The 101,696-nt window shown below is 67.1% G+C and carries 91 protein-coding genes; 48 read left to right on the top strand and 43 right to left on the bottom strand.

Translation table 11 applies throughout. From position 1 onward, the window contains the following. Positions 1-195: 195 nt before the first annotated feature. Positions 196-777: an EF-hand domain-containing protein gene (locus tag ACOZHM_RS08330; RefSeq protein WP_421568800.1), complete on the bottom strand. Its 582-nt coding sequence runs from the start codon at positions 775-777 to the stop codon at positions 196-198. A gap of 156 nt (positions 778-933) precedes the next feature. On the opposite strand from ACOZHM_RS08330, the gene ACOZHM_RS08325 reads away from it, so the two are divergent. Next, positions 934-1,689 carry an arginyltransferase gene (locus ACOZHM_RS08325; protein WP_421568799.1) on the top strand — a complete coding sequence of 252 codons (756 nt, stop codon included), beginning with the start codon at positions 934-936 and terminating at the stop codon, positions 1,687-1,689. After that, positions 1,670-2,932: an endonuclease/exonuclease/phosphatase family protein gene (locus ACOZHM_RS08320; RefSeq protein WP_421568797.1), complete on the top strand. Its 1,263-nt coding sequence runs from the start codon at positions 1,670-1,672 to the stop codon at positions 2,930-2,932. The genes ACOZHM_RS08325 and ACOZHM_RS08320 overlap by 20 nt, the downstream gene beginning before the upstream one ends. A 341-nt stretch (positions 2,933-3,273) precedes the next feature. Here the strand turns inward: ACOZHM_RS08320 and purT are convergent, their stop codons facing one another. Then, the gene (purT, locus tag ACOZHM_RS08315; protein ID WP_421568796.1) at positions 3,274-4,461 is read right to left on the bottom strand and encodes a formate-dependent phosphoribosylglycinamide formyltransferase; all 1,188 of its coding nucleotides are present in this window, start codon (positions 4,459-4,461) and stop codon (positions 3,274-3,276) included. A 145-nt stretch (positions 4,462-4,606) separates the two neighbouring features. Here purT and ACOZHM_RS08310 point away from each other — a divergent pair, with 145 nt between their 5' ends. The 8 genes from ACOZHM_RS08310 to ACOZHM_RS08275 all read left to right on the top strand — a co-directional run bounded on the left by ACOZHM_RS08310 (position 4,607) and on the right by ACOZHM_RS08275 (position 9,663). Then, positions 4,607-5,476, top strand: coding sequence for an SPFH domain-containing protein (locus ACOZHM_RS08310; RefSeq protein ID WP_421568794.1), 870 nt, complete (start codon positions 4,607-4,609; stop codon positions 5,474-5,476). Positions 5,477-5,478: 2 nt separating this feature from the next. Beyond that, complete coding sequence (locus ACOZHM_RS08305) at positions 5,479-5,658, top strand: Arc family DNA binding domain-containing protein (protein ID WP_070206839.1); 180 nt, start codon at positions 5,479-5,481, stop codon at positions 5,656-5,658. Beyond that, positions 5,655-5,831, top strand: coding sequence for a DUF4177 domain-containing protein (locus tag ACOZHM_RS08300; protein ID WP_421568792.1), 177 nt, complete (start codon positions 5,655-5,657; stop codon positions 5,829-5,831). The genes ACOZHM_RS08305 and ACOZHM_RS08300 overlap by 4 nt, the downstream gene beginning before the upstream one ends. A 1-nt stretch (position 5,832) precedes the next feature. Further along, on the top strand, positions 5,833-7,122 hold the full coding sequence (locus tag ACOZHM_RS08295) for an alpha/beta fold hydrolase (RefSeq protein WP_421568791.1): 1,290 nt from the start codon (positions 5,833-5,835) through the stop codon (positions 7,120-7,122). Then, positions 7,119-7,670, top strand: coding sequence for a PH domain-containing protein (locus tag ACOZHM_RS08290; RefSeq protein WP_421568790.1), 552 nt, complete (start codon positions 7,119-7,121; stop codon positions 7,668-7,670). The genes ACOZHM_RS08295 and ACOZHM_RS08290 overlap by 4 nt, the downstream gene beginning before the upstream one ends. A 9-nt stretch (positions 7,671-7,679) precedes the next feature. Then, the gene (locus ACOZHM_RS08285) at positions 7,680-8,483 is read left to right on the top strand and encodes a M15 family metallopeptidase (protein ID WP_421568789.1); all 804 of its coding nucleotides are present in this window, start codon (positions 7,680-7,682) and stop codon (positions 8,481-8,483) included. A 64-nt stretch (positions 8,484-8,547) separates the two neighbouring features. Next, positions 8,548-9,066, top strand: a complete 519-nt coding sequence (locus tag ACOZHM_RS08280) for a hypothetical protein (protein ID WP_421568787.1) — start codon at positions 8,548-8,550, stop codon at positions 9,064-9,066. A gap of 60 nt (positions 9,067-9,126) precedes the next feature. Continuing rightward, entirely contained in the window at positions 9,127-9,663 is a 537-nt protein-coding gene (locus ACOZHM_RS08275) for a hypothetical protein (protein WP_421568785.1), read from the top strand. A gap of 119 nt (positions 9,664-9,782) precedes the next feature. Here the strand turns inward: ACOZHM_RS08275 and ACOZHM_RS08270 are convergent, their stop codons facing one another. From ACOZHM_RS08270 to ACOZHM_RS08255, 4 genes are all read right to left on the bottom strand, one after another. Further along, entirely contained in the window at positions 9,783-10,154 is a 372-nt protein-coding gene (locus tag ACOZHM_RS08270) for a DUF423 domain-containing protein (protein WP_421568784.1), read from the bottom strand. Positions 10,155-10,233: 79 nt separating this feature from the next. Then, a complete protein-coding gene (locus ACOZHM_RS08265; RefSeq protein WP_421568783.1) occupies positions 10,234-11,313 on the bottom strand; it encodes an SRPBCC family protein in 1,080 nt (359 codons plus the stop codon). A gap of 313 nt (positions 11,314-11,626) precedes the next feature. Further along, positions 11,627-12,268 carry a response regulator gene (locus ACOZHM_RS08260; RefSeq protein ID WP_421568781.1) on the bottom strand — a complete coding sequence of 214 codons (642 nt, stop codon included), beginning with the start codon at positions 12,266-12,268 and terminating at the stop codon, positions 11,627-11,629. Then, positions 12,268-13,467 (bottom strand): sensor histidine kinase, encoded by a 1,200-nt coding sequence (locus tag ACOZHM_RS08255; RefSeq protein WP_421568780.1) that lies wholly within the window; start codon positions 13,465-13,467, stop codon positions 12,268-12,270. Before ACOZHM_RS08255 ends, ACOZHM_RS08260 begins: the two co-directional genes overlap by 1 nt. 137 nt (positions 13,468-13,604) lie before the next feature. Between ACOZHM_RS08255 and ACOZHM_RS08250 the strand changes: the two genes are divergently transcribed. The 5 genes from ACOZHM_RS08250 to ACOZHM_RS08230 are packed head-to-tail and all read left to right on the top strand — an operon-like array spanning position 13,605 to position 16,627. Then, positions 13,605-14,201, top strand: a complete 597-nt coding sequence (locus ACOZHM_RS08250) for a GNAT family N-acetyltransferase (protein ID WP_421568778.1) — start codon at positions 13,605-13,607, stop codon at positions 14,199-14,201. A 13-nt stretch (positions 14,202-14,214) separates the two neighbouring features. Then, on the top strand, positions 14,215-14,991 hold the full coding sequence (minC, locus tag ACOZHM_RS08245) for a septum site-determining protein MinC (RefSeq protein ID WP_421568776.1): 777 nt from the start codon (positions 14,215-14,217) through the stop codon (positions 14,989-14,991). Positions 14,992-15,026: 35 nt separating this feature from the next. Next, the gene (gene minD / locus ACOZHM_RS08240; RefSeq protein ID WP_421568774.1) at positions 15,027-15,836 is read left to right on the top strand and encodes a septum site-determining protein MinD; all 810 of its coding nucleotides are present in this window, start codon (positions 15,027-15,029) and stop codon (positions 15,834-15,836) included. A 2-nt stretch (positions 15,837-15,838) separates the two neighbouring features. Then, complete coding sequence (gene minE / locus ACOZHM_RS08235; protein ID WP_313343529.1) at positions 15,839-16,099, top strand: cell division topological specificity factor MinE; 261 nt, start codon at positions 15,839-15,841, stop codon at positions 16,097-16,099. A 48-nt stretch (positions 16,100-16,147) separates the two neighbouring features. After that, complete coding sequence (locus ACOZHM_RS08230; RefSeq protein WP_421568773.1) at positions 16,148-16,627, top strand: hypothetical protein; 480 nt, start codon at positions 16,148-16,150, stop codon at positions 16,625-16,627. 221 nt (positions 16,628-16,848) lie between these two features. Here the strand turns inward: ACOZHM_RS08230 and ACOZHM_RS08225 are convergent, their stop codons facing one another. The 3 genes from ACOZHM_RS08225 to ACOZHM_RS08215 all read right to left on the bottom strand — a co-directional run bounded on the left by ACOZHM_RS08225 (position 16,849) and on the right by ACOZHM_RS08215 (position 22,657). Further along, the gene (locus tag ACOZHM_RS08225; RefSeq protein WP_421568772.1) at positions 16,849-18,090 is read right to left on the bottom strand and encodes a DUF819 domain-containing protein; all 1,242 of its coding nucleotides are present in this window, start codon (positions 18,088-18,090) and stop codon (positions 16,849-16,851) included. 349 nt (positions 18,091-18,439) lie between these two features. Beyond that, the gene (locus tag ACOZHM_RS08220) at positions 18,440-20,503 is read right to left on the bottom strand and encodes a prolyl oligopeptidase family serine peptidase (protein WP_421568771.1); all 2,064 of its coding nucleotides are present in this window, start codon (positions 20,501-20,503) and stop codon (positions 18,440-18,442) included. Positions 20,504-20,686: 183 nt separating this feature from the next. Continuing rightward, the gene (locus ACOZHM_RS08215; RefSeq protein ID WP_421568770.1) at positions 20,687-22,657 is read right to left on the bottom strand and encodes an OPT family oligopeptide transporter; all 1,971 of its coding nucleotides are present in this window, start codon (positions 22,655-22,657) and stop codon (positions 20,687-20,689) included. A gap of 248 nt (positions 22,658-22,905) precedes the next feature. Here ACOZHM_RS08215 and ACOZHM_RS08210 point away from each other — a divergent pair, with 248 nt between their 5' ends. Together ACOZHM_RS08210 and ACOZHM_RS08205 are read left to right on the top strand one after the other, a co-directional pair. Beyond that, a complete protein-coding gene (locus ACOZHM_RS08210; protein ID WP_421568768.1) occupies positions 22,906-24,090 on the top strand; it encodes a DUF1624 domain-containing protein in 1,185 nt (394 codons plus the stop codon). A 216-nt stretch (positions 24,091-24,306) separates the two neighbouring features. Beyond that, the gene (locus tag ACOZHM_RS08205; protein ID WP_421568767.1) at positions 24,307-26,064 is read left to right on the top strand and encodes a peptide MFS transporter; all 1,758 of its coding nucleotides are present in this window, start codon (positions 24,307-24,309) and stop codon (positions 26,062-26,064) included. Positions 26,065-26,129: 65 nt separating this feature from the next. Here the strand turns inward: ACOZHM_RS08205 and ACOZHM_RS08200 are convergent, their stop codons facing one another. The 3 genes from ACOZHM_RS08200 to ACOZHM_RS08190 all read right to left on the bottom strand — a co-directional run bounded on the left by ACOZHM_RS08200 (position 26,130) and on the right by ACOZHM_RS08190 (position 29,820). Then, positions 26,130-26,891 carry a hypothetical protein gene (locus ACOZHM_RS08200; protein WP_421568765.1) on the bottom strand — a complete coding sequence of 254 codons (762 nt, stop codon included), beginning with the start codon at positions 26,889-26,891 and terminating at the stop codon, positions 26,130-26,132. Positions 26,892-27,028: 137 nt separating this feature from the next. Beyond that, complete coding sequence (locus tag ACOZHM_RS08195) at positions 27,029-29,023, bottom strand: alpha/beta hydrolase family protein (protein WP_421568764.1); 1,995 nt, start codon at positions 29,021-29,023, stop codon at positions 27,029-27,031. Positions 29,024-29,184: 161 nt separating this feature from the next. Beyond that, the gene (locus ACOZHM_RS08190; RefSeq protein ID WP_421568763.1) at positions 29,185-29,820 is read right to left on the bottom strand and encodes a LysE/ArgO family amino acid transporter; all 636 of its coding nucleotides are present in this window, start codon (positions 29,818-29,820) and stop codon (positions 29,185-29,187) included. A gap of 131 nt (positions 29,821-29,951) precedes the next feature. On the opposite strand from ACOZHM_RS08190, the gene ACOZHM_RS08185 reads away from it, so the two are divergent. The 13 genes from ACOZHM_RS08185 to ACOZHM_RS08125 all read left to right on the top strand — a co-directional run bounded on the left by ACOZHM_RS08185 (position 29,952) and on the right by ACOZHM_RS08125 (position 44,772). Beyond that, positions 29,952-30,857, top strand: coding sequence for a LysR family transcriptional regulator ArgP (locus ACOZHM_RS08185; RefSeq protein ID WP_421568762.1), 906 nt, complete (start codon positions 29,952-29,954; stop codon positions 30,855-30,857). 256 nt (positions 30,858-31,113) lie between these two features. After that, the gene (locus tag ACOZHM_RS08180) at positions 31,114-31,701 is read left to right on the top strand and encodes a hypothetical protein (protein ID WP_421568761.1); all 588 of its coding nucleotides are present in this window, start codon (positions 31,114-31,116) and stop codon (positions 31,699-31,701) included. Positions 31,702-31,894: 193 nt separating this feature from the next. Beyond that, the gene (gene mqo / locus ACOZHM_RS08175) at positions 31,895-33,601 is read left to right on the top strand and encodes a malate dehydrogenase (quinone) (RefSeq protein ID WP_421568760.1); all 1,707 of its coding nucleotides are present in this window, start codon (positions 31,895-31,897) and stop codon (positions 33,599-33,601) included. A 430-nt stretch (positions 33,602-34,031) separates the two neighbouring features. Continuing rightward, positions 34,032-36,203 (top strand): TonB-dependent siderophore receptor, encoded by a 2,172-nt coding sequence (locus tag ACOZHM_RS08170; RefSeq protein WP_421568759.1) that lies wholly within the window; start codon positions 34,032-34,034, stop codon positions 36,201-36,203. A gap of 203 nt (positions 36,204-36,406) precedes the next feature. After that, positions 36,407-38,050 (top strand): malonate decarboxylase subunit alpha, encoded by a 1,644-nt coding sequence (gene mdcA / locus ACOZHM_RS08165; RefSeq protein ID WP_421568758.1) that lies wholly within the window; start codon positions 36,407-36,409, stop codon positions 38,048-38,050. Between the two features lie 11 nt (positions 38,051-38,061). Next, complete coding sequence (gene mdcC, locus ACOZHM_RS08160) at positions 38,062-38,382, top strand: malonate decarboxylase acyl carrier protein (protein ID WP_421568757.1); 321 nt, start codon at positions 38,062-38,064, stop codon at positions 38,380-38,382. Next, positions 38,379-39,287: a biotin-independent malonate decarboxylase subunit beta gene (locus ACOZHM_RS08155; RefSeq protein WP_421568756.1), complete on the top strand. Its 909-nt coding sequence runs from the start codon at positions 38,379-38,381 to the stop codon at positions 39,285-39,287. Before mdcC ends, ACOZHM_RS08155 begins: the two co-directional genes overlap by 4 nt. Further along, complete coding sequence (gene mdcE / locus ACOZHM_RS08150) at positions 39,284-39,994, top strand: biotin-independent malonate decarboxylase subunit gamma (RefSeq protein WP_421568755.1); 711 nt, start codon at positions 39,284-39,286, stop codon at positions 39,992-39,994. The genes ACOZHM_RS08155 and mdcE overlap by 4 nt, the downstream gene beginning before the upstream one ends. Beyond that, positions 39,987-40,658, top strand: a complete 672-nt coding sequence (gene mdcG / locus ACOZHM_RS08145; protein WP_421568753.1) for a malonate decarboxylase holo-[acyl-carrier-protein] synthase — start codon at positions 39,987-39,989, stop codon at positions 40,656-40,658. Before mdcE ends, mdcG begins: the two co-directional genes overlap by 8 nt. Beyond that, a complete protein-coding gene (gene mdcB, locus ACOZHM_RS08140; protein WP_421568751.1) occupies positions 40,655-41,500 on the top strand; it encodes a triphosphoribosyl-dephospho-CoA synthase MdcB in 846 nt (281 codons plus the stop codon). The genes mdcG and mdcB overlap by 4 nt, the downstream gene beginning before the upstream one ends. Then, positions 41,497-42,417, top strand: a complete 921-nt coding sequence (gene mdcH, locus ACOZHM_RS08135; RefSeq protein WP_421568749.1) for a malonate decarboxylase subunit epsilon — start codon at positions 41,497-41,499, stop codon at positions 42,415-42,417. The genes mdcB and mdcH overlap by 4 nt, the downstream gene beginning before the upstream one ends. An 87-nt stretch (positions 42,418-42,504) precedes the next feature. Then, positions 42,505-43,860 (top strand): SLC13 family permease, encoded by a 1,356-nt coding sequence (locus ACOZHM_RS08130; protein WP_421568748.1) that lies wholly within the window; start codon positions 42,505-42,507, stop codon positions 43,858-43,860. Between the two features lie 192 nt (positions 43,861-44,052). Continuing rightward, positions 44,053-44,772 carry a GntR family transcriptional regulator gene (locus tag ACOZHM_RS08125; protein ID WP_421568984.1) on the top strand — a complete coding sequence of 240 codons (720 nt, stop codon included), beginning with the start codon at positions 44,053-44,055 and terminating at the stop codon, positions 44,770-44,772. 95 nt (positions 44,773-44,867) lie between these two features. Here ACOZHM_RS08125 and ACOZHM_RS08120 read toward each other — a convergent pair whose 3' ends face one another. From ACOZHM_RS08120 to ACOZHM_RS08080, 9 genes are all read right to left on the bottom strand, one after another. Then, on the bottom strand, positions 44,868-46,130 hold the full coding sequence (locus ACOZHM_RS08120; protein ID WP_421568746.1) for an MFS transporter: 1,263 nt from the start codon (positions 46,128-46,130) through the stop codon (positions 44,868-44,870). A gap of 65 nt (positions 46,131-46,195) precedes the next feature. Further along, a complete protein-coding gene (locus tag ACOZHM_RS08115; protein ID WP_421568744.1) occupies positions 46,196-46,852 on the bottom strand; it encodes a class I SAM-dependent methyltransferase in 657 nt (218 codons plus the stop codon). 178 nt (positions 46,853-47,030) lie between these two features. Beyond that, positions 47,031-47,759 (bottom strand): DNA-formamidopyrimidine glycosylase family protein, encoded by a 729-nt coding sequence (locus ACOZHM_RS08110; protein ID WP_421568743.1) that lies wholly within the window; start codon positions 47,757-47,759, stop codon positions 47,031-47,033. Then, on the bottom strand, positions 47,752-48,405 hold the full coding sequence (locus ACOZHM_RS08105; protein ID WP_421568742.1) for a DUF72 domain-containing protein: 654 nt from the start codon (positions 48,403-48,405) through the stop codon (positions 47,752-47,754). Before ACOZHM_RS08105 ends, ACOZHM_RS08110 begins: the two co-directional genes overlap by 8 nt. 97 nt (positions 48,406-48,502) lie before the next feature. Next, the gene (locus tag ACOZHM_RS08100) at positions 48,503-48,937 is read right to left on the bottom strand and encodes a pyridoxamine 5'-phosphate oxidase family protein (RefSeq protein ID WP_421568741.1); all 435 of its coding nucleotides are present in this window, start codon (positions 48,935-48,937) and stop codon (positions 48,503-48,505) included. Positions 48,938-49,036: 99 nt separating this feature from the next. After that, positions 49,037-50,404 carry a hypothetical protein gene (locus tag ACOZHM_RS08095; RefSeq protein ID WP_421568739.1) on the bottom strand — a complete coding sequence of 456 codons (1,368 nt, stop codon included), beginning with the start codon at positions 50,402-50,404 and terminating at the stop codon, positions 49,037-49,039. A gap of 120 nt (positions 50,405-50,524) precedes the next feature. After that, positions 50,525-53,578 (bottom strand): TonB-dependent receptor, encoded by a 3,054-nt coding sequence (locus ACOZHM_RS08090; RefSeq protein ID WP_421568737.1) that lies wholly within the window; start codon positions 53,576-53,578, stop codon positions 50,525-50,527. 93 nt (positions 53,579-53,671) lie between these two features. Then, positions 53,672-54,733, bottom strand: a complete 1,062-nt coding sequence (locus tag ACOZHM_RS08085) for a FecR family protein (protein WP_421568735.1) — start codon at positions 54,731-54,733, stop codon at positions 53,672-53,674. Next, a complete protein-coding gene (locus ACOZHM_RS08080) occupies positions 54,730-55,221 on the bottom strand; it encodes an RNA polymerase sigma factor (protein ID WP_421568734.1) in 492 nt (163 codons plus the stop codon). Before ACOZHM_RS08080 ends, ACOZHM_RS08085 begins: the two co-directional genes overlap by 4 nt. Before the next feature lie 170 nt (positions 55,222-55,391). Between ACOZHM_RS08080 and ACOZHM_RS08075 the strand changes: the two genes are divergently transcribed. Both ACOZHM_RS08075 and ACOZHM_RS08070 read left to right on the top strand, forming a co-directional pair. Then, positions 55,392-55,706 (top strand): metalloregulator ArsR/SmtB family transcription factor, encoded by a 315-nt coding sequence (locus tag ACOZHM_RS08075; RefSeq protein ID WP_421568732.1) that lies wholly within the window; start codon positions 55,392-55,394, stop codon positions 55,704-55,706. 29 nt (positions 55,707-55,735) lie between these two features. Next, positions 55,736-57,145, top strand: a complete 1,410-nt coding sequence (locus tag ACOZHM_RS08070) for a DUF2867 domain-containing protein (RefSeq protein WP_421568731.1) — start codon at positions 55,736-55,738, stop codon at positions 57,143-57,145. A gap of 17 nt (positions 57,146-57,162) precedes the next feature. Here ACOZHM_RS08070 and ACOZHM_RS08065 read toward each other — a convergent pair whose 3' ends face one another. From ACOZHM_RS08065 to ACOZHM_RS08050, 4 genes are all read right to left on the bottom strand, one after another. Then, positions 57,163-57,486 (bottom strand): hypothetical protein, encoded by a 324-nt coding sequence (locus ACOZHM_RS08065; protein WP_421568729.1) that lies wholly within the window; start codon positions 57,484-57,486, stop codon positions 57,163-57,165. Positions 57,487-57,600: 114 nt separating this feature from the next. After that, a complete protein-coding gene (locus ACOZHM_RS08060; protein WP_421568983.1) occupies positions 57,601-58,725 on the bottom strand; it encodes a metallophosphoesterase in 1,125 nt (374 codons plus the stop codon). Between the two features lie 119 nt (positions 58,726-58,844). Beyond that, positions 58,845-59,288: a DUF1801 domain-containing protein gene (locus ACOZHM_RS08055; RefSeq protein ID WP_421568728.1), complete on the bottom strand. Its 444-nt coding sequence runs from the start codon at positions 59,286-59,288 to the stop codon at positions 58,845-58,847. 35 nt (positions 59,289-59,323) lie between these two features. Next, positions 59,324-59,770, bottom strand: a complete 447-nt coding sequence (locus ACOZHM_RS08050) for a DUF1801 domain-containing protein (RefSeq protein WP_421568727.1) — start codon at positions 59,768-59,770, stop codon at positions 59,324-59,326. Positions 59,771-59,977: 207 nt separating this feature from the next. Here ACOZHM_RS08050 and ACOZHM_RS08045 point away from each other — a divergent pair, with 207 nt between their 5' ends. The 3 genes from ACOZHM_RS08045 (at position 59,978) to ACOZHM_RS08035 (ending at position 63,392) form a co-directional block, all read left to right on the top strand. Continuing rightward, a complete protein-coding gene (locus ACOZHM_RS08045) occupies positions 59,978-61,540 on the top strand; it encodes an arylsulfatase (protein WP_421568726.1) in 1,563 nt (520 codons plus the stop codon). A 115-nt stretch (positions 61,541-61,655) separates the two neighbouring features. Continuing rightward, the gene (locus tag ACOZHM_RS08040) at positions 61,656-62,225 is read left to right on the top strand and encodes a TetR/AcrR family transcriptional regulator (protein ID WP_421568725.1); all 570 of its coding nucleotides are present in this window, start codon (positions 61,656-61,658) and stop codon (positions 62,223-62,225) included. A gap of 51 nt (positions 62,226-62,276) precedes the next feature. After that, positions 62,277-63,392 carry an MBL fold metallo-hydrolase gene (locus ACOZHM_RS08035; protein WP_421568724.1) on the top strand — a complete coding sequence of 372 codons (1,116 nt, stop codon included), beginning with the start codon at positions 62,277-62,279 and terminating at the stop codon, positions 63,390-63,392. A gap of 16 nt (positions 63,393-63,408) precedes the next feature. On the opposite strand, the gene ACOZHM_RS08030 is transcribed toward ACOZHM_RS08035, so the two are convergent. Beyond that, on the bottom strand, positions 63,409-63,804 hold the full coding sequence (locus tag ACOZHM_RS08030) for a hypothetical protein (protein ID WP_421568722.1): 396 nt from the start codon (positions 63,802-63,804) through the stop codon (positions 63,409-63,411). 138 nt (positions 63,805-63,942) lie between these two features. On the opposite strand from ACOZHM_RS08030, the gene ACOZHM_RS08025 reads away from it, so the two are divergent. Then, complete coding sequence (locus ACOZHM_RS08025; RefSeq protein ID WP_421568720.1) at positions 63,943-64,389, top strand: hypothetical protein; 447 nt, start codon at positions 63,943-63,945, stop codon at positions 64,387-64,389. Positions 64,390-64,552: 163 nt separating this feature from the next. Continuing rightward, positions 64,553-67,954 (top strand): autotransporter outer membrane beta-barrel domain-containing protein, encoded by a 3,402-nt coding sequence (locus ACOZHM_RS08020; protein ID WP_421568719.1) that lies wholly within the window; start codon positions 64,553-64,555, stop codon positions 67,952-67,954. Between the two features lie 82 nt (positions 67,955-68,036). On the opposite strand, the gene ACOZHM_RS08015 is transcribed toward ACOZHM_RS08020, so the two are convergent. Further along, on the bottom strand, positions 68,037-69,035 hold the full coding sequence (locus ACOZHM_RS08015; RefSeq protein ID WP_421568717.1) for a LacI family DNA-binding transcriptional regulator: 999 nt from the start codon (positions 69,033-69,035) through the stop codon (positions 68,037-68,039). Positions 69,036-69,132: 97 nt separating this feature from the next. On the opposite strand from ACOZHM_RS08015, the gene ACOZHM_RS08010 reads away from it, so the two are divergent. The 5 genes from ACOZHM_RS08010 to ACOZHM_RS07990 are packed head-to-tail and all read left to right on the top strand — an operon-like array spanning position 69,133 to position 73,764. Next, positions 69,133-70,185 carry a sugar phosphate isomerase/epimerase family protein gene (locus ACOZHM_RS08010; protein WP_421568716.1) on the top strand — a complete coding sequence of 351 codons (1,053 nt, stop codon included), beginning with the start codon at positions 69,133-69,135 and terminating at the stop codon, positions 70,183-70,185. 26 nt (positions 70,186-70,211) lie between these two features. After that, a complete protein-coding gene (locus tag ACOZHM_RS08005; RefSeq protein WP_421568714.1) occupies positions 70,212-71,429 on the top strand; it encodes a nucleoside permease in 1,218 nt (405 codons plus the stop codon). A 12-nt stretch (positions 71,430-71,441) separates the two neighbouring features. After that, complete coding sequence (locus ACOZHM_RS08000; RefSeq protein ID WP_421568713.1) at positions 71,442-72,566, top strand: Gfo/Idh/MocA family protein; 1,125 nt, start codon at positions 71,442-71,444, stop codon at positions 72,564-72,566. A gap of 19 nt (positions 72,567-72,585) precedes the next feature. Then, entirely contained in the window at positions 72,586-73,449 is an 864-nt protein-coding gene (locus tag ACOZHM_RS07995) for a sugar phosphate isomerase/epimerase family protein (RefSeq protein ID WP_421568712.1), read from the top strand. A gap of 18 nt (positions 73,450-73,467) precedes the next feature. Beyond that, the gene (locus ACOZHM_RS07990; RefSeq protein WP_421568710.1) at positions 73,468-73,764 is read left to right on the top strand and encodes a c-type cytochrome; all 297 of its coding nucleotides are present in this window, start codon (positions 73,468-73,470) and stop codon (positions 73,762-73,764) included. Between the two features lie 7 nt (positions 73,765-73,771). On the opposite strand, the gene ACOZHM_RS07985 is transcribed toward ACOZHM_RS07990, so the two are convergent. The 7 genes from ACOZHM_RS07985 to ACOZHM_RS07955 all read right to left on the bottom strand — a co-directional run bounded on the left by ACOZHM_RS07985 (position 73,772) and on the right by ACOZHM_RS07955 (position 79,612). Next, positions 73,772-74,512, bottom strand: coding sequence for a 3-keto-disaccharide hydrolase (locus tag ACOZHM_RS07985; protein WP_421568708.1), 741 nt, complete (start codon positions 74,510-74,512; stop codon positions 73,772-73,774). An 11-nt stretch (positions 74,513-74,523) separates the two neighbouring features. Further along, complete coding sequence (locus tag ACOZHM_RS07980; protein WP_421568707.1) at positions 74,524-75,099, bottom strand: gluconate 2-dehydrogenase subunit 3 family protein; 576 nt, start codon at positions 75,097-75,099, stop codon at positions 74,524-74,526. Continuing rightward, entirely contained in the window at positions 75,099-76,784 is a 1,686-nt protein-coding gene (locus tag ACOZHM_RS07975; protein WP_421568706.1) for a GMC oxidoreductase, read from the bottom strand. The genes ACOZHM_RS07980 and ACOZHM_RS07975 overlap by 1 nt, the downstream gene beginning before the upstream one ends. 31 nt (positions 76,785-76,815) lie before the next feature. After that, positions 76,816-77,712, bottom strand: coding sequence for a hydroxypyruvate isomerase family protein (locus tag ACOZHM_RS07970; protein WP_421568704.1), 897 nt, complete (start codon positions 77,710-77,712; stop codon positions 76,816-76,818). Between the two features lie 221 nt (positions 77,713-77,933). Then, a complete protein-coding gene (locus ACOZHM_RS07965; protein WP_421568703.1) occupies positions 77,934-78,380 on the bottom strand; it encodes a DNA-binding protein in 447 nt (148 codons plus the stop codon). Next, positions 78,328-78,957, bottom strand: a complete 630-nt coding sequence (locus tag ACOZHM_RS07960) for a nucleotidyltransferase domain-containing protein (RefSeq protein WP_421568702.1) — start codon at positions 78,955-78,957, stop codon at positions 78,328-78,330. Before ACOZHM_RS07960 ends, ACOZHM_RS07965 begins: the two co-directional genes overlap by 53 nt. A 106-nt stretch (positions 78,958-79,063) precedes the next feature. After that, positions 79,064-79,612 (bottom strand): single-stranded DNA-binding protein, encoded by a 549-nt coding sequence (locus ACOZHM_RS07955; protein ID WP_421568700.1) that lies wholly within the window; start codon positions 79,610-79,612, stop codon positions 79,064-79,066. A gap of 260 nt (positions 79,613-79,872) precedes the next feature. On the opposite strand from ACOZHM_RS07955, the gene ACOZHM_RS07950 reads away from it, so the two are divergent. From ACOZHM_RS07950 to ACOZHM_RS07940, 3 genes are all read left to right on the top strand, one after another. Next, complete coding sequence (locus ACOZHM_RS07950; RefSeq protein ID WP_421568699.1) at positions 79,873-80,424, top strand: RNA 2'-phosphotransferase; 552 nt, start codon at positions 79,873-79,875, stop codon at positions 80,422-80,424. Next, positions 80,405-80,992, top strand: coding sequence for a 3'-5' exoribonuclease domain-containing protein (locus tag ACOZHM_RS07945; protein WP_421568698.1), 588 nt, complete (start codon positions 80,405-80,407; stop codon positions 80,990-80,992). Before ACOZHM_RS07950 ends, ACOZHM_RS07945 begins: the two co-directional genes overlap by 20 nt. A 108-nt stretch (positions 80,993-81,100) precedes the next feature. Next, the gene (locus ACOZHM_RS07940; RefSeq protein ID WP_421568982.1) at positions 81,101-82,135 is read left to right on the top strand and encodes a LacI family DNA-binding transcriptional regulator; all 1,035 of its coding nucleotides are present in this window, start codon (positions 81,101-81,103) and stop codon (positions 82,133-82,135) included. Between the two features lie 30 nt (positions 82,136-82,165). Here the strand turns inward: ACOZHM_RS07940 and ACOZHM_RS07935 are convergent, their stop codons facing one another. From ACOZHM_RS07935 to ACOZHM_RS07900, 8 genes are all read right to left on the bottom strand, one after another. Further along, positions 82,166-83,221, bottom strand: a complete 1,056-nt coding sequence (locus ACOZHM_RS07935; protein ID WP_421568697.1) for a DUF5694 domain-containing protein — start codon at positions 83,219-83,221, stop codon at positions 82,166-82,168. A gap of 90 nt (positions 83,222-83,311) precedes the next feature. Continuing rightward, positions 83,312-85,381, bottom strand: a complete 2,070-nt coding sequence (locus ACOZHM_RS07930; RefSeq protein ID WP_421568695.1) for a PAS domain-containing protein — start codon at positions 85,379-85,381, stop codon at positions 83,312-83,314. Continuing rightward, the gene (locus ACOZHM_RS07925; protein ID WP_421568694.1) at positions 85,371-86,903 is read right to left on the bottom strand and encodes an ATPase domain-containing protein; all 1,533 of its coding nucleotides are present in this window, start codon (positions 86,901-86,903) and stop codon (positions 85,371-85,373) included. Before ACOZHM_RS07925 ends, ACOZHM_RS07930 begins: the two co-directional genes overlap by 11 nt. Before the next feature lie 103 nt (positions 86,904-87,006). Beyond that, a complete protein-coding gene (locus ACOZHM_RS07920) occupies positions 87,007-87,345 on the bottom strand; it encodes a hypothetical protein (protein WP_421568693.1) in 339 nt (112 codons plus the stop codon). Between the two features lie 32 nt (positions 87,346-87,377). Continuing rightward, positions 87,378-87,758, bottom strand: a complete 381-nt coding sequence (locus tag ACOZHM_RS07915) for an SseB family protein (RefSeq protein WP_421568691.1) — start codon at positions 87,756-87,758, stop codon at positions 87,378-87,380. A 44-nt stretch (positions 87,759-87,802) separates the two neighbouring features. Further along, on the bottom strand, positions 87,803-89,524 hold the full coding sequence (locus ACOZHM_RS07910; RefSeq protein WP_421568690.1) for an alpha-amylase family glycosyl hydrolase: 1,722 nt from the start codon (positions 89,522-89,524) through the stop codon (positions 87,803-87,805). Continuing rightward, positions 89,524-91,011 (bottom strand): MFS transporter, encoded by a 1,488-nt coding sequence (locus ACOZHM_RS07905; RefSeq protein ID WP_421568689.1) that lies wholly within the window; start codon positions 91,009-91,011, stop codon positions 89,524-89,526. The genes ACOZHM_RS07910 and ACOZHM_RS07905 overlap by 1 nt, the downstream gene beginning before the upstream one ends. Next, positions 91,008-93,197: a Six-hairpin glycosidase-like protein gene (locus ACOZHM_RS07900; RefSeq protein ID WP_421568688.1), complete on the bottom strand. Its 2,190-nt coding sequence runs from the start codon at positions 93,195-93,197 to the stop codon at positions 91,008-91,010. Before ACOZHM_RS07900 ends, ACOZHM_RS07905 begins: the two co-directional genes overlap by 4 nt. Before the next feature lie 256 nt (positions 93,198-93,453). Between ACOZHM_RS07900 and ACOZHM_RS07895 the strand changes: the two genes are divergently transcribed. Both ACOZHM_RS07895 and ACOZHM_RS07890 read left to right on the top strand, forming a co-directional pair. Next, positions 93,454-95,520, top strand: a complete 2,067-nt coding sequence (locus ACOZHM_RS07895; protein ID WP_421568687.1) for a glycoside hydrolase family 97 protein — start codon at positions 93,454-93,456, stop codon at positions 95,518-95,520. A gap of 164 nt (positions 95,521-95,684) precedes the next feature. Then, positions 95,685-98,447, top strand: a complete 2,763-nt coding sequence (locus ACOZHM_RS07890; protein ID WP_421568686.1) for a TonB-dependent receptor — start codon at positions 95,685-95,687, stop codon at positions 98,445-98,447. 246 nt (positions 98,448-98,693) lie between these two features. Here ACOZHM_RS07890 and ACOZHM_RS07885 read toward each other — a convergent pair whose 3' ends face one another. After that, complete coding sequence (locus tag ACOZHM_RS07885) at positions 98,694-100,307, bottom strand: alpha-glucosidase family protein (RefSeq protein WP_421568685.1); 1,614 nt, start codon at positions 100,305-100,307, stop codon at positions 98,694-98,696. A gap of 235 nt (positions 100,308-100,542) precedes the next feature. Between ACOZHM_RS07885 and ACOZHM_RS07880 the strand changes: the two genes are divergently transcribed. Continuing rightward, on the top strand, positions 100,543-101,541 hold the full coding sequence (locus ACOZHM_RS07880; protein ID WP_421568683.1) for a polyprenyl synthetase family protein: 999 nt from the start codon (positions 100,543-100,545) through the stop codon (positions 101,539-101,541). Positions 101,542-101,696: the final 155 nt, after the last annotated feature.

The raw sequence follows: 101,696 nt of genomic DNA, 5'->3' as shown, positions 1-101,696 counted from the left end.
CCCTTTTTGGTGGTCAAAATTGTGGTGTGGGGGGCATTGGGCGGGGCCTGGCCCGGGGCGGGGGGTTTTATTTTACAAAAAAACGCCCGCGGGTCTATCCCGGCCGCTCCTAGGTTGTGTATCTGGATCATGACGCCGGACGGGAGAGCAGCCGACTAACAGTCGGCTCTACGTCGGCTCTACGTCGGCTCTACCTCAGCGCGCCTTCGGCGGCATCGGCGGCTTGTCGCCACCGTGCCCACCACGCGGGCCACCGAACGGGCCCTTGGCCGCGTCGAACTCGGCCTTGCTGATCTGGCCGTCCTTGTTCGTATCGGCAGCAGCGAACCACGCGTCACGATGCTGCTTCATGCCCAGCTCGCGGTCGGCCTTGTCCAGGTAGCCGTCCTTGTTGAGGTCCAGCTGATCGAAACGGGCGGCCAGGCGCGGGTCGGCCTTGGCCTCTTCGCGGCTGATCCGGCCGTCCTTGTTCACGTCCAGCTTTTCCATGCGCTCATGCATCGCGCCCGGACCGCGCCCGTGGCGCTTGCCCTGCCAGCGCTGCAGCTCGTCGCGCGAGAGCTTGCCATCCTTGTTGGTGTCCAGGCTGTCGAACTTCTCGGCCAGGCGCGGCGCCTTGGCGGCTTCGGTGCGGTCGATGAAACCGTCGCCGTTCGTGTCCAGCTTCGCGCGGGCCGGCTTGTCGGGCGTGGCCGGGGTATCGGCAGCCACCGCCAGGCCGGCAGCGCCGGTGGTCATCAGCAGGGCCAGCAGCAGAAGGGGTTTGCGGTTGCGCATGGGTCACTCCGGTTCTTGGGGGGAATCTTCGTGCGGTGCGTTGGCACCCACGGGAGAGAAAACGCACCAGGGGCGGTCGCGTTGACCGCGCGCCCGGCCGCGTTCATCCGACAGACAGTCGCGGCGGCTGCGACGCCCCGGCGCTATGCTGTGGCCATGGCGATCCACACCGACCGTGATGACGAGCTGCGACTGTTCCAGACCGGGGACCATCCCTGCGGGTACTGGCCGGAACGGGCCGCGCGCGACCTCGTCCTGGATCCGCACGACCCGCGGCTGGGCACCCTGTACCCGATGGCGCTGAGCTGGGGCTTCCGTCGCTCCGGCGACCTGGTCTACCGCCCGCATTGCGCCAACTGCCACGCCTGCGTGTCCGTGCGGGTGCCGGTGGCGCGCTTTGCGCCCGACCGCAGCCAGCGGCGCTGCCTGGCGCAGAACGCCGACCTGGAAGTGCGCATCGTCGCCGCCGAACAGACCGACGAGCAGTTCGCCCTGTACCACCGCTACCTGACCCACCGCCACGCCCAGGGCGGCATGGACGAGCACGGCCCGCACGAATTCGACCAGTTCCTGATCGGCCAGTGGTCGCAGGGCCGCTTCCTGGAGATCCGCGGGCCGTCCGAGGGCGGCCATCGCGGCCCCCTGCTCGCCGTGGCGGTCACCGACGTCACCCCGCAGGGGCTGTCGGCCGTGTACACCTTCTTCGACCCCGACCACGCGCATCGCGGGCTGGGCACCTTCGCCATCCTGCAGCAGATCGCCTGGGCCCGGCGCGAGCAGCTGCCCCACCTGTACCTGGGGTACTGGATCCGCAACCACCGCAAGATGGACTACAAGCGCCGGTTCCGCCCGCTGGAGGCCTACGACGGCCGCCGCTGGCACGACTTCGACGATGCCCTGGACGGCATCTGACCCGCCATTGCAATGCGCGCCCGTGCAAAATAGCGGCATGAAAGCCCATCCCCTGATCCTTGCCCTGGCCCTGCTCTGCGGCGCCTGCGCCCAAACCCCGACCAAGACCGCCGCCATGCCGGATGCCCCTTCCGCGCCGCTGCGGATCGCCACCTACAACACCTCGCTGTACAGCGACGAGACCGGCGGCCTGATCGCCGAACTGGAAGGCGACAGCGCCCACGCGCGCAAGATCGCCGCCGTGCTGCAGCAGGTCCGCCCGGACCTGGTGCTGCTCAACGAATTTGACTTCGACGACGCCCACCGCGCCGCCGACCTGTTCCAGCAGCGCTACCTGGAAGTCGCCCAGCCGGGCGGCGGCGAGCCGCTGCACTTCGCCTACCGCTACCTGGCCCCGGTCAACACCGGCGTGCAGAGCGGGCTGGACCTGGACAACAACGGCCAGATCGGCGGCGACGGCCGCAACCGTGGCAATGATGCGTGGGGCTACGGCCTGCACCCGGGCCAGTACGGCATGCTGGTGCTGTCGCGTTACCCGATCGACGCCGCCAAGGTGCGCAGCTTCCAGCTGCTGAAGTGGAGCAACATGCCCGGCGCGCTGCGCCCGATCGACCCGCGCAGCGGCAAGTCCTTCTACAACGACCACGTGTGGTCGCAGCTGCGGCTGTCGTCCAAGTCGCATTGGGACGTGCCGGTGAATACCCCGAACGGCGTGGTGCACGCGCTGGTCTCGCACCCGACCCCGCCGGTATTCGACGGCCCGGAAAAGCGCAACGCGGCGCGCAACCACGATGAACTGCGGCTGTGGCAGGAATATCTGTCGAGTGGCGAGAAGCCGTGGCTGTGCGATGACAAGGGCACGTGCGGCGGGCTGGCACAGGACGCGCGCTTCGTGATCCTGGGCGACCTCAACAACGACCCCGTGGACGGCGACGGGCGGCATGATGCGATTGTCGAACTGATCGAGAACCCGCGCGTGCTGCGCTACCCGACCCCGCGCAGCGTGGGCGCCGAGCAGACCAGCCTGGCCTACGCCGAAAAGGGCATCGTCCGTCGCGGCGCACCGTTCCACGCCACCGGCGATTTCGGCCCGAAGTCCGGCACCATGCGGCTGGACTACGTGCTGCCGTCGGTGGGCTTCAACTACATCGGCAGCGGCGTGTTCTGGCCGGCGAATGAAACACCGGAAGCAAAGATTGCCGATGGCAGCGACCACCACCTGGTCTGGGTGGACGTGCGGTAAAGCGTTTCGATGATTTGAATGCGTTACCCGGCGTTGAGGCTTTCACGGCAGTTGTCTGACGACCAACCCTGCCAGTGGTGGATCCTGCCGGCATTTCCAGCCGATCTGCGCGATCTATCGGGGGCGACCGGCGGGTAGCCCCCGTAGGGACGCTAGAAAACATGGGTCCGGCGCATGCGCCGGACGGGTTGGGCAGGACGCCCAACCCCGGCCTTGCCGTGTACGCAGGATTGCGTACACGCGCAAGTTTTCTAGCAGCCCCCATGGATGGGTTCACGGCGTGTCCCTACGGGGGCTACCCGGCGGTCGCCCCAACACGTAACAATCAAAACGCCATAGCTTTACGCGCGCAATTCGATCCCGATCAATTCAGCCGCCTCGCGCGCAATCCTGCGTGCCTCATCAACGTCAGCGCCACGCGCCAGCGTCACACCCACACGGCGGTGGCCGTGCACGCTCGGCTTCCCGAACAGGCGCAGCGCGGTATCCGGATTTACCAGCGCCGCTTCCACGTTGCTGAAGACCGGCACGCCTTCGCCATGCGCCAGCATCGCGCACGACGCCGACGGACCGCTCTGGCGGATCAGCGGGATCGGCAGGCCCAGGATGGCACGCGCATGCAGCGCGAATTCGCTCAGTTCCTGCGACGCCAGCGTGACCAGGCCGGTGTCATGCGGGCGCGGCGAGACTTCACTGAACCACACCGCGTCGCCCTTCACGAACAGCTCCACCCCGAACAGGCCCCAGCCACCGAGGTCGTCGGTGATCGCCTGAGATATCTCCTCGGCACGCGCCAGCGCGGCCGGCGACATCGGCTGCGGCTGCCAGCTTTCGCGGTAGTCGCCGTCCTTCTGCCAATGCCCGATCGGCGCGCAGAACGAGGTGCCCGCGGCGTGGCGCACCGTCAGCAGCGTGATCTCGTAATCGAAGTCGATGAAGCCTTCCACGATGCAGCGGCCGGCACCGGCACGGCCGCCGGTCTGCGCGTACTCCCACGCCGGCGCGATGTCGGCCTCGCTGCGCAGCGTGCTCTGGCCCTTGCCCGAGGACGACATCACCGGCTTGACCACGCACGGCAGGCCGATCGCCGCCACCGCAGCACGGTATTCGGCCTCGGTGTCCACGAAGCGGTACGGCGAGGTCGGCAGGCCCAGCGTTTCCGCCGCCAGCCGGCGAATGCCCTCGCGGTCCATGGTCAGGCGCGCGGCGCGTGCTGTCGGCACCACCCGCTGGCCGGTTTCCTGCTCCAGCTGGACCAGGGTTTCGGTGTGGATGGCTTCGATCTCGGGCACGATCAGGTGCGGCTTTTCCTCCGCGATCAGCGCGCGGAGCGCCATCGCGTCGAGCATGTCGATCACATGCGAACGATGCGCCACCTGCATGGCCGGGGCATTGGCATAGCGGTCGGCGGCGATCACCTCCACGCCCAGCCGCTGCAGCTCGATAGCGACCTCCTTGCCCAGTTCGCCCGAGCCCAGCAGCAGGACGCGGGTGGCGGAAGGAGACAGCGGGGTGCCGAGCGTGATCATGGCGATATTCCGGACAACAGAGCAGGGGCAGGCATTGTAGAGCCACCCCATGGGTGGCTGCGAAGGGTCAGCGCCCGGGCTCTTGCGGTTTTGATATCAATTTGATATCACTATTCAAAACCCGCCCCGCAAAGGATGCCCCGCCATGAAAGAAAAGCCCGTCCGCTCGCTCTCCGGCCTGCCCTTCCTGCTGGGGGTTCTCGCCCTGCTGGCCGTGGCGGTGTGGCTGTTCATCCAGGGCGTGCAACCCGGCCACCCGAACGGGTGGCTGATACTTGGCAGCCTGCTGCTGGCCTTCGCCGCCCTGCTCAGCCTGACCGGCCTGTACACCGTGCAGCCCAACCAGGCCGCCGTGCTGAGCCTGTTCGGCAAGTACATCGGCACCGTCAAGGACAACGGCCTGCGCTGGAACAACCCGTTCTTCAGCAAGAAGAAGGTCAGCCAGCGCGTGCGCAACTTCGAGAGCGGCAAGCTCAAGGTCAACGAACTGGACGGCAGCCCGATCGAGATCGCCGCCGTGATCGTCTGGCAGGTGGTCGACGCCTCCGAGGCCGTCTACAACGTGGACGACTACGAGAGCTTCGTGCACATCCAGTCCGAATCGGCGCTGCGCGCGATGGCCACCAGCTACCCCTACGACCAGCACGAGGAAGGCCAACTGTCGCTGCGCAGCCACGCCGCCGAGATCTCCCAGCACCTCAAGGACGAACTGGCCGAGCGTCTGGCCGACGCGGGCGTACAGGTCATCGATGCGCGCATCAGCCACCTGGCCTACGCGCCCGAGATCGCCCAGGCAATGCTGCAGCGCCAGCAGGCCAACGCGGTGATCGCCGCACGCACCCGCATTGTTGCCGGTGCGGTGGGCATGGTCGAAATGGCGCTGCTCGAACTGCAGAAGAATGGCGTGGTGCAGCTCGATGAAGAACGCAAGGCGCAGATGGTCGGCAACCTGCTCACGGTGCTGTGCTCGGACCGCGGCACCCAGCCGATCGTCAACGCCGGTTCGTTGTACTGAGCATGAGCGAAAAGAAAGCCTACCCGCTGCGTATCAATGCCGATGTGCTGGCAGCGGCGCAGCGCTGGGCCGACGATGAACTGCGCAGCCTCAACGCGCAGATCGAGTACGTGCTGCGCGACGCACTGCGCAAGGCTGGACGCCTTCCCAAACCCGCACCTGATCCGGAGAGCAAGGAATGAGCAAGCGCTGGAGCTACCTGACCGTTGAAGTGAAACCAACGTGGACCGGCTTGAAGGCGGAGGACATACAGGCCGAACTCAATCGCCAGGGCCAGCTCGGCTGGGAACTGGTGAACACGCTGGTGTCCACGCCCATGGGCGTGGCCCTGCTGGTCTTCAAGAAGGAGCTCTGAGATGCAGACACTGCGCAGGTTCCTGATCGCAGTGCTGGTGTGGTCGGTGGCACTGGTGGCAAACGCCGCCACCCCCGAACAGACCGCCAGCCAACTTCTGGATCGGCTGGAAGCGGGCGACATGGTCGCTGCCGAGGCGATGTTCACGCCCGACATGGCCAAGGCCGCGCCCGCCGCCTCGCTGAAGGCGTTATGGCAATCGCTGGGCGCCCTGCGCAGCCGAGGGCCGGCGCGGGTGGTCGAACAGCAGGGCATGCAGGTGGTGCTGCAACCGCTGCAGTTCGCCAACGGCGCCATCAACGCCACCATCGCCGTGGATGCGCAGGGGCGCATTGCCGGCCTGTTCCTGCAACCGGCAGCTGCAGCACCCGCTCCGCCGCCGCCGGCCGCGGCCAGCTACTCCGAACGCGAGCTGGAGATCGTGGCCGGCAAGGGGCCGCTGCCGGCCACGCTGGCGCTGCCCAACGGCGCGGGCCCGTTCCGCGCGGTGGTGCTGGTGCACGGTTCCGGCCCGCAGGACCGCAACGAGACCATCCGCGCCAACCGCCCGTTCCTGGACGTCGCCCGCGGCCTGGCCGCGCAGGGCATCGCCGTGCTGCGCTATGAGAAGCGGACACGTGCGCGGCCGCAGGATTTCAGCGGCGAATACACCATGGACGATGAGACCACCGATGACGCGGTGGCCGCCGTCGCCGTGCTGGCCAACACGCCCGGCATTGATCCGCGCCACATCTATGTGATGGGCCACAGCCAGGGCGGCATGCTCGCGCCACGCATTGCCGCGCGTTCGGGCAAGGTCGCCGGGCTGGTGCTGTGGTCGGCTCCGGCGCGTTCGCTGCTGACCCTGCTGCCGGAACAGAACCGCTACCTCTTCAGCCTCGATGGCAGCATCAGTACCGACGAACAGGCCGCACTCGACCGCCTGGACGCGCAGATCGCCGCCGCGCGCGGCACGGCGCCGGTGGCCGCGAAGGATCTACCGCTGGGCCAGCCGGCCAGCTACTGGCGCGCGTTCGAGCAGGTCGACCCGGTCGCCGATGCCAAGGCATTCAAGCGCCCGATCCTGCTGCTGCAGGGCGGCCGCGATTTCCAGGTGGTCGAGGCGGACTGGAGGCGATGGCAGCAGGGGCTGCCGAAGCGTCCACACACGCGCTTCCAGTTCTACCCGGCACTCAACCATCTCGGCATCGCCGGCGAAGGCCCCGGCTCGCTGCAGGAGTACAGCGTGCCCGGTACCGTATCGACGGCGTTGATCGGCGACGTTGCCGCCTGGATCAAGGAGCAGCCATGAGCCGGGCACCCACTCCACCGCCGGCATTTTCCGTTGCTCCCGTCCCGATCTGGCGCCTGCTGTGGCTGTGGGTGCCGATGGCAGGTGCCATGGCGGTCGTCACCGTCACCACGCTGCAGTCCAGCCAGCGCAGCCCGCTGGAGCTCGGCTACACCCTGCCCTTCGTGCTGCTGGTCACCGGCGTACTGACCTGGGCCTTCTTCCGCCGCCGCATCTCCCTCGAGGGGGACGACCTGGTGGTCGTGTCCACCTTCTACCGGCGTCGCGTTCCCGTTGCGTTGCTGCAACTGGACAAGGCACGGATTGTCGATCTGGCCGAACACCATGAATTCAAACCCAGCCACAAGATCAATGGCTATGCCATGCCCGGCTTCCAGTCAGGCCATTACCGCCTCGGCGGGCGCAAGGCGTTCTGCCTGATCACTGACGCCAGCCGCATGCTGTACCTGCCGCTGCGCGACGACAGCGTGCTGCTGCTCAGCCCCGAACAGCCGCGCGCCCTGCTGGAGGCGTTGCAGGCGCTGGCCGTGCCTGCCCGCGCGCACTAAGCTGGCTGCATGCGCCGTTCCCCTGCCCTGCTGATCAACACCGCCGACATCGAACTGTGGCCCGGCGGCCTGCTGCGCGCGCGCGGCAATGCCGACGCGCGTGCGCTGGCCCAGGCGCGCTGGGTGCTGCGGCGCAAACGCGACGGACGCTACCTGGCCGCGGCTACCGCGCAGGGGCTGCTGCCGCTGGTGCCGCGGCTGATGCGCGAGCCCGGCATCGAGGCCGCGCTGGACGTGCTCGACCTGGCCCTGCATGGCACCCAGCGCGCGCATGCGGCCGACGCACTGCTGCCGCTGAGCGGCCTGCAGCAACGTCTGGAGCAACTGGGCATCGATGCCGACCGCTACGAACACGACACCGGTCTTGCCCTGGAGGCCGAACCGGCGCGCTTGGCGCTGGCCGGATTCGACCGCTATCGCCGGCCGCTGTGGCTGCTTCAGGGCGCCGCGCACGCGTGGCAACGCCTGCACGCGCAGGCCGCACGCGACGGCATCGTGCTGGAGGCCATCTCCGGCTACCGCAGCCACGACTACCAGTTGGGCATCTTCGCGCGCAAACGTGCGCGCGGCCTGGCCGTGGCCGACATCCTGCAGGTCAACGCCGCGCCGGGCTACAGCGAACACCACAGCGGCCGTGCGCTGGACATCAGCTGCCCGGGCGAGCTGCCGGCCGAAGAGAGTTTCGAGGCCACCCCTGCGTTCGCCTGGCTGGTGCGGCATGCAGGGACCCATGGTTTCCGGCTCAGCTACCCACGCGACAATCCGCACGGTATCGTCTACGAGCCTTGGCACTGGTGCTGGCAGGCGCGTTGACGCACCTACGGTTCCCGTACATCTGTCATCAGGCTTCGCGAAACAATCAAGGAGATAACGCGCCATGGAAGACGACAGCCCGTACAAGGCAAGCCGAGCGACATCAGTCGCGCAGCCGTCCTATCGACTCGACTGGCGCGATGAAGCACCTCGCGAGATAACCAGCCCCATCAAACACATGGCGATTCTGCTGGTCGTCGCCGGCTGCCTGGCGCTGATCACGAGCTTGGTGCCGTACTTCGGCGACCGGCCGCTCCATCCGACGCTGCTGGCGCTGGCGCTTTGCCTTACCGCGATCTACATGCTGCTCGCGTACGGGGTCCACAGGCGCAGCCGCGTGGTGGCGAGCATCGTTCTGGCGGTCTGGTGCCTGTCGGCGCTGGGCACGCTGCTGAAGATCGTCGGGGGACAGGGTGCGTTGACCGGCATCGGCTTCACGGTGATCTTCGGCTTCGTCAGCATCCGCGGCACCCTCGCCACCTTCCGCTACCACCGCCATCTGCGCGACGTGCGCAGCCGGCCGCCGCGCGCGCGCCTCAGCGACGACCCGACCTTCGCGCCGAAGCTCGACACCCCGCTGTAGAGCGACGCCATGCGTCGCTGACGCAGACGGGCACCCCCCGTTCAAGCAAGGATTCACCACATGCACAAGGACAGCCCCTACCAAGCCAGCAGCACCGCGCCTGCGCCGGAACACGCGCAACTGCGCGCCAACCAGGTTCCGCATGCCATCGGCGGGCCGGTCAAGCACATGTGGATCGCCGCCCTGGTGCTGGCGGCGATGTCGCTGGCGGGCGATGGCATCGCCCTGGCAAACCTCTACGCAGGATTTCAACTTGGCGATCAGGCACTGATCGTGGTGCTGTTCACTGCGGCGGGCGCCTTGTTCAATGTTGGCATCCTCCTCGGCCTGGCCTGGGGCATCCACCGCTACAGCCGGACCGCCGCCTGCGCGTTGCTGGCCTTCTATCTGCTGGGCCAACTCGCGCTGCTGTGGGTCGGCCAACTGACGGTGCTCAAGGGCCTGTCGCTGACGGTGATCTTCTCGTTCGTGATGATCCGCGGCACGCTGGCCACGTTCGCCTACCACCGCCATCTGAAGCAGGAAGCGCGGCGTCCGCCACGGACGCGCATCAGCGACGACCCGGCATTTGCGCCCAAGGCCGACCCCGCACCGTAGAGCGACGCCATGCGTCGCTGACCAATCAGCGCCCCACCGCGCCGTAGAGCGACGCCATGCGTCGCTGACCAATCAGCGCCCCACCGCGCTGTAGAGCGACGCCATGCGTCGCTGACCGGTCAACGCCTCAAGGCATTGAGCCCGTAAACCACCCAGCCCAGCATCAGTGCGGTGCCACCCACGGGGGCCAGCCCGGTACTGAGCTGCCACAGCGCGCCGGCGACCAGGCTGCCGGAGAACAGCAGCGTGCCCAGCAGCAGCACGTACAGCGCCAGCTTGCCCACGCTGTTCTGCTGGGTGGGCCCGAGCACCGCGAGCGCCACGCCATGACCGAAGGCGAACAGCGCCGCCGTGTTCACGTGCGACTGCGCCAAGGGTTCGGCGATGCCATGCGACGCGTATGCCGACAGCCCGACCGCCGTGGCGGCCAGCAGGCCGCCCAGGCAGGCCAGCAGGGAGGGTTTACGCGCGCGTCGTTCCAGGTTGAGCATGCCGGTCTCCTTCAAAAAAAAACGCGCCGCAGGAAGCGGCGCGTTTTCAGTTCTACGTTACATCAGGGCAACCGTCGGATTACTTGACGGCCCAGTAGATGTCGTAGGTCGCTTCCGGCGTGAACGACTTCTCCACGCCTGCGTTCCAGGACTCGTACGGGCGGTCGATCACTTCGTTGCCACCGGTCACGGCCCAGGCACGCAGGGCGTTACGGGCGATGTCCAGGCCAGCCATGTGGCCGGTGTACTTGGCATGCGCGGTGCGGTGCGGAGCGACGTGCACGTACTTGACCGGAGCGCCACCGTCGATCTTCACCGTCAGGGCTTCAGCTGAAGCACCTTCGGTACCCTTCTTCTTGACCGGCTGGGCCACGTCGAAGGCGTACTTCTCCTGACCGAAGTCAGTGGTGATGATACGGAACGGACCGGCGGCTTCGAGGTCATTGGCCTCCATCACGCGCTTGATCCACTCCTGGTTGTCCTTGATGGACTTGGTGATGGTCGCTTCGCCGCGGTCGACGTTGCCGGCAGTGACGACCAGCAGGTCTTCGGCCGGGGCATCGATGATGGCCAGGTCGGTCAGCGGGGCTTCGGCGGTGCGGTAGTCGATGTTCGGCACGGTGGCCAGCATGTTGGCCATGCGCGACAGACCCAGCTTCAGGTCGTCACCGACGTGACGGCTGACATACAGACCCGCGTAACGACCGAACAGGTTCCAGCCGTACTTGATGCTGTAGTCCTGCGTGATCTTGACGTTGCGGCCACCCTTGCCGGTCGGCTCGAGGGTGAAGCTGGTCTTCTTGTCGTGGCCCTTGGTCTCGTCTTCGATGGCGATGTCGACGCGCTTGTTCGGCTCGGACGCGGTGATTTCCCAGCTGCCCTGGCCCAGCGACGGTTCCTTGGAGGAATAGTCCAGACGGGCACCCACGCCAGCGGCGGGGCCGGAGTGCTTCAGTTCAACGGCGGGATCGCGCAGCAGGAGCGGGTTCCAGTCCTTGAAGCGGCGCAGGCTGTTGACCGTGTCGTACACGATCGTCATCTTGCGGTTGGTCTCGATGCTTTCGGTAATGTGTCGCTCGCCCGGCAGCACAACGCCAATGATGACGAACAGGCCAGCCACGATCCCCAAGGCGATCAGGAACTCGATAATACGGGTCATTCAGGAGTCTCCGGGGCCGATCCCACGGCCGGGTTGATTGAAGCGAAGCGCCAATCCTAGCAGGCTTCGCGGGTGTTGTTGATCAGGATTGGCGCACCGGTTTCCATACCAGCAGCGGTTTTGAATAGACAAGGAGCGGAAAGATAGCGCATCGCGCGGTCCAGCACGCGACACACCGCGATATTTATTTGCCGGTTTCGGCAAGAGAGGCGGAAGCGACCCTCGCAGCCCTTGCGGCACAAGGGTTTCAACTTGCGTTCATGTTGAGGCCAATTGGCGACCGGCACCGCCGGCCCGGTCGCCCCTGCCCCGATCAGACCAGCTGCAGCTCGAATGCCTTGAGTACCGCCCGGGTCCGGTCGCGCACACCCAGCTTGGACAGGATGTTGGACACGTGGTTCTTGATGGTGCCCTCGGCCACGCCCAACGAATTGGCGATCTCCTTGTTGGAGAAGCCGCTGGCCATCAACCGCAGGATCTCGGTCTCGCGGTCGGTCAGCGGATCCGGGCGGTCCAGGCTGACGAACTCGTTGCGCATGTGTTCCAGCCCGGACAGCAGCCGCTGGGTCACCGCCGGCTGCACCAGCGAGCCGCCGTCGGCCACGGTGCGGATGGCGCCGACCAGCTGGTCCAGGGTGACGTCCTTGAGCAGGTAGCCCTTGGCGCCGGCCTTCAGCCCGGCCAGCACCAGCTGGTCGTCGTCGAAGGTGGTCAGGATGATGGTCGGCGGTAACTGGTTCAGTCGCGACAGCATCTGCAGCGCCTCCAGCCCCGACATCACCGGCATGCGCATGTCCATCAGGACCACGTCCGGGCGCGCCTGGGGAACCACCTCGACGGCCTGGCGGCCATCGGCGGCCTCGGCCACCACTTCGATCCCGTCGTCCAGGGCGAGCAGCGAGCGGATCCCCTGCCGCACCAGGGTTTGGTCGTCGACCAGGCAGACGCGAATCATCAACGCACTCCTTCCAGGATGGCACCCAGCATCAGCACTGGCACGCCGGGGACCGAGGCGCGCAGGCGAAAGCCCTGGCCCCGGTGGGTTTCAATCTGCAGCTCACCGCCGCATTGTTGCAGGCGCTCGCGCATCCCGCGCAGGCCGTTGCCGATCACGATGCCGTCGGCGCCCACCCCGTCATCATGCGCCTGCACCACCACCAGCCCCGGGGGCTCCCGGCGCACCTGGATCCACAGGTTGCGGGCGCGCGCATGGCGCACCGCGTTGGTGATGATCTCCTGGGTGCAGCGCAGCAGCACGTGGGCCTGTTCAGGGTCCTCCACGCTGAGCGGCTCCTCGATATCCAGGTGGATGTCCAGCGACGGGACCTGTTCGGTCAGCGGGCGCAGGGCCGCGGCCAGGTCGATGGCGCCACTGTCGCGCAGCTGGCTGACCGCCTCGCGCACGTCGGTGAGCAGCAACTTGGCCAGCGTATGGGCCTGGTGCACGTGTTCCTGGGCCTGGCCCTCGGTGATGTGGCCGGCCACTTCCAGGTTCAGGCTGAGCGCGGTGAGGTGGTGGCCCAGCAGGTCATGCAGTTCGCGCGAGATGCGCGTGCGCTCATTGACCCGCGCGCTCTCGGCCAGCAGCACGCGGGTGGCGCGCAGCTCGGTGTTGAGCCGGCGCTGCTCTTCGCGGGCGTCGGTCTGCTGCCGCGCGACCAGGCTGGTCACGAAGATGAACATGGAGAAGCCGCCGTACAGCAGCGACTGCATCACCGCCTCGAACAGCGAGAACGGCAGGAACAGGTAGTACACGGGCGCGACGGCCAGCTGGCTGACCAGCAGCCAGATCACCCCTACCCGCGCCGGCAGCATCCAGGGAATGACCCCGGCGGCCACCATCATCAGGATGCTGCCCAGGCCCGAGCCGCTGAGGAAGCTCACCGCCAGCGCCGAGATGGTCAGCAGCACCAGGATGGCGCGGTCGTACCAGGCCGAATGGCCGCCGTTGCGCAGGCCGCGGGTCAGCCACAGGTAGCCGCCGCCGAAGGCCAGGTAGGCCAGGAACAGCAGCAGCGCGGGCACGTCGATGCCGCCGCCGCTACGCTTCATCAGCGCTTCGTACTGTGAGTAGACCAAGGGCAGGCCCAGCATGACCCAGGTAAACAGGCCGGCCAGTCGCAGTACTCGGGTTTGGCTGAGGTATCCCAACATGGACGCATCTTAGGCTGAACCTGCCCCGCTGCACCCGGACATAAGTCATGGCTGGCATGTGCCCCCGGCAGCCACCCATGCAATAATCCCCTGCAGGGCCCCTCGACGGGCCAACCGCGTTACCCCACGGAGTCACAATGTCGATTGTCATCCGCGACGTGCGCGAGCACGAGCTCGATTCCGTCCTGGCCCTGAACAACAACGCCGGCCTGGCCATCCTTCCGCTGGATGCTGCCCGGCTGCGCCTGTTCTATGAAACCGCTGAGTACTTCCGCGTCGCCGAGCGCGACGGCAACCTGGCCGGCTTCCTGATCGGTTTTGGCAGCGACAGCCAGCACGACAGCAGCAACTTCGCCTGGTTCCAGCAGCACCTGGCCAGCAAATTCTTCTATATCGACCGCATCGTGGTGGCCAGCCGGCGCCGCGGCGGCGGTGTGGGTCGTGCGTTCTACGCCGACGCCCAGAGTTACGCCGAGCTGCGCTACCCGCAGCTGACCTGCGAGGTGTTCCTGGACCACGGCGCCGATGCGGCGCTGCTGTTCCACGGCAGCTTCGGCTTCCGCGAGGTCGGGCAGAACACGATGGAGCACGTGGACGTGCGTGCCAGCATGCTGCTCAAGGATCTGTGCAGTTACCAGTGGGTGCACGACACCTACGGCGATACGCTGCCCGACGTGCCCTGGGTGGGCCATCGTCGCGAGCCGCTGCGCGCGCACCGACCGACGGGGACCTGAAGTGGCGGCGAACATGGATTTTGAACAGGCCGGCGAACTGAAGATCGGCCAGGTGGGAATCGCCAACCTGCGCATCCGCACCCTGGATGTGGAACGACTGACCCGCGAGATGCATGACCGGGTGGCACGCGCGCCGAAGCTGTTCGGCCGCGCGGCGGTGATCCTGGATTTCGGCGGCCTGACCCGGATGCCCGACGTGGCCACGGCGCAGGCGCTGCTGGACGGCCTGCGCAGTGCCGGCGTGCTGCCGGTGGCGCTGGCCTATGGCAGCACGGAGACCGACCTGCTCTCGCAGCAGCTGGGCCTGCCGCTGCTGGCCAAGTTCCGCGCGCAATACGAGCGTGCCGAGGCCGAACCGGCGCCCGTGGCGCCAGCACCCGCCCCCGCTGCGGAACCGGCACGCCGCGCCCGCGCGGTCGCCGCGCCGGCTGCAGCGGCCACGGACGCGGCCCGCGCGCCGCAGCCGGGACGCATGCAGACCAGCAACGTGCGTTCGGGCCAGCAGCTGTATGCGGAAAACTGCGATCTGACGGTCATGGCCACGGTCGGCGCCGGCGCCGAGGTGATCGCCGATGGCAGCATCCATATTTACGGTACGCTGCGGGGCCGAGCCCTGGCAGGTGCCCAAGGCAACACCGCGGCGCGTATTTTCTGCCGCGACTTCCACGCTGAACTGGTCGCCATTGCCGGCCATTACAAGGTACTGGACGATGTTCCGGACACGCTGCGCGGCAAGGCCGTGCAGGTGTGGCTGGAGCAGGACCAGATCAAGATTGCTGCGCTGGACTGAGCCAGCACCCCAACAGAAGAATCAGGAGAAGTCCTTTGGCTGAAATCATCGTAGTCACCTCCGGCAAGGGCGGCGTCGGCAAGACCACCAGCAGCGCCAGCCTGGCCTGTGGGCTGGCACGCCGTGGCAAGAAGGTGGCGGTGATCGACTTCGACGTCGGCCTGCGCAACCTTGATCTGATCATGGGCTGCGAGCGCCGCGTGGTGTACGACTTCGTCAATGTTGTCCACGGCGAAGCCACGCTCAAGCAGGCCCTGATCAAGGACAAGCGCTTCGACAATCTGTACGTGCTGGCCGCCTCGCAGACCCGTGACAAGGATGCGCTGACCCAGGAAGGCGTGGGCAAGGTCCTGGAGGACCTGAAGGCCGACGGCTTCGACTACATCATCTGCGACTCGCCGGCCGGCATCGAGAAGGGTGCGTTCCTGGCGATGTACTTCGCCGACCGCGCGGTGGTAGTGGTGAACCCGGAAGTGTCGTCGGTGCGCGACTCGGACCGCATCATCGGCCTGCTGGATTCGAAGACGAAGAAGGCGGAAACCGGGCAGAACGTGCCGGCCTTCCTGCTGCTGACGCGCTACAGTCCGAAGCGGGTGGAGGACGGCGAGATGCTGAGCATCACCGACGTGGAAGAGGTGCTGGGTCTGAAAGCGATCGGCGTCGTCCCCGAATCTGCCGACGTGCTGAACGCGTCGAACAAGGGCGAGCCGGTGATCCTGGACGAAGAATCGCCCGCCGGCCAGGCCTACAACGATGCGGTCGCCCGCATCCTTGGCGAAGAGCGCCCGATGCGCTTCACCGCTGTTGAGAAGAAGGGCTTCTTCAGCAAGCTGTTCGGAGGGTAAGCATGGGCCTGTTCGATTTCCTCAAGACGAAGAAGACCACCGCCGAAACGGCCAAGAACCGCCTGCAGATCATCATCGCGCAGGAGCGCAGCCACCGCGGTGGCCCGGACTACCTGCCGCTGCTGCAGCGCGAGCTGCTGGAAGTGATCAAGAAGTACGTGAACATCGACGCGGACGCGGTGAAGGTGGATCTGGTCAAGGACGGCGAGCACGATGTGCTCGACATCTCCGTCGCGTTGCCGGAAGGCCCGCAGCACCCCTGATCGACAGCGCCCCTATCCGCACGGACGGGGGCGCAACACCGACACGCCATGAACACCGCCACCGCAGAAGCAGAACCGCAGGTCACCCGCGTAGGCGACATTGCATTCAACGATGCCGCGGCCTTGCTGGCCCGCCACGCGCTGCAGCTGCATCACGTGGCCGACGGGGCGCCGATTCCCGGCAGTTACTGGGGCGAGCCCGAAGCCGGGATCATCGCCAGCGACGTCTACGTCCGCAACGACACGCCGGTGCACTCGATGCTGCACGAGGCCTGCCACCTGATCGTGCTGCCGCCGGAGCGCCGCGCACTGGTCCACACCGATGCCACCGATTCGGTCCCCGAAGAAGACGCCACCTGTTACCTGCAGATCGTGCTGGCCGAACAGCTGCCCGGTGTTGGCAGCGCTCAGCTGATGGCCGACATGGATGCGTGGGGGTACACCTATCGGTTGGGCTCGACGCGTGCCTGGTTCGAGCAGGATGCGGAAGATGCCAAAGCCTGGTTGATCGAGCGCGGGTTGCTCTAACCCGTGACGCCGGCCGTTGGCCGGCATCGTTTGGATTTGGGCGAACGGCGCTGGCTGTCCTGCTTCCGCGTGTGGGCGAGGAAGGGGTAGGCCCCGTGGGTTCCTGCGACCGGATCGAAGATCAACATCCACGGCGAAAGCAGCGCGTGCAACACACGGCCCTGCCACCCCACGCCCCGCGCGCACAGAATGAAAACGCCAACGCTCTACCGCGCGAAACGTCAGCCGCCGGCCAACGCCCGCAGGGTGATGCCCACTATGTAGGCGAGGTAGGTGCCGGTTGCGTAACCCATGGTGCCGAGGAGGACGCCTACCGGGGCCAGGGAGGGGTGGAACGCAGCGGCGACTACCGGGGCCGAGGCCGGGCCGCCGATGTTGGATTGCGAGCCGATGGCGAAGTAGAAGAACGGCACTTTCAGAACTACCGCCAGCGCCAGCAGCAGCACGATGTGCACGGCGATCCAGATCAGGCCGAGCGCGAACAGCCAGGGGCGCTCCAGCAGTGCCAGCAGGTCCATCTGCATGCCGATGCAGGCAATCAGGAAATACAGCAGCAGCGAGCCCAGCTTCGAGGCGCCCGCCCCTTCCAGATTGCGTGCGCGGGTGAAGCTCAACGCCAGGCCGCAACTGGTGGAGATCACCACCACCCACACGAACGGTGCGTCCAGGCTGAACTGAGAGGCCCAGGCGACGTGGCCCTTGAACCAGGCCGATACGGGCCCGGCGATGGCGTGTGAGAGGCCTACCGTGCCGAACGCCACCGCCACGATCAGCATCAGGTCGGTCAGGCTGGCCACGCGCTCGTGCTCGGCCTGGAATTTCTCGATGCGCAGTTTCAGCGCATCGATCGCCGAGGTGTCGGCGCCGGTGCGTGCGTCGATCTTCGCCGCGCGCCCTGCCATGAAAATCAGCACCGCCATCCACACGTAACCCACGCCCACGTCGACGACTGCAAACTGGCCGAACGTGGTGGCGTTGACGTCGAATACTTCGCGCATGGCCAGCATGTTGGCGCCGCCGCCGATCCAGCTGCCGGCCAAGGCTGCCATGCCGGCCCAGGTATCGCCGGCAACGGTTTCCGGGTGCGCCCATTTCATCAGCATGAAGGCCACCACCGCGCCGATCATGATGCTGAAGGATGCACCCAGGTACATCACGATCAGCTTCGGGCCCAGCCGCAGGATGCCCTTGATGTCCACCGCCAGCGTCAGCAGTACCAATGCGGCCGGCAGCAGGATGTCACGCGCGACCGGGTTGTACAGGCTGGTGTTCTGCCCGTCGATCAGGCCGACGGTGTTGTAGATGCCGGGGATCATGTAGCACAGCAGCAACGCCGGCACGAAAGTGTAGAAGCGCTTCCACAGCCCCGTCTGGCGTGAGGCGGTCCAGAACACGGCACCCAGGGTGGCGGCGATGAGGCCGAAGACAACGATGTCGTTCTGGATCAGGGCGGGTGCTTTCACGTAGTGGAATGCCTGGTTGGGTGCGGGGTGTGCGGGGTGTGCGGGGTGTGCGGGGTGTGCGGTAGAGGGGGGGGGGTTTGGGGGGGGGGGGGGGGGGGTGGTGGGGGGGGGGGGGGGGCGGCGCCGGCGGGGGGGGGGGGGCGCCCCCGGGGGGGGGGGGGGGGGGGGGGGCGCGGGGGGGGGTTGTTTGGGGGGGTAAAAAAGCCCGGGGGGGGGGGGCCCCTTCGACCGGGTGGGGGTTTTTTTTACCAACTCCTTGTCGCCCCCCCCCGCGCCGTCCCCCCCCCCCCCCCCCCGGCGGCCGGGGCCCCCCACCCCCCCGCCCCCCCGGCGGCCGCCCCTGTCCACATCATTCGCCGATGTGCTGCTTCAACCACGCATTGACCGTGTCGTGCCACTGCACGCTGTTCTGCGGCTTGAGCACCCAGTGGTTCTCGTCCGGGAAGTACAGGAACTTCGACTCGATGCCCTGGCGCTGCGCGGCAGTGAACGCGCCCAGGCCCTGTTCGACCGGGATGCGGAAATCGAGCTGGCCGTGGATGATCAGGATCGGCTTCTTCCAGTCAGCCACATGGTTGACCGGATTGAACCGCTCGTAGTTCTGCGGCTTGGCGAACGGCGTGCCGCCCTGCTCCCACTCGGTGAACCACAGCTCTTCAGTGGCGTAACCCATCATGCGCTGGTCGAACACGCCGTCATGGTTGACCAGGCACTTCCACGGCGTATTCCAGTTGCCGGCGATCCAGTTGACCATGAAGCCGCCGTAGCTGGCGCCGAGTGCGCAGGCCTTGTCGCCGTTGAGGAACGGGTACTGCTTCTGCGCCGCCGCCCAGCCCTTCTGCAGGTCTTCCAGCGGGCGGTCGCCCCAGTGCTGGCTGATCGCATCGGTGAACGCCTGGCCGTAGCCGGTGGAACCATGGAAGTCGATCATCACCACCGCGTAGCCCTGGCCCGCGTACGTCTGCGGGTTCCAGCGGTAGCTCCAGCCGTTGCCGAAGCTGCCCTGCGGGCCGCCGTGGATCAGGAACGCGACCGGGTAGGTCTTGCCTTCCTGGTAGTTGTACGGCTTGACCACGTAACCGTGCACGGTCTCGTTGTTCCAGCCCTTGAACTGGAACTGCTCGTAATCGCCGAAGGCGACGTCCGGCAGCACTTCGCTGGCGCTCGGGGTGATCTCGCGCGGGCTGCTGCCGTCGGCCTGCGCCACCACGATCTGGTCGCCGCTCTTCAGGCTGTTCTTCGTGTAGGCCAGCGTGCCGCCGGCGATCACCGGCGAACCGATGCTGCCACCTTCGGCCACGACGGTGGCCTTGCCGGTGGCGATGTCGATGTTGAACAGGCGGTGTTCGCCCAGGTCATCGGCGCCGGTGTAGAAGCTCTTGCCATCCTGCGACAGCACCACTTCGCCAGCCGAACGGTCCCAGTTCGGGGCAATTTCGCGGGTCTTGCCCGAGGCCAGGTCGAGGGCGATGACGCCGAAGCGATCCGCCTCGAAGCCCGGGCGCTTCATCGCGCGGTAGTACAGGGTGTTGCCGTCGGCGCTGAACACCGGGCCGGCATCCCAGGCCGGGTTGGCTGCGGTCAGGTTGACCGGGGCCTGCTTGCCCTCGGCGTCCAGGCGGTACAGGTCGAAGTTGGTCGACCACGCCTCTTCACGGCCGGCCACGCGGATGCTGGCCACCACGCTCTTGCCGTCGGGTGCCCAGGTGAAATCGTCGTTGCCGCCGAACGGCTTGGACGGCGCGTCGCCGACCAGGGTGGCGCTGATCGCCGAGGCGCCCTTCACCGCAGCGGCCTTGGCGGCCGGCAACGGGGCCACGAACAGCGTGTTGCGGCGGCCGTCGTTCCAGGTGTCCCAATGGCGCACGAACAGGCTGTCGAACACCTCGCCGGTGTTCTTGCGCGCCTTGTGCGCGTCCAGCTTCTTGCTGGTGCAGGCCAGGTCCGACCCGCAGTCCTGGAACACGCCGGCGCTGAAGGCCACACGGTCGCCCTGCGGCGAGATCTGGTAGCTGTCCACGTCCACCGCGAAGTCGGTCAGCTGGCGCGGAGTACCACCGGCCAGCGGCATGGCATACAGCTGCTGGCTGCCGCCCTTGGCGCTGAGGAAGTACACGGTCTGGCCGTCGGCCGACAGCGCGGCCGAATTGACGTTCCAGCCGGCCGGGGTGAGCGGCCGGGGCGGCGCCAGGTCGCGGGTGCGCAGGTTGCGGATGTACAGGCCGGTGCTCGCCTTGCTGTCGGTGCCGAGCACGCGCTTGGCGAACACGACGTTGCCGCCGTCGGCGGTCAGCAGCGGGGCCGAAACCCGATCCAGCGCGATCATGTCGCGCACATCCAGGCCACGCGTGGCGGCCAGCGACGGCAGCGCGGTCAGCAGGCACAACGGCAGCAGGGCGTAACGAAGCTTCATCGGGTTCTCCGCGGAACGGCAAAACGCCGATGGTAGTGTCACCCGCCCGTAACACGCAAAGGCCACACGTCATGGGCAGTCCGGCGCCCCGACCGGAGAGGGGGTAGCCCCGGCCGTTGGCCGGCAACATTTAAAGAAAAACCCCGCCATGGCGGGGTTTCCCAGTTTCACATCAGACCGGAGTCAGACCGCGCCGGCCTTTTTGCCGGTCCGGTAGATCAGCCAGCCCACCACGAACAGCACCGCCAGCCCGATCCACTGGGCGGCCGGCAGGTGGAACGGCAGCGCCAGCACGTCGGCACGGCTGCTGACCACGATCGGCACGGCGATGGCGATGCCCATCAGGGCCTCACCGGTGATCAGGCCGGCGGCGAACAGCACGCCCGGCTTGTGCACGCGGTCGCGGCCTTCCTCATCATCGGCACGCACCTTGTGGAAGCGCTCGACCAGGTAGGCGATCAGGCCGCCGAGGAAGATCGGCACCATCAGTTCCAGCGGCAGGTAGATGCCGATCGCCGCGGCCAGCACCGGCACGCGGAAGCGGGCGTTGCGCGACTTCAGCCAGCTGTCGAACGCGATGATCGCGGCACCGACCACGGCACCGATGCCGATGAAGGTCCACGGAAGTTCACCGCCGAACAGACCCTTGGCCACCGAGGCCATCAGGTTGGCCTGCGGTGCGGCGAGCGCGTTGGGGTGCAGGTCGGACTTGACGCCAATACCGTAGGCGGTGGCCAGCAGGTTCAGCACCGGGGCCATGATCAGCGCACAGGAGAACGCACCGATGCCCAGCATCAACTGCTGCTTCCACGGCGTGGCACCGACGATGTAGCCGGCCTTGAGGTCCTGCAGGTTGTCGCCACCCACCGCCGCCGCGCAACAGACCACGGCGCCGATCATGATCGCGGCCACCGCGCCGAGCGGCGCACCGCCGATACCGACCGGGGTGAGGCCGTCCTTGCCCAGCAGCAGCACCAGCACCGCCGAGGCGAACAGGATGGTGGAGATGGTGATGCCCGACACCGGGTTGTTGGACGAGCCGATCAGGCCGGCCAGGTAGGCCGAGACCGAGACGAACAGGAAGCCGGCGACGATCATGATGAGGGTCATCGGGATCGACACGTGCCACTGGCCAACGATGGCCTGGTACAGCGCCAGCAGCGGCAGGGTGAACACCACCAGCGCCACCAGCATCCACTTCATCGGCAGGTCGCGTTCGGTATGTGCCAGCACCGGCCCGCCGCTCTTGCGGGCGGCGGCGAAGCCGCTCTTGACGCCATTGAGCAGCGACTTGCGCAGCGAAATCAGCGTCCACACACCGCCGATCAGCATCGCGCCCACGCCCAGGTAGCGCATCTTCGCGCCCCAGATGGCGAACGCCGCCTCGGTGGACGACGCCGTGGCGATCGACGCGGCCAGGGCCGGGTCGGTGTGCATGAAGAACGCCTGGTACAGCGGGATGGCAATGTGCCAGGTCAGGATCGAGCCGGACACCACCACGATGCCGACATTGAGGCCGACGATGTAGCCCACGCCCAGCAGCGCCGGCGACAGGTTGGTGCCGATGAAGGCGGTGATCTTGGAGCTGCCCACGTAGGCCGAGGTCGCCCAGGCATCGGGGATCAGGCGCATGCCGCTTTCAGCGGCCAGCTTCACGACTGCACCGATCACCGCCGACACGGCCAGGATCTTCAGGCCCGGGCCGGGGTTCTCACCGGCCTTGAGCACTTCGGCCGCGGCCTTGCCTTCGGGGAAGGGAAGCGGGTCTTCGACGATCATCGAACGGCGCAGCGGCACCGAGAACAGCACGCCCAGCAGGCCGCCGAGACCGGCGATGCCCAGCACCCACCAGTACTTGAAGTCCGGCCAGTAGCCCATGATCACCAGCGCGGGGATCGTGAAGATCACGCCCGCGGCGATCGACGAGCCGGCCGAGGCGCCGGTCTGCACGATGTTGTTTTCCAGGATCGTGCCGCCGCCGAGCAGGCGCAGCACTCCCATGGAGATCACCGCCGCCGGAATGGCCGTGGCGATGGTCAGGCCTGCGAACAGACCCAGGTAGGCGTTGGCCGCCGACAGGATCACCGCCAGCACGATGGCGAGCACCACCGCGCGGAAAGTGAGCTGTCTGGGCGCAGCGTCGTCGTTGTTCATGAAAGCCCCTGCTGGCAAAAAATCCTGTCAAACCTAGCCTTCATGGGGTGGTAAGGCAAGCCGCGCCACCGGCGCGGCGTATCGCCGAAGGCGATACCGGGGCGCCGCAGGCGACCCGCGTAGCCCCGGCCGTTGGCCGGACCCAGCAATGCCGGCGCCCGCACGGCCGGCGCGACCAGGTCCTCTCCCTCGCTCCAACCACCCCAAACGGCAAACCCCCACGCCCGGCAACTGCACATGTATTTGTAATGTTATATCCTGTCACGCCACCCACCGGCGCACCCGTGGCCCCCGCCTCCCCCCGGCTCACCTCCATCGACCAGCTGCGTGGCACCGTGATCGTGCTGATGCTGCTGGACCACGTGCGCGAGACGTTCTACCTGCACCAGCAGGTCGCCGACCCGATGGCACTGGATGCCATCGAACCGGCCCTGTTCGTCAGCCGCCTGCTGGCCCACCTGTGCGCCCCGGTGTTCGTGCTGCTCACCGGCCTGTCGGCCTGGTTGTACGCCAGCGGCCAGGCCGACGGGCGCCGTGCCGCCTCCGCGTTCCTGCTCAAGCGCGGCCTGTTCCTGATCCTGCTGGAACTGCTGGTGGTGAACTTCGCCTGGACCCTGCAGTTCCCACCGAGCGTGATCTACCTGCAGGTGATCTGGGCCATCGGCATCAGCATGGTGGCCCTGGCCGGCCTGCTGTGGCTGCCGCGCGGCCTGCTGGCGGCGTTTGCGCTGACGATGATCGCCGGGCACAACCTGCTCGACGGCGTGCACGTCAGCGGCGACGGCCCGCTGGCCGTGCTCTGGAAGGTGTTGCACCAGCGCGACTGGATCGCCGTCGGCGATGCGCTGCGCCTGCGCACCTCGTACCCTGTGCTGCCCTGGATCGGCGTCATCGCGCTGGGCTATGCGATCGGCCCCTGGTTCGCCCGGGGCGGCGACGCCGTGCAGCGCCGGCACCGCCTGCTGTGGGCCGGCGGCGGCGCCCTGCTCGGCTTCGCGCTGCTGCGTGCCACCAACGTGTACGGCGACGCGCCGTGGCAGGCCTTCGCCAGCGCCGGGCAGACCCTGATGAGCGTGTTCAATGTCACCAAGTACCCGCCCTCGCTGCTGTTCCTGCTGCTGACCCTCGGCCTCGGCCTGCTGCTGCTCCGTCTCTATGAGCAGCCGACGGTGGCCCGGGTCCTGGCCCCACTGGCCACCATCGGTGCGGCGCCGATGTTCTTCTACCTGCTGCATCTGTATGTGTTGAAGCTGCTGTATGTGACCGCCGAGGCGTACTGGGGCCAGACCCATGGCGCCTACTTCGGTGTGGACCACGTCTGGACGCTGTGGCTGATCACCGCCGCGCTGGCGCTGGCGCTGTATTGGCCCACGCGCGCCTTCGCGCGCCTGAAGGCACGCCGCAGGGACCTGGCCTGGTTGCGTTACCTTTAGCACCCGATCCCGTAGAGCCACCCCATGGGTGGCTGCGCGGTACATCGCGAAGAGCAGCCACGCATGGCGTGGCACTACGCGGTCGACGTCGCCCCCTTGAGCGGCGCGGGGCGGTAGGCGCGGCAGCGTACCGACCAACGGTCGGCACCTACCAGCGCGGCGCGTTCGGCACGCCAATAGGCAATAATCGCGACCTGTTTTGTCGCCTTCCACCCGATGACCGCCACCGCCCTGCCCGCCTCCGACGACTTCCTTGGCCATCCCAAGGGCGTCTACATCTGCTTCTTCACCGAGATGTGGGAGCGCTTCTCCTTCTACGGCATGAAGGCGCTGCTGCTGCTGTACCTCACCAAGTACCACCTGTTCGGCGACAAGGCCGGCCTGGATCTGCTCGGTGCCTATGGTGGCCTGGTCTACTGCATTCCCGTGTTCGGCGGCCTGCTCGCCGACCGCTGGCTGGGCATGCGCAAGGCCGTGGTGTTCGGCGGCATCCTGCTGGTGCTCGGCCACCTCGGCATGGCGTTCGAAGGCCATGCCGCCACCCACATCGGCGGCCAGGTCGTGCGCGACGAGGCCGCCCTCGGCATCACCTACCTCTCGCTGGCGCTGATCATCATGGGCGTGGGCTTCCTCAAGCCCAATATCTCCACCATCGTCGGCAAGCTCTACCCCGAGAACGATCCGCGCCGCGACTCCGGCTTCTCGCTGTTCTACGCCGGCATCAACCTGGGCGCCCTGTTCGCCTCGCTGGTGTGCGGCTTCCTCGGCGAGGCCTATGGCTGGAAGTACGGCTTCGGCGCCGCCGGCATCGGCATGGTCATTGGCCTGGCCATGTTCCTGTGGGGCCAGAAGTACCTGCACGGCCATGCCGAGCCGAGCAACGCCGCCGCGCTGCGCCAGCGCGTGCTGGGTATTCCGCGCGAATGGCTGATCTACGGCGTGGCCGTGCTCGGCATCGTTCCCGTGGCCGCACTGATGTGGGCGGCCGCCAACGGCGCGTTCGCACTGGGCGGTGAAATCAGCCTCGCGCTCATGCTGATGATCGTTGTCCTGGGCGGCGTGCTGCTCTGGTTCGCCTGGTTCACCGGCACCCGCTGCACGCCGGTGCAGCGCCAGCAGATGATCGCCCTGATGGCGCTGATCTTCATGGCCCTGGTGTTCTTCACTCTATACGAGCAGACCTACGGCTCGTGGGTGACCTTCACCGACCGCCTGCTGACCAAGGACCTGGTGCCGTCGCTGGTGATCCGCGATGGCACCCCGCTGCCGTGGTCGATCGTCTCGTTGCTGCTGGCCCCGCTGGGGTTCGTGGTCGCCGCGCGGCTGTCCGAAACGCGTCCGGGTTCGTCGGCGCCGCGCACGCTGTTCATCGCCATCGTCGCGGTGATGCTGGTGCTGCTCATCCGCGACTGCCTTGTCATTCCGCAGACCGCCGGTTCGCTCACCTACCTGGGCGGCCTGTTCCTGGTGGTGCTGGCGCCGTTGTTCGCCGTGCTGTGGGCCTGGCTGGACCGCCGCCGGCTGGACCCGTCCAAGCCGCTGAAGTCCTCGCTCGGCCTGATCTTCGCCGCGCTGTCCTTCGTGCCGCTGGCACTGGCCGCCCAGCAGGTCGGTGCGACCGGCCAGATGGCCAGCGTGTGGTGGCTGGTGCTGGCGTACCTGGTGCTGGAGATCGGCGAAATGTGCCTGTCGCCGGTCGGCCTGTCGGCCGTGACCCAGTTGGCGGCGCCGCGCGTGGTCAGCCTGATGATGGGCACCTGGTTCCTGGCCACCGCGTTCTCCGAAACGCTGGCGGCGCTGTTCGGCAAACTGGCCGCCATTGAAGTGCCCGAAGGCGAGACCATGAACATCGCGTCCGCCGCCGCCAGCTACGAACACCTGTTCTGGTTGCTGATGTGGATCGGTTTGGGCTGCGCGGCGGTCGCGCTGGCCGGCTCGCCGCTGTTGAAGCGGATGATGCACGGGGTGAAGTAACGCGGGCCGAGATCAGCCACGCCGGGGGCGGCAACGCCCCCGCGGGTCGGTTGCAGATGCGCTTCTCATCGGCAATGCCCTGCTCGATCGCCCAGCGCGTGGCGTCGGTCACGTCGTCCTGCATGCGCAGGCCCCATTGGTGCCTGGCGGCGGCGGTGTGCGCGCGCCCGTAGGTAGTACAGCTTCTGCACGTTGTCCGAGCTGGAACCAAGGGCGAAACGCACTTCTCCGCTGTTGTCGGTCGTGAACTCGGCGCCCTGCACCGGCGAACGGGCCACGACCATCCGCCGCCCGGTGACCGCGTCCATGCGTTCAATGCGTTCAATGCGGGTGTAAGGGTTTTCCGCGAAGGGCCATACGGCAATCAGTACGTTGCGCTCGTCGTCGGCCAGCTCGTCGGTCAGGAAGGCCGACACCTGGCTGTCGTTGAGCCCGCCGACCCGGTAGCCGACCAGCAGCTCGCCGCCCTTGCCATCGGCGTTGATGCCGTACAGCTCGCCGGTCGGGCGCGGACGATCCAGGCGGCCCAACTTCTGTGCCAGCCCGATCACCAGGCGCTGGTTGCCGACCCAGTCGAAGCTGCCGGCGTGGTTGTTGCTCGGCGGCCGGAACGAGCCGACCAGTGCCATGTCGGCGGTGCGCAGGATCGCGATCGCCGTCGCGTCCTGGAGCGGCACGCTGGCGGCCACGTAGGTGCCGTCCGGCGAAATCTTGATGTTGGTGAAGGCATCGTCGCGGAGGTAGCGTTCCAGATCGACCGCCCCGGCCCCCGCCGACAGCAATGCACAGCCGGCGCCCAGCAGCGCGGCCATCAGTGTGTTGCGCATCCATTCCCCCCCTGGGTCCCGGACACCCTGTCCGGGTGGGCGATTCTAGGCAGAAGCCGGGGCGTGGCGCCATCCACCGGGCGCCCGATGCAGGAACGGCACCCGAAGGTGCCGTTCCTGTTGCAGCGTGGTACGCCTCAGGGCGACGCCGATGCCGGTGCCGCCGTGCCTGCGGTCTTCCCGCCCAGGCTGCGCGACAGGAACGCCAGCAGCTTGCCGTAGTACTCGCGGCGGTGCGGGTCGGTATAGAAACCGTGGCCCTCGTTGGGGTAATACAGCGATTCCACCGGGGTACCTGCCTTGAGCAGTGCGGCCTCCATGCGCTTGGTGTGCTGGATGGGCGCGCGTTCGTCCTCGCCACCGGCGGCCAGGAACACCGGCACCTTGATGCGCTCGGCGAAATTGACCGGCGACACTTCCGCCACCTTGGCCGGGCTGCCCAGCCATTCCTTCAGGTAGGTGCTGCCCGAACCACTGCGCTGCACATCGCCGGTGGTATGCATCATCGGCAGGTCGTACACGCCGACGTAGCCAGCCGCGCATTTGTACAGGCCCGGCTCGCGGGCCGCACCGACCATGGCCGCATAAGCGCCGTAACTGGCCCCGTAGATGCAGATCCGCGACGGATCGGCATGGCCCTGGGCGATGGCCCAGCGGGTCGCGTCGGTGACGTCATCCTGCATGGTGCCGCCCCACTGCTGCGCACCCGCGCTGCGGTAGGCCCGACCGAAGTTGCCCGAGCCACGGAAGTTGACCTGCAGCACCGCGTAGCCGGCATCGGCCAGCATCTGCGCCTCCACGTCGTAGCTGCCATCGTCGAACACGCCGAACGGCCCGCCATGCGGCACCACCACCATCGGCGGCTTGGCGCCGGCAGCCGCAGCAGGAACGGTCAGGTAGCCATGCAGCTCCATGCCGTCACGGGCCTTGAATGCGAACGGCTGCACCTTGGCGTTGCGTTGCGGGTCGACCCAGCTGCTGCGGCTGATCACATGGTCGGCCTTCTTGGCCACGGTGTCGAAGATGTAGAAGTCGCCGGGGTTGCGCCCCGACCAGGTCTGCACCAGCACCTGGCGGCCATCACGGGTGCTGGAGGTGATCAGCACCGCTTCGCCGGCGAAGGCCGCCTCCAGGCTGCGGTACAGGCGCGCGTCGGCCGAGGTTTCATCGAAGAAACGGGTGCGCGGGGTGTCGCCCAGGTACAGCGCGCCGACCGGAACGCGGGTACCGGGACGGTACAGCAGCTCCTCGGGGTCCACCACCGGGTCGCGCAGCAGGGTGGCGCGCTTGTCGGTGGCCGGGTCCCAGGTCACGATCGCGTCCGGGCCGTCGGCCTGCTGCACCTGCAGGTAGGCGGTCTTGCCGTCCTCGGAGAAGCCGAGCGCGGTCTCGATGCGCTTGGACACCGCTTCGTCGTTGACCAGCTTCCAGTTGTCGCCGCTGGCTTCGCGGTAGTACAGCTTGTTGACGTTGTCGGTGCCGGCGCCCAGGGCAAAGCGGATCTGCCCGCTGGGGTCGCTGACGAAGCTGGCGTTGCGCACGGGCGAGCGCGCCACGGTCTGGCGGCGGCCACTGGTGACGTCGAGCCGGTCAACCCGGGTGAACGGGTCGTTGGAGAACGGCCACACCGATACCAGTACGTTGCGCTCTTCCTGCGGCATCGAGTCGATCAGGAAGGCGGCCACCGCCTCGACCTTCTTCTGCTGGATGCGCGTGCCGGGGCCGCTGCCCTCCACGCGATACCCGACCAGCAGCTCGCCGCGACCGCCCTTGGCGCTCATGGCGTACAGCTCGCCGGTGAGCTGGGGCTTGTCGAGCGAACCAAACTTTTCGGACAGGCTGATCAGCACGCGGTCGTCGCTGACCCAATAGAAGCCGCTGGCATGGTTGTTACGCGGTGGCACGAACGAGGCAACCACCTTGCCCTCCTTCTGGTCCAGGATGGCCAGCGCGGTGCGGTCCTCCATCGGCACCGTAGCGGCGTAGTACTGCCCGCTGGGCGACAACTTGATGTCGTTGAATGTATCGCGCTTGAGGTACTGCTCCAGGTCCACGCCGGCGGCCCTCACCGGCCCAACCGGCGCACACAGCGCAGCCACGACGGCCAGGGCCGCCCAGTTCGAGTAACGCATCCTTCCCCCTTGGTCCGGACACCTTGTCCGTGATCGCCGATTCTAGACAGATCGCGCCGTCTCGAGCCAGTGGCGGCTTGGGATGGCGTTTTCGACCCACAAAAGAAAATGGCACCGCGAACGGTGCCATTTGGACGTGCATTGACGGAGAGAGAGAGAGATCAATGCACGCCGCGGAACGCGAGGGTCAGGGCCAGGATGGACAGGATCACGGCAATGGTGCCGTCGAGGATCCGCCAGGTGCGCGGCTTGGTGAACAGCGGAGCCAGCAGGCGGGCGCCCAGGCCCTGCGCGGTCAGCCACAGGCAGCTGGCGGTGACGACGCCGGCGGCGAAGGCCATGCGCGCATTGCCGAAGTTTTCGGCAATGGAGCCGATCACCATCATGTCCAGCCAGAAATGCGGGTTGATCAGCGAGAAACCGACAGCGGCGGTCAGCACCGCGCGGCGCGAGGTGTTGTCGCCATCGTCCATCTGCATGCCGCCACCGCCGGCCAGCGCGCGACGCGCCGACTGCCAGGCGTACCAGCTCAGGAACGCGACGCCGCCCCACAGGACCACGGTGGTCAGCCACGGCAGGGCCTGGGTCAGGGTGCGCAGTCCGGCAACGCTGGCGAAGATGAAGACCGCATCGATGGCCGCACAGGTCGCCACCACGGGCACGATGTGCTTGCGCAGGATGCCCTGGCGCAGGATGAAGGCGCTCTGGGCGCCCACGACGGCGAACAGGCCGATGCCGGCAGCGGCGCCACTGAACCACGCGGCCAGGCCCGGGCCGCCGGAAATGAAGGAGAACATGGGGTACACCTGTCTTGCTGGGGGGCGGTGCCTCGCCAAGGCGTACAGCACCGGATGGCGCGTATTGTCGCGCCGCAACATGGAAAAGTAGAGCTAAACTTACTTAACCATCTTTAGCAGAGCTTAAGACCATGCGTATCGACCATGCCCAGCTGCGGGCGCTGGCGGCGGTGATCCGGGAGGGCAGTTTCGAGCGGGCCGCGCAGTCGCTCAATGTCACGGCGTCGGCGGTGTCGCAGCGGGTGAAGGCGCTGGAGGACCGGATCGGCCGCCTGCTGGTCAAACGCTCGTCGCCGGCGGTGGCCACGCCGGAGGGCCAGGTGCTGGTGCAGCTGGCGGAGCAGACGGCGCTGCTGGAGCACGATGCGCTGCATCGCATGGGCATCGCGGACGAGGACCTGCCGCACGCCAGCATCCCGGTGGCGGTCAACCATGACAGCCTGGAGACGTGGTTCCCCGAGGCGGCGCTGAATTTCGCGCGGCAGACGGGCACGACGCTGGACCTGCGCTCGGAGGACCAGGACCACACGGTGGCGCTGCTGCGCCAGGGCGCGGTGCTGGGCGCGGTGACGACGCTCGACGAGCCGGTGCAGGGCTGCCAGATCCACGCGCTGGGCAGCATCCGCTACGCGGCAACCTGCACGCAGGCGTTCCACGACCGGCATTTCGCGAAGGGGGTCAACGCGCAGTCGCTGGCACAGGCGCCGGTGCTGGTGTTCAACCGCAAGGACGACATGCAGGCCCGCTTCGCGCGCCGGCTGGCCGGGGATGATCTGCCGATGACGGCACCGACGTGGTGGATCCCCTCGACGCGGGCCTTCGTGCAGGCCAATGTGGGCGGGCTGGGCTGGACGATGAATCCGCTGCCGCTGGTGAAGCGCCACCTGGACGCCGGGCGACTGGTGCTGATGAAGCCGCGCGCGTGGGAAGACGTGCCGCTGTACTGGCAGCACTGGAAGGGCGATGTGCAGACGATGGCGCTGCTGACCAAGGCGGTGCTGGCGGCGTCGGGCACGTTGGTGCGCAAACGGCGGTAATCAACTGCGAACGGCCGGAGCAGTGCGGATGGATCCCTGCGGCTTGGCCCGGAGGGGGTGGGGTAGCGGGACACGCCGTAAACCCATCCATGGGGGCTCGTTCACGCCATCCATGGCGCTCTACGGTCCCGCTACCCCACCCCCTCCGGGCCATTGACACGTGGTCGGCTGCCAACGGAAAGCAGGCAATTCCGCGCTCCACACGGCAACGACACCTGTCGCTGCACGATCACGGCATCCCATGCGGCGAACGGCGATGGAATCGGATCCGGTCTATCTGCATATCCGGGTGGTGCTGAGCATCATCCTGGGGTTGAGCATCACCACGCTGGTGAAGGGCCTGGCGTCGATCATCGAACATCCGGCCCGGCGCGGCGGGTGGTCGGGCATCCACCTGTGCTGGGTGCTGTGGACGCTGGTGTCGGTGGTGACCTTCTGGTGGTGGGAGTTCCGGCTGGCCGGGGTGCGGGAGTGGACGTTCGGGCTGTATCTGTTCGTGATCGGGTATTGCGCCAGCTGGTACATGCTGTGCGTGCTGCTGTTTCCCGATGACCTGCGCGACTACGGCAGTTATGAGGAATACCTGCTGCAGCGGCGCGGCGGCTTCTTCGGGATGCTGGCGCTGGTGACGCTGCTGGACCTGGGCGATACGGCGATCAAGGGCCACAGCCGCTGGCAGGTGCTGGGGGAGGCGTATCCGGTGCACACCGGAATCATGCTGGTAATTGCAGGGCTGGGGTTCGCCAGCCGATCGCGACGGGTGCACCTGGCGCTGGCGATCGGGGCGCTGGTTTACCAGTGCGGGTATTTCCTCGTGGAGTACTTCACGTTGGGCACGGATTGAGTGGCTTCGACGGCGCAGCCACGCAGGGCGTGGCTCTAGCGCGCTGTCGGCGTGACGGATGCGATGCTGCGTTGCACCAAATCCGTACCAATTCGGGATAAAATCAGGCCTTGGACGCGCCAAGAGCTTGTTTCTTCACGCTTCTTCCCCAAAGCGTCGTCATCCTGCCCTCATCTCCCCACATGAGATCTCCATGAAAAGACTAGCGAAGGTCGTCCTCGGCCTGCTCGTGCTGTTGCTGATCGCAGCGGCCGTGTTCCTGTACTGGCCCCTCCACCAGCGTTCGGTTCCGGCCGCGGGCAACGACAAGCCCGTCGACGTCGTGCTGGTTGGCGGCGGCATCATGAGCATCACCCTCGCCACGTTCCTGCAGGAACTGCAGCCGGACTGGAACATCCAGGTCTACGAACGCCTCAACGGCGTCGCGCTGGAAAGCTCCGATGGCTGGAACAACGCCGGCACCGGGCATTCGGCGTTTGCCGAACTGAACTACACCCCCGAGCTGCCGGACGGCAGCATCGAAACCAAGCGTGCGGTGGGCATTGCCGAGCAGTTCGAGATCTCGCGCCAGTTCTGGTCGCACCAGGTGAAGGAAGGCCGCCTCAGCCAGCCGTCGGACTTCATCAACCCCACCCCGCACATGAGCTTTGTCTGGGGCGATGACAACATCGCCTACCTGCACAAGCGCCAGCAGGCGCTGGTGAAGAACCCGCTGTTCTACGGCATGCAGTATTCCGAAGACCCCGCGCAGATCAAGGCATGGGCACCGCTGCTGATGGAGGGTCGCGACCCCAGGCAGAAGGTCGCCGCCACCTGGATGCCGCTGGGCACCGACGTCAACTTCGGCGTCATCACCCGCCAGCTGACCGCCGGCCTGCAGCGCAACCCCAACTTCGGCCTGCACCTGGAGCACGAAGTCGGCGCGCTGCGCCAGAACGACGACAAGTCCTGGAACGTGACCGTCAAGGACCTGAAGTCCGGTACCGAATCGACCATCAAGTCGCGCTTCGTCTTCATCGGCGCCGGCGGTGCCGCGCTCAAGCTGCTGCAGCTGTCGGGCATTCCCGAAGCCAGGAACTATGCCGGCTTCCCGGTGGGCGGTCAGTTCCTCGCCTTCAAGTCGCCGGCCATCGCCGGCCGCCACAGCGTCAAGGCCTACGGCATGGCCGAAACCGGCTCGCCGCCGATGTCCGTGCCGCACCTGGATGCGCGCAAGCTGGACGGCAAGCCCGTGGTCCTGTTCGGGCCGTTCGCCCTGTACAGCACCAAGTTCCTCAAGCACGGTTCGTGGTTCGACCTGTACTCCTCGGTCAACCACAACAACGTGGCCGGCATGCTCGACGTGGGCATGGAGAACCTGGACCTGGTCAAGTATCTGATGGGCCAGGCGCAGTTGAACGACGACGACCGCCAGGCCGAACTGGTCAAGTACTTCCCCAACGCCAAGCGCGAAGACTGGGAACTGGTCACCGCGGGCCAGCGCGTGCAGATCATCAAGCGCGACCCGGAGAAGGGCCCCGTGCTGCAGTTCGGCACAGAGATCGTCACCGACAAGGACCACACCCTCGCCGCCCTGCTCGGCGCCTCCCCGGGTGCCTCCACCTCGCCGCCGATCATGCTCGACCTGCTCAAGAAGGCCTTCCCCGAGCAGATGGCCGCCGGCTGGGAAGCCCGCCTGAAGCAGATCGTGCCGTCGTACGGCCGCAAGCTCAACGACAGTCCGGCCCTGACCAACGAGGTTCGCCGCCAGACCAGCGACACCCTGCGCCTGCCCTACTTGGACGTTCCGGGGGAGACCAGCCCGGCCGTCATGATGACCGCGCCGGCAACGGCACCGGCGGTGCCGGCAGCCCCGGTGAAGGAAAAGCGCAACGCCAATGAGGAATTGCAGGCGTTGTAAGCCTGTTCCTGCACCGCGCACATACGCATGTGTCCCCAAAAACCGGCCCAAGGGCCGGTTTTTTTTTGCCTGTGCCTGTGCCTTCGCCTTTGCTTTTGCCTCTGCCAAGCGCCACACGAAATCTTCAGGGGGCGCGGGGCGGTGGCGGGTAGCGGGGCCTTGAGCGGCAGGAGCCGCGAAGAGCCCCATGGGTGAAGACGCATTGCTCGCGAGGCACTGCCTCGCATGCGGCTGAACGCACAGCCGCCAGCGGCTGGGCAGGGCCGCGGATCGGGGTTTACGCGTGCCCCGCTACCCGCTACCGCCCCGCGACCCAGCTCGGAAGAGTCACTAACTAACGCTTTCAGCTCGTTAAATTATTGTAATTAGAATGCGAACGATTTACATTTGCGTCCCGCTGTGCCCCCACCTGCCACCGCTGAGACCCTGAATGTCCTCCCGTTCCCTGCCCCCCGCTTCCGTCCGCCGTGCCCCGTTGGGCCTGGCGCTGCTCTCGATCCTGTCGCTGGCCTCGCCGCTGGCCCTGGCTGACAGCCTCGATGCCGGCAGCACTGCCGATGCCAAGACCCTGGACCAGGTGAACGTTGTCGGGACCCAGCGCGCGCCGTCCAGCACCACCCGCCTGCCGATCACCCTGCAGGAAACCCCGCAGTCCACCAGCGTCCTCGGGCTGGACCGCATCCAGAACGAATCGCTGTTCTCCATCAACGACGTCATGCGCAACATCACCGGCGTCAACGTCTCCTTCTACGACACCCAGCGCCCCCTGTACTACGCGCGCGGCTTCACCATCACCGACTTCCAGGTCGACAGCCTGCCCACCTACAGCGGCTCCACCAACCAGGAATACGACACCGCCTTCTACGATCGCATCGAAGTCATCCGCGGCGCCAACGGCCTGCTCAGCGGCGCCGGCATTCCGTCCGCCACCGTCAACCTGCTGCGCAAGCGCCCGGGCAAAGCGTTCGATGCCTCCTTCGCCGTCAGCGCCGGCAGCTGGGACTTCCGCCGCATGGAAGCCGACGTCAACGCACCGCTCACCAGCGATGGCCGCTTCCGCAGCCGCGTCGTTGCCGCCTACACCGATCGTGAGCTGTATTACGACCGCTACAAAGAAGACAAAATGGCCGGCATGGCCGTCCTCGAAGGCGACCTGACCGATTCCACCACCGTCACCGTCGGCTACCAGCGCCAGGACAACAACCCGGTCGGCTCCACCTGGGGCACCGTGCCGTTCTTCAACAGCGACGGCACCTTCGCCCACCTCCCGCGCGAAACCAACATGGCCCCCAAGTGGAGCTACTGGCAGCGCGAGACCAGCACCGTCTTCGCCAACCTCGAACAGCGCTTCGGTGAAAACTGGCTGCTCAAGCTCAACACCGCCTATACCCGCGGCAACGTCCAGAACGTGCGCGTCTACGGCAGCGGCTACCCCGATCCCGTGACCGGTGCCGGCACCTACCTCATGGCCGGCGCCGGCGATGCAGAAGACACCCGCAAGGGCGCCGACCTGTTCCTGTCCGGCACCTTCTCCGCCTTCGGCCGCGACCATGATGTCGTCGTCGGTGGCAGCTGGTCCGACCTCGAAGCCACCACCTGGACCCTCACCTCCGTAGCCGGCTGGCGCTACAACATCCCCGACATCCGCACCTGGAACGGCGACATTCCCGAGCTGACCGCCAGCCGCACCGGCGCCCGCCGCATCGCCCGCACCAAACAGAGCGGCGTGTACGCCTCCACCCGCCTGCGCCTGGCCGAGCCGCTGTCGCTGATCGCCGGCGCGCGCCTGAGCCGCTGGGAAACGATGACCCGCGCCTACAACGCCGCCGGCGCCTACACCGGCACCAGCGGCCAGTACAAAGTGACCGACGAAGTCACCCCGTACGTGGGCCTGGTCTACGACATCGTTCCGGACTTCTCCGTCTACGCCAGTTACACCGAGATCTTCAACCCGCAGAACTACAAGGACCGCAACGAGAACCTGCTGGCGCCCGTCGAAGGTTCCAACCTGGAAGCCGGCATCAAGTCGCAGTGGTTCGACGGCAGGTTGACCGCCAACGCCGCCATCTTCGAGGCCAAGCAGGACAACTACGCCGTGCGCGACATGAGCCTGCCGGACGGCTCGCTCAGCGACGGCAGCTCGGCCTACATCGGCGTCAACGGCACCAAATCGCGCGGCTGGGAAATGGACATCAACGGCGAGATCCGCCCGGGCTGGACCGTCAACGCCGGCTATACCCACGTCAAGGTGACCCGTGCGGCCACCGACATGATCTACGCCAACCTGCCGGAAGACTTCCTGCAGCTCAACACCAGCGTGCGCCTGCCGGGCGTGCTGGAGCGCCTGACCGTGGGCGGTGGCGTCTCCTGGCAGAGCGAAGTGGAGGGCTACAACATCCCCTACCCGCTGGGCGGCACCCGCACCGTGCGCCAGCCGGCCTACATGCTGGTCAACCTGCACGCCAACTACGAGATCAGCGACAGCTGGACCGCCACCCTGAGCGTGCGCAACGCCATGGACAAGACCTACTGGGCGAACCTGGACTACAACAACTTCGGCGAGCCGCGCTTCGTGTCGGCCAGCCTGCGCTGGAAGTTCTGAGGTAGCGCCGGGCTCTGCCCGGCTGTCGGAACGACGCGTAGCGCCGGGCTCTGCCCGGCCCGAGGAGCTGCCGGGCAGAGCCCGGCTCTACCGCAAAAGCAAAGGCCCGCCCCCGGCGGGCCTTTGCTTTTGCTGCATTGCGGGTTGCATCCCATCTCGTAATTATGGCGTAATTACGTCAACACCCCCCGGGATGCCTCGCAATGACCCCCAGCTGGGATACCAAAGCCCTTGGCCGCCAGGCCCGCCTGGAGCGCGCCGCCGCCTGGGCACGCGGCCATGAGGTGGCCGCCGCGGATGTCGGCGAACTGCTGCACGCCCTGCTCGAACCGGGCGACAAGGTCTGCCTGGAAGGCAACAACCAGAAGCAGGCCGACTTTCTCGCCCAGTGCCTGGCCGACCTCGACCCGGCCCGGGTCCACGACCTGCACATGGTCCAGTCGGTGCTGTCGCTGCCCACGCACCTGGACGTCTTCGAGCGTGGCATCGCCTCGAAACTGGACTTCTCCTTCTCCGGCCCACAGTCGGTGCGGCTGGCCAACCTGGTCGCCGAAGGGCGCATCCAGATCGGCGCCATCCACACCTACCTGGAACTGTTCGGCCGCTACTTCATCGACCTCACCCCGGGCGTGGCCCTCGTCGCCGCGCAGGCCGCCGACCGCCACGGCAACCTCTACACCGGTCCCAACACCGAAGACACCCCGGTGATCGTCGAAGCCACCGCGTTCGGCGGCGGCATCGTCATCGCCCAGGTCAACGACATCGTCGACACCCTGCCCCGCGTCGACATCCCCGCCGACTGGGTCAACTTCGTGGTGCAGGCCCCGCGCCCGAACCATATCGAACCGCTGTTCACCCGCGACCCGGCGCAGATCTCCGAGATCCAGGTGCTGATGGCGATGATGGCCATCAAGGGCATCTACGCCGAATACGGGGTCAACCGGCTCAACCACGGCATCGGCTTCGACACCGCCGCCATCGAACTGCTGCTGCCTACCTATGCCGAATCGCTGGGGCTGAAGGGAAAGATCTGCCAGCACTGGGCGCTCAACCCGCATCCGGCGCTGATCCCGGCGATCGAATCGGGCTTCGTCAAATCCGTGCACTCGTTCGGCTCCGAACTGGGCATGGAGAAGTACATCGCCGCACGTGGCGATGTGTTCTTCACCGGTGCCGACGGCTCGATGCGCTCCAACCGCGCCTTCTCACAGACCGCCGGCCTGTATGCCTGCGACATGTTCATCGGCTCCACCCTGCAGATCGACCTGCAGGGCAACAGCTCCACCGCCACCCGCGACCGCATCGCCGGTTTCGGCGGCGCCCCCAACATGGGCTCGGACGCACGCGGCCGCCGCCACGCCAGCGAGGCCTGGCTCAAGGCCGGCAGGCAGGCGGCGCGGCCCGGCGAAATGCCACGCGGGCGCAAGCTGGTGGTGCAGATGGTGGAAACCTTCCGCGAGCACATGGCACCGGCGTTCGTCGACCGCCTGGACGCCTGGGAGCTGGCTGAGCGCGCGGCCATGCCGCTGCCGCCGGTGATGATCTACGGCGACGACGTCACCCACATCCTCACCGAGGAAGGCATCGCCAACCTGCTGCTGTGCCGCACCCCGGAGGAGCGCGAACAGGCGATCCGTGGCGTGGCCGGCTACACGGCCGTCGGCCTGGGTCGTGATCGCGCCATGGTCGAGAACCTGCGCGACCGCGGCGTCATCCAGCGCCCCGACGACCTCGGCATCCACGTGCGCGACGCCAGCCGTGACCTGCTGGCCGCGCGTTCGGTCAAAGACCTGGTGCGCTGGTCGGGGGGGCTGTATGACCCGCCCAAGCGCTTCCGCAACTGGTAAGGGAACCTGTGATGGAAACCCTCGACTATCGATTCACCGGCACGCGTGCCGTGCGCTTCCCCTCCGATGCGGTGCTGGTCGGCGTGCTGGCCTCGGGCAACCTGGAAATCCTGCTGGAACCGGCCGCGCTGGACGGTGCGATGGCGGTGCGCATCATCACCGCCGCGCGGGGCTTCGGCACGACCTGGGAGGCGGTGATCGCCGACTTCGCCCGCCGCCATCCGCTGCGCGATGTGCAGGTGTCGATCAACGACGCTGGTGCCACCCCGGCCGTGGTCAGCCTGCGCCTGGACCAGGCAGTGGAAACCCTGCATGCGGGAGACGGCGCATGAGCCTCGTCCACCGCCACAGCTATTACGAAGCCGACGCGCGCGAACGCATCGCCGGCCTGCTCGATGCCGGCAGTTTCAACGAACTGCTCGGCCCGGCGCGGCGCGCGATCAGCCCGCACCTGGCCCAGCTGGACCAGCCGGCCGCCTTCGACGACGGCGTCGTGGTCGGCGAAGGCCGGTTGCGCGGCAAGCGCGTGCTGGTCGCGGCGCAGCAGGGCCAGTTCATGGGCGGCGGCGTGGGCGAAGTGCACGGCGCCAAGCTCACCGGCCTGCTGCAGCGTGCCGCGCAGACCCACCCCGAGGGCGTGCTGCTGTTGCTCGACACCGGCGGCGTGCGCCTGCACGAAGCCAATGCGGGGCTCATCGCCATCTCCGAGATCATGCGTGCCGTGCTCGCCACGCGCGCGGCAGGTGTGCCGGTGATCGCCCTGATCGGCAGCGGCAACGGCGCGTTCGGCGGCATGGGCATCGTCGCGCGTTGCTGCACCACCGTGATCATGTCCGAAGAGGGACGGCTGTCGCTGTCCGGTCCGGAGGTGATCGAAACCGTGCGCGGCGTGGAAGAGTTCGACGCACGCGATCGCGCCCTGGTCTGGCGGGTTACCGGCGGCAAGCACCGCTATCTGATCGACCAGGCGCAGGTGCTGGTGCCCGATGCGATCGAGGCATTCACCCAGGCCGCGTTCGATGCCCTGCGGCCGGATGCCGCCAGCATGGGCACCGAGAGCGCCTTGGCCGCGCTGCAGGCCCGGCATGCCGCACTCAATGCACGCGCGCAGGCGTGGGGCGATTGCCGCGATGGATTGGAAATATGGGCGCGGCTGGGCATCGAGGATCCGCAGCGGCTGCCGCTGCTCGAGACCGATGCATTCCTTGCCGCCACCGCTGATCGGAGGCTGCCATGACCGCACCACTCGCCCCCCTGCTCGACGCGCTGTTCCCGCGTGGGCATGCCATCACCGTCGAGGATTCGGTCCTGACCGGTACGGCCAGCACCGACGATGGCGAGGTGACCGTGATCGGCACCACCGACAAGATCGAGGTGGGGGTGGACCACGCGCTGGTACTCGCCGAAACCGTGCTTGCGAGCACCACCGCGCACCCGCAGCGCCCGATCGTGATGCTGGTCGATACCGCCGGCCAGCGGCTGGCGCGTCGCGATGAACTGCTGGGCATCAACGGCTACTTCGCGCACCTGGCGCAGACGCTGGACCTGGCCCGTCGCCGTGGTGCCCGCCTGGTCACGCTGGTCTACGGCGAATCGGTCAGCGGCGGCTTCCTGTCGTTCGGGCTGATGGCCGACCACATCCACGCCCTGCCCGATGCGCAGGTGCGCGTGATGGACCTGCGTGCGATGGCACGGGTGACCAAACAGCCGCTGGAAAAGCTGCAGGCGCTCAGCCAGAGCTCGCCGGTGTTCGCGTCGGGCGTGGAGAACTATGTCGCCATGGGTGCCGTGGACTCGGTCTGGCACGGCGACCTGGCACAGGCGCTGCTGCAGGCCCTGCGCACGCCGGCCGACGGCGACCGCCGCGCACAACGCGGTGCCGAACGTGGCGGCCGCCGCCTGGCTGCACGCGTGGCCACACAGGTAGCCGCTGGCGATGCCTGACCGGCTCGCCCGCCACACGCTGGTCTGGCTGTCGGCACACGCCGACTGGCGGGCCGACGTGGCCGCGCACGACCGCCGCCTGGCGGACTGGTTCGCGCGCGGTTGGCCGGCCGTGGTCGCGCGCCGCGCGGCGGACGATCCCGATCCGCGCGTGCGCCTCGGCGTTCCCCTTCCCCCCGCCGAGGGCAAGCAGCGGTTGGCGCTGCGCGTGCCGTTGAGCGACATCGTGCGCCAGGCACCGCCATTGCCCCTGGCCGAGGTTCGCGCGCATGCGGGCGTCCCGGCGGAGTGGCAGCAGCCGCTGCAGGCGCTGGAAAGAGTGGCACCGGCGCACGTGTTTGGTGCGTTCGCCTGGCAGGTGCTGACCGGGCTGGACTACGTGCATGCGCGCTCGGACATCGACGTACTGTGGTCGGTGCAGACGGCCGATGCGGCCGATGCGCTGGTGGCAAAACTGCAGGTGTGGGAACGGCGGTTCGACCGCCGCCTGGATGGCGAGCTGTGCCTGCCCGATGGTGGGGCGGTGAACTGGCGCGAGTATGCCGGCTGCGCCCGGGAGGTGCTGGTGAAGCGGGTGGACGGGGCCGGGTTGGACGTGCGTGCCGGGTTGTTTGAGTCGGCGCGGCTGCCACGCATGGCGTGGCACTACGGGGTGGCCTCTTGAACGCCGTTCTGCAGCGGTGTGTATCGCCCGTTGATTCGGCGCGGCTGGGACGGCTGGCGGTTGCCAGCCTGCACGTCGAACTGGCGCTTGCGCCGAAGCCCGGGCTGGTCACGCCGTTCGATTCAGGCAGTCATGACGACATGGATGCAGCCACCTTCATGCGCAGCCTGTTCGCCTTGCGCCATTACTTCCGCGACATCGTACATGCCGGTGCCGACGGCGCGCCGTTCGCCGTGCTGCGTCGCCATGGCATCGCCGCCGAGGCCGCCATGCTGCGCGCCACCGGCAGCATCAACACGCATCGCGGGGCGATCTTCAGCCTGGGCCTGCTGGTGGCCGCCGCCGCGCGGTGCCGCCGCAGCGGGCGGCCGGCGTCGGGCGAGCAGGTCTGCCGGGCCGTACAGCACTGGTCGGCAGAGTTGATGGCCGCGCCGCTGGACCCGAACAGCCCGGGACAACGTGCCCGCGCCCTGCATGGCGTTGCCGGTGTAAGAGAACAGGCCGCGGCCGGCTACCCGCTGCTGCGCACGCTGGCATTGCCCACCCTGCGCGGTGCGCTGGCGGCGGGGCTTTCGCGTGAGGCGGCGCTGTGCCACACGCTGATGACGCTGATCGCCCGCGTGGACGATCTCAATCTGCTGCACCGAGGCGGCGCCGACGGCCTGCACTGGGCGCGCAGCGAGGCGGCGGCCTTCATTGCCGACGGCGGCGCGTTTGCAGCGGGCTGGCGCCCGCGCCTGCAGCAGCTCGGTGATGCCTTCGTCGCGCGCCGGCTCAGCCCGGGCGGCAGTGCCGATCTGTTGGCCTGCAGCTGGTTCCTGTTGCAGCAGGAGGCCGTATGAGCCTGGCCCTGCTCTGCCCCGGCCAGGGCGCGCAGCATCCGGCAATGTTCGACCGGGTACGCGACAACGCGTCCGCGCGCGATGTGCTCGATGGCGCGAGCGACGTGCTGGGCCAGGACGTGTTCGCTGCGGCAGGTACGGAGGCGCGCTTCGACAATGCACTGGCGCAGCCACTGCTGTGCGCCGCCAGCCTGGCGCAGTGGCAGGCACTTCGCACGCAGCTGCCGACGCCCGGCATGGTGGCCGGTTACAGCATCGGCGAACTGGCGGCGCATGCCATTGCCGGCAGTATCGATTCGCGGTCCTGTCTGGCACTGGCGGCGCAGCGTGCGCACTTCATGGATGCCGCCAGCCCGGTCGGCACGGGCATGCAGGCGGTGCTCGGGCTGGACCGCGACCGGGTGCAGGCGCTGTGCGCGGCGCATGCCGTGCATGTGGCGATCGCCAATGGCCGCGAGCATTTCATTGTCGGTGGCGCGTTGACTGGTCTGCAGTCACTGGCCGAGGAGGCGCGTGCAGCCGGCGCGGAGATCCGTCCGCTACCGGTAGCGGTGCCCTCGCATACCCCATTGCTGCAGGCAGCGGTTCCCGCATTCGCCGCCGCACTGGATGCGGTGGACTGGCAACGCCCGCAGTTCCCGGTACTGGCCGGCATCGACGCACGCCTGGTGCGTGACCGCGCCGGCATGGTGCACACGCTTTCGGCGCAGCTGGCGCAGACGATCGAATGGGCGCAGCTGATGCGCCAGCTCTTCGAGCGCGGCGCGCGGGTGTTCCTGCAGCTCGGTCCCGGCACCGCGCTGGCGCGCATGGTGGCCAGTGCCTACCCGTGCTGCGAAGTGCGCGCGGCCGAAGAATTCCAGCACCTGGACGGTGCGGCGGCCTGGGTGCACAGCGCCTTGGGCCGTGTGCAATGAGCGGTCGGCTCCACCTGTAGCACGCCACATCCCGGGATGGCGGGTCCCCATCCATGCGGTACGCGAATCACGTGTCTGGGAGGGCGCATGAGTCCACAAATTGCAACGATCATCGGTCTGGTGATCATGTTCATCGTCGCCACGGCGCTGCCGATCAATATGGGCGCGGTGGCCTTCGCGCTGGCCTTCATCATCGGCGGCATCTTCGTCGGCATGGAAGGCAAGGAGGTGCTCGGCGGGTTCCCCGGCGACCTGTTCCTGACGCTGGTCGGCATCACGTATCTGTTCGCCATCGCGCAGAAGAACGGCACGATCGATCTGCTGGTGCATTGGGCGGTACGCGCGGTGCGCGGGCGCATTGTGGCCATTCCGTGGGTGATGTTCGTGATCACGGCGGTGCTCACGGCCTTCGGTGCGCTGGGCCCGGCGGCGGTAGCGATCATCGGGCCGGTCGCGCTGCGCTTTGCCAAGCAGTACAAGATCAATCCGCTGCTGATGGGCCTGCTGGTGATCCATGGCGCGCAGGCCGGTGGTTTCTCGCCGATCAGTGTGTACGGCAGCATCACCAACGGGGTGGTGCAGAAGGCAGGGCTGGAGGTGACGGAGATGGCGGTCTTCCTGACCAGCCTGGGCTTCAATTTCATGATGGCGATCATCTGCTTCTTCGCGTTCGGCGGGGTAGCGTTGATGCGGCGCGGCGCGGTGGCGGTGGGTGGCGCGGAGCTGGCGCTGGCCGGCGGCCCGCAGGCGTCGTCGCGGCAGTTCGCGATCGAAGGTCACGGGGCGCTGGTGTCGGCCGGCGGCGGCACGCTGTCGAACGATCCGGATGCACTGGATGCGGTGGGGATGACCCGCGAGCGGCTGTTCACGCTGGTCGGCCTGGTCGGGCTGGGCGTGGCCGCGCTGATCTACAACCTCAATGTGGGCCTGGTGTCGATCACGGTGGCGGTGGTGCTGGCGCTGCTCTCGCCCACCAGCCAGAAGGGCGCGGTGGATGGGATCAGCTGGTCGACGGTGCTGCTGATCTGCGGTGTGGTGACGTATGTGGGGGTGCTGGAGAAGGCCGGCTCGGTGGACTTCATCGGCAATGGGGTGTCGAACATCGGCATTCCGCTGCTGGGTGCGCTGCTGGTCTGCTATGTGGGCGGCATTGTGTCGGCATTCGCGTCGTCGGCGGCGGTGTTGGGCGCCACGATTCCGCTGGCGGTCCCGTTCCTGCTGCAGGGCCATTTGGGCGCGGCCGGCGTGATCTGCGCGCTGGCGGTGTCGTCCACGATCGTGGATGTGAGTCCGTTCTCGACCAACGGTGCGCTGGTGGTGGCCTCGGCCGCGAAGGAAGAGCGCGAATCGCTGTTCCGCCGGTTCCTGGTCTACAGCGGGCTGGTGGTGGCGTTCGGGCCGCTGCTGGCGTGGCTGGTATTTGTTGTGCCGGGTTGGATGTAGGAGCAAAAGCAACAGCCCATTCGCAGCGTCTCCGCGCTTTGGCGGGACGGTGCGGGTTGATGGGGGACGCCGTGAACCCGTCCATGGGGGCTTGGTCGCCGCATCCATGCGGCTCACACCCCCATAAACCCACCCCGACCCGCCTTTGACAAGGTGTCGGTGGCCGATGAAAAGAGCGAATACAATCTAACCATGGCCATTGCTCCCGCCCCACGTTCCTCGAAAAAGCGCGCGCCTCTTTATGAAGAGGTGGCAGAGCATGTGCGTGAGCGCATTTATGACTACCGCTTGCCGCCGGGGGAGTGGATCGATGAGCCGGGGCTTTGCGAGGAGCTGGGCATCAGCCGTACGCCGCTGCGCGAGGCGTTGAAGCTGCTGGCGGCCGAGGGGCTGGTGCAGATCGATGCGGGGCGTGGCGCGCGGGTGACCCGGCTGACGCTGGAGGACCTCAACCAGCTGTTCCCGGTGATGGCGATGCTGGAAGGCCGTTGCGCGCATGAGGCGGTGAAGCATATCGACGACGCCGGTGTGCAGCAGTTGGAAGCGCTGCATGCGGCGATGGAAGCGGCGGCGGCGGCGGGCAATATCGCGGACTACTACCGCAACAATTATCTGATTCACGAGACGGTGCAGCATTACGCGGGCAATCCGTGGCTGATCCGGATCACGCACGATCTGCATCGCATTTTGAAGATGCACCGTGGGCGGCAGTTGTTGACGCCGGGGCGCACGGCGCAGTCGCTGGCGGAGCATCGTGAGTTGATGGAGTGCTTCCGACAGCGAGATGCCGAGGGTGCGGAGCGCACGATGGAGCGGCATCTGCTGAGCCAGGGGCAGGCGTTGGCGGCGTATGTGGCGGCAGGCGGGTTGTTGAACGTGCCCGCCCCGTTGCCGACGGAAGGCGGTACCTGAAACACCGTAGAGCCACCCCATGGGTGGCTGCTGCGCTTCGGTGGGCACAACGCAGCCACCCATGGGGTGGCTCTACCGCCGCGCGGCCGCTACCGTCAGGTTGGGCGGGTTTCTCGCAGACCCCAGAGGACCGGCAGCACCAGCAGCGCTACGGCGGCGATCATGGCGCCCGGCGCGGCCGCCCAGCCGGTGTGGCGCACGAGCAGTTCGGCCAGCAGCGGGGTGGCGCCGCCGAAGAATGCGGTGGCCATGGTCACCCCCAGCGCCAGGCCGCTGAGCCGGCCCTCGCCGGGAAATTGTTCGGCGGTGGCCGGTGCCGCAACAGCGCTGACGCCGCCGGCCAGGCAGGCCAGCACCACGGCCGCCACGGCGATCTGCACGACGCTTCCCTTCGCCATCAGCCCGAACATGGTCAACGGCAGCAATGCCGACAACACCGCCAGGCCGATCAGCACCGGTCGCCGCCCGACCTTGTCCGACAGCGCGCCGGCCAGCGGCGTCACGCCGATGACGGCCACGGCCGCCACGGTGGACAGCCACAGCGCCTGCGATTCGCCGATGCCACCGGCAGAACCGAGGAAGGCCGGTACATAGGTGATGCCGACGTAGTAGGTGATCGAGCCCAGTGCGGAGATCGCGAAGGTGCGCGCGACGGCCGCGCGATGAAATCGCCAGGTATCGCGGATTGGCGAGGTGGGCACCGTCCCTTCCGCCTGCTGCCGCTCGAACTCCGGCGATTCGTGCATGGTGGAACGCGCCAGCAGGATCGCCCCGGCCAGCACCGCACCGACCAGGAAGGGAATCCGCCACCCCCAGCCATCAAGCTGCGCGGTACTCAGCAGCGCGACCGTCAATGCCGACAGCGCGACCGCAAGCAGCGCGCCCATCTCGCTGGCCGCCGAGGCCAGCGAGGTCACCAGTCCCCGGCGGCGGGGCGGCGCGGTTTCCAGCAGGTAGGCCACCACCCCGGTGTATTCGCCGCCGACCGAGAACGCCATGACACAGCGCAGCAGCAACAGCAGCACGCCGGCACTGGCGCCGATGCTGTCGAAGGTGGGGAGCAGCGCGGTGGCCAGCATCGCCGCGGTCATCAGCGCCATCGACGCCAGCAGCATGTAGCGGCGGCCGAAGCGGTCGCCCAGATGGCCAAAGCACAGCGCACCGAGCGGGCGCATCAGGTAGGACACCGCAAACCCCGCCAGGGTGGCCAGCAAGGCGCTTTCGCCACCGCCGAAGAACACCCGGGACAGCACCGTGGCCAGGTAGAGATACAGGGTGAAGTCGTACCACTCCACTACCGTGGACAGGCCGGCAATGATCATGGAGCGGGTCGGCGTGGCCGGGGATGGGTTGGTCATGGGTTCAGAGCCTACGACAGGCGACCTGCAGGCGATGTCATCGTAGGGACACGCGTGGCGCGTTGTTACGCGGTGCGGGCGTAGCGCAGCAACCGCCCGCGCCCCGGGGAAGTGCTTTCCTCTTCACCGAAGCCGCTGAGCTCCTCCACCTCATAGCCCTGCGTGGTCATCGCGCGCGAAAACCCGCCGAGGTTGCCGCGTCCCGGATCGGTGATCAGCAGCTCCGCGCTGGGCTTGGCGTGCCGTTCCATCATGGCGGCGATCTGCATGCCGTGGCTGCGCTCATACAGGACGTCGCTGCCAATGATCACGTCGAACCGCCCCAGCGTCGCATCGGGCAGCTCCCACGGCAGATCGCGGTAGTGCACCGACGGCAGGTCGTTGAGGCCGGCGTTGTAGGCGAGGAAGGACTCGGCCAGCGGGTGATGGTCGCTGGCCACGATGTTGGCGCCCCGCTGGGCCAGCACCAGGCTGGCCAGGCCCAAGCCGCACCCCAGCTCGAGAATGCGCTTGCCGGCGATGTCGAACTGGCTCATGGCGTCGGCCAATACGCGTCCGGCCGGCCAGATCTGGCCGAACAGGCTCCACAACGACGAATGGATACCGGCGCGCTCGGCGCGGCCGGTGGGGTCGGCGAACTGCTGCAGGTCGCTGAGGGCCCGGATGCGGAAGTCGTGGCCCCCGACAGGAATGGTGAGAATGCGGGTGGTATAGCCCGGCATGTGCGCTCCATGAAACACGGAAAGCCGGTCCATCAGCACTGACGGACGGCTCGAAAAGGGGAGCGAAGCGGGCGACCGGAACACGGCCGCGCAGGACGCGCGTAACGGCGTGGGACGGCCCCATCCTACAGGACCGGCCACTGCCCCCCTCTTCACCCGTGTTGAGCCAATGGGCTGATCAGTACCGGACCTGGCAGTTCGGGCAGAAGAAGGTGCGCCGGCGCGATTTGCCTGGATAGGTCTTCGACACGGGTCCGCCGCAGTTGGGACAGGTCCGCTTCGTGTGGATCTGCCAGTGCTTGCGCAACTCAAACGCACGTTTCCACTCGAGGAAGCAGAAGCTGTACACCCGGGCGTCGGCGATGACCTTGCCGAGCACGCGTGGCGGCAGATCGCCCACGGTGGATTCGGGGTGCACGCGCTGGCGGAACAGCACTTCGTTCTTGATGATGTTGCCGACCCCGGCGAACAGGTTCTGGTCCAGCAGTGCGTCGCAGACCAGTGTGTCCGGCTGCAGTTTAAGCCGACGCCGGGCCAGCCGCGGGTCCCAGGCATCATTCATCACGTCCGTGCGCCAGTCGTACGTGTCGTCCAGCGAACCTTCAATGTATTTCACCGACGAGGCGTAGATGTTGAGTTCGCCATTGTCGAACTGCAGCGAAACACGCGGTGGCGACGGCTTGCGTTCGTCGATGCGGTAACTGCCGAACATCAGCATGTGCACGCGCAGGCTGAAGCTGCTGAACCGGATGAGGAAGTGCTTGCCCCAGCTGCGGAGCGCGACCACGCGGCGCCCCTCCATCCGGGTGAGGTCGAGGCTGCTGTTGCCGGTGGCCAGGCGCACGGTCTTGCCGCGGAACTTTGCTGCCGCCTCGCGCAGGATGACGATGGAGGGGCCTTCAGGCATCGGCGGCCACTTCCTGCAGCCGCAGCGCATTGGCAATGGCGAAGCCGTGCGCGGTATTGTCGAAGATCACCCAGGGGGCACGGTTGCCGGTGCGCTGCTGCCGCACCTGCGCGGCGAGCGCGCTCAGGGAGGCGTCTTCGTAGTTGCTGTAATACATGCGTGGCGCGCCGTGCCAGCGCCAGTACTGCCAGGTTGAACCGTCCCCTGGCGTGGCGGCAGCGGAAACGCGCGGTGGATCGGCGGCGGCGCGCGAAACGCCGTAGCGCAGGAGCAACGCGTCGGCATGGGCGGTGAACCAGCTGGCATGTCGCGGCTCGCAGACCAGCGGCACGTCGCTGCGCCGGCGCAGCGCACGGAAGAAGCTTGAGGCGCTACGCGCATCCAATACCAGCGAAGGCGGCAGTTGCAGCAGCAGCCCGCCCAGCGCAGTGCCGAGTGCGCCGGTTTCCGCTAGAAAGCGGTCGAGCAGCGCCCCTACCCCAACCAGACCCGAATCGTGCGAGATGGCGCGGGGCAGCTTCACCGAGAAGCGGAAGGTAGGCGGAACGCTCGCTGCCCACCGCTGGTAGGTTCCGGGTTTGTGCGGCCGGTAGAACGACGAATTGATTTCCACCACCGGAAAGCGGGTGGCGTATCGCGCCAGCATGCTCTCGCCGGGCCCGAACAGGGCTGCGTAACGCCCCGGGATGGACCATCCGGCGCATCCGACCAAGGGGGTGGAACCGGCAGGCACGGCGGCGCACTCAGACCTGGATCTCGCCCTGGTCTTCGCCGTCCCAGTAATGGATGCGGTGCGCGTGTACGTGGATCAGGACAAGCCCGGGGGTGTCCACGCCCTGCTCGAACCAGCGCTCGAGACTCTTCTTCCAATGGTCGTGCATGACCTCCTTGTCGCGCACCAGCCGCGCCTTGCCCTGGACGAACACGAACAGCGGCGGCTTGCCGAGCAGGCCTTTGCTGCCCGTGAAGCTCAGGGCGACGTTGGGCTCGGCCTGCAGTTCGCGGACCATGTCGGTGCTGTCGAGCGCGAAGAACCAGCTGTCGCCGTCGTAGTCGACATCCCCGTTGTTGCTCATGGGTCGCCCCGCGATCTCGTGATTGGGGGCGAAGGTCTGCAGCATGGCGAAGTCGATACCGGCCATTTTCTTGGCCAGGTCGTGCAGGGTCAGCGTGGTCATCGGCAGGGTCCGCGGTGGATGTGTCGCACAAGCGTCGGCGGGCGCCCGTGACCGGGTCGTGCAGGCGCCCTGCCATAACGTTCACGGCAGTGAACCGCCTCAGCGCGCGATGAACACCGGGTTGGAATGGAACCACAGGTCCTGCCAGGGATCTTCACCCTGGATGTCGGCCAGCGGCGTGGGCTCGTCCGTGCTGCTGCCACGGGCGCGCACGAAGGCTCCACCGGCGGGTGCGGGCAGCGCCCATGACACCTGGTACCACGCGCCGTCCTGCTGCCACTCCTTCGCGGTGAAACGCCGGGTTTGCATCTGCGGATCCTTTCCATCGCCACTGCCGACGATCAGCTGCATCTGCCGCAACGCCGGATGTTGCCCAGCCGCATTCGCCCCTTCCGGTGCACGCACGCGCAGCTGCACCCGCATCGGCGTACCCGCTGCAAGCGCGAGCGTATCGCCCATCCGCCCTACCGCGCTGCTCCCATCGGCGGCCTGCACCGTCAGCTCCAGCGCGTCGATCAGGTCGCCGGTCACCGCGAACATGCGGCCCGCGCGCACGCCCCCGAGAATGTCATCGGCCTCCGGACGTGCCCATACATAGGTCTTGCTGTACTCGCCCGGGTCGAAGTCGCTCCCACCGTCGCGCACGTTCACATGTGAATCCGAGCTGGCCGTGATCCAGAAGTGCGTGCCGGCGGCAAGCATCTGGTCCCACACCCCGCCCACCTGCGTGGTCATCTGGTCGAAGCCCCCGAACGTGGGCGCGGCAACATTCCGGTACAGCCCGCGCTCGGTGCGGGTGGCCTGGTGCCCGGGGGCGCCTTCCATGCCCACCAGCACCTGCGGCGCGGCGTCATGCCAGGCAGTCAACTCCGTCGGTTCGACCTCACCCCACTGCCCCACCCCGGTTGCGGTACGCGAGGGGTGGTTGATCAGCATCAGCGGCAACGGACGCAACGCCCGCATATGCGCCAGCGCATCCAGCATGTGCTGGTGGGTATCGCGACTGCCGTCCTGCAGCGGTTCACCGCGGCTGTAATCCCGCTCGATCGCGAACAACTGCTCGCCCTCCTGCGGGCCCGGCGCGATGATCAGCGAGGCATGCTCGCCGGCCGGCACGTCGAATTCCATGCCGTTGAACTGGATGACCTCCGGTACCGCCTTCCGTGCCAGCAACAGCGCCGGGTAGGCATGGTCGCGGGTCACCGTCGAATGACCGGGGCCACCGTGGTCGGTGTGCACCATCCAGCGCAATCCGAAGTGGCGTGCCTGTTCGGCATTGCGGGTGCGGGAATAGGATGAGTCGCCGCCGCGGACCGGCGTGGGCGGCATGGTGCTGCGGTCCCAGTCCACGCTCCACTCGCTGTGTACATGGTGGTCGCCGGGCTGCCACTCACGGCCGTCGTCGATGTCGGCAGCAGGAGAAATGGCCGGCGCCGCGAGCAGCGCCAGCAGAAACAAGTGGTACATGACGGAGTTCCTTTCGTTGACCGGGCTCGCTGTCGGCAGGCATCCGGTCACGACCGTTGGTCGTGACCAGATGCAAGGCGGCACGCAGCGTGCGCGTAGCGGGCAGCGCCCGCCGGGCGATCAGAAGTCGGCGCGCAGGCCCAGGCTGATGCGGCGACCCGAGGCTTCGTACATGGTCGGGAACGACGGATCCATGGTGTAGCCGCTGGTGATCTCGTTGGTCAGGTTGATGCCCTTCAGGCTGATCTTGATGTTGTCAGTGATCCGGTAGCCAATCGACACATCCATCTGACCGTAGGCATCGCGCCAGATCGGGTACATGTCATAGCCAATCGATTCGACGTACTCGTCCTTGTGGTTGTAGGACACGCGCGCGTCGAAGCGGTCGTTCTCGTAGTACGCGGTGAAGTTCCAGGTCTTCTCGGCCAGGCCCGGCATCGGGGTGCGGATGCCCAGGTCCGACTCGCCGGCCAGGGAACTGTCCAGCACGGTGTAGTTGGCATTCACGCCGAAGCCTTCCAGCACCGGGTGGAACATGCCCAGCGGCAGCTGCGCCACCAGTTCCACGCCGTCCACCTGGTAGGAGCCCTTGGCGTTCACCGGCTGGTACACGTCGAAGTCGAAGATGCCGTTGAGCGTGCCGTTGGCGTTATACACCGCCACGTCCTGCACCACGCCGGTAAGCGAGTTGATCACCACGCCATCGATGTTCTTGCGGAAGTAGGACGCGGCAAACAGCGCGCCATTGTCCAGGTACTTCTCCAGGCCCACTTCCCACTGCTTGGCATAGGTGGGCTTGAGCTCCGGGTTGCCGTCGGTGAAGCGGTACGAGCTCCAGCTGGCGGTGCGCTTGTAGGCGATGTCGGTCAGCGCCGGGCGCATCATGGTCTTGGAGGCCGCCGCGCGCAGCAGCAGGCCCTGCGACAGCTCGGCGGTCATGTTGAAGCTGGGCAGCAGATCGTCATAGCTGCCGTCCTTGGACACCGGGGTATCGGTGTAACCGGTACTGCCGTCCGGGCGCTGGATCGGGTGGTAGCCGAACGAGGTGACACTGGTATCGACATAGCGCGCACCGGCGTTGATCGTCACCGGCACCTGACCAATGTCGAAGGCGATGTCGGCCATGGCGTACAGGCTCATCACCTTCTCATCGACCTGGTAGAACTGGCCGGCGTCGAACGGGGTGTAGAAGCCGTCGTAGCGGAACGCGCTGCGGGCGTAGTCGTTGGACACCTGCTGCCAGTCCAGGTCCTTGATGGTGTAGTTGCCGCCCGGCACGATGTCGCCGATGGACTGCAACGGGCTGTCGGCCAAGGTGCGCGTGTTGACCCACGCGCTGCTGCCCGCGCTGGGACCGGTGATCTTGAGCTCGCCATACTGGCGCTGCTTGGAGCGGTCGGTGTAGCGCGCGCCGAACTTCACGTCGCGCAGGGCCGGCAGGAAGGCCAGGTCCAGCATGCGGGTGACGTTGACCTGCGCCGCATACTTGTCGTCGTCGACGTTCTCCAGCGTGGTCTCATAGGCCTCGAACAGATACTTGTCCGAGGCGTTGTACATGTCGAAGCCACCCGGCGTGCTGGGAATGGTCTCGCCGCTGCGACCGGTCCAGCGGGTGCGCGAGGGAGCATAGGCCACGTGCTTGAGGTTGGAGAAGTCCGAGGTCTTCTCCGCGCCGGAATAGCCGGCCATCGCATCGACGTACCAGTCCTGGCCCTTCCAGTCCATTGCCACGCTGTACTGGCTGTAGTCGGTCTTGTTGATGCGTTCCTTGCTCAGCATCTCGTGCTGGGTCGCGGTATAGGAGACATCGCGCAGCACCACCATGCCGTACTCGGACAGCGTGCTGGCGTCGTATTCGTGGATGGTGCCCAGCGTGCTGCGGCTCGAGGCCGAGTAGGCGGCCGCATCGTATTCGTCTTCGGTGGAGTCGTAGCCGCCCAGCATCGCATCGAAGGTCAGGCTGAAGCTGCTGCTGGGCTTGTACTGCAGCGACGCGGTGGCGCCCCACTTGTCCTGCTCGTTGAGGTAGACGCGGTCGCCGACCTTGTCCTGGAACACCACCAGGTTGGTCTCATCGGTGTTGTTGCGGTTGACGATGTTCACCCCGGCGTCGCGGGCGAGCACCGCCTGGGCCTGGGTGCCCCGGGTACCGGAGGCGCCCAGGAAGCGCGACATCGGGCGAAAGTTGATGCCCGAAGTGGAATCGGTGCGGTTGGTGCGCTTGGATTGCGAATACGACACCAGGCCGCCCCAGTCGCCCCAGGTGTCGGCCGCCAGGAACGCGAAGCGCGGGTCCACTTCCTCGGAGATGCTGTTGTGCGCACCTTCGGCCGACAGCACCAGCTTGCGCTCCTTGTAATCGAACGGCCGCGCGGTGGTGATCTTGACCGACCCGGCGATGCCGCCTTCCTCGTCCGCCGCCGTCGGGGACTTCTGCACCGTCACCTGCTGGATGATCTCGGAGGCGAACATGTCGAACTCCACATCACGCCCGCCGCTGCCCGAAGCGGTGGCCAGGTCGTTGATCGACACATACGTGTACTCCGACGGCAGGCCGCGCACGTTGACCTTGGTGCCCAGGCCCTTGCTGCGCTCGATGGTCACGCCGGGAACGCGCTGCAGCGCTTCGGCCAGGTTCTGTTCCGGAAAGTCGGCCACGTCGGTGGCCACGATGGAGTCGGAGAAGCCGATGTTGGCGCGCTTGAGGTCCACCGCCTGTTCCAGGCTGCGGCTGTAGCTGCCCATGACCTGGATGGTTTCCAGGTTCTGCGGGCCCGCGCCTGCACCGGCCTCGGCAACCAGCGGCGCGCCGGCAGCGTCAACCACGCCTGCCGGTTCTACGCTGGTGGTGGCCGGTGCGGTCGCAGCGGCCTCGCTCTCGATGGTCACGGTGGTGGCATTGAGGTAGCGGTAGCGCAGGCCGGTGCCGGCGAGCAGACGGGCCAACGCGGCGTCTGCCGACAGGCCGGCCGGTACCGCAGGCGTGCGCAGGTTGCCCGCCACCTGTGCGCTGTACACGAACTGCAGGCCGGTCTGTCGCGACAGGACGTTGAGGGCCATGTCCAGCGGCTGCGATGCAATCGCCTCGGTGGCGGGGCGGACCGGTTCGGCAGCCACCGCGGTGGCGGTGACCTGCAGGGCAAGGGCGATCGAAAGGAACAGAGTGCGGCGCATCGTGATATCCAGTTAGGGAATGGCGGTGGTCGCGGAACAGGTGTGTTCCTGCATTCCCAAACTACGAGGGCGCAGCGCGCGGATCGGGCACCGCTAATTCGATGAATTTTTTTTGACAGCCCCCTCGGGCTCGCGCATGCGCACGTGGATGCCGTCTGCGCGCTGCAGCGTCTGCAGCGTCGGCTGCTGGTCCAGGAACGCGCGCAGCGAGGCGACGTCGTCGCCACGCAGGTTGCCGGTAAGCCGCAACGCACCGGCCTCGTCGCTGATCTGCAGGCGCAGCGCGTTGCTGCGATTGAAGCGGTCCGCCACGTCGCGCAGCGGCTCATCGCGGAACACGATGCGGCCGTGCCACCACGCGGTCATGCTCGCGGCGTCTTCCTCGCGCAGCTGCACGCGCTGGTCGCGATAGTCCACCTGCGCGACCTTGCCTGCAGCCAGGTCCGCCAGCAGGCGCCCGCGCCCGCCGTCGCCGCGCACCTGCACCCGGCCCTCGCTCACCGCGATGCGGGCCTGCTCGCGCAGCAGCGAAACATCGAAGGTGGTGCCGATATCGGTCACCTGCAGGCCGCCGGCATGCACCGCGAACGGGCGGCGGTCGGCGGCGACCACGAAGCTGGCCTGGCCACGCTCCAGTTCGACCCGGCGCCCGAACAGGCTCATCCGTACCGACAGTTCGCTGTCGGCGTTGAGGTGCACCACGCTGTGGTCTGACAGGGTGAACTGACGGGGCGCGCCGTGCGCGGCCACGTAATGCGTGGTCTGCGGCCACAGCAGCGGCGTGCCGATGCCAAGCGCCAGCAGCAGCGCGGCGGCCACCGCCATGCCGGGCAGACGGCGGCGCGGTCGCGGCGACGCCGGTGTCGGGGGCGTCGCTCGGCGCAGCGGCAGCGCCACCACGTTGTTGCCCGCACTGGTCGGCGCCGGCGTCGCCAGCAAGGCGTCCAGGTCGATCGGCATCGTGCGCAGCGCATCGCCCAGCGCACCGGCCACCTGGCTGATGGCGAGGTATTCGCGCAGATGTTCGGGCGAGGTCAGCAGCCAGTCCATGAAGGCGCGCTGCTGCGCCGGGGCCAGATCGCCCTCGCGCTGCAGCGCATGCCAGTGGGCCGCGGCCTGGGTCAGCGCGGTGGGATGTTCGGTCGGCGCGCTCATGGGGCCTCCGCCACGTCGGCCATGGCCCGGCGGCAAACCGCAAGACCGCGCACGACATGCTTCTTGACCATATGCGATGAGACGCCCATGCGTTCGGCGATCTGCTTGTAGCTCAGCCCGTCGCGGTACTGCATGACCAGCACTGCGCGGGTGTGTTCGGGCAGCGTGGCCAGCAGCGCCTGCAGGCGCTGGCGGCGTTGATCGCGTTCGGCGGCGTCTTCCACGCATTCCCCGCTGGCCAGGCCGTGGCCCAGCTGTTCGATGTCCTCGATCGGCAGGGTCGACCAACGCCTGCGGCTGGCCTGCTCACGCGCCAGGTTCAGCGCCACCGTGAACAGATACGCCTCGGGGTTGGCGATCGACTCGCCCGGCCCCGCATGCGCACGCAGCAGACGCAGATACGTCTCCTGCACCAGGTCCTCGGCGTCCTGTCGCGCCCCCCGGCGCACGAAGAACCCCCGAAGCACCGGCGCGTGTTCCACGAACATCCGCGCCAGCCGCCCTCTTGCCTGCTCGGCCACTCTGCCGCCCTACCCCTGAAGTGCGCGCAAGGTAAGCGCTGCAGATGACGTGACGGTGACGGTGGCGGCATGACGACACTTGACAGCGTGGCTGTGCCAGCGCATCGTTAGTTAACGAATTAGTTAATTGATGGCTCATGGACCGCATCTTCGAAGCCCTTGCCTCCACTGCCCGGCGGCAGATCCTGGCCTACCTCAACGGCGGCGAACTGAGCGCCGGCGAGCTGGGCGAGCGCTTCGACTTCAGCAAGCCGGCGCTGTCGAGCCACCTGCGCATCCTGGAGGATGCCGGGCTGATCGAGCGCGAGAAGCGCGGCCAATTCGTGTACTTCCGCCAGGTACCCGACCGCCTGGCCAATACCCTGTTCGCGTGGGCGGCCGAAGTCTGTCCGGTCGGTGGCCCCTTGCAGCGCGAAAGCCGCGCCCGCGCCAAACGCACCCCTGCCTCGTAACCCTGAGCCCCTGCCACAAGGAGACCGGCATGCTGGACACCCACCGCGTGAGTCGTTCGTTCCCCAGCATCAGCCTGCCCTCCTTTGGCGATGGCAGCCCGGTTGAAGTGGCCTTGATCACCCAGCTCGGCATCGGTGCCGGCGACCAGCTGCTGCGCGACGCCGGACGCCGCCAGGCCGCCCACCCGGCGTTCGTCGATGCACTGGACGAACCCTCCGCGCGCCTGGGCGGCATGCACCTGGCGCACGACGACGCGTCGTCGCTGTATTCGTTCTCGGTCGGCCGCCAGGGGCATCCGTTCCATCGCCATGCCGGCCCGCGCATGTTCACCGCCATCGCCGGCAGTGGTGGCGCGCAGCTGCGCTTTTCCACCGCCTCCGACGCGCAGCTGCAGCGCGATCCCGCCGCCTTCGTGCATGCGCTGCGCTGCGTGGACATCCCGCCGGATTGCCTGTTCACCGTGCGCTTCGGCAGCGGCACCTGGCACCAGTTCGTCTCGCGCCACCCGCGCCATCCTGCGCTGTTCGCGCTGTCGTGCCATGCCAACGAACGCAGCGGCGCGCTCACCGCCGAACAGCGCGCGCGCATCGACGCCGACAGTGCGGACATTCCGACCCTGACCGAGGTGTTGCCGCCCGCATTGAAGCAGTTGCTGGAACAGACGGACCTGTCGCGCCTGCCCGTAATCAGCCTGTCGCTGCAGTCTCCGGCGCGCTCCGCGCTGGCCGGTCTCTGCGCCCGCACCCGCGACCTGATCGGCCCGCTGCGCGTGCTGCTGGCGCGGCTGCGCCCGGCCCACGGCTACGTCGGGCGGCGCGCGGCGGACTACCCGGTGCAGGCGCAGCCCGAGCCGCCGGCGGATTCACTGCTGCGCCAAGCGCTGGCCGAGGACGCCGGCCACCAGGACTACGCCACGCTGACCCTGCCACCGCACAGCGCTCCCCGCCGCTCGGCAAGCGCCCTGCTGGAGATGGTTCTGGAAGGCTTCGTGTTGAACCCGCCGCCCAGCGTGGGTCGGCTGATGGCACTGCGCAATGTGCTGGTCGCGCCGCTGCAACTGCGCACCTCGCCGTTGGGCTGCCCGGTGTCGTCGCTGCTGTCGGGCGACCGCACCACCCTGTTTGCCGGGCGCTTCCCGGTACATGCACAGCGCGTTGATGCGGCCGAGCGCAGTGCCGAAGTGCTGCTGGGTGCCGACGACCGCCACCTGCGTTTCCGCTCGTGCGTGCGCGTGCAATGCCTGGACGACGGCGGTGTGAAGGTGTCGCTGGGCACACGCGTGCAGACCCACAACGCCTTCGGCCGAATGTACATGGCCGCGATCAACGGCGTGCACCGCCGCCATATCAGCCCCGCACTGCTGCGCATGGCCGTGGCACATGCCCTGGCGCCGGAGCTGGTGCAGGCGACCACACCAGGCGACACGGCGTTGGCCTGAACGCTGCGGGGCCAGGATCAGTGGCAGCTGCTGTCGCCGCCACCACCGCCACTGTCACTGCAGCCGGCATCACTGCTGCCGCCACCCTCGCCGCCGCCACTGCCGGTGTCACCCGCATAGCCCACGGCGCTGTCGCCGCCGGCATGGGAACCCCCGGCGCCGCGCACATGGATCGCGGTGAGCACGCAACTGGCCAGCAAACCCAGCCACGGCACCAGCCAGATGGCCAACACCTTCAGCACGCGCCGGTACGGCGGCCCGTAGCGGACCCGCCAGACGAAGATCGTGCCCAGCACGTTGAATGGCAGCAGGATCGCGTAGACGATCAGGAACAGCTTCAAGGGCGGAACCTTCCTTGGGGACGACGCCGGGCGCCGCCGATGCCTGGAGTATGCCCGACAGCCCGTAGCGCCGGGCTCTGCCCGGCGTTGCGACCTGCCGGGCAGAGCCCGGCGCTACGGGCGGCGCAGGGTGATCAGGGTGATCTCCGATGGGACGCCCAGGCGCGCGGCGAAGCCCGGCCACAGCCCGGCGCCGTTGCTGACATACAGCGTCATGCCGCCTACGTCATAGCGCCCGGACACATAGCCGCCGTTGGCCTGCTTCACCAACTGGTTCATGCCCACGATATGGCCGCCATGCGTATGTCCGGACAGCTGCAGCTTCACGCCCTGTGCGGCGTTGGCCGCGGCCGCGCCGGGCCGGTGGTCGAGCAGGATCACCGGCGCCTGCGGATCGGCGCCAGCCAGCGCCGCCTTCAGGTCCGGCATCGGCAGCCCGTAGTTCACGGCGACCGGATCGGTGACGCCGGCGATGGTCAGCACCGCGCCTTCCCGCGTGACCTGGGTGTGGCTGTTCTCCAGCACCTGCATGCCCAGCGCGCGGAACGCCTGCATCCATTGCGCGTACTGACCGTAGTACTCATGGTTGCCGGTAATGGCGATGACACCGTCCGGCGCCTGCAGCTCGCCCAGCGTGCGCACGTCATCTGCACGGGCGCGTACGCTGCCATCGGCCAGGTCGCCGGTGATAACAACCAGGTCCGGCTTCAGCGCGTTGCTCTCGTCCACGACCTTGGCCACCCAGTCGCCGGTGAGCAGGCGGCTGGCGTGGATGTCGGTAAGCTGCAGCACGCGGTAACCGTCGAACGCCTCCGGGAGCCCCGCAACGGCGACATCAATCTGGCGCGGCTGCGGCACCGCAATGCCCTGCTGTACGCCAACGGCGCCCAGCACCAGCGCCACGCCGGCGGCGGAAGGTCGCAGCCAGCCGCTGCGCAGTGCCGTGGTAACGCGCGGCAGCCGAAGCAGCCGGGCACCCAGCAGCAGACCGTCCAGCACCAGCAGGAACACCGCCACCAGCAGCAGCGCGGTGAAGCCGCTGGCCAGCACCACCAGCGCGGCCTTGGGAATCTCCGGCGAGGCCATCGTGCCGGCGAACCGGGCCACGATCCGGTGGTGCAGCGCCAGCGACAGCACCAACAACCCCAGCGGCCCACGGACCGAGACCGGCACCCGCAGCGGCCAGATCAACCGCCAGACGACATACAGCGCAAGCACTACTCCAACAACACTCAGCACAGGCAATTCCAGGTTCCAAGGGGGTACACGGGCGCGCGTGGCGATCGTGCAGCGCACCATCTTTGCCGATGTTGACGACAGGTGCTACCGCAAAGGCGTGGAATTCTGGGTTGCGCGATTCAGCGCGCAGACGGTTTCTTCGCGCCTGCCTTGGCGACATTGAACGCCACCGCCGACCGGATCAACGCCTTCAGCGCCGTTGCATTGATCTTCTCGCCTTCATGCACATCGATCGCACGGCGGGTGTTGCCTTCCAGGCTGGCATTGAACAGCCCGGCGGGATCGTCGAGCTTGGCACCGTGGGCGAAGGTCATCTTCACGGCCGCCTTGTACGTCTCGCCGGTGCACAGGATGCCGTCGTGTTCCCAGACCGGAACGCCCCGCCACTTCACCGTCTCCACCACGTCGGGGTCGGCCTTGTGGATGATGCTGCGCAGCTGCGCCAGGGTCGTGCCACGCCAATCGTCGAGCGCGGCGATCTTCGCGTCGATCTGCTGCGCGGCATCGACCGGGCCGTCGGCGGCGGTGGCAAGGAGCTTGCTGGGGGTGCTGGCTCGGGGCATGACGGTGTCCTGGTCATCGAGGGAAAGGCGATGCGCTACATGCGCTCGCCGGGAAGCCGGCTGGCCTGTTTCACCCAGCGGGTGAACTGCCTGGCATCCAGCGGTATGTCCTCGAACACGTGCAGGTAGCGCGTGTCCTTGCTTTTGGACGCTTCGGGCGGCACCGGGTCGAGCGACGCGCCGCGGAAGAAGGCCACTTTGATGTAGCGCGCGTAGCAATGCATGCTCAGGAACCAGCCATCATCGCCCGCCGCGTACAGGGGCGAATTCCATTTGACCGCCTTGCGCACGCCCGGGACGGCCCCGACGATCAGGGCATCCAGCTGGCGCGCTGCGGCCTGCTTCCAGTCCGGCACCGCGGCGATCCACGCCTGCACCGGCGCATCGCCCTCGCCCTTGGGAATCTGCGGATTGCCGCCGGCCAGCAGGCGCGGCGTACTGGCTGCGGGTTGAGGTGCTGCCTTATGCGGGTGGGTCGCCATGTGGATGCCCGTACAGATGCCTGACCGCCTTATAGACGGCACCGGTCCCGCGCGCAACGTCGGCACGCAGAGTCAGCAACGTGAGCGCGCGGCCCGTGCACCGCAAAAATACTGAGCGGATCGCGCGAGGGAATACCGATGCGCCGCCTTCCGCCCCGGGTCACGATCACGGCTCTCCCCGCACACTCCCCCGCAGGCGAAGACACCATGGCAACCAAGGCATCCAAGGCCCCGAAGAAGGGATCCAAGGCACTCGAGCCCACCAAGGCCGGCAAGGCAAAGAAGCCCAATATCCTCGTCATCTTCGGTGACGACATCGGCATTCCGCAGATCAGCGCCTACACCCGCGGGCTGATGGGCTACCAGACCCCGAACATCGACCGCATCGCCAACGAAGGCGCGCTGTTCACCGATTCCTATGGCCAGCAGAGCTGCACCGCCGGGCGCGCCTCCTTCATCCTCGGCCAGGAACCATTCCGCACCGGCCTGCTCACCATCGGCATGCCGGGTGACCCGCACGGGATTGCCGAATGGATGCCCACCATTGCCGACGTACTGAAGACCGAGGGCTATGCAACCGGGCAGTTCGGCAAGAACCACCTGGGCGACCAGGACCAGCACCTGCCCACCAACCACGGCTTCGACGAGTTCTTCGGCAATCTGTACCACCTCAATGCGGAAGAAGAGCCGGAAGGCTATTTCTACCCGAAGGATCCGGCGTTCAAGAAGAAGTACGGTCCACGCGGCGTGATTCATTCGCATGCCGGCGGCAAGATTCAGGACACCGGCCCGCTCAACAAGGCGCGCATGCCCACCGTGGATGAGGAATTCCTGGACGCGGCGCAGCGCTTCATCGGCGACGCGGTGGAGAACGACGAGCCGTTCTTCGTCTGGTTCAACACCACGCGCATGCACATCTTCACCCACCTCAAGCCGGAATCGGAGGGACGCAGCGGCAAGGGACTGCATGCCGACGGCATGGTCGAACATGACGGTCATGTCGGCCAGCTGCTCGATCATCTGGACGAGCTCGGCGTCGCCGACAACACCATCGTGCTGTACACCACCGACAACGGCGCGGAAATCGCGCTGTGGCCGGATGGCGCCATGACCCCGTTCCGCGGCGAGAAGGGCACCACCTGGGAAGGCGGCATGCGCATTCCGATGATGGTGCGCTGGCCCGGCGTGATCGAGCCCGGCACGGCCTACAACGACATCATTTCGCTCATCGACTGGTTCCCCACCCTGTGCGCGGCGGCCGGGGTGGACGATGTCGTGGGCAAGATGAAGAAGGGCTTCAAGACCAGAAAGAAGACCTTCAAGGTGCACCTGGATGGCTACGACTTCTCCCCCTATTTCCATGGAAAGGTCGACAAGGGCCCGCGCGCCGCACTCTATTACTTTGACCAGGGCGGCAACCTCAACGCCGTCCGCTACCAGGACTGGAAGGTGAGCTTCGCTTCCGCCAGCCACGGGAACATCGCCACGGCGACGCGCGAGGTTACTTCCTGGGCCATCATCGCCAACCTGCGCATGGACCCCTACGAACGCGGCCTGGAAGAAGGGGGCGGCGCGATCCGCTTCTTCGCCCAGCAGATGTGGCTGCTGGTGCCCATCCAGGGCCTGATCAAGTCCTTCTTCCAGGACTTCACGGATTACCCGTACCAACCCGGCAGCTCGCTCAACCCCAGCGGGATCAACTACAGCCTGCTCCAGGCACAGGACGCCATGAAGCGGCTCAAGGAACTGGAGACGATGCGGACCAACTGAGCGTCTGTCAGGCCAGGGCGGGCGAGCTGAACGGCCGCCCTGCCCTATCGCGCACCCTCTTGCATCCGCGCCGCGGGCGCCCTATAAATGAGTGGTCACTCACTTATAGTCCGTCATGGCCCGCCCCCTCAGCGAAGCAAAACGCGATGCAATCCTGGCCGCTGCCGCCCAACTGGTGGCCGCTCAAGGCGTGGGCGCGTCCACCGCGCAGATCGCCAAGGCGGCCAAGGTCGCCGAGGGCACGGTGTTCACCTATTTCGACACCAAGGACGCGTTGCTCAACGCGCTGTTCGTGCGCCTCGAGGAGCATCTGGCCCTGGCAGTGGGCGGCAGCTTCCCCGCCGATGCCGAGGTCCGCGAGCAGCTGCGGCATGTATGGGACGCCCTGCTGGTCTGGGGCGCCGCGCGTCCGGTCGACCGTATGGCCCTGCGCCAGCTCAAGGTATCCGAGCGCATCACCGACTGCACCCGCACCCATTGCGCGGGGCTGTTCGGCACCACGCTGCAGACGCTGGAAGCCAGCCTTGCCCAGCATATCGACCCGGCGCGTCTTCCGTTCTATCTGGGCCGCGTGCTGATTGCCCTGCTGGAAACCACCCTGGAGGCCATGGCCGCCCAGCCCGACCAACGCGACGCCCTGCAGCAGGCCGGTTTCGACCTGTTCTGGAAGGGCATTCAACGTTGATTTTCATCCACCAATAAATGAGTGCCTAGGCACTCACCAATAAGGAGACGCATGCGCATCCTGCCTGTACTCGCCATCGCCTTCTCCCTCACCGTTCTGATCGGGATGACCCTCACCGTGCCTATCGCCTCGTACGAAAACTCGCCGCAACGCGCCGACGACCAGTTCACCAACGTAGCCACCAAGCCGAAGGATTCGGTCGGCACCATGGCCAAGCTGTTCTGGGACTTCCTGTTCAACCGCCCGTCGGGCACCACCCCGCCCAAGGCACCGCCGGTGCGCCAGCTCACCGCGCAGGCACTGGCCGACGCACCGGACCGCAGCGTGTATCGGCTGGGCCATTCCACCCTGCTGATCAAACTGCGCGGTGGCTGGTGGCTGACCGACCCGGTGTTCTCCGAGCGCGCCTCGCCGGTGCAGTGGATGGGCCCGAAGCGTTTCCATGCGCCGCCGATCGCGCTCAAGGATCTGCCGCCGATCCGCGGCGTGCTGCTCTCGCATGACCACTATGACCACCTGGACCGCGCCACCATCAAATACCTGGCCACGCGCGCGCAGGTGTTCCTGGCCCCGCTGGGCGTGGGCGACCGCCTCATCGACTGGGGCGTGCCGCGCGACCGTGTGGTCCAGCTCGACTGGTGGGATGAAACCGAAATCGACGGCGTGCGTTTCGCCGCCACGCCAGCCCAGCATTTCTCCGGCCGCGGCCTCCGCGATGGCAACCGCACGCTGTGGGCGTCCTGGGTGATCCTGGACGACGACCTGCGCGTGTTCTTCAGCGGCGACACCGGCTATTTCAACGGCTTCAAGCGCATCGGCGAACGCTACGGGCCGTTCGATGTGGCCTTTGTCGAGACCGGCGCCTACGACGCCAAGTGGCCGTTCGTGCACATGCAGCCCGAACAGACGGTGCAGGCCCACCAGGACCTGCGCGGCAAGTGGCTGGTGCCCATCCACAACGGCACCTTCGACCTGGCCATGCACCGCTGGGAAGAACCGTTCGAACGGGTCACCGCGCTGGCGGCGGAACGTGGCATCGCCCTGTCCACACCGGTGATGGGCGAACGCCTGGACCTGGCCGCGCCGCATGCGGGCACGCCGTGGTGGCGCGCGCTTGCCGCGACGGAAAGCGAAGGCAGCGGCGTGGTGGCGGGCAGCACGCGCTGAGTGGAGCGTCGCTTGATCAGGCTCCAGGCAGGACGCGCTCTCGGGCGCGTCGCCTGCCACTGCCGATGAACACGCCAACACTGGCGCCCAGCATGCCGCCCAGTACGTAGACCGCGATATTCCAGCCGTTCAACGCGAACGCGCCAGCAAAGTCGTCGTCCAGGAACCGGCTGATGAAGTACACCGCCAAGCAGCACATCAAGAGATACGTGCCGGCAACGGCAAGGGCGAATCCGTAGCGTCTGGAAATGAGCCCACCCAGCAGCGCTATCCACATTCCGAGCATGGCCGCCATCACATCACCCGACTCGAATGCGAACGAGGCCTTGGCTACGAACGAAATCCTGAAGTAATGAGTGATCCCGGTAACCAACCCCACCACCACCAGCACCGCTGCAATTTGTCGCCACATACTCCTTCACTCCCTGAGCATCGGCGCTTGGCCGCCGACGTTGCTTCCGTCCCTGCCAAGCCTACCTGTTCCGGAGCGCGTTATCATCGCGTTTCAGCCCCGCGCCCACGGCGGGCAACCGCCTCAAGGAGCGACAGCGTGCCAAGCCCCAGTGCCTTACCGACCCATATGCGCCGCTGTGCCGCACCCGCACTCCTGCTGCTCGCGTTGACGCCGACCCTGTTCGCTGGCGACGCAACCGCATCGGCGCCCAGTGAACGCGACCGCGCGGTGGCCGATGCGGATCAGATTGCGCAGCAGCTGCTGAAGGTGCGCGAAGGCGAAACCGAACTGAACTGCGCCAAGGCCGTGGAGAACGCGCGTTACGGCGTGGAAACCATGCTGGAAGTGGGCGAAAAGAACGTCCGGGGCGGTTACCTGCCGGCGGAGCAGTTCAATGCCTCCGCCGCCCCATTGCGCGCGTTGCTGCCGCAGCTCACCCTCACCGACTGCGAAGCGGCGGACGGCAACAAGCGCGCGTTCTACCAGTGCATGTCCAGCGACTACAACCATGTATTGGCCTGCGGAAAATCGCATCCGTACTGATCCGGATCGAGGATCAGACGCGGTAGGTCTGCAGCGGCCGCAAAGCGATCTACCGCCGCCGACCGGCGCGCCAGTAGTTTTGCTGGCCGCGCGTGGGTAAAACAACGCTTGTGGCGACCTGACGAAGCCGGATCATCGGAATATCCCCGGCCGGAGTGCCACCATGACTGTGCTTCGTCATGTTCTCGCCAGCAGTATCGCCCTTGCACTTGCCCAGTCCTGCGTTGTGCATTCAGCCGCCGCACAGGCCACCGTCGGGCCTGGCACGAGCACCACCACGGTCACGTCCACAACCGGCACCACCACGGTGGTCGGCGGCACGACCATCGATACCACCGCAGGCAGCAGCGAAGGCGTGTTCGCCAACGGCGGCGATGTGCTGCTGGACACCCAGGCCGGTCCCACGCCCGGGGCCATTGCAGTGCGCACCGCCAGCGGCCGCGGACTGCATGCCACCGTCGGTACGATATCCGCCCCCAACGGCGTGAACGTCACCACCACCACCGGCACGGCGCTGTTCGCCGATGGCGGCACCATCGCGATCAACGGCGGCACTCTGGGCAGCACCAACGGCAGGTTGGCCGGCGTCACCGCTGGAACCGTGCGCATCGCCAATACCTCTTGGAACGACCCGCTGCTCGTGCCCGGTGGTGGTCATGGCGTGGGCGTGGAAGGCAGCGGCCGCGCCGAGCTCGGCGCCGGCAACCGCTTCTATGTGGGCGGCTCGTCCAACCGGGTCGGCCTGGGTGTACAAGGGCCGGCAGCGAGCATCGTGGTCAGCGGTGCGCTGCCGATCGTGTTCCAGACCAGCGGCGCGATCGGCATCTATCTGTACGGCGGCGGACAACTGCAGGCCACCGCGCCGATCTCCCTCACCTTCAGCGGGGCCAGTTCCGTGGGCCTGACCCTGGATGGCGGTGCGAACGCGGCCACGATCTCCGACCTGGGCATGACCTTCAATTCCACCGCAACCAGCGGCTCCACCGGCACCGGCGTTGTCGCCACCAACGGCGGTTCGGCGAGCATCAACCATCTGGTCGTCGCCGGCCCGGGCGTCGGTTTGGGCGCCTGGATCCGCACCGGCTCGGCATTGACGCTGACTGGCGGCAGCCAGGTCACGGTGTCGGCCAACGGCAATGGCCAGGCCTACGCGTTCACGCCGGGCCCTACCTCGTCGATGGCGACCACCACCATCTTCGGCAGCGTTTCCGCACCCTCGCAGCGCGCTGCCGGCCTGGTACAGGGCGGCACGCTGACCAGTAACGGTACCACCTGGAGCAACCCCACCGCCGGCGGGTACGGGTTGTATGCCGGCCTCAACGGCAGCGTGCCCAGCACCCTCACCTTGACCGGCGACACGGTGGGTACCACGGGTGCGAACGGCGTAACGCTGCAGACCTACAACAACGCGCAGGTCACTGCGACCAATACCGCCTTGCGCAATGACAACGGCCTGGTCGGCATCTACCAGTGGAGCTACGGCGGCGCCACCGGCCAGGTCACCCAGGACAACCGCATCTCCCTCATCAACAGCACGCTCACCACCACCGGTGGGGCCTACGGGCTGTATTCCAACAATGCCTCCAACGGCTTCGCCCACGCGCTCAACCTGCAGGGCGGCAGCCTGACCAGCGACAGCTGGGCCATCATCGCGCAGGGACCGCTGCTCTTCAGCGCCAGCAACGGTGCACGCGTGGCCGGCACGCAGGGCCTGCTGTCCGCGCAAGCCATCGGCAGCCCGGGCCTGCCCACGGCCGTGCAGCTCAACGCGGACCGCAGCGTTCTGGAAGGCCTGGCAGAAGCCGATTCGGAAAGCGAAGCCAACATCAGCCTGGCCAACCAGTCGCAGTGGACCGGCAGGGCATGGAATGTTACCCGCGTCAGCGTGGATCCAAGCAGCAGCTGGATCATTCCGGAAAGCTCCACCGTCTCGCAGCTGATCACCAACAACGGCCGCATCGCCTTCACGCCGATGACCGGCGACGTCTACAAGCTGCTGTATACCGGCAACTATGTGGGCGGCAGCGGCAGCGTGCTCGCGTTGAACACCTATCTGGGCGAAGACGATTCGCCCACCGACCAGCTGCTGATCCAGGGCGGCACTGCCAGCGGTCAGAGCCTGCTGGAATTCCACAACACCGACGGCCCCGGCGCGCTCACCCGCGGTGACGGCATCCGGGTGGTCGTGGCATTGAATGGCGCCACCACCGCACCGGCGGCGTTTACGCAGTCGGCGGCATTGCTGGCCGGTCCATACAACTACACCCTGCACCGCGGCGGCAACAGTGCGGATACCGGTGAGGACTGGTTCCTGCGCTCGACGGTGGATTGCACCGCTCCCGGGGTGCCCTCGGTGCTCTGCCCTGCGCCGCCGATTCCCCCCGACCCGGATCCGCCGACCCCACCGGATCCGCCGCCGCAGCCGGAGCCGCCGGAGCCGCCGCCGCCCGCGCCAGACCCGGGCCCGAACCCCGATCCGCCGCCGATTCCGCCCCCGCCCGTGCCCGGCCCGACGCCCCCAACGCCCCCAGACCCACCCGAGCCGGGGCCGCTGCCCGTACCCGACTATCGCGCCGAAGTCTCGCTGTACACCGCGCTGCCGGCGATCGCGCTGCGCTATGGCTGGGCCACGCTCGGCAATCTGCATGAGCGCGTGGGCGAGCAGGAACAACTGCGCGCGCGTGGCGACCTGCGCGGCGACGACAACTTCAATAGCGCCTGGGTACGCGTGATCGGCGAGAACGGCGATGCCGAGGGCCGTCGTCGCGGCGCCTACCAGGGCAGTCCGCGCTACGACTACGACATTCTGGCGATCCAGGCCGGTACCGACGCCTACGCGGTGGAGCGCGACGATGGCATCCGCGACCACGCCGGCTTCTACCTCGGCCAGGGCCGCATGAGCAGCGACGTGATCCACTACAACGGCACGCTGGCAGGTCGCAACGAAGTGCGCGCCACCTCGCTCGGCCTGTACTGGACGCGCTACCGGGAAGAAGGCCAGTACCTGGATGCGGTATGGCAGGGCAGCTGGGGCAAAGGCAAATCGCGCTCGTCCAACGGCCTGCTGCTCGACCGCGACAGCTTCGGCTGGGCCGTGTCGCTGGAAGGCGGCTACCCCTTCCGGCAGGAGGCCGACGATACGCGGGTATTCGAACCGCAGGCGCAGGTGATCTACCAGCGCATCAACAAGGACAGCAACGCCGATCCCGCCGCCTTGATCCGCTTCGACGACATGGATTCGCTGGCCGCGCGGCTGGGGCTGCGCTGGGCTGACACGTGGACACTGGAGCCCACCGACGATGGCATCCGCCGGTTGTTTAGTGGCTGGCTGCGCCTCAACGTGTGGCATGAGTTCCGTGGCCAACCGGTCACCGAATTTTCCTCCGCCGATGGCTACGTGCCATTCAAGGCTGACCTCAAGGGCACGTGGTGGCAGCTCAATGCCGGCATGACCTGGCAGATGGGTGCATCGACCACCACGTACGCCAACATCGGTTACCAGAAGAGTTTCGAACGCACCTTTGATGCGTGGGACGCGAAGGTGGGGATGCGCTGGAACTGGTGAGGTGGGTACACGACATCGGTAGCGCCATGGCCTGCATGGCTGGTCTTCGACCAGGCACCGCGAAGCCACGCATGGCGTGGCGCTACGGGGCGGCCGTCGAGCCGCGCACCATCAGGGTGAATTCCAGCGTCTGCTGAAGCGGCACGTCGACCCCTTCGATGATGGCCAGCAGCAGGTTGACCGCGCGCTCGCCGATCTCCCGCATCGGCTGCCGGACGGTGGTCAGCGCGGGCGTGAGGTAGCGGGACGACGCCAGGTCGTCGAAGCCGACGATGGACAGGTCGTCGGGCACGCGGATGTCCAGATCCCGGCAGGCCGCGAGGGTACCCAGCGCCATCTGGTCGCTGAAGCAGAAGATCGCGGTCGGCACCGTCGCGCCGGTCAGCAGCGCCATTGCCGCCGCATGTCCGGATTCCACGGAGAAATCGCCCGGTACAACGCTCAGGCTGCGCAGGCGGCCGCGTGCCTTGCCGGCGGCCCGGACGCCTTCCAGCCGCTGCTCGTGCAGTGGATTTTCGGGCGGCCCGCCCACCACGGCGATCCGCTCGTGGCCCAGTTCATACAGGTGTTCCATCACGGCGCGCGCGGCGGCCGCGTTGTCGATGTGGACGCTGGGGATGCCCAGCGCGGGGTCGAACTCGCAGCCATTGACCACCGGCGCCGCGTTGCCCTGCTGCTGGACGATCGCGCGCGCGGTCGGCGGCAGGCGATGCCCCAGCACGATCATGCCGTCGGCCTCGTTGCGCCGGAGCATCTGCGCGTAGCGCTCCTCGCGCTCGGGGCGATGCTGGGTGTCGCCCAGCAACACGGCGTAGCCGACCGCCTGCGCGGCTTCCTCCGCGCCCTGCAGGATCTGGGCGAAGAACGGGTTGGCGATGTCCGGCACGGTCACCAGCAGCTTGCCGCTGCGCTGGGTCTTGAGCGTTCGGGCCACCGTGTTGGGGACGTAGCCCAGCGCGGCGGCGGCCTGCTCGATGCGCGTGCGCGTGGCCGGCAGGACCTTGTCCGGCCGGGAAAGCGCCCGCGACACCGTGCCTGCGGAGACGCCGACGTGCTTTGCGATGTCGTAGATCGTGGCCATGGGTGTTGAGGTTCGTCCTATTGCTGTGCAGTGCACAACAGGTTTTGCCAAACGTCCTGCTAGGGTAATGCAATCGATTGCATCGGGGTGAATCACGTTGAAGACGCTCAAGGGTCCGGCGCTGTTCCTGGCGCAGTTCATCGGCGACACGCCACCGTTTGACCGGCTGGACACGCTGGCCGGCTGGGCCTCGAGCCTGGGCTATTCTGGCGTACAGGTACCGACCAGTGCGCCCCACCTGTTCGATCTGGCCGAGGCCGCCCGCAGCCAGGCGTACTGCGACGACATCGCCGGCATGCTGGCCGGACACGGCGTGCAGATCACCGAGCTGTCCACCCACCTGCAGGGGCAGCTGGTGGCCGTCCACCCCGCCTACGACACCCTGTTCGACGGCTTCGCGCCGACGGACACCCGCGGCGATCCGCCCGCCCGCCAGGCCTGGGCGGTGCAGCAGCTGATGCTGGCCGCCAAGGCCAGCCAGCGCCTGGGGCTGACCGCGCATGCCACCTTCTCCGGCGCGTTGGCCTGGCCCTACTTCTATCCCTGGCCGCAGCGCCCGCCGGGACTGGTGGAAGAAGCCTTCGCCGAACTGGGCCGCCGCTGGCGCCCGATCCTGGATGCCTTCGACGCCTGCGGCGTGGACCTGTGCTTCGAGATCCACCCCGGCGAAGACCTGCACGACGGCGCCACCTTCGAACGCTTCCTCGACGTGGTGGACCACCACCCCCGCGCGAAGATCCTGTACGACCCCAGCCACCTGCTGCTGCAGCAGATCGACTACCTGGGCTTCATCGACCGTTATCACCCGCGCATCGGCATCTTCCACGTCAAGGACGCGGAGTTTCGCCCCAGCGCGCGCAGCGGCGTGTATGGCGGCTACCAGGACTGGATCGATCGGCCCGGTCGGTTCCGGTCGCTCGGGGACGGCCAGATCGACTTCAAGGCGATCTTCTCCAAGTTCGCGCAATACGATTTCCCGGGCTGGGCGGTGCTGGAGTGGGAGTGCTGCCTGAAGCACCCGGAGGACGGCGCGCGCGAAGGCGCCGCCATCATCCGTGATCACATCATCCGCGTGACCGAACGTTCCTTCGACGACTTTGCCGACAGCGGTGCCGATCCCGGATCACTGCGCCGCATGCTGGGAATCTGAGCCACTACCGCCTGGGAGGGCAAGCCATGAGGCACGCCATGTCGCGCTTGGGCGCGATGATGTTTCTGCAGTTCTTCATCTGGGGCGCGTGGTTCGTGACCCTGGGGACGTACCTGGTGCAGGGCCCGCTCCAGGCCAGCGCCAGCCAGGTGGCCACTGCCTTCCTCAGCCAGTCCATCGGCGCGATCGTGGCGCCCTTCCTGGTCGGGCTGATCGCCGACCGCTACTTCGCGGCCCAGCGCATCCTCGGGGTGCTGCACCTGGCCGGCGCGGCGCTGATGTGGCTTGCGTCCACGGCGACGGACTTCAACACGTTCTTTGCCTGCGTCATGGGCTACATGCTGCTGTTCATGCCGACCCTGGCGCTGGCCAACAGCGTGGCGATGCGGCACATGCAATCGCCCGAGAAGCAGTTCCCGCCGGTGCGGGTTGCCGGCAGCGTCGGCTGGATCGTGGCCGGCGTGCTGATCGGCTGGCTGGGCTGGGAACAGGCGCATACGCTCGAACTGACCTTCCGAATGGCGGCGCTGGCATCGCTGGCGTTGGGCCTGTATGCCTTCACCCTGCCGCATACGCCGCCGCTGGCGCAGCAGCGCGACGCCGGACTCGGGCAGGTTCTGGGGCTGGATTCGCTGCGGCTGCTGAAGTCGCGCTCCTACCTGGTGTTCTTCCTGGCTTCCATCGCCATCTGCATCCCGTTGGCGTTCTACTACAACTTCACCAACCCCTACCTCAACGACCTGGGCGTGCGCGGTGCAGCGGGCCTGCAATCGCTGGGCCAGGTGTCCGAAGTGCTGCTGATGCTGGCCATGCCGTTCCTGTTCGTTCGGCTCGGGGTCAAGACGATGCTGGCGGTGGGCATGGCCGCGTGGGTGGTGCGCTATGTCATGTTCGCCTTCGGCGATGCGGGCGGCGGCTTCTCGCTGCTGGTGATCGGCATCGTGCTGCACGGCATCTGCTACGACTTCTTCTTCGTCACCGGCCAGATCTACACCGACGCGCATGCCGGCCCCGCCGCGCGCAGCAGCGCGCAGGGTTTCATTACGCTCGCCACCTACGGTGTGGGCATGTTGATCGGCACGTTCCTGTCCGGCGCGGTGGTCGAGCACTACACCACCGCCGCAGGGCCGGACTGGCAGCGGATCTGGCTGTTCCCGGCGGGCGTGGCACTGGTGGTGCTGATCGCCTTCCTGTTGCTGTTCCGCGACCGGCCGGTGCTCGCTGCCGCGCCCGCCACGCACTGAGGAGCCCACCCGATGCGCAAGCTAGGAATCGCGATTGTGGGGACGGGCATGATCGGCGCCGTGCATCGTCGCGCGGCACTGCTGGCCGGTGCCGAGGTCCGCGGTGTCGTCGCGTCCTCACCGCAGCGCGCAGAGGAAGCAGCGCGGTCATGGAATGTCCCGCGCGGCTATCGCGACATCGACGACGTACTTGCCGATCCGCAGGTACAGGTCGTACACGTCTGCACCCCCAACCACCTGCACCGCCCGATGGCGCAGGCGGCGCTGGAAGCGGGCAAGCACGTGATCTGCGAGAAGCCGCTGGCCACCACGCTGGAAGACGCCCAGGCCCTGGCGGCACTGGCCGCCTCGACCGGGCTGGTGGCCACGGTGCCGTTCGTCTACCGCTACCACCCGGTGGTGCGCGAGGCACGCGCACGCATCGCGCAGGGCGAGCTGGGGCCGCTGCATCTGATCCACGGCAGCTACCTGCAGGACTGGCTGCTGGACCCCGCCAGCAACAACTGGCGCGTGGACCCGACGTTGGGCGGTGCGTCGCGCGTATTCGCCGACATCGGCTCGCACTGGTGTGACCTGGTCGAATGGGTCAGCGGCGAGCGCTTCGTGGACGTCAGCGCGGCGTTCGCCACCGTCATCGCCGAGCGCAGGGCTGCCACAGGGCAGAGCTTCACCACGCCAGCCGCCGGTGGCGCCCTGCAGGCGGTATCGAGTGAGGACGTGGCCGCGGCGATGTTCAAAACCGGCGCGGGTACGCTGGCGTCATTGACGGTCAGCCAGGTCTCGGCAGGGCGCCACAACCGGCTCTGGTTCGAAATCGATGGCGCCACGTCCAGCGTGGCGTTCAACCAGGAGGACCCGGAGCGTTTGTGGATCGGCCGGCCCGATCAGCGCGAGGAAACCTTCGTACGCGGGCCCGGCGCCGGCAGTGCCGAACAACGCCGGCTGGCGGTATTGCCGCCCGGCCACGCGCAGGGCTACGCCCAGTGTTTCGAGGCGTTCGTCGCCGACACCTATCGCGCCATCGAGGGCGAGAGGCCGCAGGGCCTGCCCACCTTCGAGGACGGCCTGCGTTCGGCGCTGATCGTCGACCGCGTCATTGCATCGGCCAGGTCCCGCGCCTGGACCACCATCGGTTGAACTTCGAGAGGATTTCTTGATGAAGACTGCTGCACGCAGAACCACCCTCGCACTGCTGCTGCTCGCCGCCCTGCCCGCCTTCGCAGGCGACGCGGCCGGCCCGCAGCAACCCATCGCGGTGCAGATGTACACGCTGCGCAACGCCGGCACGCTCGACCAGCAGTTGAAGATCGTCCATGACGCGGGTGTTGGCGCGGTGGAAACGGTCGGCACCCAGAACGTCAGCGCCGCCGAACTCAAGCAGCTGCTCGACCGCTACTCGATCAAGGTGATTTCGTCCCACGTGCAGTTGGCCGATCTGCGCGGTGACCTGGACAACGTGGTGGCCTTCAACCGGTCGATCGGCAACACGACACTGGTGGTGCCCTATCTGGACAAGAAGGATCGGCCAACCGATGCCGCCGGCTGGACCGCCTTGGGCAAGGAACTTGGCCAGATAGCGGCGCAGGCGAAAGCCAAGGGCATGCACCTGGCCTACCACAACCATGACTTCGAGCTGGTCGACTTCAACGGCAAGACCGGCCTGGAGCTGCTGTTCGCCGCCGCCGGCCCCGACCTGAAGACCGAGCTGGACCTGGCCTGGGTGGCGCGTGCGGGCCAGGACCCGGTGGTGATGCTGGGCAAGTTCCGCGGCCACGTTTTCGCGGTGCACGCCAAGGACAACGCCCCCAAGGGCCAGGCCGAAGACGAGGGCGGCTTCGCCGCGGTGGGCCAGGGCGTGCTGGACTGGAAGGCGATCCTGCCCGCCGCAGCCGGTGCCGGCGTGCAGTGGTACATCATCGAACACGACCAGCCGCGCGATCCGGCCACCGCCATCAAGACAGGCGCGGACTACCTGCGCCACCACCTGACCGCCCACCTGCCCGCCAGCGCGCAGCGCTAGCCAGCCAAGGAGCCCTGCTTGAAACCGATCCTGACACTGGCCGTTGTTCTAAGTGCGGCCACACTTGCAACGCCGGCGTGGTCCAAGGACGACCCTGCGGCCGGCGCTCAACTCTACGCGACGCACTGCATCGCCTGCCACGGCGCGAACCGCGCCGGCGTTCCGCCGACCTTCCCCGCCCTCACCGACGTCGCCAAGCGGCTGCAGCCGGCGCAGATCAAGGAAAAGATCAGCAAGGGCGGCGGCTTGATGCCGCCCTTCTCCCAGCTGTCGGCACAGGAAATCGACAACCTCGCCAGTTACCTGGCGAAATAGGATGCCACTACAGCTGCCGCACCCAGATGTTGCGGTAGCTCACTTTGGAATCGTGTTCCTGCAGGTACAGCGGCGCGCACCCGTGCGGCGCGTACGACGGCGCACCGATGTACTCGGTCTTGCCCGACAGCACGGTATCGTCCTGCACCAGCACACCGTTGTGCAGCACGGTGATGCGGGCCGGTGCGGTGAGCCCACCGCCCGGCGAGAAGCGCGGGGCCTTCCAGATGATGTCGTAGGCCTGCCACTCACCCGGCGCGCGCGCGGCGTTCACCAGCGGAATCGCCTGTTTGTAGAGCGAGCCGGCCTGGCCGTTGGCGTAGGTGGGATTGTTGTAACTGTCGAGCACCTGCAGCTCATAGAGCTCCTGCAGGAAGATGCCGCTGTTGCCGCGGTGCTGGCCGTCGAAGCCCTTGGTCGTCGTAGGCGTGCGCCACTCGACATGCAGCTGGATATCGCAGAACGACTGCTTCGTGCGGATGCCCTTGCTGCCCGGAACCACGGTCAGCGCGCCCTTGGCAACGCTCCAGCGTACGGGTCCGCCCTGCTCCGACTCCCAGGCGGAGGTATCCCTGCCATTGAACAGCACGATCGCATCGGAGGGCGCGCCGTTGGAGGGCGTGGCCACGGTTGCGGGCACGGGCTTCCATACCTCGGTTTTTGTCGGGTCGCGTGCGGGGTCATCAGCCTGCGCGAATACGGGCGTTGCGGCCAGCACGCAGGCTGCCATCAGCAGGGGCTTGCTCATCGTGTTCCTCATCAGCTGGTGCCCCACGCGGGAGTACCGGGGACATAGGCCAGGTCGCCATCGTAGCGACCCGGCACGGCGACGTACTGCAGCGTTTCGGTTGCCCCCACCTTCGAGGTGAAGAAACCGAAGATGGCCAGCTGCTTGATCATCGTGAAGTAGTGCGGCATGGCCTTGTCACCGTAGGCGGTACCGGTATCACCCACCTCGACGGCGCGTTTCCTCGCCTCTGCATCCAGCGTGCGCAGCAGCTTGGCGCGGGCCGGTGGCGTGAGCGAGATGAAGCGTCCGCCCGCGCGCTTGTCGATGTCGGCCAGGCCGGCGCGGAACGTCGCCTGCTGCTTTTCCGTGTAGCAGTCGCTGACGAATCGCGCCATGAACGCACCGGCACCGGCGTCCTTCGCTCCCGGCGTTTTCGTGCGCGGCAGGATGGTCTCGGCGATCTCGTCCAGCGTGGCGACGTCGGCGGCGGAGAACAGGGACTTCGCGCCGGCAGCCGGCACCTGTCCCTGCACGAGCTCGGGCAGACCGACCATGGCGGCGCCGGTGGCGGCGACGATCATTTTCAACAGGTCGCGGCGGTCCATCACAGGTTCCCCGCTTTCAGCTCGCGCACCGCATGGTCGGCCGCACGTGCGGTCAGCGCCATGTAGGTCAGCGAGGGGTTCACGCAGGCGCTGGACGTCATGCACGCACCGTCGGTCACGTAGACATTGGGCGCATCCCAGACCTGGTTGTGCTGGTTCAGCACCGAGCTCTTCCGGTCGCGCCCCATGCGCGCGGTGCCCATTTCGTGGATGCCCTTGCCCGGCGCGTAATCGTTGTCGTGCATCTCCACGTCCTTCACACCGGCGGCCTCCAGCATCTCGGCGGCATCGGCGGCCATGTCCTTGCGCATGGCCTTTTCGTTGGCGCGCATGGACACGTCCATCGCCAATACCGGCAGGCCCCATTTGTCCTTGCGGTCTGGATCCAGCCGGATCGTATTGTCGTGGTGGGGCAGCATCTCGCCGAAGCCGGTCATGCCGATGCGCCAGTCGCCCGGCACGGTCAGCGCTTCCTTCAGGTCGGCGCCGATGTTCAGCTCGGCGATCTCGCGCGACCAGCCGTTGCGGCGGGCGCCGCCCTGGTAGCCGAACCCGCGCAGGTAGCCACGCTTCTCTTCGGCCACATTGCGGAAACGCGGGATGTAGAAGCCGCAGGGACGACGGCCGAAGTAGTACTTGTCGTCGTAGCCCTCGACGCGGCCGGAGGCGCCGGCGCCGAAATGATGGTCCATCACGTTGTGCCCCAGCTCGCCGGACGACGAGCCCAGCCCGCCTTCCCAGACATCGGTGGCCGAGTTCATCAGCAGCCAGGTCGAGTTGAAGGAGGATGCGTTGAGGAAGATGACCTTGGCCGTGTACGTGTAGGTCTGCCCTGTTTCGGCATCGATCACCTCCACACCGCGCGCACGCTTGCGGTCCTTGTCGTAGAGCACTTCCTTGACGATCGAGAACGGCCGCAAGGTGAGATTGCCGGTCTTCATGGCCGCCGGCAGCGTCGCCGACTGGGTCGAGAAGTAAGCGCCGAAGGGGCAGCCGAGGATGCACTTGTTGCGGTACTGGCAGTTGACGCGGCCCTGCTCGGGCTTGGGCTGGGTGATGTTCGCGGTGCGCGAATGGATCATGTGCCGTGTGCCGCCGAAGGCCTTCTTGATCCGCGCGGCCACGTCCTTCTCGACAATGTTCAGCGGGATCGGCGGCAGGAACTCGCCATCCGGCAGCACGTCCAGCCCCTCGCGCGTGCCGGCGATGCCCGCGAACTTTTCCACGTGGTCGTACCAGGGCGCGATGTCGGCGTAACGGATCGGCCAATCGGTGGCGATGCCGTCCTTGAGGTTGGCCTGGAAATCCAGGTCCGACAGCCGGTAGCTCTGGCGTCCCCACATCAGCGAGCGCCCGCCCACGTGATACCCGCGGAACCAGTCGAACCGCTTGGTCTCGATATAGGGGGAATCCTGCTCGTCGGCCCACATGCCCTCGAGGTTCTCGGCCAGCGCGTAGTCGCGCATCAATACCGGAAAGGCGGCCTTCATCGCCTGCGTTGGCCGGTTGCGGTGCGGGAAGTCCCACGGCTCCTTCATCGCGTTGACGTAATCCTTCACGTGCTCGATGTTGCGTCCGCGTTCCAGCATGAGGACCTTGAGGCCCTTCTCGGTCAGTTCCTTCGCCGCCCAACCGCCACTGATGCCGGAGCCGACGACGATTGCGTCGTAATGATTGTCTGCCATGGGTTCTACTTCACCTGGGTGGATATCAATTTCAGACGTCGCAGAGGCGGATCGCCTCGCGCAGCGAACCGACGGGATCGGGCGCCGCAGGCATGAACTCCTGCGCCAGATACCCATCGAAACCGGTGTCGCGGATCGCGCGACAGATGGCGGGATACTGGAGTTCCTGCTGGTCTCCAATCTCGTGCCGGCCCGGCACGCCGGCGGTGTGGTAATGCTTGAAATGCGCGTGGTGCCGGCCGATGGTGGCGATGATGTCGCCCTCCATGATCTGCATGTGGTAGATGTCGTACAGCAGGCCGAAATGATCCGAGCCGAGGCGCTGGCACAGCTCCACGCCCCAGGCCGAGTGGTCGCATAAATAGTCGGGGTGATCGACGCGCGAGTTCAGCAGCTCCATCACCAGCACCACGCCGCGTTTCTCGGCGTGGCCCAGGATGCGCTTGAGCCCCGCTTCGGCATGCGCCATGCCCTCCTGCGGGTCCATGCCGTTGCGGTTGCCGGAAAAACAGATGAGGTTGCGGTAGCCGGCATCGGCCACGAGGTCGATGTGCCGGGTGTAGCGCTCCACCAGTTCGTCGTGGAATTGGCTGCCAGCAAACCCCTTGGTCAGGCCCAGCTCCGCGCCGTTGCACATCGCGCTGTACACGCCGTGGGTCTTCAGCGTGGGCCAGTCCTCCGGCCCTACCAGGTCGATGGCGGAGAAGCCGATGTCCTTCACCGTCTGGCAGAGATGGGCCACGGACAACTGCGGAAAGGTCCAGCGGGCGACGGAGTGCTTCAGGTTGCCCTTGAGCGGCGCGGCGGCGGCAGTCGCAGGGAGCAGGCTGGCGGCGCCCAAGCCCACGCTTCCGGCAACCGCGATGCGCAGCGCGTCGCGCCGCGTGAGGCGTGCACCTTGGATCGATCCAATCGAGTGGATGGACATCCGACTGCCGGCCTCCCAACCGGTATCAAACGCAACGATCTACGGGAATGCAATCGATTGCACCATAGGGGAGGAAATCATTTGTTTGCAAGTCGCAGTGCACGAAAATTAATGCTGCAAGGCACAACAAAGCAGGCACTCGTCGCTACTTCACCCTGCCGTTGACGTGCAGATTCTGCACCGGTCGATATCTACCTTGCCTTGAATTCTGCAGACGTAGGCTACAGCGCGAACACTTCCGGATAGTGCGCATGCAACCATTGCTCTGTATGCAACAGCAGGTCTGCAGCATGATCAATGCAGGCTTTCAGAGTTGCACCGGACACCGGATCACCCTCGTAGTCAGTGAGATTACGCTGCCGGCGCAACGCGTCCAGCACGATGATGTCGTCCTTGGATACTCCCATGGTGTGTATCAGGCACTGAATCGCGGTCTGGTGGTGACCAGGCTGGCTGCTAGATGTTCGGTAGCCTCTCGCCCAAAGGCCGACCATTGCGCACTGCATGACACACTTGTAACCGGCATCAAATCGATTGTCGGAGCTTATCTGATCGAATCTCGCGTCGGCCAGATTCCGCCGCGCGGCGTCCAGCAACTTGCGCAGTTGGATGGGTTCAGCGCTGTGCGCCTGAAGCTGCCGGATCGCCAGCAAGTTTTCCAACGTCATCCTTGTCTCCTATGACCAGGAGCTGTGGCGTCGCCAACAGCTCGGTGGCAAACGCGTCACCGGTCCGCACCCGCCGCATGAACTCTTCCATTGAGTACAGCACAGGATTGATCTCCCTGCGCAAGACCTCCTGCGCGGGGTGGATCGCACGCACCAGGTCAGCGAACCCCATATCGCCCAAAACCAGCAGATCAACGTCGCTACTGCTCACTTCGGTACCCTTCGCCACCGAACCGAAGACCCATGCCAAGGAGACGTGATCGGCCACTGACCGCAATGAATCGCGAAGGACGGGCACCACACCATGGGTCTTACGGAAGATCCCAGCCAGGTCGTCGAACAGCAGACAGGCGCGGTTGGCCCGATAGTGCACCTGGTTCCCCTGCTCGCTCCGCAACAGCAGCCCAGACTCGGTGAGCTTGTCCAATTCGCGTGCAAGGGTGCCGGCGTGGGTGCCGGTGATCCTGGCCAACTCGCGAAGGTGGAAATTGGCATCCGGCTGCAGCAACAACACTGCCAGCACCCGTTGGCGGGTCGCTGGGAACAGGACAGCCATCAGTAGCGAAGTGTTGCTCATTAGGCGACAAATGTCGCCCATTTGGCAACAGATTGCAAGTGAGCTCCAAAGTAAAAAAGGCCCGCTGAAGAGCGGGCCTTTTGATGAAACGCGGTGCGGGTGCGACTCAGAACGGAATATCGTCGTCCGCGAAGTCGTCCATCGGCGGCGCCGACTGCTGCGGCTGCTGCGGGCGCTGCTGCTGGCCGTAACCGCCACCACCGCCGCCGCTCTGGCGCTGACCGCCGCCACCACCGCCGTATTCCTGGCGCGGGGCCTGCTGGCGCTGCGGACGCTCGCCGCCGGCGAAGTTGCCGCCACCGCCACCACCGCCGCCTTCACCGCGGCCGCCCAGCATCTGCATTTCGTCGGCGATGATGTCGGTGGAGTACTTCTCCACGCCATCCTGGCCGGTGTACTTGTCGTAGCGCAGGCTGCCTTCGACGTAGACCGAGCTGCCCTTGCGCAGGTACTCGCCGGCGATTTCGCCGAGCTTGCCGAAGAACACCACGCGGTGCCATTCGGTGCGTTCCTGCTGGTTGCCATCCTTGTCCTTGCGGACGCTGGTGGTGGCCAGGCTGATGCGGGTGATCGCCATGCCGCCTTGGGTGTACTTCACGTCCGGGTCGTTGCCGAGGTTGCCGACCAGGATGACTTTATTGATGCCGCGCGCCATAGGGTTGCTCTTCCGTTGTCCGAGGGCAGGCCTGACAGATATCACACTCTTCGCGGTGCCGATACGTGGCCTGCCCAGCGGGAGATCTGGGTGGGATGACAGAACGGCACATTCTACCATCCCCGCCGGCGTCCCCCTTGTCGGGGATGCCCCCTGCCAGGCTCGGATTTTGGCTCAGCCCTTGGCACAGCTGGGGTTGGCCGGGGAGCCAATCACCAAGGCGCGCCGGCATGCCCTCCCACCCACGCTAGACTCCGCCCATGGACAAACAACTGACGGACATCAGCCGGTTTCTGAGCTTCGTGCTGCGCCACGAGCCCCAGGCCATCGGGATCACGCTGGACAGCGAAGGCTGGACCGGACTGGACGCACTGGTCGCCGCCGCCACGGCCTCCGGTCAGCCGCTGGACCGCAGCCAGGTCGAGGCGGTGGTGCGGGACAACGACAAGAAGCGCTTCACGATCTCGGATGACGGCCAGCGCATCCGCGCGGCCCAGGGCCACACGGCGGGCACCGTGGCGATCCAATACGTCCCGCAGACGCCGCCGGATGTGCTCTACCACGGCACCGCCAGCCGCTTTCTTGAGTCGATCCTTGCCGAAGGCCTGCGCCCCGGCAAACGCCACCATGTGCACCTGTCGACCGATATCGGCACCGCCACCTCCGTGGGCCAGCGCTATGGCAGCCCGGTGATCCTGAAGATCGATGCCCTGCAGATGCACCGGCTGGGCGCCGCGTTCTTCCAGGCGGACAACGGCGTGTGGCTTGCTGAGTGGGTGGCGCCGGAGTTTCTTGCGCCGCTGGCGGAGTGAGGGCCTGACCGTGTCCCAGCAGGAAATCTACGTCAGCACGGATGTGGAAGCCGACGGCCCCATTCCCGGCCCGCATTCCATGCTGAGCTTCGGCTCGGCCGCGTACCTGGCGGACAAGACGCTGGTCGCGACGTTTTCGGCCAATCTGGACACGTTGCCGGAGGCCCAGGCTCACGCGGATACCCTGGCCTGGTGGGCCACCCAGCCGGAGGCCTGGGCGGCGTGCCGTCGTGACTGCGAAGCGCCGGAAACCGCGATGCGCCGCTACGTGGAATGGCTGAAGGCGCTGCCCGGGAGGCCGGTCTTCGTGGGCTATCCGGCGGCGTACGACTTTCTGTTCGTCTACTGGTATCTGATGCGCTTCGCCGGGGAGAGCCCGTTCTCGCATTCCGCACTGGATATCAAGACGTTTGCGATGGCGGCATTGAAGACGGATTACCGCACCGCCACCAAGCGCAACATGCCCAAGCGCTGGTTCGACAGGATGCCGCACACCCACGTCGCGCTGGATGATGCGATTGAGCAGGGCGCGCTGTTCTGCAACATGCTGGCCGAGAACAGGGGATAGACCGCGAAGCCACGCAGGGCGTGGCTCTACACGTCCCACCACCCCGCGCGACCCACCGCCCCGCCCCACCATGGCATCATGACTCCCGTCGTCCCAGCCCTGCCCTTCATGACCATCCGCGGCAAAGCCACCTCCCTCGACATTGCCCATCTGGCCGGGGTTTCCCAGCCGACCGTGTCGCGGGCGCTGCGCGGGAGCCCGATGGTGAACCAGGAGACCCGCGAGCGGATCCTGAAGATTGCCCGGGAGCTGAACTACAAGGTGGACAAGAACGCCTCCAGCCTGCGCCTGCGCAACGCCGGCACACTGGCCCTGCTGTTTTTCGAAGACCCCACCAACGACGACTCACTGATCAACCCGTTCTTCCACGCCATGCTGGGCTCGATCACCCGCGCCTGCGCGCTGCGCGGCTATGACCTGCTGGTGTCGTTCCAGCAGTTGTCCACCGACTGGCAGGCCGATTACGAAGACAGCAACAAGGCCGACGGCATCATCCTGCTCGGCTACGGCGACTACCATGAGTCGCGCGAGCGGCTGCAGCGGCTGGTGGAACAAGGCACCCACTTCGTGCGCTGGGGCGCAGCGCTGCCCGACCAGCCCGGCGTGTCCATCGGCTGCGACAACTTCCAGGGCGGCTTCGACATCACCTCGCACCTCCTGGAGCAGGGCTGCCGGCGCATCGCCTTCGTCGGCCATGCCTCCAGCCACTACCCCGAATTCGAGGAACGCTACCGCGGCCATGTGGCCGCGATGGCGGCCCGCGGCGTGGCGGTTGAGCCGGCGCTGCAGTTCGATGCGATCACCACCGAACAGTCCGGCTACGAGGCATGCCAGTCGCTGCTGGCCGACGGCCAGGCCATCGATGCGGTGTTCGCGGCCAGCGACCTGATTGCCATCGGCGCGATGCGCGCCCTGCGCGAGCGCGGCCTGCGCATTCCGCAGGATGTGGCGCTGGCCGGGTTCGACGACATTCCGCTGGCGGCGTCGGTGTCGCCGACGCTGTCCACCGTGCAGCAGGACACCAAGCAGGCGGGCCAGCTGCTGGTGGAACGGCTGCTGGCCCTGATCCAGGGCGAGCCGGTGGAGAGCCAGACCATCCCGGTGAAACTGGTGCTGCGGGAGTCGTCGCTGGCCGCGCGGTGACGGAGTGCTGTACCCACCAACGGTGGGTACCTACCGCAGCGCCTGCTCCACATCCACGATCTGCACGCCCTGCATCTGCCCCAGCCAGTGGTCGAAGTACGGCTTGTGCGAGGCGCCCACGACGGAGAGCACGCGCACACCCGGGCGCTCGCGGAAGGTCTCCATGATGTTGGCGACCATGCGCAGGTTGCGGATCTCCCACCCGCTCACCCATATCTGCGGATAGTGCTCTGCCGAGCGCGCGCGCAGGCTGGCGCCGACGTTGACATCGGTGAGCACGTTGAGCCGCTCGGGTGCATTGAGGAAGCGGTACAACGGCAGCAGGTTGGCCTGTTTGGCCAGCCCGTCCTCGATGGCGATGTTCTTCTCCAGCTCGCTGCGGCCCGCCTTCCAGGCCGCTTCCACCGACGCACCGAATGCCTTGCGGTCCTTGATCTGGATGTTGTCGCCGGTGTGGTCGTCGATGGCGTGCACGCGCGGCAGGCCCAGCCGCGCGGCAAGTTGCGCGGCGATCTGGTAGTTCTCGTTCTGGCGAGTGGCAATGGTCTGCAGCAGCGCGACGAGGTTGGTATCCAGCCCGTCGCCGGCGTGGCGCTCGTCGGCCGGCAGCTGCAGCCATTGGGCATAGGCCGACGGCCGGTCGTTGGCGGCCAGCATCCAGGCCGCCAGCTGACGGCGCTGCCCCGGCGTGGGTGAAGCGGGCCAGCTTGCCAGGGTGGCGTTGACCCGCTCGATCGCGGCGGGAATCTGCAGGCCGGTGGCGATGCGCGCCGTATCAGACTCGGCGCAGTAGTCCGGGCCGTACACGCTGGGATGGCGCGCGGCGAGGTCGCACTGCTCGCCGCTGATGTTCTCGACGGTGATGATGTCGGGCTTGAACGCGGCCAGCCGGTCCAGCAACGGCGCCAGCGCGCCGGGCGGGACACCGCCCTCGATCTCGCTCAGGTGCACGCTGCCCAACACCAGTACCTGGGTGCGTGGGCCAGTCATGGCGCGGTCGAGGGTGCCCAGATCGAGAGGCGTACTGGCCGTCGCCGGGAAGGCCAGCGCGACCATGACCGTCCACCACCACGTGCGTCGTTGCATGTCCCGCTCTCCTGCCGTTCAGTGCCTGCCTCCATTCTTGCGCACCGCGCGCGTGCCGACGCGTGACGTTGGGCAGGGTGTCCAATGGAATCAGGCGCCAGCGTCCAGCACGGTATCCGCCATGGCGGTGCGCACGGCGTCGCTGAAGGCATCCAGCAGGAAGGGCTTGGCGATCATGCTCATGCCCGTCTCCAGGAATGCCGAACGCTCCTGCGCCTTCTCGGCGTAGCCGGTCATGAACAACACCGGCAACGTGGGGCGCGACTGCCGCGCGATCTCGGCCAGCTGGCGGCCGTTGAGGCCGGGCAGGCCCACATCGGTGACCAGCAGGTCGATGCGGCGAGACGAGGCCAGGATCGGCATCGCACCATCCGCATCACCCACGACCTCGACCTGGTAGCCCAGGTCCTCCAGCACCACCGTCACCAGCATGCGTACCTGCGGGTCGTCCTCGACCACCAGGATCGACTGCCCATCGCCCAGCGCCATCGGCGTGGCAGGTTCGGCCTGCACCGGCTCGGCGCAGGCCTCCACCAGCGGAATGAACAGCGAAATCGTGGTGCCCTGCCCTTCGCTGGAGTCGATGGCGATGTGGCCACCGGACTGCTGCATGAAGCCGTACACCATGGACATGCCGAGGCCGGTGCCCTTGCCGATCGGCTTGGTGGTGAAGAACGGCTCGAACGCACGCTCCACCACTTCGGGCGGCATGCCGGTGCCGGTGTCGGCGACGTCCACCACGGCGTAATGGCCGGCCGGCACGCTGGCGTGCTCGCCACCGCGCAGCTGCAGGGGGTACGAGCGCAGGGTCAGTGCGCCGCCGCTGGGCATCGCGTCACGCGCGTTGATGGCCAGATTGAGCAGTGCGCTTTCGAACTGGTTGACATCAAGAGCGGCGTGCAGCGGCGTCGCCGCCACGTCGGTGTGGATGCGTACGGTCTCGCCCAGGGTGCTACGCAGCAGGTGCTGCATCGACCCCACCAGTTCATTCACCTCCACCGGCCGCGCATCCAGCGATTGCCGTCGGGAGAAGGCCAACAGCCGCTGGGTCAGCGCGGCGGCGCGCTGGCTGGAGGCGGTGGCGGTGTCCAGGAAGCGCTCCAGATCGTCCACCCGCCCCATCTCCAGGCGCAGGCGCACGATGTCCAGTGCGGAGAGGATGCCGGTGAGCATGTTGTTGAAGTCGTGCGCGATGCCGCCGGTGAGCTGGCCGATGGCCTCCATCTTCTGCGACTGGCGCAGGGCGGCTTCGCTGGCCTCGCGCGCGGCCATCTGCGCCTGCAGTTCCAGGGTGCGCTCGGCCACCACGGTTTCCAGTTCCTGCGCATGCTGGCGGCTGGCCTCCAGCGCCTGGCGGGCCACGGTGATGTCGGTGACGAAGACATGGAAGCCGTCGATGCTGCCATCGACGGCGCGACGCGGGGTATAGCGCACTTCGCAGTCGCGGCGACGACCATCGCGGGCGGGCCAGCTGACCTCGAACACGTGTTCGTCGCCCGCCAGCACCTGCTGCATGATCGGCAGGCGCTCCTCCCAGACGCGGGTGCCGACCACTTCACGGATGTTCTTGCCGATCACCTCGCCCACCGGCAGGTCGAACCAGGCCTCGTAGGCCTTGTTGGCAAACCGGTAGTGCATGCTGGTGTCGACGAAGGCGATCAACACCGGCATCGCGTCGGCGATCAGCCGCAGCTCCGCCTCGCTGCGCGCCAGCGCGCTGCGGCTGTCGGCCAGCGCGCGCATCTGGTCGCGCACCACGAACTGCTTGGCACGTGCACGCAAGGCACCCTGCACTGCACTGAGCAGCGAGATGCTGCCCAGTGGCCGGTCCAGCTCGACCACATTGATGGTGCGCGGCAGGAGGCTTTCGAAGGGGGAGCGCCGATGCGCGCGCGGCGAGCGCAGCAGGATCACCGGCAGGTCCGACCAGGTAGGCTGTCGTGACAGCCGTTCGAGCAGCACCTCGGTGCCGCCCGCCACCGCTTCCTCGGTAATCAACACCACGCCGGCCTGGTCGTCCAGTGCGGCGCCCAGTGCCTCCAGGGTGGCGGCCTCCTGCGTGCTCAGCCCGGCGGTGGCCAGCACCGCCGCCATGCTGGTGGCATCACGCCCGAACGGCGCGACGATGTGGACGATGCCGCTGCCGGCGTCATCCGGCATACGGATGGGCCAGCAGCGATGCCGAATCGCCCACGAACTCCGGGGTGCCGGTGAGAATGCCCTTGAACTCGTTCAACGGGGCGCTGAGCATGAGGCCCTTGCCGTTGATCTTGAGCTCGCGGATGGTGTCTTCATGCGCGCCGCCGCGGTTCTTGATGACCGAGATCGCCTTGCGGATCCGGCCCTGTGCCTCGAAGAAGCGGAACAGGATGACCGCGTCGGCAATGTAGGACACGTTGAGGTTGCCGGTGGACATGCTGCCGACCAGGCCGTGCTGCGGATTGATGAGGAAGGTCGCCACGCCCTTCTGGTTGAGGTAGGACAGCATTTCGTGGAGCTGCAGCATCAGCTGCTTTTCCTGCGGCATGGCGGCCACGTAGCCGTTGAGGCTGTCGATCACCAGCACGCTGCAGTTGCGATCCTCGACGGCCTTCTGCACGTTCCAGGCGAACTCGCCAGGCGAGATCTCGGCCGGGTCCATCTGCACGATCTCCAGCCGGCCGGCGGCGATGTGCGCCTCCAGGTTGATATGCAGCGCCTGGGCGCGGGCCATCAGGGTGCCGACACGCTCGTCGAACTCGAAGATGCAGCAACGCTCACCGCGCTCGCACGCGGCCCACACGTACTGCAGCGCCACGTTGGTCTTGCCGCTGCCGGCCGGACCTGTCAACAGGGTGCTGGTGCCGCGCAGCGGGCCGCCGCCCAGCAGGTTGTCGATCTCGGCCACGCCGCTGCCGATCGGCGATTCGCCGAAGGTCTCGTGGTGCTGCGAGGCGATCAGACGCGGGAAGACCTCCAGGCCGCCGCTGCGGATGACCATGTCGTGGTAGCCGGCCACGAAGTTCACGCCGCGCAGCTTCTGCACCTGCAGGCGGCGACGCGCCGCGCCGAAGTCCAGGGTCAGCCGTTCCAGTGAAATAACGCCATGGCACAGGCTGTGCAGCTGCCCATCGCGGTCGTCGACGCCGGAGGTCAGGTCATCCACCAGGAACACGGTGACGCTCTTCGGCGCGAAGTACTGCTTCAACGAGAGGATCTGGCGGCGGTAGCGCAGCGAGTCCTGGGCCAGCAGGCGCAGCTCGGAGAGCGAGTCGAACACCACCCGGGTCGGGCTGATCCGGTCGACTTCGCCGAGGATCAGGTTGACCGTTTCATCCAGCTCCACTTCCCACGAATGCAGAACGGACTGCAGGCGGCCGTTGCCGAGCGCATCCTCGGCCGAGCCGAGCTCGAACAGGTGCAGCCCGTCCAGTGACCAGCCATGCGCCGCGGCCACTTCGCGCAGCTCTTCGGCGGTCTCGGAAAGCGTGACGTACAGGCAGCGCTCGCCCTGCTTCAGCCCCTGCAGCAGGAACTGCAGCGACAGCGTGGTCTTGCCCGACCCGGGCGGCCCTTCGAGCAGGTACAGCCGACCCTGCGGCAGGCCGCCGCTGAGGATGGTGTCCAGTCCCTGTACACCGGTAGTGACGCGCGAAGACTGTGTCTGCATGGAGCCCCCCGTATTGACGGCGGATTCTAGCAACGGCGAATGTGTAGAGATTGTGTGATCGGCGTCTCTACATTAAGTCCACTTCAGCAATGTGCAAACCGCGTGGAGCCGCGCTCTTCGGGGCGATTTACGTCGGTCAGATATGTTCCCTCGTTTCAACCGTATCGAGATTGAGGTGACGGTGGAACGGGCCGACACTGCAACGTAACCAGTGGCCTGTGCCGTGCAGATCACGTGGGACCAAGTAATGGACCGTCACCGCGAAAGGGCCGGCCACTCGGGTAGAGACATCCGCCCGCACCAGAGGCTCCGGAGTGCCTAACAGCCCGGTCCCCACGACGCCTCGCTTCTGGATATCGGCAAACATGTCATCACCGCAGGCTGCCTGCGACTGCCAGGCCAGGCCATAACCAAAGCCCACTATTGCCAACGATGTGACGACTGCGATGGCCGCCAACCTCTTCTTCCAACGCATCCGGTTCCCTCCTTGGGGCGAAGCGGCTTGGCTCAGGCGAAATCCTTCAGAATCTCGCCGATGCCGCCCGGTGACAGTTCCAGGCCCAGCGATGTGCCGGGGTTGACGACGACACCGTAGCCACCGGGCACACGCTTGAGCACCTCAAGCATCTGCATGCGGATGGTGTGCGGGGCCTGCTGGCTGTGGAAGCCGACCCGCGCCATGTCGGTGAACACGGCGACGTGCAGCACGCCCTGCTTGTCGAACAGCAGCGGGTCGAAGCCACTGCCGTCGGGGGTGACCAGGCTGCCGGTGAGCAGCACCACCTCCGAGGCAACGAAGGCCTTCATGAAGGCGCCGATCGGCAACTGGCCATCCATGGCGGACTTCAGCAGGGTTTCGATGGGGGTTTGTGGGGCGAGGTCGTTCATGGGGCCATTGTAACCACGGTGGCGTATCGACCATCGGTCGATACCTACCGCGAGAGACGTTCCGTCCTCGCCTTCTGGTCCGCCACCGCCTTCGACAGCTCGGCCTGCAGGTCCTTCTGGTTCACCGCCGCATCCAGCAGGTATACCTTCACCCCGTGCGCGGGGACCTCGGCCTTCAGGCTGCGCGTTACCGGCACGCTGCCCCCGCCCAGCGCATCGCGCCAGGTGCCGGGCTGCAGGTAGCGGCTGACCTCGATGCTGCGTGCGGTATCGCCCTTGTTGAGCAGCACCAGCGCGGTCTGCGCGGTGTCGCCATGCTGGAGCACGCGGAAGAACACCGCCTCATCGCCCTGCAGGCGCTCATTGACCTGCAGCCCGCGCTGCAGTGCCGGGGTGGCCTCGCGCAGCGTGGCGATGCGCTGCAATGGCCCGAAGATCGGGCTCTGCGGCGCGGCATCAATACGCGCCTGGCCGAAGTAGGCACGGTTGCCGGCGTGCTCGGCACGGCTGCGCATGAAGCCGGTCTCCGAGCCGTAGTACAGCACCGGAATACCGCGCGCGGTGAACAGCCAGTTGTGCGCGTCGATGAAGCCGTTGTCGGTGGCATCCAGCCGCGCCATGTCGTGGTTGTCGTAGAAGCTCATCAGCTCGTACGGATTCGCATACGGCCCGCCGAGCAGGTGCAACGGCTCGGCCAGCGCCTGGAAGCCCTTCTGCTCCTTGCCGAACACGCTGGACAGCGCCCCGCGCAGCGGGAAGTCCAGCACGCTCACGTTGGCGTTGGACGGCCAGGTATGCTCGGCGATCTTGGCGGCGTCGTAGTCGAACGCCTCGCCGAACATGAACATGCCCGGGTGCTCGGCGCGGATGCGGTTGACGAATTCATGCCACCACGGATGCGGCAGCCAGCCGATGGTGTCGATGCGCAGCGCATCCACGCCCTGCGCCGTCCACTGCAGGTAGGCGCCGACCAGGTAGTCCATGACGGCCGGATTATTCTGGTTGAAGTCGCTCAGTTCGGCCAGGTTGCCGTCGAAGATCGAGCCCTTGTCCCCATCGACCGGGCCGATGTTGTTGTAGAACGCGTGCAGCGGGTTGTGCTGCGGGTCGAGCTGCTGCGGCGGCAGGTTCTGGTGGTCGGCGATGAGCTTGCCATCCTTGTCGAAGATCTGGCCGAACTGCGGCTGCTTCACCGGCATGGTCCAGGCCGGCGAACCGTGGTTGCCGACGATGTCCAGCACCACCTTCAGCTTCGCGTCGTGCAGCCCACGGGTGAGCCCGGCGAAGTCCAGGTCCTTGCTGGGCAGGTGCTCATCCAGCGTGTAGAAATTGATGCCCCAGTAGCCGTGGTAGCCGGTCTTGCCGCGGTCGGTCAGGGTGCTGGTGCAGCTGATCGGCTTGCTGCCGGTGAAGGCCTCGTCCGGGTTGTCGATGATCGGGGTGATCCACACCGCGCCGAAGCCGAGCGTGCGGATGTAGTCGGCGTTGTCGAGCACGCCCTTGAAGTCGCCGCCGAGGTAGCCGATGTTGCCGTCCACCTTGTCCGGGCATGGCACCGGAATGTCGAAGGTGCGGTGCTTGCCGCCCTGGTCACGGTGGTCGTTGGACGGATCACCGTTGACGAAGCGGTCGATGACCACGAAGTACACCGCATCGCTGGCGAACGGCTCCAGCGTGCCCACGTAGTCCGGGCGCGGGGCGGCAACGGCGCCGCCCGACAGGAGTACGAGCGACAGGCCCAACGACAGACACGAACGAGACAGCATCAGACAACCTCCTGGTGGGACGGCACCCGCAGCACGCACAGGCCGGCGATCAGCAGGCTGACGCCTCCCAGCGCCAGCACGTGCATAGGATCGCCGCCCAGCCACAGGCGCAGCATGAAACCCAGCGCGCTGGCGGCGACCAGCTGCGGAATCACGATGAAGAAATTGAACAGGCCCATGTAGACACCCATCTTGGCCGCCGGCACGCTGTCGGACAGCAGCGCATACGGCAGCGACAGGATCGAGGCCCAGGCGAAGCCGATGCCGACCATCGACAGCAGCAGCCACTTCGGGTCGTCGATCAGCATCAGCGAGATCAGGCCCAGCCCACCCAACCACAGGTTGACCAGGTGGCTCACGCGCAGCCCCATCAGCCGCACCATCAGCGGGATCAGCAGCGCGGCCAGTGCGGCAAAGCCGTTGTAGGCACCGAACAGCACGCCCACCCAGTTGGCGCCTTCGTTGTACGCGGCCGAGGCCGGGTCGGTGGAGCCGAAGTGGGTACCGGCCACGGCGGCCGTGGTGTAGATCCACATGGCAAACAGCGCGAACCAGGAGAAGAACTGCACCCACGCCAGCCGGCGCATGGTGCGCGGCATGCTGCGCAGGTCGTCGACGATGGTGGCCAGCATGTGCGGGCCAGGCAGCAACCGCGCCACGCCGAGCAGCACGCCGTAGGCGATGCACAGCCCGGCCAGCACGTAGAGCATCTTGTCGCCGTCGCGCCACGCAATGGCCGCGGCGAGTGCCAGGCCGAGCGCGATCCAGCCACCGATCTGCAACAGCGGCGGCGGCCCGGCCAGCGGCGCGGACTGGTGCACGGCCGGCGGTTCGGCGTCGTCGAAGCTGGCCAGCTCGGCCGGTGAGTACTCGCGCGTGCTGAACACGGTCCAGGCGATCGAGGCCAGCAGCACCACCGCGCCGAAGTAGAACGCGTAGCGCACGGTGGGCGGCACCTCGCCGGCGGCGGCGGTGTTGGCGACGCCGAAGTGGGCCAGGATGAAGGGCAGGAAGCTGGCCACGATGGCGCCCACGCCGATGAAGAAACTCTGCATGGCATAGCCGCGCGGCCGCTGGCGTGGGGCCAGCTTGTCGCCGACGAAGGCGCGGAACGGCTCCATCGACACGTTGATGGACGCATCCAGCACCCACAGCGTGCCCGCGGCGATCCACAGCGTGGGCGAGTTCGGCATCACCAGCAGCGCCAGCGTGGTGAACACCGCGCCGATCATGAAGTACGGGCGGCGGCGGCCCCAGCGGGTCCAGGTGCGGTCGGACATGTAGCCGATGATCGGCTGCACCAGCAGGCCGGTCAGCGGTGCGGCGATCCACAGCCCCGGCACCGCATCCATGGGCGCGCCCAAGGTTTCGAAGATGCGGCTGGCGTTGGCGTTCTGCAGGGCGAAGCCGAACTGGATGCCCAGGAAGCCGAAGCACATGTTCCAGATCTGCCAGAACGACAGGGTCGGCTTGGCGGCGCGGCTCATCGCGCGGCCTCCGCATCACCGGCCACCGGCGCGATCAACAGCGCACTGACCTTGGCCGCGTTGAGCACGCCGTCGCGGCCGCCCTTGCCGCCGTTGTACTGGGCGAAGTGTTCCAGCGCGCTCATGTTGAAGCCCGGTTCCAGGGTGAAGCGGCAGCTGCCCTTGGGCAGGTCGAATTCGGCGGCGGTGGAGTCCTGCGGGCCGACGCTGTGCGGCATCACCACGGTGGCGCGCTGCACGGGCTGGCCGGCGCACTGCACGGCCAGCTGTTTGACTGCGGCGGTGACGCCGGTGTTGATCGGGCCGTTCGGGTTGTCATAGCGCAGGCGGATGCGCACGCGCGTGGGTGCGGCGGCGGTCCAGTTCCATTTCGTCGCGCCGGCCAGGCGCTGCTGCGGGCCGATGCAGGTCATCGGGCTGTGCAGCGATTCGAGCGCGCCTTCGCGACGGGTGAGGCTGAGGCAGTGCTGGTGGCCGTCGTCGGTGAGGGTGTGGGTGGTGGTCGTGCCTACCGGCTTGCCGTCCTGCCAGAGCTGGTGGTGGGCGGGGATCGCGAACGCCCAGGCCTTGCCGCGTATCTGCGGTTTCGGGGCGGCCGGGGTTGCCGGAGCGAAGGCGTCGGCGTCGGCGGGGGTTGCGTGGGACACGCGTGGCGTGTCGCTACGCAGTTGGACCGTTACCGTGTTGCCCTTTCGGGTGATTTTCTTTGCTACCAGCAGGTCGCCTTCGAGCTTGCTGGGGCGCTTGAGGATGTAGGTGGTTTTGCCGTCGTTGAGTTCGATGCTGCCGCGCTTGCCGAACAGCTGCGGTACCAGCGCCACCGGCAGCTTGGGCGCGACCGTGCCGTCGGCTTCCACGCCGAACACGCCTTCCAGCACCATCGACAGGTACCCCGCCACCGACCACAGCTGGCGCGGCGAGTTGACCACCGGCCCGCTCAGCGGGCCTTCGTCGACGTGCACGGCCAGCGTGCGCATCTCGTAGTTCTCCATGTTCGACCCGGCCAGCGCGCTGCCGCGCATCAGCGATTCGATCTCGCGCTGGATGCGGGTGGCGTCATCCACCTTGCGTGCCGCGCGCAGCGAGTAGGCGCTGACGAACGGCCACACCGCGCGGTTGTGGTAGATCGGCCGCTGCGCCTCCTGCGGCCACACCACCGGGCTGCCGCCTTCCACATACGGGTAGTTGGCCAGCGAACGGCGCGCCCGCTCGGCCGGGAAGACGTCGGCCAGCACGCCCAGCGAGATGCCCAGCAGGTCGTACTTGGCGTAGGGCACCGGATGCGCCGCCTCGCCGATGTAGCTCATGTACATGCCGGCGTCTTCGCGCCAGAAGCGCGCGTCGATCTGTCGGGCCAGTGCATCGGCCCAGCCCGCGTACTGGTCGGCGCGCGGGTCGCGCAGCTCGCGCGCGTACGCTTCGGCCAGCCGCAGCGCCTGGTAGTGCAGCACGTTGGTGGAGAGTGCGAACGACTCGCCGATGAAGCGCACGTCCTGGCGGGTCCAGTCCGGGTAGGTCTGCTCGCGCCAATCCAGGAACGAGGTCTCGCCGCGATACAGACCGGTGCGCGGGTCGAACACCATCGCGCGGTCCTGTGCCAGCGTGGCCTGCAGCGCCTGCCAGGTCTCGGTCATGAAACTGGAACTGTCGTGCACGCCACGCGCGGCCAGGAACCACACCACCCGGTCGCTGCTGATCGGCCAGCTGCCACCGGAGCCGGTGTCCTGCGCCACGAATACGCCGGGGGTGACGCCGTCGCGGGCCTTGGACAACTTGAACTGCAGCGCGTTGCGGACGCGGATCGGCTCCAGCCGGGCCAGCGCCAGGTCGGCGGCGAAGCTCACATCGCGCGTCCACACGTACGGCCAGCGCTCGCCGGTCTGGAAGCACTCGCACTCCACCGGGTTGCCGAAATTGAAGGCCGGGTCCCGGATCGCATCGACACGGTCGGCGGCCAGCTCCTGCTGGGCCAGCGCGAACAGCGCATCGAACATCACACTGTCGGTGCGGCTGCGCATCGGCTGGGCGGCGATCGCCACGGGTGTGCCATTGGCCAGCAGCTGGAAGCTGCCATCGGCGGCGGCCGTGGCGCGCGCGGTGCGGCCATCGAATATCAGGTCCGCCGCCGCAGCGGTGGACACCAGCGCCGCCCCAAGGGCAGCGGTCAGGCAGATCGTCTTCAGCATCGAAAAGCGGCGGACCGGCTTGCGCCCGTCGGCCTTCCTCCCTTCTTGCACGCGGTGTGGTTCGACAGCGCCGGGGCGCTGCCATCGCGGCCCCCTCCCAGGGTGCCTGCCTGCATGGTAGGCGACGACCGTCGCCTGCCGCACGGCGCAGGCCGCAATACGGGTCCGCTTGCATACGTATTCATGGCCTGCCGCCGAATGGGCACGGCAGGCGTGGCTATAGTCCGGGCAGTCAAGCGCTGCCCTGGGAGGGGAAATGCCACTGGATTTGCCGTTGTTGCGCGCCGTTGCCGCGCCCCGCCTGCTGGCCTGGCTGGCCCTGTCGTTGTGGTTCTGCACCTCCGCCGCACTGGCCGAGCCGGTCACCGTGGCCAGCGCCAGCTCGCCAGGCAAGGTGCTGACGGTGTCGCTGCAGCTGGATGGCGGGACCCCCAGCTACCGGGTCGAGCGCCTGGGCCAGACCGTGGTGGCCGAATCCAGGCTCGGCTTCCAGCTCCGCGACGGGCGCCTGGACCGCGACCTGGCGCTGCTCGGGCAGGACACGCGCAGCGTCGACGATACCTGGGAGCAGCCGTGGGGCGAACGCCGCAGCGTGCGCAACCACTACAACGAAGTCACCGTGCACCTGGGCGAGCGCAGCGGCGCCAAGCGCCGGCTGGACGTGGTGTTCCGCGTCTACGACGACGGCCTGGGCTTCCGCTACCACTTCCCCGAGCAGCCGGGTCTGCGCGAGGCGATCATCGACGACGAGCTGACCGAGTTCGCGATCGCCCCCGCCTCCACCGCGTGGTGGATCCCGGCCGGCGAGCCCATCCACTATGAATACCTGTACCAGCGCACGCCGCTGGACCAGGTGCCGCTGGCGCACACCCCGCTGACGCTGCGCAGCCACGACGGCCTGCACGTGTCGATCCACGAGGCCGCGCTGGTCGATTACGCCGGCATGTGGCTGCGCCGCACCGACGGCCAGCGCCTGCGCGCGCAGCTGTCGCCGTCGGCCGAAGGCTGGAAGGTGCGCCGCACCCTGCCCTTCAATACGCCCTGGCGCACGCTGCAGATCAGCGATACCGCCGGCGGACTGGTGGAATCCAACCTGATCCTGAACCTCAACGAGCCCAATGCACTGGGTGACGTGAGCTGGGTAAAGCCGTCCAAATATCTGGGCGTGTGGTGGTCGATGCACCTGGACGAGGAAAGCTGGGCGACGGGGCCGAAGCATGCGGCAACCACCGCCAAGACGAAGAAGGTGATCGACTTCGCCGCCGCACATGGCTTCCGCGGGGTACTGGTGGAAGGCTGGAATCCCGGCTGGGACGGCATGTGGGTGGGCAACGGCTACGACTTCGACTTCACCCGGGCCACCCCGGACTTCGACATCGAGGCGCTGTCGGCCTATGGCGCGAAGAAGGGCGTGCACCTGGTCGGCCATCATGAAACCGGCTGCGCGATCGAGCATTACGAAGACCAGCTGGGTGCGGCGCTGGACCTGTACGCGCGGCTGGGCGTGGATTCGTTCAAGACCGGCTACGTCTGCGACGACGGCCAGGTGGACCGCCGCAATCCGGCCGGCGGGCCGCTGTGGCGCGAGTGGCACGACGGCCAGTTCATGGCCCGCCACCATCTCAAGGTGGTGCAGGAGGCGGCCAAGCGGCACCTTGCGGTGAACCCGCACGAGCCGATCAAGGACACCGGGCTGCGCCGCACCTATCCGAACTGGATCTCGCGCGAAGGCGCGCGCGGCATGGAGTACAACGCCTGGGGCCAGCCGCCGAACCCGCCCGAACACGAGGTCAACCTGGTGTTCACCCGGCTGCTGTCCGGGCCGATGGACTACACCCCCGGCATCCTGAGCCTGAAGGGCCGCCACGGCCAGGCCATTCCCAGCACGCTGGCGCGGCAGCTGGCCCTGTACGTGGTGATCTACAGCCCGATCCAGATGGCCGCCGACCTGCCCGAGCACTACGCGCAGCACCGCGAGGCGTTCCGCTTTATCGAAGACGTGGCGGTGGATTGGGACGACACCCGCGTGCTGGATGGCGAGGTGGGCGACTACGTGACCATCGCCCGCAAGGACCGCAACAGCCGCGACTGGTTCCTGGGCAGCATCACCGACGAACACGGCCGTTCCCTGCCAGTGCCGCTGTCGTTCCTGGAACCGGGCGTGCGTTACCGCGCGGAGATCTACCGCGATGGTGACGGTGCCGATTACCAGTCCAACCCGTTCGCGTTCAAGCGCGAAACCCGCGAGGTGACCAGCGCCGATACGTTGAACATCGTGCTGGCACCCGGTGGTGGCCAGGCCATTCGGTTCAGCCCGATGTAATCGATTCCAACGCGGCCATCTGCATTGAATACGTATGCAGGGTGATTCGCCGCGCGAACGCGCTGCCTACCATAGCCACGCAGTCAACGGTCACCGTGCCGCGACGCTCCCGGGTCTTCCGGGCAACCACAATTCAGTTTGGCAACATTGCCTGGGAGGGGAAAATGTTGAATTGCAAGCGCAGCGCGCTGAGTCTCGCGCTGGCCGTCGCCCTGACGCCGTCATTGGCGTTGGCGCAGTCCACCACCACCGATTCGAACACCGCGCCGGCCACCGGCAGCGCGGCCACCAACCTGGACACCGTCCAGGTCACCGGCATCCGCCGTGGCATCGAAAACGCCATTGCGATCAAGCAGGATTCCACCTCGGTGGTCGAGGTCATCTCGGCCGAAGACATCGGCAAGCTGCCCGATGTGAGCATCGCCGAATCGCTGGCCCGCCTGCCCGGCCTGGCCGCGCAGCGCGTTGCCGGGCGTGCGCAGGTGATCAGCGTGCGCGGCCTGTCGCCGGACTTCGCCACCACCCTGCTCAACGGGCGTGAAGTGGTCAGCACCGGCGACAACCGCAGCGTCGAATTCGACCAGTACCCGTCCGAGCTGGTCAACGGCGTGACCGTGTACAAGACCCCCGACGCGGCACTGGTCGGCCAGGGTCTGTCGGGCACCATCGACATGCAGACCGTGCGTCCGCTGTCGTTCGCCGAGCGCGTGATCGCGGTCAGCGGGCGCTACTCGAAGAACTCGCTGGGCAAGGCCGCCAACGTGGATGCCTTTGGCAACCGCTTCAGCGCCAGCTACATCGACCAGTTCGCCGACAATACCTGGGGCATCGCGCTGGGCTACGCGCACAGCGACAACCCGATCCAGGAAAACCAGGTGGGCCTGTACGAGCCGTGGACCACCGAGCAGACCGACCAGGGCAACCGCCCCGGCGTCGCCCCGGGCACCGCGTTCTCCGACGGCATCAAGGCACTGCGCCGCACCGGCAACGCCAAGCGCGACGGCTACATGGCCACCGTGCAGTTCCGCCCGTCGAACGTGTGGACCAGCACCCTGGACATGTTCCACACCAAGGCCGAGCAGATCGACACGGCCAACCAGTTCGAGGTCAACCTCAGCAACTACAACGGTGGCTACACCCCGGGCCTGCTGATCAGCAACCCGCAGGTCAACGGCAACGGTACCTTTACCGGCGGCACCGCCAGCGGCGTGTACCCGCTGGTGCGCGGCATGTACAACAAGCGCGAAGACAAGATCGATGCGTTCGGCTGGAACAACGAGCTGACCTTCGACAGCTTCAAGCTGACCGCCGACGTGAACTATTCCAAGGCCACGCGCGATGAGCTCAACCTGGAAAACAACCTGCAGCTCACGCCGATGCCGCAGTTGGACACCATCGGGCTGACCGTCAATGGTGATGGCTTCTCGCAGATCCGCCCGGGCCTGGACTACTCCAATCCCGAAGCGCTGTATCTGACCAACACCATCTACGGCTCGGGCTACGGCAAGGTGCCGCAGGTGGAAGACCGCCTGAAGGGCGCCCGCCTGCAGGGCACGTTCAATGTGCCCGAGGCGCTGTCGTGGTTCCAGGACGTGGACGTGGGTGTGAACTACGCCGACCGCCGCAAGGAAAAGACCCAGGCCGAAGGCAACATCCTGCTCGGTGCACAGGGCGACGCCAACGTGGCCGGCGACCTGCAGTATTCCCCGGTCAACCTCGGCTTCGCCGGCATCGGCTACATCCCGGCCTGGAATGTGCCGGCTGCGGTCAATCGCTACATGGTGTTCAACCCGGTCACCAACCTGGACTACCTGATTCCCAAGTCGTGGGTAGTGCAGGAAAAGACCACCACTGCGTGGGTGCGTGCCAATATCAACACCGACATCGGTGAGGTGGGCGTGCGCGGCAACATCGGCGTGCAGATGATCCACACCGACCAGAGCTCGCAGTCGAACTACTTCGACCGTTCGCGCCCGGCCGGCCAGGAAGTGCTGCCGATCGACGAAGGCAAGCGCTACACCGACTGGCTGCCGAGCTTGAACCTGGCCTTCATGTTCCCGCACCAGCAGACCCTGCGCTTCGCCGTGGCCAAGCAGGTCGCGCGTCCGCGCGTGGACCAGATGCGTGCCGGCCTGGAGTTCGGCGTGGACACCGCCACCGGCAAGCCGGGCGGCAGCGGCGGCAACCCGCTGCTGGATCCGTGGCGTGCCAACGCCATCGACCTGTCGTACGAAAAGTACTTCGGCGAGAAGGCCTATGTGGCGGCGGCGGTGTTCTACAAGGACCTGAAGAGCTACGTCTACACCCAGTCGGTGGACGACTACGACTTCAGCAACCTGCTCGCCAATTACGTACCGCCGCCGGGCATGATCGCGCCGGTGCAGACCACCGGTACGTTCTCGGCGCCGCAGAACGGCAACGGTGGCACGCTGCGCGGCCTGGAACTGACCGCCTCGTTCCCGCTGGAGATGCTGGCCGACCCGCTGCGTGGTTTTGGCGTGCAGGCCAGCGCGACCTTCAACGACAGCGACATCAAGATCCTGGATCCGGAAAGCGCGTCCAGCGTAGGCAGCGATCCGATCAGCCTGCCGGGCCTGTCCAAGCGCGTGTACAACTTCACCGCCTACTACGAGCGCAACGGGTTTGAAGCACGCGTCAGCCAGCGTCGCCGCTCGGACTTCATCGGTGAGATTGGCAACTTCAACGGCAACCGCACGCTGCGTTACGTGGTGGGCGAGAACGTGACCGACGCGCAGGTGAGCTACACCTTCGCCGACGACAGCGCGCTGCACGGGCTGACCCTGCTGCTGCAGGGAAGCAACCTGACCAACGAGCCGTACCGCACTTACGCCGGCACCAAGGATCGCCCGCTGGAGTACATCGAGTGGGGCCGCACCTACATGCTGGGTGTGAACTACAAGTTCTGATCCCTGTGTAGATGCGAGAAACGAAGAACCCGCTGCGCGAGCAGCGGGTTTTTTGTTGGATGTTGTGCGCAGGTAGTTCCGGTCAGGGGTCCATGCGTTAAAGGGCGTGGGGACGTTATCGGCGGTCGATCGGGGTGGCCACATCCGGTAGGGCATGACCCCGAAACGCAGCGCGCTTCACCCTCCACCCAAAAAAAAGGGCGGAACCTCGCGGCCCCGCCCTTCAATACCACCGGAAATCGTGAATCAGCCGCGGCGCGCGCAATACATCGCCTGCGCCGGCAGCTGCAGCTGTGCGCCGTCGGCATGGCCCGCATCCGGGCCGGGCACGCGCAGTGCGTGCCATTCGCCTTCGGGCAATGCCACCTGCGTCGCCTCAGCCGACAGGTTGAACGCCAGCAGCAGCGTCTCATCGCCATGACTGCGCTCGAACATCAGCACCGGCTCTGCGGTCTCCAGGAAACGGATATCGCCCAGCAGCAGCGTCGGCATCGTGCGGCGCCACGCCAGGAACTGGCGGAACGCGTTCAACACCGACTGCGGGTCGTGCTCCTGCACTGCCACGGCACTGGCCTGGTGTTCCGCCGGGATCGGCAGCCACGGCTCACCGCTGGTGAACCCGGCCAGCGGCGCGTCCAGCCACGGCATCGGCGTGCGGCAGCCGTCGCGACCCTTGAAGTTCGGCCAGAAGGTGATGCCATACGGGTCCTGCAGCGCCTCGAACGGCACGTCGGCCTCGCCCAGCCCCAGCTCCTCGCCCTGGTACAGGCAGATCGAGCCGCGCAACGAGCACACCACCGCCACCAGCAGGCGCGCCAGCCGCGGCTGCGCCGGGTGACCGCCCCAGCGGGTCACCGCGCGCTCCACGTCGTGGTTGGAGATCGCCCAGCACGGCCAGCCTTCGGTCATGGTCGCTTCCAGCCGCGACACGGTGTCGCGGATGTAGGCGGCGCTGTAGTCCTTCACCAGCAGCTCGAAGCTGTAGCCCATGTGCAGGCGGCCCGGCGCGGTGTACTCGGCCGTGGTCGCCAGCGAATCCTCGGCGGAGATCTCGCCCAGGCTGACCGCGCCCGGGTACTCGTCCAGCAGCCCGCGCAGGCGCTCGATGAACGGAAGGTTCTCCGGCTGGGTGTTGTTGTAATAGTGGTACTGGTACGCGTACGGATTGTCGGTGCTGAAGCCGCGACCCAGGCGCTTTTCCAGCGGCTTGGCCGGGTTGTCGCGCAGTTGCTTGTCGTGGAAGCAGAAGTTGATCGAATCCAGGCGGAAACCATCCACGCCGCGGTCCAGCCAGAAGCGCACGTAGTCCAGCGTGGCCTGCTGCACGGCCGGATTGTGGAAATCCAGGTCCGGCTGGTCGGCCAGGAAGTTGTGCAGGAAGTACTGCTCGCGGCGCGGCTCCCACTGCCAGGCCACGCCCCCGAAGATGGACATCCAGTTGTTGGGCGGCGTGCCGTCCTCGCGCGGGTCGGCCCACACGTACCAGTCCGCCTTGGGATTGGTGCGGTCCTGGCGGCTCTCGCGGAACCAGGCATGCTCGATCGAGGTGTGGCTGAACACCTGGTCGATCATCACCTTCAGGCCCAGCGCATGCGCCTTGGCCAGCAGCCGGTCGAAATCGGCCAGGGTGCCGAACAGCGGGTCCACATCGCGGTGGTCGGCGATGTCGTAGCCGAAGTCGGCCATCGGCGAAGTGAAGAACGGCGAAATCCAGATCGCGTCCACGCCGAGCGCGGCCACATAGTCGAGCCGCTCGATGATGCCGGGCAGGTCGCCCACGCCATCGCCATTGGCATCGAGGAAACTGCGCGGGTAAATCTGATAGATGACGGCACCGCGCCACCATGGAGTCTGCGTCATCGAGGGCCCCCCTCCGGGCTTCCACGGCGCCCTCCCAGGGGCGCCAGAACATACCCGACAAGCTTAGCGGGGCGCCCTCGGCGGTGGCGTTGCATGCATACGTATTCACGCCCTGCCCGCTGCCACAGCGGTCGGCGCGGGCCGGATGGGGAGGCCACGGCCGGCCGGGACGCCTTTGCGGGCGGAAGACGGCCGTACCGCCTATAATTTCGCCTACGCCTGAAAGTCAGACCGCATGACCATCACCGAAGACACCCGCCCCGCGCTGGGCCTGCCCCAGATCCAGTCGCTCGCCGCGCCCGACATGGCCGCCGTGGATGCGCTGATTCGCCGCCGACTGTCCTCGGATGTCGTGCTGATCAACCAGATCGCCGACCACATCATTTCCGCGGGCGGCAAGCGACTGCGCCCGATGCTGGTGATGCTGGCCGGCCACGCGGTGGGCCAGGCCGGGCCGGAGCACCACCAGCTGGCGGCGATCATCGAGTTCATCCACACCTCCACCCTGCTGCACGACGACGTGGTGGACGAATCCAGCCTGCGCCGGGGCCGCAGCACCGCCAATGCGCTGTGGGGCAACGCGCCCAGCGTGCTGGTCGGCGATTTCCTGTATTCGCGCAGCTTCCAGCTGATGGTGGAACTGGACCGCATGCCGGTCATGCAGATCCTGGCGGACACCACCAACCGCATCGCCGAAGGCGAGGTGCTGCAGCTGCTGCACGTGCATAACCCGGACACCGACGAGGCCGCCTACCTGCGTGTGATCGAGCGCAAGACCGCGGTGCTGTTCGCGGCCGGCACCAAGCTGGGCGCACTGGCCAGCGGCGTGGATGCGGCCACCCAGCAGGCGCTGTACGACTACGGCATGCACCTGGGCTATGCCTTCCAGATCGCCGACGATGTGCTGGATTACTCGGCCAATGCGGACGAACTGGGCAAGAACCTGGGCGACGACCTCGCCGAGGGCAAGGCCACTCTGCCGCTGATCCACGCGATGGCGCATTCCGATGCCGCCACCCGCGAACGCCTGCGCGAGATCGTGCAGAACGGCGATGCCGAGGCCATGCCGGAAGTGCTGGCCGCGATCCACGCCACCGGCGGGCTGGAGTACAGCCGCCGCCGTGCCGAGGAATACGCCGACGCCGCCGAGCGCGCGCTCGACGGCCTGGCCGACAACGATGCCGTCGCCGCTTTGCGCGGTCTGGCCCGTTACGCGGTACAGCGCTCGCACTGACCGGAAAGCAGGGATCGTGACATTACGGTAGCGGGGGGGGGGGGGGGGGGGGGGCGGGCGGGGGGGGCGGCGGGGGGGGGGGGGGGGGGGGGGAAAAAAAAAAAACCCGAACAACACCCCCCCGGGGGAAGCGGAAAAAAAAAAAAAAAAAAAAA

The organism is Stenotrophomonas sp. PD6 (assembly GCF_049199305.1).
In the GTDB taxonomy this organism is placed as follows: domain Bacteria; phylum Pseudomonadota; class Gammaproteobacteria; order Xanthomonadales; family Xanthomonadaceae; genus Stenotrophomonas.
This window is presented reverse-complemented; position numbering and strand designations above follow the sequence as displayed.

What these genes read in the sequence shown, in the direction of transcription:
- ACOZHM_RS07940 (WP_421568982.1), top strand. Translation starts at nt 81,101, where the DNA reads ATGACCATCCGCGGCAAAGCCACCTCCCTCGACATTGCCCATCTGGCC.
- ACOZHM_RS08080 (WP_421568734.1), bottom strand. Translation starts at nt 55,221, where the DNA reads ATGTTCGTGGAACACGCGCCGGTGCTTCGGGGGTTCTTCGTGCGCCGG.
- ACOZHM_RS08190 (WP_421568763.1), bottom strand. Translation starts at nt 29,820, where the DNA reads ATGTTCTCCTTCATTTCCGGCGGCCCGGGCCTGGCCGCGTGGTTCAGT.
- ACOZHM_RS07905 (WP_421568689.1), bottom strand. Translation starts at nt 91,011, where the DNA reads ATGAGCCGCGCCGCCAAGCCGACCCTGTCGTTCTGGCAGATCTGGAAC.
- ACOZHM_RS07995 (WP_421568712.1), top strand. Translation starts at nt 72,586, where the DNA reads ATGAAGACTGCTGCACGCAGAACCACCCTCGCACTGCTGCTGCTCGCC.
- ACOZHM_RS07890 (WP_421568686.1), top strand. Translation starts at nt 95,685, where the DNA reads ATGTTGAATTGCAAGCGCAGCGCGCTGAGTCTCGCGCTGGCCGTCGCC.
- ACOZHM_RS08275 (WP_421568785.1), top strand. Translation starts at nt 9,127, where the DNA reads ATGCACAAGGACAGCCCCTACCAAGCCAGCAGCACCGCGCCTGCGCCG.
- ACOZHM_RS07980 (WP_421568707.1), bottom strand. Translation starts at nt 75,099, where the DNA reads ATGGACCGCCGCGACCTGTTGAAAATGATCGTCGCCGCCACCGGCGCC.
- ACOZHM_RS08050 (WP_421568727.1), bottom strand. Translation starts at nt 59,770, where the DNA reads ATGGCGACCCACCCGCATAAGGCAGCACCTCAACCCGCAGCCAGTACG.
- ACOZHM_RS07885 (WP_421568685.1), bottom strand. Translation starts at nt 100,307, where the DNA reads ATGACGCAGACTCCATGGTGGCGCGGTGCCGTCATCTATCAGATTTAC.
- ACOZHM_RS08055 (WP_421568728.1), bottom strand. Translation starts at nt 59,288, where the DNA reads ATGCCCCGAGCCAGCACCCCCAGCAAGCTCCTTGCCACCGCCGCCGAC.
- ACOZHM_RS08020 (WP_421568719.1), top strand. Translation starts at nt 64,553, where the DNA reads ATGACTGTGCTTCGTCATGTTCTCGCCAGCAGTATCGCCCTTGCACTT.
- ACOZHM_RS08000 (WP_421568713.1), top strand. Translation starts at nt 71,442, where the DNA reads ATGCGCAAGCTAGGAATCGCGATTGTGGGGACGGGCATGATCGGCGCC.
- ACOZHM_RS08045 (WP_421568726.1), top strand. Translation starts at nt 59,978, where the DNA reads ATGGCAACCAAGGCATCCAAGGCCCCGAAGAAGGGATCCAAGGCACTC.
- ACOZHM_RS07910 (WP_421568690.1), bottom strand. Translation starts at nt 89,524, where the DNA reads ATGCTGTCTCGTTCGTGTCTGTCGTTGGGCCTGTCGCTCGTACTCCTG.
- ACOZHM_RS08330 (WP_421568800.1), bottom strand. Translation starts at nt 777, where the DNA reads ATGCGCAACCGCAAACCCCTTCTGCTGCTGGCCCTGCTGATGACCACC.
- ACOZHM_RS08320 (WP_421568797.1), top strand. Translation starts at nt 1,670, where the DNA reads ATGCCCTGGACGGCATCTGACCCGCCATTGCAATGCGCGCCCGTGCAA.
- ACOZHM_RS08230 (WP_421568773.1), top strand. Translation starts at nt 16,148, where the DNA reads ATGAACACCGCCACCGCAGAAGCAGAACCGCAGGTCACCCGCGTAGGC.
- ACOZHM_RS08130 (WP_421568748.1), top strand. Translation starts at nt 42,505, where the DNA reads ATGAGTCCACAAATTGCAACGATCATCGGTCTGGTGATCATGTTCATC.
- ACOZHM_RS08100 (WP_421568741.1), bottom strand. Translation starts at nt 48,937, where the DNA reads ATGACCACGCTGACCCTGCACGACCTGGCCAAGAAAATGGCCGGTATC.
- ACOZHM_RS08170 (WP_421568759.1), top strand. Translation starts at nt 34,032, where the DNA reads ATGTCCTCCCGTTCCCTGCCCCCCGCTTCCGTCCGCCGTGCCCCGTTG.
- ACOZHM_RS08260 (WP_421568781.1), bottom strand. Translation starts at nt 12,268, where the DNA reads ATGATTCGCGTCTGCCTGGTCGACGACCAAACCCTGGTGCGGCAGGGG.
- mdcC (WP_421568757.1), top strand. Translation starts at nt 38,062, where the DNA reads ATGGAAACCCTCGACTATCGATTCACCGGCACGCGTGCCGTGCGCTTC.
- ACOZHM_RS08215 (WP_421568770.1), bottom strand. Translation starts at nt 22,657, where the DNA reads ATGAACAACGACGACGCTGCGCCCAGACAGCTCACTTTCCGCGCGGTG.
- mqo (WP_421568760.1), top strand. Translation starts at nt 31,895, where the DNA reads ATGAAAAGACTAGCGAAGGTCGTCCTCGGCCTGCTCGTGCTGTTGCTG.
- ACOZHM_RS07920 (WP_421568693.1), bottom strand. Translation starts at nt 87,345, where the DNA reads ATGCGTTGGAAGAAGAGGTTGGCGGCCATCGCAGTCGTCACATCGTTG.
- ACOZHM_RS08325 (WP_421568799.1), top strand. Translation starts at nt 934, where the DNA reads ATGGCGATCCACACCGACCGTGATGACGAGCTGCGACTGTTCCAGACC.
- ACOZHM_RS08290 (WP_421568790.1), top strand. Translation starts at nt 7,119, where the DNA reads ATGAGCCGGGCACCCACTCCACCGCCGGCATTTTCCGTTGCTCCCGTC.
- ACOZHM_RS07950 (WP_421568699.1), top strand. Translation starts at nt 79,873, where the DNA reads ATGGACAAACAACTGACGGACATCAGCCGGTTTCTGAGCTTCGTGCTG.
- ACOZHM_RS08185 (WP_421568762.1), top strand. Translation starts at nt 29,952, where the DNA reads ATGCGTATCGACCATGCCCAGCTGCGGGCGCTGGCGGCGGTGATCCGG.
- ACOZHM_RS08075 (WP_421568732.1), top strand. Translation starts at nt 55,392, where the DNA reads ATGGACCGCATCTTCGAAGCCCTTGCCTCCACTGCCCGGCGGCAGATC.
- ACOZHM_RS08005 (WP_421568714.1), top strand. Translation starts at nt 70,212, where the DNA reads ATGAGGCACGCCATGTCGCGCTTGGGCGCGATGATGTTTCTGCAGTTC.
- ACOZHM_RS08295 (WP_421568791.1), top strand. Translation starts at nt 5,833, where the DNA reads ATGCAGACACTGCGCAGGTTCCTGATCGCAGTGCTGGTGTGGTCGGTG.
- ACOZHM_RS07985 (WP_421568708.1), bottom strand. Translation starts at nt 74,512, where the DNA reads ATGAGCAAGCCCCTGCTGATGGCAGCCTGCGTGCTGGCCGCAACGCCC.
- ACOZHM_RS08095 (WP_421568739.1), bottom strand. Translation starts at nt 50,404, where the DNA reads ATGTACCACTTGTTTCTGCTGGCGCTGCTCGCGGCGCCGGCCATTTCT.
- ACOZHM_RS07915 (WP_421568691.1), bottom strand. Translation starts at nt 87,758, where the DNA reads ATGAACGACCTCGCCCCACAAACCCCCATCGAAACCCTGCTGAAGTCC.
- ACOZHM_RS08115 (WP_421568744.1), bottom strand. Translation starts at nt 46,852, where the DNA reads ATGCCGGGCTATACCACCCGCATTCTCACCATTCCTGTCGGGGGCCAC.
- ACOZHM_RS07935 (WP_421568697.1), bottom strand. Translation starts at nt 83,221, where the DNA reads ATGCAACGACGCACGTGGTGGTGGACGGTCATGGTCGCGCTGGCCTTC.
- ACOZHM_RS07955 (WP_421568700.1), bottom strand. Translation starts at nt 79,612, where the DNA reads ATGGCGCGCGGCATCAATAAAGTCATCCTGGTCGGCAACCTCGGCAAC.
- ACOZHM_RS08125 (WP_421568984.1), top strand. Translation starts at nt 44,053, where the DNA reads ATGGCCATTGCTCCCGCCCCACGTTCCTCGAAAAAGCGCGCGCCTCTT.
- ACOZHM_RS07960 (WP_421568702.1), bottom strand. Translation starts at nt 78,957, where the DNA reads ATGAGCAACACTTCGCTACTGATGGCTGTCCTGTTCCCAGCGACCCGC.
- ACOZHM_RS08110 (WP_421568743.1), bottom strand. Translation starts at nt 47,759, where the DNA reads ATGCCTGAAGGCCCCTCCATCGTCATCCTGCGCGAGGCGGCAGCAAAG.
- ACOZHM_RS08220 (WP_421568771.1), bottom strand. Translation starts at nt 20,503, where the DNA reads ATGAAGCTTCGTTACGCCCTGCTGCCGTTGTGCCTGCTGACCGCGCTG.
- ACOZHM_RS08195 (WP_421568764.1), bottom strand. Translation starts at nt 29,023, where the DNA reads ATGCGTTACTCGAACTGGGCGGCCCTGGCCGTCGTGGCTGCGCTGTGT.
- ACOZHM_RS08285 (WP_421568789.1), top strand. Translation starts at nt 7,680, where the DNA reads ATGCGCCGTTCCCCTGCCCTGCTGATCAACACCGCCGACATCGAACTG.
- ACOZHM_RS08015 (WP_421568717.1), bottom strand. Translation starts at nt 69,035, where the DNA reads ATGGCCACGATCTACGACATCGCAAAGCACGTCGGCGTCTCCGCAGGC.
- ACOZHM_RS08040 (WP_421568725.1), top strand. Translation starts at nt 61,656, where the DNA reads ATGGCCCGCCCCCTCAGCGAAGCAAAACGCGATGCAATCCTGGCCGCT.
- ACOZHM_RS08250 (WP_421568778.1), top strand. Translation starts at nt 13,605, where the DNA reads ATGTCGATTGTCATCCGCGACGTGCGCGAGCACGAGCTCGATTCCGTC.
- mdcE (WP_421568755.1), top strand. Translation starts at nt 39,284, where the DNA reads ATGACCGCACCACTCGCCCCCCTGCTCGACGCGCTGTTCCCGCGTGGG.
- ACOZHM_RS08265 (WP_421568783.1), bottom strand. Translation starts at nt 11,313, where the DNA reads ATGACCCGTATTATCGAGTTCCTGATCGCCTTGGGGATCGTGGCTGGC.
- ACOZHM_RS07880 (WP_421568683.1), top strand. Translation starts at nt 100,543, where the DNA reads ATGACCATCACCGAAGACACCCGCCCCGCGCTGGGCCTGCCCCAGATC.
- ACOZHM_RS07970 (WP_421568704.1), bottom strand. Translation starts at nt 77,712, where the DNA reads ATGTCCATCCACTCGATTGGATCGATCCAAGGTGCACGCCTCACGCGG.
- ACOZHM_RS08210 (WP_421568768.1), top strand. Translation starts at nt 22,906, where the DNA reads ATGTTATATCCTGTCACGCCACCCACCGGCGCACCCGTGGCCCCCGCC.
- mdcH (WP_421568749.1), top strand. Translation starts at nt 41,497, where the DNA reads ATGAGCCTGGCCCTGCTCTGCCCCGGCCAGGGCGCGCAGCATCCGGCA.
- mdcG (WP_421568753.1), top strand. Translation starts at nt 39,987, where the DNA reads ATGCCTGACCGGCTCGCCCGCCACACGCTGGTCTGGCTGTCGGCACAC.
- ACOZHM_RS08120 (WP_421568746.1), bottom strand. Translation starts at nt 46,130, where the DNA reads ATGACCAACCCATCCCCGGCCACGCCGACCCGCTCCATGATCATTGCC.
- ACOZHM_RS08205 (WP_421568767.1), top strand. Translation starts at nt 24,307, where the DNA reads ATGACCGCCACCGCCCTGCCCGCCTCCGACGACTTCCTTGGCCATCCC.
- mdcA (WP_421568758.1), top strand. Translation starts at nt 36,407, where the DNA reads ATGACCCCCAGCTGGGATACCAAAGCCCTTGGCCGCCAGGCCCGCCTG.
- ACOZHM_RS08255 (WP_421568780.1), bottom strand. Translation starts at nt 13,467, where the DNA reads ATGTTGGGATACCTCAGCCAAACCCGAGTACTGCGACTGGCCGGCCTG.
- ACOZHM_RS08090 (WP_421568737.1), bottom strand. Translation starts at nt 53,578, where the DNA reads ATGCGCCGCACTCTGTTCCTTTCGATCGCCCTTGCCCTGCAGGTCACC.
- ACOZHM_RS08200 (WP_421568765.1), bottom strand. Translation starts at nt 26,891, where the DNA reads ATGCGCAACACACTGATGGCCGCGCTGCTGGGCGCCGGCTGTGCATTG.
- ACOZHM_RS08180 (WP_421568761.1), top strand. Translation starts at nt 31,114, where the DNA reads ATGGAATCGGATCCGGTCTATCTGCATATCCGGGTGGTGCTGAGCATC.
- ACOZHM_RS08105 (WP_421568742.1), bottom strand. Translation starts at nt 48,405, where the DNA reads ATGCTGGCGCGATACGCCACCCGCTTTCCGGTGGTGGAAATCAATTCG.
- ACOZHM_RS08085 (WP_421568735.1), bottom strand. Translation starts at nt 54,733, where the DNA reads ATGAGCGCGCCGACCGAACATCCCACCGCGCTGACCCAGGCCGCGGCC.
- ACOZHM_RS08310 (WP_421568794.1), top strand. Translation starts at nt 4,607, where the DNA reads ATGAAAGAAAAGCCCGTCCGCTCGCTCTCCGGCCTGCCCTTCCTGCTG.
- ACOZHM_RS07930 (WP_421568695.1), bottom strand. Translation starts at nt 85,381, where the DNA reads ATGCCGGATGACGCCGGCAGCGGCATCGTCCACATCGTCGCGCCGTTC.
- ACOZHM_RS07895 (WP_421568687.1), top strand. Translation starts at nt 93,454, where the DNA reads ATGCCACTGGATTTGCCGTTGTTGCGCGCCGTTGCCGCGCCCCGCCTG.
- ACOZHM_RS07965 (WP_421568703.1), bottom strand. Translation starts at nt 78,380, where the DNA reads ATGACGTTGGAAAACTTGCTGGCGATCCGGCAGCTTCAGGCGCACAGC.
- ACOZHM_RS08155 (WP_421568756.1), top strand. Translation starts at nt 38,379, where the DNA reads ATGAGCCTCGTCCACCGCCACAGCTATTACGAAGCCGACGCGCGCGAA.
- ACOZHM_RS08070 (WP_421568731.1), top strand. Translation starts at nt 55,736, where the DNA reads ATGCTGGACACCCACCGCGTGAGTCGTTCGTTCCCCAGCATCAGCCTG.
- ACOZHM_RS08270 (WP_421568784.1), bottom strand. Translation starts at nt 10,154, where the DNA reads ATGCTCAACCTGGAACGACGCGCGCGTAAACCCTCCCTGCTGGCCTGC.
- ACOZHM_RS08305 (WP_070206839.1), top strand. Translation starts at nt 5,479, where the DNA reads ATGAGCGAAAAGAAAGCCTACCCGCTGCGTATCAATGCCGATGTGCTG.
- minE (WP_313343529.1), top strand. Translation starts at nt 15,839, where the DNA reads ATGGGCCTGTTCGATTTCCTCAAGACGAAGAAGACCACCGCCGAAACG.
- ACOZHM_RS08280 (WP_421568787.1), top strand. Translation starts at nt 8,548, where the DNA reads ATGGAAGACGACAGCCCGTACAAGGCAAGCCGAGCGACATCAGTCGCG.
- minC (WP_421568776.1), top strand. Translation starts at nt 14,215, where the DNA reads ATGGATTTTGAACAGGCCGGCGAACTGAAGATCGGCCAGGTGGGAATC.
- ACOZHM_RS08300 (WP_421568792.1), top strand. Translation starts at nt 5,655, where the DNA reads ATGAGCAAGCGCTGGAGCTACCTGACCGTTGAAGTGAAACCAACGTGG.
- ACOZHM_RS08035 (WP_421568724.1), top strand. Translation starts at nt 62,277, where the DNA reads ATGCGCATCCTGCCTGTACTCGCCATCGCCTTCTCCCTCACCGTTCTG.
- ACOZHM_RS07975 (WP_421568706.1), bottom strand. Translation starts at nt 76,784, where the DNA reads ATGGCAGACAATCATTACGACGCAATCGTCGTCGGCTCCGGCATCAGT.
- purT (WP_421568796.1), bottom strand. Translation starts at nt 4,461, where the DNA reads ATGATCACGCTCGGCACCCCGCTGTCTCCTTCCGCCACCCGCGTCCTG.
- ACOZHM_RS08030 (WP_421568722.1), bottom strand. Translation starts at nt 63,804, where the DNA reads ATGTGGCGACAAATTGCAGCGGTGCTGGTGGTGGTGGGGTTGGTTACC.
- ACOZHM_RS07900 (WP_421568688.1), bottom strand. Translation starts at nt 93,197, where the DNA reads ATGCTGAAGACGATCTGCCTGACCGCTGCCCTTGGGGCGGCGCTGGTG.